The organism is Lentzea albidocapillata (assembly GCF_000719115.1).
In the GTDB taxonomy this organism is placed as follows: domain Bacteria; phylum Actinomycetota; class Actinomycetes; order Mycobacteriales; family Pseudonocardiaceae; genus Lentzea; species Lentzea albidocapillata.
This window is the reverse complement of the sequence record NZ_JOEA01000005.1, coordinates 168771-284113: the sequence shown is the minus strand read 5'-3', so window position 1 is coordinate 284113 and position 115343 is coordinate 168771. Positions and strand designations below refer to the sequence as shown.

Genomic DNA, 115343 nt, shown 5'->3' with positions numbered 1-115343 from the left:
CCTGGGCCGGTGCGGGCATGGCGGCCGGGCTCGCCGGCGAGTACGCGCGGCGCGGCATCCCGATGATCGAGCCGGCGCAGGGCGTGGACGCGCTGCTCAACGAGATCGCGAACGGTCAGGACGTGCAGGTGGTCTACCGATGGGAGGCATAGCGATCGTCGGGATCGGCGCCGTCTTCCCCGGTGCCCCGGACGCGGCGACGTTCTGGCGCAACATCGTCAGCGGCGTCGACGCGATCGGCCAGATCCCGCCCGGCCGCTGGGACCCGGCCACCTACTACGACCAGGACAGCAGGACCGGCGACAGGTTCTACTGCCGCAGGGGCGGGTTCGTCGACGACCTCGCGGAGTTCGACCCGACCAGGTTCGGCATCATGCCGTCCACTGTGGACGGCGCGGAGCCCGACCAGTTGCTCGCCCTCGCCACGGCCGCCGAGGCCATCGCGGACGCGGGTGGCGAGTCCGTGCTGCCGTCCAGGGACCGCGTCGGCGTGGTCGTGGGACGCGGCGGTTACCTCACGCCCGGCTGCGCGCGGCTGGACCAGCGGGTCAGGCTCGCCGACGAGGTCGTGTCGGTGGTCAGGGACCTCTTCCCGAACCTCGCCGGCACCGAGCTGAACACCGTCCGCCAGGCCATTCGCGACCGCCTCGGCCCCGAGCAGCCGGAGTCGTCGATCGGCCTCGTGCCGAACCTGGCGGCGTCGCGCATCGCCAACCGGTTCGACCTCAGGGGCACCGCGTACACCGTGGACGCGGCCTGCGCGTCCGGGCTGGTCGCCGTCGAGCACGCCGTCCGCGAACTCCAGGAGGGTCGTGCGGACGCCATGCTCGCCGGCGCCGTCCACGTCTGCCACCACCCGACGTTGTGGAGCGTGTTCACCCAGCTCAGGGCGTTGAGCCCGACCGAACGGATCCGGCCGTTCGACGCAAGCGCGGACGGCACGCTGCTGTCCGAGGGCGTCGGCATGGTCGTGCTGAAGCGGCTGGAGGACGTCGGCGACGAACGGGTCTACGCGGTGATCCGCGGCATCGGCACCGCGAGCGACGGCCGCGCGACCAGCATGATGACGCCCAACCCGGACGGTCAGCTCCTTGCCGTGCAACGAGCTTGGGCCAGCGCCGGCCTCGATCCCCGCGAGAAGGCACCGGGTCTGATCGAGGCGCACGGCACGGCCACGCCCGCCGGTGACGCCGCCGAACTGCAGACGATGATCAACGCGTTCGGCGGGCAGGGCGACGAGATCGGCATCGGCACGGTGAAGTCGATGATCGGTCACGCGATGCCCGCCGCCGGGATGGCCGGGCTGATCAAGGCCGCACTGGCACTGCACCACAACACGCTTCCGCCGACCCTGCACGTCGACACCCCGCACAGCAGTCTGGCCGGCACCCGGTTCACACCCGTGACGAGCGCTCGCGAGTGGACCGGACGGCATCGCGCGGTCGTGAACGCGTTCGGGTTCGGCGGGATCAACGCCCATGCCGTCCTCGACGGCCACACCATCGCCAAGCCGCGCAAGCCCGTCATGACGTTCGCCGCCGACACCGCCGACGAACTCGCCGACGCGCTGAGGGAACGCCGCACCTCCAGCGCCGACAGGGCGTTCCGGCTCGCCATCGGCAACCCCGACGACCGCAAGCTCAAGCTCGCCGAACGGGTGCTGGCCCAGGGCAAGGCGTGGCCCGGCCGCCACGACATCTGGTTCTCCCCGCAGCCGTTGCTGACCGGCACCGACCAGGTCGCGTTCGTGTTCCCCGGCTTCGAACGCGAGTTCAGCGGCGAGGTCGTCGACCACGCCGTCGGGTTGTTGCAGGACGGCCGCCGCGAGGCCCGTGAACTCATGGCACTCGGCATCACGCCGGGAGCGCTCGCCGGGCACAGCATGGGCGAGTGGACCGCGATGGTCGTCGGCGGCATCTACCCGACGATCGACGAGTTCGTCTCGGCGCTCGGGCCGGGTGCGGTCGCGGTCGTCGACATCGCCTACGCCGCACTGGGTTGCTCCGCCGACACCGCCGAGCAGTACCTGGTCGACGGCGTGACGATCAGCCACGACAACTGCCCGCACCAGTCGGTGATCTGCGGACCGATCGACCGCCTCGAACAGGTCCTGGTCACACTCAAGGCCAACGGCGTGATGGCGCAGCTGATGGCGTTCCGCACCGGCTTCCACACCCCGGCGCTCGCCCCCTACCTGGGGCGGGCCCAGGAGATGCTCGACCAGCTGCCGGTGCGCGCGCCGGACATCCCGGTGTGGTCGGCGAACTCCCTCGAACCGATGGGCGCGGACGAGGTTCGCGAACTGGTCCTGCGCCACCTGGTCGAGCCCGTCCGGTTCCGTCCGTTGCTGGAACGCCTGCACGGCGCGGGTTTCCGCGCGTTCGTCCAGATCGGACAGGGGAGCCTGCCCGGCTTCGTCGGCGACACGCTGAACGACAGGCCGCACATCGCCGTGAACGCTGACATCGCACCGGAGGCGTTGTGGGCGTTCGGTCTCAAGCGCGGCACCGCCCACAAGGTCAAGCTCCGGCTCGGCACACCGAAGATCACGCTCGACGCGCTCGGCACCGAACCCGTGCTGGTGGCCGCCGACAGCCCGATGTCCGCCGCGGTCAACAAGCTCCTGGCCCACACCAACGCGGTGGCACGTGAAGTCGTCGGCGCGCTCCGGCCGAACGAGGCGGGGTTCACCCGCGAGTTCTCCTTGCGGACCATGCCGGAGCTGGCCGACCACTCGGTGTTCCCGCAGGCGCCGGGCTGGCCGGACCTCGCGGACGGGTTCCCGATCGTGCCCGCGACCGGCCTGCTGGAGGTGTTCGCGGACGCCGCGCGCCGGCTCACCGGAGGCACGGTGTACGGGTTCGCACAGGTCAAGGCCAAGCGCTGGCTCACCGCGCTGCCCGCGACGACCGTCAAGATCTCCGCCCGCGCGGAGGGCCAGGACCGCGTCCTCGTCAAGGTCGGCGACTACGCCGAGGGCGTCGTGCTGATGTCGCCGCAGGCCCCGGAACCGGTTGGCAGGGAACTCGAAGGCGTGCGCGAGGCGCCGGTGACCGCCGCCGAGCTGTACCAGGACAACTGGATGTTCCACGGACCGGCGTTCGCGGGCGTCACGAAGATCGACTGCCTGGCGGACAACGGGATCGCGGGCGTGCTGACGCCGTTGCCCGCGCCGGGAGCGTTGCTGGACAGCGCCGGGCAGCTGATCGGTCACTGGATGCAGGTCTGCCGCACCGAGGACCAGACCGTGCTGCCGACCGGCATCGAGCGGGTGACGTTCCACGGGCCCGCGCCGGCCGGTGACGTCCGGTGCACCGCCTGGATCCGCGAGGTCACCGCGCAGGTGATGGTGGCGGACGCCGAGCTGACCGTGAACGGCGAGCTGTGGTGCCGGATCGCCGGCTGGACCACCCGCCGGTTCACCACGGACGACCGGATCTGGCAGGTCAAGCTCAAGCCGGGCACCGAAACGCTGTCCACTCAGGACGGCGAGTGGGTGCGGGTCGTGGAGAACTGGGCCGACAGCGCGACCCGTGACCTGATCATGCGCCGCTACCTGAACTCCGGCGAGCGGCGCCACTACGGCGACCTGGACGTGCCCGCCCAGCGGGACTGGCTGCTGCGCGTGATCGCGGTGAAAGACGCCGTGCGCTCGTGGCTGTGGGATCGCGGAGCAGGGCCGGTCTACCCGGCCGAGCTGAGTGTGACCGCCGACGGCCGCGTGCGCGGGGCCTTCGCCGTGCCGCGAATCGAAGTGACATCCGAACCGGGGCGAGCCGCGGCCCGCGTGCGAACGGAGATCTGATGGACGAGGTGCTGCAGCAGGTCGCGAAGCTGATCACCGAGGTGGTCGGGCCCGACTTCCTGCTGGGCGTGGAGATCACCCGCGACACCACGTTCAGCGACGACCTGGGCCTGGAGTCGATCGAGTTCGTGGCTCTGGCGGACAAGCTCAACGCCCACTACGGCGTCGATCTCGTGGCCTTCCTGGCGGACATGGACATCGACGAGATCATGGCGATGTCCGTCGGCCGGCTCGTCGACCACATCACGGCCCGTGTCTGAGGTTCACGCCCGAGGGCTGCGCTTCCACGTGCAGCGGCTCGGACCGGAAACAGGACCAGCGGTGGTGTTCGTGCACGGCCTGGTGATGGACAACCTGTCCAGCTTCTACTACACACTCGCCGCGCCGCTGGCCCAGGCCGGGTTCGGCACCGTGCTGTTCGACCTGCGCGGGCACGGCCTGTCCGAACGGCCACCGTCCGGCTACACGCCGGAGGAGAGCGCGCTCGACCTGGTCGCCGTGCTCGACGAGATCGGCGTGACCGAACCCGTCTTCCTGCTGGGCAACAGCTACGGCGGCGTCGTCGCGATGCACGCGGCCGTCCAGGCCCCCGAACGCGTCGGCGGTGTCGTGCTGGTCGAGTCGGCCGTCGGGGGAGTGGTCGGCGACGCGTGGTTCGAGGACATCACGAACACGCTGACCGTCGCCGCGCTGGGCCTGGAGTTCGACCGGACGCAGGACCAGTTGATGGCCCTGGGCCAGCGCAAGATCGCGAAGCTCGCCGTGAACGCCAACGCGTTGCTCAACGGCACGACGCTGATCGACGACCTCGGCTCCGGCGCGAAGCTCGACCTCACCCAGGTCCAGTGCCCGGTGCTCGGCGTGTACGGCGCCGAGTCCGAACTGATCGGGGCCGCCGCGGAACTGCGCGAGCGCATCCCGTCGTGCCGGCTGCACGTCGTTTCCGGGCTGGGGCACACGGTTCTCCGTGAAGCCACGGCCGAACTGCTCGACGTACTGTTCGACTGGTTGCCGTCATGAGCCGGTTCCTGTTCGTCGTGCCGCCTCTGACCGGCCACGTCAACCCGACCGCCTCCGTGGGCGGCGAGTTGCTGGCGCGCGGGCACGAGGTCGCGTGGGTCGGGCATCCCGGCACGCTGCAACCACTCCTGCCGGACAACGCCCGAGTGTTCCCCGCGATCGACGATGCCCTGGAAGCGGACATCCGCGCGCAACGGGAGCGCTGGCTCGCGTTGCGCGGGATGGCGGTGCTCAAGTTCTTCTGGGAGGAGTTCCTGATCCCGCTGGGGCACGCGATGGTGCCGGGAGTCTCGGACGCGGTCAGGGCGTTCGCCCCGGACGTGGTCGTCGCCGACCAGCAGGCGCTGGCGGGACCGTTGGTGGCGCGGGTCGCCGGCCTGCCCTGGGTGACGTCGGCCAGCACGTCCGCCGAACTGGTCAATCCACTCAGGACGATGCCGAAGGTCGACGCCTGGGTGCGCGACCTGCTGCACGACTTCGCCGGCGGTGACATCAGGTTCTCCGACCGGCTGGTGCTGGTCTACAGCTCGAAGGCGTTGGTGGCGGGGGACTTCGGCGAGGAAGTGGCGTTCGTGGGCCCCGCGCTGAGCCATCGCGTGGAACGGGTGGACTTCCCGTGGGAGAGGCTGACCGGCGGGCGCCGGGTGCTGATCTCCCTGGGCACCCTGAACGGTCCCGCGGGCGAGCGTTTCCTGGGCCAGGCCCTGGAAGCGGTCGCGGAACTCGATGTGCAGGCCGTGATGGTCGCTCCGCCGAGGCCCGCCCCGGCGAACGTCCTGATGCTGCCTTCGGTGCCGCAACTCGCGCTGATGCCGCACCTGGACGCCGTCGTCACGCACGGCGGCCACAACACGGTCTGCGAGGCACTCGCGCACGGGCTGCCGCTGGTGGTAGCACCGATCCGCGACGACCAGCCGACCGTCGCCGCCCAGGTCGTGCAGGCCGGCGCCGGGGTGCGGCTGACCTACTCGCGGGCGCGGGCGGCAGACATCCGAAGCGCACTGGCGTCCGTGCTGGACGAGCCGGAGTACGTGGCCTCCGCCGAACTGGTGCGCGAATCGTTCGTGGCGGCAGGCGGCGCAGCGGCCGCAGCCGACCTACTGGAAAAGGTGGTGGCCGGATGATCCTCAGCGTGCTGGTCGTGGTGGTCGTCCTGCTGGACGTGCTGCGCCTGCGTTCCCGCGCGTCCAAGCTGCGGGTGCTCGCCCAGGGCGCGGGCGGGCACTCGCTCCTCACCGCCACCGGAGTCCATCCGGAGGGCTCGTGGGAGTCCGACGCCGATCTCGTCGACCTCGTTCCGCGCGACCTGCCCACGGTCGCCGCGCTGGACCTGCTCGGCGCGGTCGATCCCGGCAAGTACCGCGACGACCAGTGGGCGCGCGGGATCAGCGCGTCGCAGGCTGTTCTGGTGCGGGAGCCGTACGTCGAGGAGGTCGACCCCGACGACCCCACCGAGTTCGTGGCGTACGTGCGGCGGGTCAAGGACCACGTGCGCGCGCGGGTCGACATCGCGGTCGCGCCGGGGCTCAAGGCCGGGCCGTACGACCTCGGGTACCGCGCGGCGACGTTGCGGCGGTTCGGGAAGCGGCCGTCGCTGTGGATCGCGGGCTCGGTCATCGGGTACGCGACCGTGGTCGCCGCCCTGGTCACGAACTGGCAGTGGGGACTAGTCGCGCTGGCCGCCTACTGGGCGCATCCGATCCTGGTGTTCGCCGGCACGCCGCTGCGGCCGCGTGACCTGTGGGTGCCGCGCGTCCTGCGCACGCCCTACCTGTGGTTCAAGACCTCCGGCGGCAGGAAGTCGACGGCCGAGAAGCGGCAGGCCCAGCACCTCGAACAGGCCGCGCCCTGGTACGAGCAGAACCGCGACCGGAACTTCCACGAGGCCCCGCGCGACAACTGCCCGTCGTGCGGGAGCACGGACCTGCGCCGCTGGGTCACCGCGACGGACCTGGTGCAGCGCAAGCCCGGCACGTTCACGATGGACCGGTGTGTCCGATGTGGACATGTCTGGCAGAACCCGCGCCTGACCGAGGAGGGCCTGGGCTTCTACTACCGCGACTTCTACGACGGCCTCGGCGAGACGTCGGCGGAAGCGGTGTTCTCCGGCAAGACCGAGCCGTACTACGGCCGGGCGCGCATGGTCGAACCGTTCACCAAGCCCGAACGCTGGCTGGACGTCGGCTCCGGGCACGCGCACTTCTGCCTGGGAGCCAAGGAGGTCCTGCCGCAGACGAGGTTCGACGGGCTCGACCAGGGCGCGGCCATCGAGGACGCGGCGAGGCTCGGCCGGATCGAGAACTCCTACCGCGGCAGCTTCAAGGACTTCGCGGGCGAGCTCAAGGGCCGCTACGACGTCATCAGCATGCACCACTACCTGGAACACGTGCGCGATCCGTGGGAGGAGCTCGACATCGCCGCGGACGTGCTGCCCGGCGGCGGCTACCTGCTGATCGAGCTGCCGGACCCCGAGTGGCGGCTCGGGAGGTTGTTCGGCCAGTACTGGATGCCGTGGTTCCAGCCGCAGCACCAGCACATGATGCCGATCGGCAACCTGCAGGACGCCCTCGCTGACCGCGGACTGACCACAGTGGCCACCGAACGCGCGAAAGCCCACCTGTGCAATGACTTCACGCTCGCGTTGCTGTTGTGGCTGGGCGACAAGGCCCCGCGCACGCCCGCCCCCTGGCGGCCGGGGAAGGTGCGGCTCAGGAGGACCCGCAGCTTCCTGGTGTGGACGCTGGGCATCCCGGCGTTCTTCGTCGCGCTGGCGCTGGACCAGACGGTAAACCGCTTCCTGGCGCACCGCACCGGTCAGGGCAACGCCTACCGCCTCTTGGCACGGAAGTCGTGACGGACATCGCGGATCGGCCTGAGCTCGCGCCGGAGCTCAGGCTGGTGCCGCACGCGTTCCGGCGCACGTTCGGACGGCCCGCGGCAGGCGTCTGGTACGCGCCGGGCGTGCTGAACCTGCTGGGCGGCGCGGTGAAGGTGCCCGCCAAGTGGGGTGCGATCGTCGCGGGAGACCGGCGTGACGACGGCAGGCTCGAGCTGGTGTCGGTGAACCGGCCGACCGAACGCGCGCTGCTGCCGTCCGACGACATCCCGGCCTGGGCCGCGGGCGTGGAGGCGAAGGGCGGCGCCGCGTTGATGTGCAGCGTCGACCTGCCGCAGGGGAGTGGCCTGTCCGCGGCCGAGGCGCTGAGGACCGCGGTGGGACTGGCGCTCCATGACCTGGCGGGCGAGCGGTTCGAGGAACCACGGCCGGAAGTGCTCGACCTGCCCGGTCAACGGCTGCTCGTCGTCGACACGAGGATCCGGCGCCCGGAACCGCAGGTGGAGCAACCCTACGTTCGGGGCACGGACGACCTGGGCGCGGCTTTGACGGCGTACCACCACGCCCAGAACCCGGATCCGGAGCAGGACGCGGTGGTCCAGGCCGCACTCGCGGCCGGCGCGCGCGGCGCCAGCCTGCTGATCGACCCGCCGGGCAGGCCCGCTGTCGCGCTGGTCGACGCGGACCTGGTCCCGGCGGTGAAGAAGGCGATCACAAAGGCGGTGGAGATCCCTCCCCGCTACCTCACGATCGTTCCTGCTCTCTTCAATACTGTGGCTTTACGGTGAACTCGGCCCGGCGGAGGTCCTTCGAGCTCGGGCCCACCAGCAGGACGAACTCGCCGGGCTCGACCACCCGGTGACCGTCCGCGTCGACGATCGTGCAGGCGGAGACCGGGAGTTCGAGGTCGACCTGCACGGTCTCGCCCGGCTCCACGTCGACCTGCTTGAAGGTTTTGAGCTCCTTGTCGGCCCAGCTCACCGAGGTGACCGCGTCGCTGACGTAGACCTGCACGGTCTCGCGAGAAGGCCGTGACCCGGTGTTGGTGAGCGAGATGCACGCCTTGACGGTCTCGTCCGGGCGCAGCACCGCCGTCTCCACGTGCAGGTCGCCGTACTCGACCGTCGTGTACGACAGGCCCTCGCCGAACACGAACGCCGGCTCCTGCGTCAGGTCGGCGTAGCGCGTGCCGTGCTGGCCGCGGATCTGGTTGTAGTACGTCGGCTGCTGCCCGGCGTGAGCCGCGAACGAGATCGGCAACCGGCCGCTGGGCTCGATCAGCCCGTGCAGCACCTCGGCGATCGCGCGGCCACCCTGCATGCCGGGGTTCGCCACCCACAGCAGCGCGGCGGCGTTGCGCGCGGACGCGGGCAGGACCAGCGGCTTCGACGCGAGCAGCACCACGACCAGCGGCGTGCCGGTCCCGGCCAGCGCGTCGAGCAGGGCGATCTGGCCGCCGATCAGGTCGAGCGTGGCGGTGGACCGGCCCTCGCCGACCAGTTCGATCACGTCACCGACGACGGCGACCACGTAGTCCGCGCCCTCGGCCGCCGCGACGGCCTCGGCGATCAGGCCGGCGTCCGGCGCGCAGGCCCGCACGACCGGCGGGCGCGGCTGGCCGTCGGGGAACGTGTCGCCCTCGGGGTCCGGCTCCAGCGTGAGGATGTCGGCGCCGCGGGCGTACGTGACCTCCTGCGACGAGAGCTCGCGCAGTCCGTCGAGGACCGTCGTGATCATCTCGCGCGGGTGGCCGTCGGGCAGCCAGTCGGCCTGACCGGACGAGCCGGCCCAGTCGCCGAGCTGGGTCTGCGCGTCGTCGGCGAGCGGGCCGACCACCGCGATCCTGCCCTTGGGCTTGCTGAACGGAAGCACGCCGTCGTTGCGCAGCAGCACCAGCGAACGCCGCGCGACCTGCAGGTTCAGCGCCACGTGGTCGTCGTGGTTGATCATCACGCGCTGGCGTTCGGTGTCGGGCCTGCGCGGGTTCTCGAACAGCCCGAGGTCGAACTTGAGCGTCAGGATGCGGGTGACCGCGCGGTCGAGGTCCGACTCGGCCAGCAGCCCGTCCTCGACGGCCTGCAGCGCGCCGTCGAAGAACTGCGGCGTCGTCATGATCATGTCGTTGCCGGCCTTCACGGCGGCCGCGGCGGCGTGCGCGTAGTCGGGCTGCAGCTTCTGCTCCCAGACCATGCGGCCGACGTTGTCCCAGTCCGTGATCAGCGTGCCCTGGTAGCCCCATTCGCCGCGCAGGACCTCGTCGAGCAGCCACGAGTTGACCGTGATCGGCACACCGTCGGTGGACTGGTAGCCGAGCATGAACGTCGCGCAGCCCGCGCGGGCGACCTTCTCGAACGGCGGCAGGAACCACGACCGCAGCTTGCGGCGCGACAGGTCGGCCTCGCTCGCGTCCCGGCCGCCCTGGGTCTCCGAGTACCCGGCGAAGTGCTTCGCGGTCGCGAGGATCGCCGTCTCGTCGGTCAGGCCGTCGCCCTGGTAGCCGCGGACCATCGCGGCCGCGAGCTCACCGATCAGCACCGGGTCCTCGCCGAACGTCTCGTCGACGCGGCCCCAGCGCAGGTCCCGCGAGATGCACAGGACCGGCGAGAACGTCCAGTGCACGCCGGTCGCGGCCGCCTCGACCGCGGTGACGCGGGCGACCTGCTCGACCAGCGCCGGGTCCCAGCTCGCGGCCATGCCGAGCTGCGTCGGGAAGATCGTGGCGCCCTCGTAGAACGAGTGGCCGTGGATGCAGTCCTCGGCGATCAGCAGAGGGACGCGCAGACGCGTCTGAGTGGTGAGGTCCTGCGCGCGCAGCACTCGCTCCGGCGAGGTGTGCAGGATCGAGCCGACGTGCTTGCGCAGCACGTGGTCGTCCAGGTCCTCCCTCGAGTCCAGCTGCATCATCTGGCCGACCTTCTCGGCCGGCGTCATGCGGCCCAGCAGGTCGGCTACCCGCTCTGCGGTGGGCAGCGTGGCGTCGAGGTAGGGCACGTCGTCGCGATCCATGTGGTCTCCGAGAAGGCTCGTGCGGCGGCAGCGTGATGGGAGCGCTCTCACAGTGATACCTGAAACCGGTTCCGCGCGAAACCGGTTTCGGCATTTCCGGTACGAACGGTGGGGTCGACTAGGCCGAACGGGACAAACCGGCTGCCCGCGCATCAGGCGGAGCCGCATTGCCATCAGCTCGGCTGGATGGACCTAGTGGGATGCCCCGAATGATCGATGCCGACCTAACGTCTCCCCCATCAAGCTCCCCCCTGCAAACGGAGATGACATGAGGGTCAGAAATTCTCGGAGATCCCGGGAAGTGGCGGTCGGTTTCGCCGCCGCGATGCTCGCGGCCGGGACGGTCACGGCGGGCAGCGCGCAGGCCGCGGAGGGCACCATCCTGTCCGCGAACGGGGCCCAGCAGGTCCCCGGCCGTTACATCGTGGTGCTGTCCGACGCGAAGTCGCCGCGATCGGAGTCCGCGGCGTCGGCCCGGTCGCTCACCGGCAAGTACGGCGGCGCGGTGCGCAGCACCTGGAGCACCGCGCTCAACGGCTTCTCCGTCGAGCTGAGCGAGGACAAGGCGCGCAAGCTGGCCGCGGACCCGCGGGTGGAGTATGTGGCGCCGGTGGTGGAGATGCGGCTGGCCGACACCCAGAACGGTGCCACCTGGGGCCTGGACCGGGCCGACCAGCGTGACCTGCCACTCAACGGCGCCTACACCTACGACACCGGCGCCTCGAACGTCACCAGCTACATCGCCGACACCGGCATCAACACCCGTCATCAGGACTTCGGCGGCCGTGCCACCGCGGGCTACGACGCGTTCAACGACGGCTACAACGGTCAGGACTGCCAGGGGCACGGGACGCACGTCGCGGGCACGGTCGGCGGCAGCACCTACGGCATCGCGAAGGCCACGCGACTGGTCGCGGTGCGAGTGCTGAACTGCCAGGGCAGTGGCACCAACGAGGGCATCATCGGCGGCATCAACTGGATCACCCAGAACGCGGTCAAGCCGGCCGTGGTGAACATGAGCCTGGGTGGTGGAGCGAACTCCCCGCTGGACAACGCGATCGTCAACTCCATCAACTCGGGCATCACCTACGTTGTCGCGGCCGGCAACGAGAACCAGAACGCCTGCAACGTGTCTCCCGCCAGGGTCGGCGCGGCCATCACCGTGGGCGCCACCGGCCGCAACGACGCGCGTGCCTCGTTCTCCAACTGGGGTAGCTGCCTGGACCTGTTCGCCCCCGGCGTGGACATCACCTCGGCGTCGCACTCCAGCACCACCGGCACCGCGACCATGTCCGGCACGTCGATGGCCTCCCCGCACACTGCCGGTGTCGCCGCGCTGTACCTGGCGGCCAACCCTGGTGCCGGCCCGGCGCAGGTGCGCGACGCCCTCGTGACCAACGCGACGCCGAACAAGGTGACCAGTGCGGGCACCGGCTCGCCGAACCGGCTGATGTACTCCCGCTTCGGTGGCACGAACCCGCCCGGCGGCGGCACCTGCTCCGAGTTCACCGGCACCGGCAGCCTCTCCAGCGGACAGTCCGCCTACCAGCCGAACGGGCAGTACTACCAGAGCACGGTGTCCGGCACCCACCGCGGCTGCCTGACCGGCCCTGCGGGCAGCGACTTCGACCTGTACCTGCAGAAGTGGAACGGCTCCGCCTGGGCGAGCGTCGCCCAGGGCACCACCGAGGCCGCGGACGAGACGGTGACATACAGCGGCACCGCCGGGCACTACCGCTGGCAGATCCATGCCTACAGCGGTGGCGGCAGCTACACCCTGAAGTTCGACAACCCGTAGACCGGTAGTTCCGGGGCGGCGCCGCGCGGGCACGATGCGCGGCGCCGTCTCATATCTGGACCCCGAAGTCCGGGAACCGTTCCAGGAACGCGGCGTATCTCGGCCTGCGCGTGATGATCTCGCCGTAGGCCAGACCCGCGCACTTGAGCACCTCCTCGGCGAACGGGGCCGTCGCACCGTCCCCGTGCCAGCCGATCATCGTGCGCCAGCTCAGCGGGTTGCCCGCGATCGCCGTGGCCACGATCCCCTGCATCGGCCGGAACATCGGCTGGCACAACACCACCGTGTCGCCCGCCTCGACCATGTCGATGTTGGTCGCCACATCGGTCTCGTACAGCACGCGCGGACTGAACCCCGCCCTCGCGCAGGCGGCGGCGAAGCATTCGCGGAAGCACCCGTCTCCCGGGGTCGCACCCCACTGCGCGTCCGCCAGCTCGGCGAGATCGACCTCGACCTCGACGTCGACCCGTTGCGCGACCGGGTGCCGCTCCGACAACAGGACGAACACCGGGTCCACGGCCAGGGTGCGCCACCGCATTCCAGGCCGCGTGGGTGGTGCGGCGTCGCCGCACACCCCGACCAGGGTGAAGTCGAGCTGGCCGTCGTCCACCATGCCGACGAGCTCCTCGGACGACCAGGACACGTGCGTGCTGACCCGCAGGTCGGGATAGGCGCTGCCCAGGTGGCGGATCAGCCCGCCCAGCACCGGACCGGATGCCGCACCGATGCGTACTCTGCCGGGCACATCACCGCGCACGGTCGCACTCTGGCTCAGCCGGGCCGCCTCGGCGCGCAGTCCCGACACCGCGGGCAGCAGCACCCTGGCCCTCTCGAGCACCAGCTCGCCCATGGCCGTGGGCCGCACGCCACGCCGGTCCCGGTCGAACAACGGGCCGCCCATGATGCGTTCGATCCGCTGCAACTGGCCCGTCAGCGCAGGCTGCGCCAGCCCCAGGGCGGCCGCGGCCTTCGTGATACTGCCCGCCTCGGCGATCGCCGCCACGATCCGGAAGTGGCGAAGCTCCAGCTCCATCCGACCACAGTAGACGGCCGGTGGCCTAGCGTGAGGCCTTGGACCCGTCGGGCGCGATGGCGAACCAGCGGTCGTCGACCCCGTGCCCGGTGGCGTCGCCGGCCTGTTCGTCATCGACGTACCGGTAGAGCGGCTTGCCGGCCAGGGTGACCTGCTCCAGGCCGTCGGGACGCTTGACGGTGCCGAGCAGCTTCCGGTCGAGAGCCGGCGCCTCGATCTGGCCGCCCGCGGCCAGTAGCGGCGGCCACACCAGCGTGCACTCTGGTTCGAGGCACGTCGGGGCGGTGCCGTCCCGGGTGGTGAAGTACAGGGTGTAGTGCTCGCGGTCGGCGACGACGGGGCCGACCGCGGGCGACTGTTCCACCTGCAGTTTCGCGATGTCCCCTGGTAGCACCTGAGTAGGCCCCGCGACGGGACCGGCAGCGGCCTCCAGTTCCGTCAACGTGGTGGTCTCCTCCGGAGGGGAGGAGCAGGCACCCAGGCACACGAGCAGCGCGAGAACGGCGAATCGGCTCACGCAGGGGAGTACGGACGGCGGCACCCGATCGGTTCAGCGCGCCACTGGGGTCTGTATCGAAGTCTGGTTCGATGAGAGTCGCGCTTGAGGTGGTTTCTGGTGGTGCGGGCGAACGGCCCGCATACCGGTGTTGTATGTGGGCCGTTCGCCCGTGCCGCCAGGGGCCGCCTCGGGCCCGGCTATCGCGGATCAGACTTCGATACAGGCCCTAGGGCCGGGTGATCGCGGCCAGCATCAGCTCGCGGATCTCGGCGGCGATCTCGTCGACCGCGAGCGGCGGCCGGTGCGCCTGCCACTCGCGCAGCAGGCCGGTGATCGCGCCCACGAGCGCTATCGCGGTGAGCCGGTACGACCGCTGCGGCGCCACGCCCGCGGCCGCCGCCCGCAGCGCCTCCGACTCGATGAAATCCGCCCACGTGTTCACCCAGCGCACGTGCTGCTGCTCGATCTCCGCGTTCACCCCGACTGCCTCGACGTAGTTGAGGTGCGGCGCACGGGGATCGGCCGTCACGCTGCGCACGAACACGTCCAGCAGCGTCGTGATCCGGGTGGCCACGTCGGCGGACTCCAGGCCGGCGAGCGTGTCGCGGACCTGGGCGAACGCCGTGGCGTTGATCAGGTCGTGCAGGTCGCGCAGCAGGTCCTCCTTGGCGGCGAACTCCTCGTAGAAGTTGCGCGTGGAGACACCGGCCTCGGTGCACAGCTCGGAGATCCTGGTGGCCGCGAAACCGTTGGTGGTGAACAACTGGAGACCTGCCTGCAGCAGCTTCGCCCGGCGCTCGGCCTTGCGCTGCTCGGGTGGGATACCGCCGTAGGCACGGGCCACCGTGTGTCGCCCCCACGTCTTCGTACTGGTTGTACGGGGGCGTGGGGGCGGCGCCGCGAGGTGCCCTGCTGAGCGTGGATTACCTCGCCGACGTTCCGGGTCACACCACTAGACCTTTGCGCGGGGTTCAACTGCCCGTCGCGCTGGGGATCAGGGCGGGGCAGCCTCCGGTGGAGTAGCTGGAGTCGTACTCGAAATGCCACTGCTCGTTTTCGTAACGGCGGCACCAGCCGAGGGCGCCGCCGTTTTTCTCGACCCATTTCGCTGATTCGATCGGCTGAATGTCGACCGCGAGCCCGATCACGTGCATCGAACGGTCCGGCGGATTCAGCACGTACTTCGACGCGAGTTCTTCGGTCCCGAACTTCTCGACGGCCTCGTCGAACTCCGCCTGCTGTTGCTGCCGGCTGCGCTTGCCGTCGTTCAGGCAGAGCTTAACGCCCTGTTCAGAGGCCTTCTGGCGCAGCTGGAGCCACGCGTGCAGCACCTCGGGGCGCAGACCCTCCGGCTCCTCGTCGAAGTAGCGCGCGTCGATCGAGCAGTTCGGCCCGTCCGGTGGTCCGGGCACCTCCTCGATTATCGCGAGCGGTTTTCCCGGATGGCGGTCGAACACGAGCGTCAATCTGCCCAGGTATCCCAGCGCGCCGCCGGTGGAAACCACGAGTGTGACGATCAGGAGCACGCCGAACACGACGCGTCTGGAGGTCTTGGACATGATTCGAATAATACGTCGATGCGCGACCGCGTCTGTCAGCAACCCGTAACAGTCCATCGGCAGCTGTGTCCCCGCGAACGTGGCGATCGACACATCCGTTCGGCCCAATCACACTTCTGGTGGAGTGGACAAATGTGATCGGTGAACAGTTTCTGGCCCCTTTCGCCGCAGCGATTCGAGATGGCAACATCTGCATCGGCCGAGAACCGGCCCGTTTTTGTGAGGTCTCAGGAGGACCGCTTTCATGTCCGGCCGCATCTTTGCGCTCGTCACTCTGTTCGTGTCGCTTTTCGCCTTCACCGGCACCGCTCAGGCCGCTCCCGCGGCGCAGTCGCCGTCCTCTTCCCGGGGCGGAACCGCGCTCGTGCTCTCCGTCCAGTACTCGGAGTTCGACGGCAACGCCTTCAAGGCGACCGTCCTGACCTGCGAACGAGGTGACCAGCACCCGCGCAGGGCCCTCGCCTGCGCGACGCTCGCCTCCGCCGGTGCCGACCTGCAGACGATGCAGGCCGACGGCAGGGCGTGCACGTTCCACTACGCACCCGTCGAGGTCGCGATGTTCGGTTTCTGGCGCGGTGAGCCCGTGAGCGAGGTGCACACCTACCCGAACTCGTGCGTCATGTTGGCGCACACCGGTGCCCTCTTCGATTTCTAGGAATCGATCACGGCACCTCAGATAAAATGTGGAGCGGGGCGCGGCAGGGGCGCTCCGCTCCACATTTTGTTGCACCCGGAATGGGTGCTGCGCCGAATGGCGGATGGTCCATCCGGTATGCGAGGGTTGGATCATGGCCGCCGCCCCACGCTTCCCGCTGCTCCACTGGACGACCATCACCCCCGTGCTCGGCATGGTCCTGCTCGCCCTGACCTGGGGGCGTGACCTCGGGGGCGTGCTCGTCGCGCTCGTCGCCCTGGTCCTCGCCGCGACCGTCCTCGCCGCCGTGCACCACGCCGAGGTCGTCGCGTTGCGGGTGGGGGAGCCGTACGGATCCCTGGTCCTCGCGGTCGCGGTGACGGTCATCGAGGTGGCGCTGATCGTCACACTCATGGTGTCCGGCGGGCCCGAGGCCTCCTCCTTGGCGCGCGACACGGTGTTCGCGGCGGTCATGATCACCACGAACGGCATCGTCGGCATCGCGTTGCTGCTCGGAGCGTTGAAGCACGGCACGACGTTGTTCAACGCGGAGGGCAGCGGCGGCGCGCTCGCCACGGTGATGATGCTCGCCACGCTCACGCTCGTGCTGCCGACGTTCACGACGACCACGCCGGGCCCCGAGTTCTCCGGCCCGCAGCTCGCGTTCGCCGCGTTCGCCTCCCTCGGTCTGTACGCGCTGTTCGTCTTCACCCAGACCGTCCGGCACCGCGACTTCTTCCTGCCGGTCGACGAGGACGGTGTGATCGAGGCCGATGAGCACGCCGAGGCGCCGTCCGGCAAGGCCGCGTTCGCCTCACTCGGGTTCCTGCTCCTCGCGCTGATCGCGGTGGTCGGCCTCGCGAAGATCGAGTCGCCCGCGATCGAGGCGGGCGTGCGCGCGGCGGGGTTCCCGCCGTCGTTCGTCGGTGTCGTCATCGCCCTGCTGGTGCTGCTGCCCGAGTCGATCGCCGCCGCGCGCGCCGCGTTGCGCGACAGGATCCAGACCAGCATCAACCTCGGCTACGGCTCGGCGATCGCGAGCATCGGCCTCACGATCCCGACCATCGCGCTCGCGACCATCTGGCTGGACGGGCCGCTGCTGCTCGGTCTCGGGTCGACGCAGATGATCCTGCTGCTGCTGACGGTGCTCGTCAGCGTCCTGACCATCGTGCCGGGAAGGGCGACGCGTCTGCAGGGTGGCGTGCACCTGTTGCTGCTGGCCGCGTTCCTGTTCCTGGCTGTGAACCCTTAGCCGGTCCTCAAAGCCGAACGGACTATTGTCCTGTTGCGGCGTTCGGCCCTACATTGCGGTAACGCCGGTTACCACAAAGGGGTCCAACGATGCAGCTCCGTGCCGTGCTCGCCGCCGTCCTCCTGTTGTTCACCCTGGTCGCGCCCGCCACCGCGGCGGCGCCGGGGGAGCTGGTCAGCAGCCGGGAGGTGGCGTGGCACCCGGAGCCGCTCAGGCTGCTACCGGCCCCGGTGAAGGCCTACGACATCCGCTACCGCTCGACGTCCGCGACGGGTGCGTCCACCGTCGTGTCCGGCATGGTGCTCGTGTCGCCGCTGCCTTGGAACAACGGCCCGCGGCCGATCGTGGCGTACGCGATGGGCACGCAGGGCATGGGTGACCAGTGCGCGCCGTCGCGGCAGTTGCAGAACGGCACCGAGGTCGAGATCGCGTTCCTCGCGCAGGCGATGTTCAACGGCTGGGCGGTCGCGGTGACCGACTACGAAGGCCTTGGCACGCCTGGGGATCACACGTACGCGGTGTCGCGTTCGGAGGGACGGGCCCTGCTGGACGTGGCACGGGCGGCGAGTGGCGTTCCCGGTCTGTCCGCGGCCGCGCCGGTCGGCGTTTTCGGTTACTCCCAGGGCGGTCAGGCCGCGTCGGCCGCCGCCGAGCAGTGGAAGTCCTACGCGCCCTCGCTCAACGTCGTCGGTGTCGCCGCCGGTGGCGTGCCGGCCGATCTGAACGCGGTCGCGAAGTTCAACGACGGCAACGCCGGATCGGGCCTCGTGTTCGCGGCGGCCGCCGGATACGCCGCGGCCTACCCCGAACTGCCCCTGGCGTCGGTGCTCAACGCCCGCGGCAAGCAGGTCATCGACAGGATCCGAGAGGCGTGCGTCGCCGAGATCGCTTTGGTGGCACCGTTCACGCGCCTCAACGCGCTGACGACCACGCCGGACGTCATCCAGAACCCGTTGTGGCAGCAGAGGTTGAAGGAGAACGCGCTCGGCTCGGTCAAGCCGGCCGCGCCCGTCTACCTCTACCACGGCACGCTGGACGAGCTGATCCCGTTCGGCGTCGGGCAGAAGCTGCGTTCGCAGTGGTGCTCGCTGGGTGCCGACGTGCAGTGGACCGCACTGCCGTTGCTCGGGCACGTCACCGCTGTCAGCGCTTGGGGTTCGAACGCGATGCTGTGGCTCGGTGACCGGTTCGCCGGGAAGCCGACCCGCCCGAACTGCTAGCCGGGAACCGGCGGGCACCCGCCACATCACGTCCAGCCGACCGACTCCCGGCGAACGTGCTCGCGACCCAGCACCTGGGTTACGCGGGTGCGCCCGTCCGGGTGCTGACCCACTCCCAGTAGGTGTCCGTTCGGCCGAACGGGTGATTGCCGTCGACTCGCCGATCCGAGGGTTAACGGTCGCTTCTGAGCGAGCGACTACCCGTGGTGGCGGCACAGGTGTGTCCTGCGTCACTCCATTTCGGATCAACTGACCTGGCAGCGAGGCATCGGGGGCCACGCCGTCGAGAAGGCGGGCCGGCCATGCGGTTTTCGCGTAGCAGCAGGCGAGCGATCGCGGCGGTGACCAGCGGCGCACTGGCGCTGCTGGGGTTCGTGGTGGTCAGTCCACCGGCAGTGGCCCAGGCGCCGGACGTGCAGAAGCTCCTCGCGGGGATCAGCGCGTTCGGCGACTTCTCCCGGCAGCTCGCGAGCGTCGGGAAGCTGGGCGAGGCGCTACCACTCGTGGGGGTCAGCCCCGGTGCCGCGCTCGGCTTCGGCGATCTCGTGGCCAAGACGGTGCACGACCCGCTGAAGGACAAGCAGAACTTCCCCGACCTCGCGGGCACCTACGAGCTCGGGGGCGGCCGGCCGGGCACGCTGACCGTGCAGACCAGCGACACCAACGGCGTCAAGCGCGTCGACGCCACGCTGCACGTCACCGTGGTCGCCGACAAGCAGCCGATCAGCGTCGCGGACCCGTCGGTCAGTTTCACCACGTCCGGTGCCGTGGACGTCACCTTCACCCTGGACGCGAGGTTCCGCTTCGCCTACCAGGAGTCCACCGGCTCGTTCTGGCTCGTCAAGGACGGTGACTCGCCCAAGTTCACCGTCGCGGCGTTGGGGGCGTTCGACCCGGACGGCGTCCCGTCCGCAGGCTTCGGCATCCTCGGCGTCGACCTCGACAAGAGCGCGTCGCACGTCTCCGTCGAAGCGAACATCACCGCGTCCGCCGACGACCCCAACGGTGACGGCAAGCTCACCGAGATCAGCGAGCCGGGCGCCGCCGCCGGGCTCTTCCACATCAACCTCGGCAACCCCGCGGGCAAGGTCGACGCGAACCTCAAGTTCACCAGCCAGCCGCTCGCGGGCGCGAACGTCGGCGGGCTCACCGGCACGATCGGCGTGCAGTGGCCGGACATCGCGAGCGGCACGCCGTCGATCACTGTCAGCGGCCCGGACCTGGCGCAGCTCACCCGCTTCACCACGCTCAACCCTCGCGACCTGCTCGAAGGCCTGAGCCACCTGGTCAACTCGATCGACGCGGTGCAGCGCGCCCAGTGGGGCTCGGCGGCCGACCCGGTCGGCAACGTGAACCTGCCGTTCATGCGCGGCACGGTCGCCGACGCAGTCAAGGCGGGCAGTGCGCTCGCGAAGTTCGTCGACGACAACGTGTTCAAGCCGGAGGAGGACCCGGCCAAGGCCGGGTTGCCCAAGTTCAGCTCGGTCCAGGAGCTCTTCACCAAGCTCAACGCCGGACCCATCGCCGTGTCCGGCGTGCACTACCGCGACGACGTGAAGAAGCTCGAGTTCACGCTGACCATGAAGCAGGACGCGCCGGACGACGGCCGGCCGCTGGACGTGGTGGCGAGTCTCAGTTCGGGCCAAGGCGACGGCGTCACCTACACCGGCACGACCCTCAAGCACGTCGGCAAGGCCAAGCCGTGGACCGTCGATGCGTTCAAGGGGCGCATCGTGTCCGCCGGCACCTCGCAGGGTGTCGTGAAGAGCAACACCGCCGACGAGATCACGCTGGAGGAAGGCTGGCAGGGCGGAGAACCCGCAGACAAGTCGCCGTACAAGGTGAACGCGCCGGACCCGATGACCGGCCAGGTGACGTTCGGCGACATCTTCGCGAGCAAGGGGCTCAAGGGCGCCAACGCCTTGAACGCCACCGCGACCGTGAAGCCGTCCTACGAGGCCAAGGCGACGCTGGTGCTCGACCTGCGCGATCCGATCAAGGGTGACGCGTGCAAGCCGCTCGACCCGGACGCCGCGGCCACCGGCTGCCCGTTCGCGGACAAGAACCCCGACGGCACCACGACCCTGGTGTCCAGCCTGCCGCGCACGCCCGACAGGTTCCTGCTGCGCACCGGCGGCAAGCTGCTCGGGGCGAGTGCCCAGGTCGACACGAACGTCGACGTGAACGGCAGCGTCGGATATCTCAAGGTGCACATGTCCGGCGACCTGCACATGTCCACTAAGGACGGCTCGGCCGACATGCTGTCGATCAGCCTCAAGAAGGTCGGTGACGCCGACGGCGACCTGCCGCTGTCGCAGATCTTCGCCAAGGTCGTCGACAACCCGGAGACGCCCGCGCTCGAACCGGAGAACCTGCTCACCGTCGCGGTCGGCGCCAAGGCCACGGCCACGGTGAAGCTCGACGTGCCGGGCATCCAGGACTTCTTCGGCGGACCGGTGCAGGTCGGCATCACCATGCCCGACATCACCGACCCGGCGAACGTCCAGTTCACCGGTCTCGACGCGCTCGACAAGGCCAAGGCGTTCGACTTCGACCCGGACAACCCGCGGGCGATGTTCGGCCAGATCATCAAGGCGCTGCAGGTGCTCAACGGCTCGCTGCAGGCCGTCGACGGCGACGGCAAGGTCAAGACCGCCATGACCACACCGCTACCGGTCGTCGGCAAGTCGCTGTCCGAGCTGCTCGGCAGCGCCGACGCCGGCACGGGCAAGTACGGCAACACCACGCTCGACGGCAAGAGCGTCGGCTTCCTGCGAGACGACACCAGGACCGGGGACAAGGCGTTCGGCGCGGACCTGCGGGGCCGTGCCGTGCTGGTCGGCACCCAGGTCGCGGTCGTCGTGGCCGCAGACCCGCAGAACAACCGCGTGCTGCTGGCCGAACCGTGGGGCCAGGTGCCTTCCGACGGCACGGCGTACGGGTTCCGCAGCCCATTGGAGGACGCGGTCGACAGGCTCACCGCCGCACCGCCGGACTACCTGCAGGACCTGGTCACGCAGCTGAACGCCGCGCTGCCCGCCGGCAGCGGCATCTCCTTCGCCTACCAGGTCGTCGACTCGAAGCCGTCGATCGTGCTCAAGGTCGACGTGAAGCGGAAGGTCGCGACCACGCAGCCGGTCCGGTTCTCGTTCACCGACGACAAGGGCACCGCGCGGTCCCTGGTCGGCGCTGAGGGTGAGGCCACCGCGAACCTCGCGCTGACCGGTTCCACCAAGATCGGGTTCGTGCTGCCGCTGGAAGCCGGCGACGGACCGGCGAACGCGGGTGGGCTCAAGGTCCTGCCCGACTCCACTGTGGACATCACCGCGCACGGTGGCATCACCGGTGTGGTGAAGTCCTCGGTCGGGCCGTTGTCCATCGCGCTCGGCAACCCGAAGGGCCCGGAGAAGGCCGTCGCGAACGCGCACTACAACGCGCACCTCGGCTACAGCGGGCAGAACCCGGTGTCACTGAGCGATTTCGTGAAGGGCGTGTCGCTGACCCTCAACGGCGACAACCAGCCCGTGACCTGCCAGGGCGACCCGGCGCAGGGCACCGACCTCGCGCTGTGCGCGGTCATGCCGGTGTTCGTGAGCTCCGACAACGTCAATTGGACGAAGCTGTCGAGTCCCGGTGACTCGTTCATCGTCCGGTTGCCGCGTCAGGTCGCGGATCTGGACCAGGCCTTCTCGTTCAGCCCTGATCTGCCCGGAGGCGTCAAGCGGTTCGAGATGCCGACCGACATCGGGCAGAAGATCCTCGACGCGCTGCTGGACTTCTCGCAGTTCGGCGACGGCATCGAGAAGTACCTGGCGATGATCGAACGCGCGCTGCGCACGGCCGCGTTCGACGGCAAGCTGCCGCTGGTCGGCGACGACGTCCAGCAGGGAGCCGACAAGTTCGGTCAGCTGCGCGCCAAGATCCAGGAGGCGATGACCAAGCTGCCGGGCGGCGGCCGGGTGAACAACACCGGCGAGCTGACCACGTGGGTCAACGACCACCTCAAGCCCGCGGTCGGCAGCGCGGTCACGGTCGGCTTCACCTGTGACGCGACGTTGCTGCCGGCGACGGAGGCGAAGGCCACCGCGCAGGGCACGGCCGGGACGAAGAAGTACGTGTACGGCGTCGTCGCGAGCGCCCAGGGCAAGGACGCGCCACCGGCCCTCGCCGAGGTGACCAACGGCGCCGATCCGCTGACCAACGACAACTTCAACCGGATCACCTGGAAGAAGTCGCAGTACGCGACCGGGTACAAGGTGATCCGCAAGACCGACCCGAACGCGAACAACTGGGTCGTGATCAAGGGCGACCTGGGTGCGGACGCGGTGTTGTTCGACGACAGGAACACGCCCAACGGCGCGGCGTACGTGCCGGCGACGACGAACCCGAAGCTGACGGACTGCCCGGCAGCGGCGGCGTTGCAGGACATCACCGGTGCCACGTTCACGTTCGACGTCTGCGACGGCGACGTCTTCGGCAACGACTGCGACAAGGAAACCCTCGCGCTGGAAAGCCCGCTCGACATCGGCATCCCCGGCCTGTCGCTGAAGGCGGCGGAGGGGGCGCCGAAGATGAAGGCGGCGCTGGCCTACCACCTGCACGTCAAGGTGGGCGTCGACAAGAGCAGCGGCTTCTACGTGGCGACGAAGGACGGGCCGAACCCAGAGCTCGGCGTCAAGCTGAGCTTCACCCTGCCCGACGCGATGAAGGCACGCCTGGCGTTCCTCGACGTGGACCTCAAGCAGCACGCGGGCGGCGCGACCGACCTGTTCGCCGGCACGTTCGTGGTCGACCTGCACAAGAAGGGGCAGGCGGCCTGTTACGAGAACTGCGGTCCCGCCGTTCCGGAGGACCGCATCACGCTGGCCGACCTGGCCGACGTCGGCCAGGTCACCGACGTGTCGCTGAAGGCCAAGGTCGGCATCGACTGGGACTTCGACGTCAGCGCCGGACCGCTGCCCGGCATCAACGGCTGGTTCCACCTCAAATGGGAGTGGAACGCGTTCGGCGGCAAGCCCGGCGACGGCACGCCGGAGATCGCGTTCAACAACGTCCAGCTCAACGCCGGCAAGTTCCTCGGCGAGGTGCTCAAGCCGATCGTCGAGAAGATCGCGCTGTTCACCAAGCCGATCCAGCCGGTCATCGACCAGCTCTACGCGCCGATCCCGGTGCTCTCGGACCTGTCGCGAGCAGTGGGTGGCGGTGACGTCAACCTGGTCACCATCGCCAAGGAGTTCTCGACCATCGCCGGTGGACCGGACCTGGAGTTCGTGGACAAGGTCCTGCGCGCGATCCAGCTGATCGGCAAGATCACCCAGAACGGCGGGGCGATCGACATCGGCAGCTTCGCCGTCCTCGGCGACAAGGCGAAGACCACGACCAACTCGCCGGACAACGCCGCGTCCCTGATCGACCCGAACAAGATCACGCTCGCGCCGGGCGACCTGGCGTCGAAGATCGACGCGTCGGCCGGTGGGGCGAAGGTCGTGTCCGAGGGCGAGGAGGGCAACAAGGCCGGCTTCACGTTCCCGATCCTGAAGGAGCCCTCGAAGCTCTTCGGCCTGATCATGGGCCAGGACGTGGACCTGATCCGGTTCGACTCGGGCCCGCTGCGCCTCGGTTTCTCCTACAGCCAGTCGTTCGGCCCGGTGTACGCACCGCCGCCGGTGCTGGTGACGATCTCCGGCAGCGCCTCGGTCGAGGCGCGGTTCCGGGCGGGCTTCGACACGTTCGGCCTCCGCAAGGCGATCGAGTCGGGCAAGGCGGCGTCCATTCTGGACTCGATCTACCTGGTCACGCAGGACGAGTCCGGAAAGCCGCTGCCCGTCGTCACGTTCCGCGGTGAGCTGGCCGCGGGTGCGGCGGTGAGCCTGGTGGTGATCGAGGTCGGCATCAAGGGCGGTGTCGCACTCACGATCAACCTCACCTGGGCGGATCCGAACAACGACGGCAAGTTCCGGTTCTTCGAGTTCTCCAAGGTGGCGCTGAACAACCCGATGTGCCTGTTCAACATGGACGGACGACTCAGTCTGTTCCTCAAGGTGTACATCACACTCGGGTTCTCGATCTTCAGCGTCTCGTTCGACTTCACGCTGGCCGACATCACGTTGCTCGACTTCTCCGTGAAACCCGACTGTTCGCCACCGCCACCCGTTCTCGCTCACAAGAACGGCACGACACTGGTGCTGCACATGGGTGACGGCGACATCGGCAAGCGCGGCCACTCCGCGTGGACCGCGAACAACGACGAGGAGAAGTGGACGATCACCCAGCTCGTCAAGGACGGCGGCGGGTTCGACGGCTTCGCCGTGAGCGCGCTGGGCTTCCGCGAGGAGTTCCGCGACCCGAACCTCACCAAGGTCCTCGGCAACGCGAGCGGCGACGACGGGAAGCGGATCATCGTCTTCCAGGGTGACGGCGACAAGAGCGGCGCCGCGAACGACGCCAAGGCCGCAGCCTTGCCGTTCGACAAGGACGTCGAGGTCACCGGCGGTGACGCCGACGACTCGGTCAAGACCGGCATCGGCAGGTCGGTCGTGAACGGCGGTCCCGGCAAGGACCAGATCACGACCGGCGACCTCGCGGCCGCGTTCGGCGGCAAGGGAACGGCGACGGTCGACGGTGGTGACGGCGATGACACGATCACCGTGGGCGGCGCTGACGACGTCGTGAGCGGTGGCGCGGGCAAGGACCGCATCGCCGCCGGGCTGGGCAAGAACCGGATCGACGGCGGCGCCGACGACGACAACATCGGCATCGCCTCGGACAGCCCGCTCGCGGTCAGCAACCCCGGCAAGCCGGAGTACGTCGCGCAGGCCAACGTGATCATCGGCGGAACCGGTAGCGACCGGATCTCCGGTGGTTCGGGCAACGACACGATCTACACCGGCACTGAGGTCGCGACCGGCGTGGACGACGCGGGCCCGGCCGACAAGGGGTTCAACGGCGACAACGGCAAGGACGCGATCAACGTCGTGGACACCGGCACGGGTACGGACACCGTGTACGGCAGCCAGGGCGTGGACCTCGTGACCGGTCATTCGCTGCTCGAGCAGGTCGACGACATCCGTGGCGGCGGCAACAACGACGTGCTGACGGGTGGTTACGGCAAGGACAAGGTGTACGGCGGCCCGCAGGACGACTACGTCATCGCGGAACCGTCGGACGTGGGCGAGGTGGCCGGTTCCGGCGTGTTCGGCCCGGTGCGGCCGGTCAAGCACCGCGTCCTGCCCGCCGGGGTGACGCCGCAGCCGAAGCTGCTGGTCGGCGGTTCGCACAACGACCATGTCATCGGTGGTGACGGTGGCGCCGACGTCTTCGGTGACAAGCACGCCAACCCGTGCGTGCCGCCGAGCGAGGACCCGGCGTCGATGCCGCCTGCCGAACCGCAGGACGGCGACGACGGCCGCGACATGATCACCGGTGGCACCGGCGTCGAGATCGTCGCCGCCGGTGGCGCGGCGGACAACGTGGACGCCAGGTCCGCCAAGGACCGGCTGTGCGGTCAGCTCGGCGACGACGTGCTGGCCGGTGGCAACGACGACGACACCATCTACGGCGGTGGTGGCAAGGACGTGGCCTACGGCGACGCGGGCAAGGACAACGTCTATGGCAACAACGACGACGACGCGCTGTACGGCGGTGCCGAGGACGACGTGATCGAGGGCAACAACGGCGTCGACCGCGCGTTCGGTGGTGCGGGCAACGACCGCGTCATCGGCGGCACCCGCAAGGCCGGAGAGCCCGACGTCGGCGACTTCCTCTACGGCGACACCGGCAACGACGTCGTCATCGGCGACAACGGTGTGGACGCGCCGTTCGACCTCGACGGGACGAACGCCGGTGCCGGTGGCGCGGACTTCGTCTTCGGTGGCGAGGACGAGGACCGGGCGTTCGGCGGTCTCGCGCACGACGAGGTGTTCGGTGGCCCGAAGGACGACTACCTGGAGGGCAACAACGCCGACGACGTCGTGCACGGTGACTCCGGCGAGGACCGGATCGTCGGCGGCAGCGCCGAGGTGGCCTCCGGTGCCGGTCGTCCGGACGCGGGCGACAGCCTGTTCGGCGACTCGGGTCCCGACCTGATCGCCGGTGACAACGCGGTTCTGTCCCTTGTGGACGGTGCGCAGGCAACGCCGGTCACGCTCGGGCGGCAGTTCGCCAAGGCGCACAAGGCCGAACTGCTCGACCTCGGGTACACGCCCGCCGCCGGCACGTCCGGCAAGGACAAGATCAGCGGTGGCGACGACTCGGACGTGATCTACGGTCAGGGTGACGAGGACGCCATCACCGGTGACGGGTCGGACGACTACGCCGAGGGCGGTCCCGCCCGGGACAGGATCGACGGCAACGACGGTCAGGACGACCTGGTGGGCGGCAGCTCGACCGAGGAGTCGGCCGGCGCAGGCCAGCCCGACGCCGGAGACGTCGTGCACGGCAACAACGACCAGGACGTCGTGCTCGGTGACAACGGCCGGCTCGTGCGCGGCGGAACGCTCAACCGGATCACGCTGGAACGCGGCATGACCGGGCGCGCGATCTTCCTGTACGACCTCGGTCTCACCCCGCACGCCGACTCGTCCGGTCCGGACGAGGTCGACGGTGACGACGCGAACGACGTGATCATCGGCCAGGCCGGTCCCGACCGGTTGAAGGGCAACGGTTCCGACGACTACGTCGAGGGTTCGCAGGGCATCGACTTCATCGAGGGTGACGAAGGCGACGACGACCTCGTCGGTGGCAACAGCACGCCGCTGTCCGGCACGGGTGACACGACGGCCGGCCAGCTCGACTCGGCCGACGCGATGTTCGGTGGTCCGGGTGACGACGTCGCCATCGGTGACAACGGCGTGGTGCTGCGCCCGGCGCCGGGGGAGACCCCGACGCGGGCCACGGTCCGGCTCGGGTCCGCGGGCGGAAACCCCGCCGCACAACGGATCGTGCAGCGCTACGACCTGCAGGCCGGTCCGGCCGACCGGTTCGGTGACGACCGGATGTCCGGCGGCTCGGGCGTGGACGTCCAGTGGGGCCAGGACGGTGGGGACTTCCTCACCGGCGACGGCGACGCGGACTACCTCGAGGGCAACGGCGGCGGTGACGTGCTGCGCGGTGACCGCGGGCTCGGCTCCCCGTCGGAGCAGACCACGGTCGTACCGCTGGTGGAACCGAACTGGCCGGGAACCGCGAGCGGACCGGACCAGCTGGTCGGCACCGCGCCCGACGGGCAGGACGACATGATCGGCGGCAGCACCATCCAGGGCTTCCGCGATGGTGGCGACGCGTTCGAGGGCAACCGCGAGGACGACGTCCAGCTCGGTGACAACGGTTCCCTGAGGCGCACGCTGCAGGGCCAGCCGGGGTCGATGACCGAGCAGGTCTACGCCGAGCGTTACGAGTCCGGAGCCGTGCCTTCGAACGCAACGGTGTCGCGCGTAGCCGACATCGGTCCGTCGACCAGGTTCTGCACGACAGCGCAGGCGACCTGTGAACCCGGTGGAGCCTTCGGCAACGACACCATGTTCGGTGACGACGGCAACGACGGGATGTGGGGTCAGGACGGCAACGACACCATGCACGGCCAGAACGGCGATGACGACATGTACGGCGAGCTCGGCGACGACGTGATGTTCGGCGGCGACGGCGAGGACGCGATGCTCGGTGACCGCGGTGGTGTGGTCAACGAGTACATGAACGCCAACGACGTGGCTGCGCGTGGCTTCACGGTGAGCCTGAACTCGGTGCCGCAGGAGTCCTACACGGGCTTCCGCGCCGACTCCTACGACCGGCGGGCCGACCTGCTGCACGACGTCGACGGCGACCAGTTCGTCGGCGGCCCGACCGCACCGGCCATGCCGCACAACGGCATCGCCGAGGGCGGCGACGACCGCATGCGCGGCGGTCAGGGCAACGACAACATCCACGCCGGGTTCGGCGACGACCTGGTCAACGCCGACAGCGGCGGCGACCAGACGTTCGGCGGCGACGGCGCGGACGTGCTGTGGGGCGGCAAGGGCTGCGACCAGGTGGTCAACGCCCAGACTCCGGACTGCCTCACGAACGGCACGTTCGACGCGGCCTCCCGCGGCACGAACGACAGGTTCGTGGACCACACCTTCGGTGGCGTCGGCGGTACCTCGTCGGCATCGCAACAGGGTGCGCTCGGGTCGGACGTGCTGGACTTCAACCCGCGCGGCTCCTACCCCGGCAACTGCGCGCAGGGCCTGTGGCCGCAGACGCTCGGCGACGGCGCGGTCGACCCGTGCCTGTGGTTCGAGATGACCGAGAAGACCAACGACAACCCCGCCGTTCCCGCGACGCTGGCCGACAACCAGCACCACGACGGCACGGACTGGATCTACGGCGGCTGGGACCGCGACGTGCTCCAGGCCGACCGCGCGCAGAACGGCCCGAACCCCGGTGACCGCCTGATCGACTGGGCCGGCGCGTACAACCTGTACACGCACTGCCCGGCCTCCTACGGCGGTTACAACGACATCCGTCAGCGCAGCCCCGGTATGGAGGCGTTCCTGCAGAAGCTGGCGTGGGCCTCGGGTGCCGGCCAGACGGCCGGCGACGCGACCACCAGTGGCACCTCGGCGTTCCGCGAGCTGGCGCTGGTCTACCCGTCCGACAACAACCAGCACGGCGTCGGGCCCGCCTATCCCACGACACCGGGCCACTTCGACTCGCCGGTGTCCTGCTCGGACTGAGAGCGAGCGGGAGCATCCGGAGCCGTGGGTAGCGGCTCCGGATGCTCCCGCGTTGGACCGACAGGAGGTCGGCGTGAACGACGCCGGACTGGTCGTGGTCACCGGTGCGACCGGACGCCAGGGTGGTTCGGTCGCACGGCACCTGCTCGCCGGTGGCTGGCGGGTGCGTGCGCTGACCCGTGATCCCTCGTCACCCGCGGCCGGGCGGCTCGCCTCGGCGGGCGCCGAGGTGGTGCGGGCGGACATGGCCTCCCCCGACTCGCTGCGGCCTGCCTTTGCGGGCGCGCACGGGGTGTTCAGCGTCCAGAACCCGATGATCAGCGGCCTCGACGAGGAGGTCCGCCAGGGCCGCGCGGTCGGCGACGCCGCGGCTTCGGAGGGCGTGCGGCACGTGGTGTACGCCTCGGCGGGGCCCGGAGTGCCGGGAACCGGTGTGCGGCAGTGGGAGAACAAGCTGGTGGTGCGGGCCCACCTGGAGTCGCTCGGGCTGCCGCTGACCGTCCTGCGCCCGATGGCGTTCATGGAACTGATGACGGACAAGGACTTCTACCCGGCTGTGTCCATGTGGCACCTGATGCCGAAGCTGATCGGCGCTGACCGGCCGCTGTTGTGGTTCTCGGCCGACGACGTCGGCGCCGTGGCGGTCAGGGTGTTCGCGGAGCCGGACCGGTTCGTGGGTGCGGATCTCCCGCTCTGCGCGGACGTGCGGAGCGTCGACGAGTGCCGTGCGCTCTGGCGGGAGGCCCGTGGTCGTCCGCCGCGGGGTTTCCGGATGCCGATCTGGCTGTTCCACAGGTTCGTCGGCGATGACCTGACGAGAATGTGGCGATGGCTGCGCACGCATCCCGTTGCGGCCGACATCGGCGCGACGAGGGCGATCGTGCCGTCCGTTCGCACGGTTCGTGAGTGGCTGGTGCAGCGAACCTACTCGTAGTAAGTTCGGCCTCATGACGCCGGACGCCTCTGCGCACATCGACGTTGCCGCCTCGCCGCAGCGAGTGTTCGAGCTGGTCAGCGACCTCCGTGGGCTCAGTCGGTGCGCCGAGGAGTACTCGGGCGGCAAGTGGCTGAACGCCGCGGGCCCACGGGTCGGTGCGCGGTTTCGCGGCCTCAACAAGCGCGGCTGGCGGAAGTGGCCGACGACCTCAACGGTGACCGACTGCTCCGCGACCCGGTTCGCGTTCGAGGTGAAGTCGCTCGGCATGGCCGTGTCGCGCTGGCAGTACGACATCGAGGAGACCGGCGAGGGCTGCCGCGTCACCGAATCGACGTGGGACCGCCGGCCTGGCTGGTACGTGCCGGTCACGCGGCTCGCGACCGGGGTGAGGGACCGCGCTGTGACGAACCAGCGCAACATCGAGGCGACGCTGCAGCGACTGAAGCAGGCCGCCGAGTCAGCTTGATCGTTCCTCCCGCTCCGCGGCACCAAAGCGGCCCGCGCCCACGAGAACCCGCCCTGACCAGCAAGATCACCATCACCCGCAAAACCTTAAAAGCATTTAAAACCAACAAGGTCCAGTCCATTTTGAACCCCGTTCGTGACCTCCCCGTAGTCATCGGTACAACACCGTTCGACCCCCGAGGAGACACAGAATGGGCGCTCGACACCGCAAGCCCGCCATGATCGGCGCGGGCGCCGTGCTGGCGATCGCTGCTGTCGCCGGTGGCATCTTCGCCTTCAGCGGCACCAACTCGAACGCGGCTGAGGACTGCGGCGGGCTGGACACCGCCCTGCAGAACAACCTGACCTTCATCGCCGGTCAGCAGGCGAACCCCGACGCGCAGTCGGACGCTCGCATCCAGAACCGCCAGCAGGTCGTGAACCTCATCAACCAGCGGCGTGCGGCGGCCGGCTGTGGCAACAACGTCCAGGCCAAGCCCGAAGCCGGGCAGGCCGCCACGTCCGGTGAGGACTGCGGCGGGCTGGACAAGGCGTTGCAGAACAACCTGAGCTTCATCGCGGGCCAGAAGTCCAGCCCGGACTCGCAGTCCGAGGCGCGCATCGCGAACCGGCAGGCCGTGGTCGACCTCATCCAGCAGCGACGCAAGGCGGCGGGCTGCGCGGGTGACGGTGGCGCGGCCGACGCCGGCCAGGGCAACGCGAACCAGGGCAACGACAACGCCGGCAACCAGCCCACCCAGCAGCCCGATGCGAACCAGGGCAACGACAACGGCGCTACCGGCCAGCAGGTCTGCAACGGCTCGACCGTCACGCTGTCCGGTGAGGGTGGCGCGCCCGCCGCGTCCAGCGGCACGTTCCCGATCGGCACCACGCTCAAGGTGACGAACCTCGACAACAACAAGTCCACGACCGTCAAGGTGGCGTCGGTGTCCGGCAGCTGCGCGCTGCTGAACAACGCGGCCTTCGAACAGGTCCGTGAGCCGGGCAAGTTCCTGATCCGCAACGCGCGGATCGAGAAGATCGGCTGATCTGTCCACAACGGACAGCACACCACGACAGCCGGGTGTTCCCTTCAAGGCGCGGGGGAACACCCGGCTGTTGCGTGGTCACCGGGAATAGTGTGGTCAGGAGTCCGCCAGTAGTGAAGCCTTGGTCGTCGTGACGGAGAAAGCAACGGCACCATCTGTCCTGAAGAACGTGGCCTTCCTGCGGCTGTGGACCGGCACGACCGCGTCGGGGCTCGCGATGTGGGCCCTGCCGTTCGTGCTCGGCCTGGCCGTTCTCGAACGTTCGATCACCGCCGTCGAACTTGGCGTCGTCCTCGCCACCAGAACCGTCGGTTTCCTGGTCGTGGTACCCGTGGCCGGTGTGCTCGCCGATCGCCATTCACGACGCAACGTGGTCTTCTGGTCGTGCCTCACCGGCGCGGTCATGACACCCGTGATCGCGCTCGGCATGGGCAGGTCGTTGGTGCTCATGGCCGCCGCGGCCGCGATCGTCGGTGCCGGTCAGGCCGGCTGCCGGCCCGCGTTCCAGGCGATGGTGGCCGAGGTGGTTCCCGAGTCGCAACGGCAGCAGGCCAACGCCGCGACCACCCTCGCCATCAGGGTGACCACGCTGGCCGCCCCGAGCCTCACCGCTCTCGCCGCGCTCCTGGTCGACGCCAGGGCACTACTGATCATCACCGCCGCGCTCTGGCTGGCCGCCGCGTTCGTGCTCCCCCAAGGCACCAGGGCACCAGATCGCACCACCGCCCAGGCCAGCTTCGCGGCGGACTTCCTCGAAGGCCTGAACGAGGCACGCCGCCATCCGTGGCTGCTCTCCGGACTCGGCGCGCTGACCGCGATGGTCGCCTTCGGCTACTCCGCCACGGCCGTCCTGCTGCCGGTGGTGAGCCGCGACCGCTACGACACGGAGGCGGTGCTGGCGGCCGCCACGACCGCGTACACCCTCGGTGCGCTGGCGGGAGCCGCGCTGATCGGCCGCTGGCGTCCGAAGACGCCAGGATGGGCCGCACTGGCCGGACTGGCCTGCTACGGCCTGGTCCCGCTGGCCCTGCTGCTGCCGGTGCACTGGTTCGTGCTGATCGCCGTGTACGTCGTGGCGGGTGTCGGGATCGAGCTGTTCAACGTCCCGTGGTTCACCGCGGTCCAGCGAGAGGTCGAGCCGGGCAAGCTCGCCCGCGTCTCCTCGCTCGACTTCCTGCTCTCCTTCGGCCTCGCGCCGGTCGGCCTGGCCTTCATCGCACCGGCCATCGACCACTTCGGGGCCGGCGTCGTGCTGGGCGCCTGCGCGGTCATCTGCTTCGCTGCCCCCGCAGCAGCCGCACTGGTCCCGAGCTCCAGGGGGTTCACCAGGTCCAGCTGAAGCCGCGGACGCCGGGCTGCACGTCCAGAGCGACGTCCAGCAGCGTGCGGCCGGCGGCGACGGCGGACCCGTCCGCGAGCTGGGTGACGGAGCTGGGAGGGGCGCCCTCGAACGTCACCTCCAGCACGTACTCCCGCGTCGGCAGCCGGAACTTGCGCTCGTAGTTCGTCGCGGGCGGACACGGGTCCTGGTTCACCAGCTCGTGCTCGATCACGACACTCTCGCCCTTGCGCAACGGCCGTTCGAACAGCAGCTCCGCGACCAGCAGCCCCTCGGCCGGCTCGCGGACCACCTGGCCGACCGTGCAGTTCTTCAGGGCGCTGACCAGCGGCAACGGCCGGTCGTGGTCGTCGATGTGCATGATCACGACCCACCGGTCGGGCCCGGTCATCGACGCCGACAGCACCTGCCGCGACCGGAAGACCCGCTCGGTGCGGTCCGCCCCGATCGTCACGAAGTCCTGCTGGCTCACGCGCAGGAGCTGGTCGTCCCACTGCGTGTCGAGGCCGTTCAGCGCGTGCTCGACGGGCGTCTGCGGGGACCAGAACGCGGACATCGGCGCCGGGGCGTTGCGCAGCCAGCGGCCACGCGGGCGCGGCGGCCCCAGCAGTTCCGAGAGGTGGCCGGGCGGCAGCTCCAGGATGTGTTCCAAGTGGACGACGGCCTGCAGCGACTTCTGCCGCTCGGGCCGGCTGCGGCCCGTCTGCCAGTAGCTCAGCGTCGCCATGGAGACGGTCACGCCGTTCTGGGAGAGGTGTTCGCGCAGGCGCTCCAGACCGAGACCGCGATTCGTGATCGCCGTCCGGAGCGCCTGCGCGAACTCGTCCACGCTGGTCACGCTAATGCATCTGCACGTCCGGCTGCAGCCCTCCAGGCGGCTGGTACGGCCGGTAGGTGACCTGCCGTCCGTCCATCACCACCTCGACCTCGACGGTGTCGGGGAACGGCGGGCCCATCGGACGCAGCAGCACCGGCTCGTGGCCTTCCTGGTGGATCCGGACGTTGACGCTCTGCTGCGTCGCGATCAGGTGTCCGAGCAGGTCACGGGCGTTGGTCCAGCCGCTGTTCTCGGCGGCGTCGGCGTGCATGTGCCAGTTCTGGTTCTCCACCAGTGCCCCGTACAGGTGGCCCTGGTGCATCGGCCTGCCGACGGAGTAGTCCGCCACGGCCTTGGTCACGGCCCGGTGGCCGGCGGCCAGTCCGACGACCTGCCGGCGCAGCGTCACCGGATCGACCCCGCGGGCCTGGCCGACGACCGCGTACAGGCCGTTGGCGGTGACCGGCGGCGTGGGCTGGCGGACCAGCAGGTCCTCGTTGAGGAACCGCAGCTGCCGCCGCGCGGTGCTCACGTGGTCGGACGCCACCAGCCCGTGGGCCGCGACGACCTTCTGGTCCTTCTGGATGCCCGCCTGCACCTGCTCGAACGGCGCGGGCATCGGCGCGGACACCGCCGGGTTCATCCGGTTCTTCTGCGGCGCGCCGAGCTGGGTCTTCATCTTGGCCGGCGGGTTCCACGTGTTCGTGGTCTGCCCGTCCGCAGGCGGCAGGAACGGCTCGACTACCGCGTGCGCTCCGGTGGCGAGACGTTCGCGCTCGTCGGCGAACTTGGTGCCCGCCTTGGAGGACTTGCCGTCGAGGAACCGCTCCGACACGTTCGGCAGCGCGGTGTGCGACTGCGGCAGCTTGCCGTCCTTGATCAGCCCGTAGGCGATCCTGGACAGGTCGGTGCCGGTGTCGCCCGCCACGAAGTCGGTCGTGAACGCCTGGCCGCGCACCGGGTGCCGGTTGTTCTGAACGTCCACTTTGGCGCGTTCGGTGGCGGCGTCCATGTCCGCGGCGTCGGCCGGGGTGTGCAGCTTGGCGAGCTCCGCGGCGTAGAACCGGTTGAGCGACTGGCCGAGCTGCCCGAACTCCGCCTGGCCCTCGCCGAACCGCACCTTCGGCTCCGCCAGCGGCACGAGGCCGTCGACGAACAGGTTCGGCTCCGGCGTGTAGGGCAGCAACGGGTGGATGCCCTGCTGGGTCCGGCGCGCGTGCATGTCCGCGTCGATCACCTGTACGAACCGCTCGTGGAAGTCCGGCTCGGCCAGCTTCGCCCGCAGGGTCTCCTTCTGCGCGTCCGTGGTCTTCGAGTCGTCGCCGATGCGCGTGAGGACGGCGGCGTGCAGTTGCTCCGGCGTGACGGCGACCCGGTACCCGCCGCCGATCATCAGCGGCCGCGACGGGTCGACGGCGTCGTCGCCGACCGTGCCGTCGATGAGCCGCGTGACGTGGTCGAAGACGTGCCCGCCCTGCCGGGTCGTGCGGTCGCCCGCGTCGAAGTCCATGACCGCCACGTACGGGTGCGTTCCGGTGGCCGCCAGGGCCGTCACCGCGAACACGTGGGCGTCGCTGTCCAGCGTGGCGTTGCGGGTCTCGCCGAACTTGAAGCCCTTGGGCCCGTGCGGAACGCTCACCAGTGCGACCGGTTCCGTGCGGCCGTTGACCGACGGGGTCGCGCCGGCGATCGAGGCGTCGATCTCCGCCTGCGTCGCGCCGTTCACGCCGAGCACGAACGCCACGCGGCCGTCCATGTCCTGCGAGCCGGCCATGACACCGTTGATCACATTGTCGAGCTGGTCGAGCTTACTCGCCTCTACGATCATGCTGACCACGAACGACGGCTTCTCGTTGGCGTCGATGCTCTCCTGCGTCCGCTGCAGGTAGTTCTCCGCGGTGATCTGGGTGAGCGGGTGGCCCTGCGCCAGGTTCTCGTAGGCCGCGTTGTGCACGCCGTTCTCGTTGAACGGCGCCGCTTCCTGCTCGGTCATCTCGGCGTCGTCGTCCTCAATGGACAGATCGGCGAGGTCCTCGCGGGCGCGCTTGACGGCGTCCCCGGCCGGGTCGATGGGCAGGTGTTCGTTGCCGCGCTTCGGCATGTTCGGCGGAGGCAGCTCGGAGCGTTCCTCGACCGCTGGCTGCGGCGGGTTGTGCGTCTGCAGCGCCGCCATCCGGTCGGAGACCAGCTGCAGGTGGCGCGGCTTGAGCCGGGCGTCCGCCGCGTCGATGCCCTGGGTCATGGGGGAGTTGTCGTTGACGACGCGTCCCCTGCCGTCCTCGTGCTGGAAGATCGGCTTCACGTCGCCGGTCTCCAGGTACTCGTCGCGCAACCCGAGGAAGTGCCCGACCTCGTGCGCCAGGCGCCGCGAATCGGTGTGCGCGGGCCAGGTGAGCTGGTTGGCCCGCCCGTCCGGGTCGTTCGTGACGTCGATGGTGGCGTGCGCGTCAGCGGGGTCGTTCGTGAACTCGACCGTGACGTGGAACTGCTCGCCGCCGGGCAGCCGGTAGCCCTGGTTGTACAGCTCCTCGACGCCCGCGCGGGTGCGGTCCTGGACGTCGGCGTCGCCGTTGTTCAGGTGCAGCCGCACGGTGAAGTCGCGGACCGGCACGCCGTCCACGTCCAGAACGCGGTTGTCGTAGGCGATCGGGCCGCGCCAGGCCTTCATGGCGATGCCGTGCGGGCCGACCTTCGTGGAGTCGAGGACACCGCCGTCCTCGCCGCGCACCCAGCTGGTCGCCGGGGTCGTGGCGCGCACGTCCGCGATGGCCTGGGAGGACACCGGGTGCTGCGGGTCGAACCACGCCGCGCTCGTCTCCGTGCTGTGCGACGGACTCGGGTCGGCGGGCGGCACGGTGGACGTCGGCGCGTCCATCGGGGGAGCGGACGGGGCCGGGTCGTCGTCGATCTCGGAACGGTGGTCCGTGAACGCCTCCGGGCTCACGTTCGCGCCGGACGGGATGATCTCCGCGTCGGCCGGCGACGGTGCGCCGACCAGGTCCGTGAACGCCGTCTCCTGCGCGAAGTTCGTGCCGTGGTTGTAACCCTGGTCGTGGTTGAAGACGTCGGCGGCGAGCTTGTCCGGGTTCGAGGTGTAGGACGGCGTGTTGCCGACCGTCTCCCACATCCGGTGTGCCCAGCCGTCGAACGCGGCCCGGCTCTGCGGGGTGCTCAGATCGCCGAACTGCGCGATCTGCGCCGTCTCGATGATCGGGCGGCCGAACTCCCTGGTGAACGCCCGCGCGACCGGTTCGGCGCCGTGCCGCTGGATCATCGTGGCGATGTCGTCGGTCCTCGTGTCGAGCACGACCGACGCCCGCAGCAGGTCGATGCCCGCCTCGGACTGGCCTGGGTTCGACCGCAGCGCCGACTCGACCTGCCGGGCCAGCGGAGAGGCGTTCGTCATCGCGTCGGCGGTCAGCGCCTTGAGATGGCTCTCCACCACGACGTCCGGCACGCCGGCGGGTGCCTGGGTGCCCGACGTGCTCGCCTCGGTGGACGGCGGTTGCGGTGCCGGACGGGTCTCGGCGTCCCTGCTCGTCGACGCCTCAGTGGACGAGGACGTCTCGGGTGCCGGCGGAGGCGGGGGAATGGATGACGTCGTGGTCGTGTCCGGCGGGGTGTTGTACTCGGCGATCTTCCGGTCGACCACCGCCTTCTTGTCCCACCACTCCTGCTGACGGCCGTCCGCCGTCGTGCGGGCGTCGTTCAGCCTGGTCTCGGCCGCCGTGACGAGCGCCCTCTGCGCCGCGTGGTCGGCGGCGAGCTGGGCCGCGGCCTGGTCGTGACGGGCCTGCGCCGCGATCCGTCCTGCCTCGGCCTGGGCCACGACCTGTTGCTGCGCCACGAGGTCCGCACGCCGGGCGGCGGCCTCCGCACGCAGCCCGTCGATCGCGTCGTTGGCGGCGTCGAGCCGGTGCTGGGCGTCCTGCATGCTCGCCCTCGCACCGGTGAACGCGCCTTCCGCGGTGCGCAACGTGGTCTGGGCGTCGGTGTGCGCCAGACGTGCGGCGTCGGCCTGAGCCTGGAGGGCTGCGTTGCCCGGCGCCGCGGCCAGCTGGTCCTCCAGCGTCCGCAGCGTCTTCGCCTTGGCCTCGACGTCCGACTTCGCGTCGTCGACCTCGAACTGCGCGGTCATCGCCAGTGCTGCGAAGCCGCCGACCTTGGGCGACAGCTCGGAGATCGCGTCGAGCGTCCGTTGCGCCTCCAGGCGGGCGGTCTCGGCGTTGGTCTCCAGTTCCGGGAGCTTCGCCTGCTCGTCCAGGTGCGTCTGGATCGCGTTGTTGTAGTCGATCTGGACGGGGGTGAAGGCGGAGTCGGCCCTGGCGAGCACCGTGGCCGAGGTGTTGATCACCTGCTGCGCCTCGTGCCGCACCGTGTCGACGGCGACCTCTGCGGTGCGCCAGGCGTCCGCCGCGGTCTTCACCTCGGTCTGGGCGGTCGCCAGCTCCGGGCTGAAGTCCTTGCCCAGCAAGGTCTGCGCGTCCGACGCCGGCATCCGGACCGCGGCCGAGTTCGGCACGGACAGGTCGACGACGGCGGTCCTGCCGCCGATGGTCGCCACCACGCGGTACTCGACACCGAACTGCACCAGTCCGGTCGTGGCCTTCGGCTTGAGGTTGTTGACCTTGTTGTCGGTCTGGCCGCCGGAGTTCGCCGTGGAGTCCTCGCCGGCGTGGCGCAGCTCGACGCCGCTCGTGGCGAAGGTGACGTTGTCCTTCGGGTCGGTGTTCTGCTTGATCCCCGCGCCGCCGGTCGCGAGCCCGACGGACACGTCGCCGCTCTCGGTGACCTTCGAGTCGGTGCTGGTCGCGGTGACCTGTGACGTCGGGTTCTCCAGCGCCACGCCGTCACTGAGCGACCCCAGCGTCGGGGCGACCAGCTTGGCGTAGACCTTGACGTCCGCGTCCTGGCCGAACGTCAGCGCGGCCTCGTGCAGGCCCGGCACGCTCAGCGGGCCGGACAGCATGCCGGGCAGGTGCGGCTGCAGGTTCTCCGGGCTCAGCGTGGCCAGCAGGCTGTTCAACGCGCCCGTGCCCTTGCCGGTGAGGCCCTTGTTCGCACCCGCCGCCTTCAGCGCGTCGATCGTCGCCGCACGCAGGTCCTGGGCGCCGCGCAGGTTCTCCACCGACGAGCCCGGTGGCAGCGCGGAGGGGCTGCCCTCCTGCTGCCAGCCGGAGGCGGCCTGCGGGGTGCCCTGGTCGGCGGGGCGGGCGTTCTGGTCCTTCGTGTAGGGCTGCGGCGCGGCCGAGCCGTCGACCTTCTGGTTGTCCGCGTGCAGGCGGACGGTCATCTCCTGCGGGCCGCTGGGCGCGCTCGCGACGAGCTTGTCGCCCTTCTCCACCACGAGCTCGAACTCGATGGGCACGGTGTAGCGCGCCGCCGGTCCGCTTCCCGCGCGGAAGCTCGCGAACTGGTCGGTCGTCGACGTGCTGACCGAGCTGCTCTTGGACTGACCGACGTTCGCCGCCGCGAGCACACCCGCGGTGCCGGAGACGTTCGGGTTCGCGCTGCCCGGCGAGGCGAGACCGGGCGCCTTGAGCCCGATGCCCCAGCCGGTGCCGCGGCCCTGGCCGTCGGTCACCCTGTGCGAGCCGGCGATCGTCGACTCCATCTCGACGCCGTCGTTGACGACGTCCTGGAACTGCGGGGTGTCCGCCTTGGCGCGCAACGTGACCTGGAACGAGTCCTTGCCGAACGTGCCGGGCTGGTGCACCAGCAGCGGCACGCCGCCGTCCAGCGCACTGTCGATCATCGCCTTGACGCTGGCCGGCGAGCTGAAGTCGACCAGGCGCTGCAGGTTGCTCATCGAGTCGTTGAGCACCGAGTCCGGCAGCAGCGGAGCGCCGAAGCGCTTCGCCGTCTTCGCGTTGACCTTCTCGGAGAGGTCCGCGACCACGGCCGTCAGGTCCGGCACGCTCTCCACAGTGGACAGACCGAGCGCACTGGGCTCGCCCTTCGCCACCGTCGCGGGCGGCGCCATCTTCGGGAAGTCGGGCTTGGGCACGGTCGGCTGCACGTCGGGCAGCAGCCCCATGTCCCTGGCGACGTCCTCGGTCACCCGCACGAACACGGACTTCGGCAGGTTCACGGTCGCGCCCTCGGCCTTGGGCGTGGAACCGGCGATGAAGTTCGCCGCGCGGCTCTCGCCGACCACGGTGACCTCGGCGTCGAGCTGCACCAGCACGGTGCGGCCGCCCGCGGGCGTCACGTAGTTGCGGTCGTGGCTGCCGCCGACCTCCTTGCCGGACGACTTCGAGTCCGACCACGGCGTGAGCTTGCCGGCCACCGCGACGCCACCGGCACCGCTGGCAGGCGTGGGCTCACCCGCGGGAGGAGGCGTGGCGTTCGGCTTGATCGGCACGTTGACGCCGCCGGTGACATCGACCGACCGGTTCGTGGACGACGACTGGCCGGCCTTGTAGCCGCCGGTGCTGGCGTTCTCGGTAGCGGTGTTGTCCGAGATGGACACGATCTTCGGGTTGCTCAGGCCGAACTTCACGCCGATCGCGCCGGTGCGGTCGGTGACGCGCCGGTCGTACTTGAGGCCCTGTTCCTGGATGCCGGTCTCGGTCAGCGTGCGCAGGTTGGCCTTGATGTTCTCCGGGGAGAACATCTTGTCGATCTGGGCGCGCGACGCGGTGCCAGGCACGGTCAGTGCCGAGTCACCACCGGCCGCGCGGTTGAGCGCGTCGATGGCCTGGTCGCGCAGCGCCGTCGTGTTCACGACGGCCTCCACATGCAGGAAGTCCGGTGCCTTCTCCTTGGGCCCGGTGCTCAGGAGCTGCTTGACGGTCGGCGCGTCCTTGAGGGGCCTCCGTTCCGGCGTGCCCGGCTCGAAACCCTTGCCGGGATCGGAGTCCAAAGTGGAGCTGTCCGACACCCAGAGGTTGACCTCGCCCTTGATGGGCTTGAGGCCGGTGGTTCCGTCACCGGTCTTCGCCACCGTGCTCTGCTCCGGCGAGTGGAAACCGGGAGCGCCGGGCACGACCCGCCGCACCCAGGCCCGCGGCCGGGTGAACGTGGTGATCTCGACCTCGAACTCCACGTCACCGCGGAACACCTGGGCGTTCGGGCTGCCGACGGTGAGCGAGGTGCTGTTGACCGTCGGACCGGCCGAGGTCCTGTCGGTCCACGCGTGGTTGTACTTCACGCCGGCCTGCGGCGTCGGCGTCAGCTTGACGAGCTTGGTCTCGCCGGGGATGACGACCTTGCCCTCGACGCCACCGCTCCAGCCCTTGGTGGTGCTGGTGGCGCTGTCGAGCTTCGGGCCGGTCGACGACGCGTCACGGACGTTGCGCGCGTCGGCCTGACCGAGGTGCTTCGGGTCGGAGACCTTGGCCTTCACCGTCACGTTGACGTAGGTGTTGGTGGTCTTGCTGCTGCTCTTCAGCTGCACCTGGACGCCGGGACCCATGAGGCTGTCCATGTTGGTCCGCAACGCCGCCGGCGAGAGCTGCGAGGTCAGCCTGCGCTGGTTCGCGAGCTGCTCGGCCACGTCGGAGAAGGCCTTGCCCTTGCTGCTGCGCGGGTTCGCGGCCGGGTCGTTCCAGCTCGGCAGGAACCGGGCCATGCCGGGGATGTCCCGCAGCGCGTCCTCGACCTGCGTCTGGACCTCCGCGGCGACCTCGAACTCGCCGACCTTGGCGTTGCCCGCGGCGATCGCGTCACCCATGTAGGGCGGCGGGAACTTCGTGCCCTTGTTGGAGTCGTCGACGATGGAGTGGCGCGTGCCGTCCGGCGTCGGCAGGCCCATCTGGCCCGCCTCGGGCAGGCCGACGCGCAGGTAGGTCGTGACGGGGATCTTGACGTTCTCACCGCTGGGCGTGCGGACCTCGACCTCGGCGGTCACCTTGTACAGACCGGTGTCGCCCTTGAGTTGGATGCCGCTCCTGTGCGCGGTGTTGATGCCCGCGTTGACGTTCTCCGCCTTGCGCGCGGAGTAGCCGGCCGTGACACCGGCCTGGCCTCCCACGACGTTCGGCAGACCGGTGTTGAAGCCGACACCGGCGGTGACGTCGCCACCGGACTTGGTCGTCGAGGACACACCACTGCTGTGCGCCGAGGTCTCGTGCAGGCGGAGCTGGCCGGTGCCGAGCGTGCCGACGAGCTGCGCGCTCTGCAGCGTCGCCTTCATCTGCACCGCGGCGCCCTTGCCGGCGTGCGGGCTGATCAGGTCCGGTGACGTGACGTAGGCGCCGCCGAGCATCGCGCCGAGGTTGTTGCGGATCTCGGTGGGGCTCAGGAAGTTCTGCAGCGCCTCACGGCCGGGCGAGCCGACCTTGACGATCGACGGGTGGAGCTTGCGCGCCACGTCGGCGAACGCCTTCGCCGGGTTGTCGACCGAGACCGCCTCGGGCGCGGGGTGCTCGAGCTTGGTGCCCCACCTGCCGTCCGCCGGCGTGACCGCGGCGGAGGTGTTGCCCGAGTTGGTGATCACGGCGAGGTCGTTCGGGATCTGCAGCGTCACGGAGGTATCGGTGTCGACCGTGGCGACGGGCCTGAGCCCACCGCCGGCGTTGGTCAGCGTGATGTCGTAGGACACGTTCACGGTGGCCTGCGTCGACCCCTCGCCCGCGCGGATGATCCGCTGGTCGGTGAGCGACGACGACATGCTCTGCGACTGCGCCGGCGTGGCGAACTGCGCCTTGCCGCCGAGCGAGCCGTACGCGCCGACGCCGCCACTGGCCGTGGCCGAGGCGCCGATGTCATTGGCCGTGGCGACGGTGTGTGTGGCCGACGACGAGTTGCCCGACTGCGCGGTCGCGTCGACCTTGACACCCGGCGCGGCCTGCGGGGCGATGTCCGTCTGCGCCTGCATGGTGGCGCGGATGTTCGCCTCGTACCAGTTGTTGCCGATCTTGACCTGGAAGTTGCGGCCCTTGTCCAGGAACGACTCGAAGTCGCCGTTGATCGCCTGCTGGATGCGGGCGGCGTCCTGGGGCTTGAGGTTCTCGATCGCGTTCGTGACGTTCTCGGCGCCCCGCACGTCCGTCGGCGCGATCGTGCCCAGCGCCCTGTTGTCCTGGAAGAAGCCCGGCAGTGCCTGCGTGCCCGGCATGACCTGACCGACGGGCTGCGGCGCGATCGTGGTCATCGGGATGACCGGGTTCGGCGTCGGCGGCGCCGGACGCGTCTCGGCCTCGGGTGCCGTCCACGCCGGAGCGTCCTGAGTGGACGTCTCCTGGACGGGCGGCGGCGGTGCCGGGCGGGTGTCCATCGAATCGTCGAGCGGCTGGTTCGCCGGGGCGTGCCGGGTGAACGCACTCCTGCCGTTGTCCTGCAGGCGGGCGTCGATCTCCAGCGGAGCCGGGAACACCGGCTTCCTCCAGGCGTTCGCCTTCCTGACGTCCGCTTCGGACGACCTGGAGTTGATCTCCGGCCGTGGCTCGAAGAACGGCTCGACGGTCACGGACCCGCCGGGTCCGTGGATCTTCAGCGGCCTGCCGATCTCGGTCGCGAGCAGCTTGGCGGCCAGTTCCTCCGCCTTGGCCAGCTTGGCGACGTCGGCCGGGTACGCCAGGGCGAACGGGTCGGCCGCGGGGTCGGTGACCGGCGGCGGTCCCGGTTCGACGAGCGCGGTGACCGGCGGCGGCGGGCCCGGTTCTACGAGCGCGGTGACCAGGTGGCCGTTGTCCAGACCGTGTTCCTGGCGGAACCTCGCGATCTCCTTGGTGATCGCGGGCGAGGAGATCGAGGCCTTCTGGACCGCACCGGCCCGCAACTCCGTCGCGGTCTTGATCGCCGGAGCGGCTTTCGCCTTGCCCTTCTTGCTGGAACCGGCCGCCGGGGGAGGAGCCTGGCTCGTCAGGGCGTCGTGCACGGCGTTGAACAGGCCGTCGGGCCGCGGGTCCCCGGCGATCGGCAGGATGCCGTGTTCCAGCGTGCCGAACGTGCGGGTGACGTTGCTCGTGTTGGCCGACATGGCCAGGTTGAGCATCGTGGCCATCTTCTGCTGCTTGTTGCCCGGCACGATGTGCTGGACATCGGCCTCGGTCCTGGGCTTCTTCGCCGGGGCCTTCTCGCCCTTGGCCGGCTTCTCCGCCACCGGCTTCTCCGGGTAGACGGTGGTGGGGTCGACCTGTGGGTCCACGCCCATGTGGCCGTGGCCGGGGATCGGCGCGGAGATCGCACCGCCGAGGGTGTTCTTGTCCTCCCAGCCGAGGTGCAGCGCGTCGAGCTGGGACGGCTGCCAGCCGCCGGACCTGCTCGTCTCCGTGCGGACACCGGTCTGCGGGTCGTAGCTGTACTCGTGCTGGGTGACCTGCTGGGCCTCGCGCTGCGAGTGCGGCTTGTTGCCGGGGTTCGGCGCGCCGCTCGCCCTGGGCTTCTTGTCGCCGTAGCCGTCGCGGATCTTCGCACCGGACACGTCGGCCTTGGCCGCCCTGTCGGCCTTGTTGTCCACCTTGCCGTCCGCGTCCGGCAGACCGCCGTACGCGCGGTTCGTCACCGAGGTGAGCGCGACGTGCGACTGCGGCCACTGCTTGCCCTCGGTCTTCGCGAAACCGAGCGCGAGGCGGGACAGGTCGGTGCCGACCGCGCCCTTGACGAAGTCGCTGGTGAAGTTCTCGCCGCGGTAGGGGTTGCGGTTGGTCTGCATGTCGACGTCGATGGCCGACTCGATGGTGTTCTTCGCGAGCGAGCCGTTGACCACCGCCTCGACCGCCGAGTCGATCGTGGCCTGCGGAAGATCGGGGCGCTGGGCCCGGTAGGTCGCTTCGACCTCGGACCTGAGCTGGGCGACGTCCGCCTCGGCCTTGTCGATCGCGGCCTGGAACCGTTGCAGGGTCACGGTTTCGGCCGGGTTCGGGGCACGGCCCTCCGCCGCGATGTCCGACTCCAGCTTCGCCTTGGCCTCGGCGAGCGACTCGCTGGGCTTCGGTGGCGCGGGCAGCTCGTTCTCGTGGAGGTCGACGAGCTCCTTGCCGGCGAACTCGTTGATCGAGTCGCTCAGGTCGCCGAACTCGTTGCCGCCGTCGCTGAACTTGACGTCCGGGTCCACGACCGCGACCGCCGCGTCCATGAACAGGTTGGGCTCCGGCGAGTAGGGCAGCAGCGGCGCCGAGTCCTTCTGGCGGCTCCGCGCGTCCATGTCGTCGCTCATCGCCTGCTGGAACTTCTCGGCGAACTCCGGTTTCGCGAGGTAGTCCTGCGCGACCTTCAGCTCTGCGAGCGCATCCGTGCGCTGCTTGGCCGTGAGCGTCGTGTCGTTCTTGATCGAGGCCCGTTCGGCGTCGATCCGCGCCTGGGTGTCCGTGACGAGCTTCGCCGGGTCACCGACGCGGTAGCCGCCCGAGTACAGCAGCGGGCGGATCGGGCCCACCTCCGTGCTCATCGACTCGGCGACGTGGTTGAAGACGTCCTTCTGGTTGCCGGAGACGAGACGCGAGCCGGTGTCGAAGTCCTGGAACGAGATGTACGGGTGGGTGCCCTTGCCGTTCATCGCGCCGATGGCGAACTTCGTGGCAGGGCTGTGCATCGTGCCGTTGCGCATCCGGCCGAACGGGAAACCGTCCTTCGGCGCGAACGGCGGCAGCGGCACGAGGGCGATCGGTTCCTTCCGGTTCGCCACGTGATCGTTCGCCTTGGCGATCTCGGTGCCGATCTTCGCGTCCGCGCCGGTCGGGCCGTTCACGCCGATCACGAACACCATGTCCTTGCCGAGAGGACCGGCGTCCTTCGTGATGGCGTCGATGACCTGGTTGATGTCGGCCTTGGGGTCGTTCAGCGCGCTGTGGCTCACGATCATGTTGACCACGAACGACGGGCGCCTGCCCTCCTCGACGCTCTTCTTCAGGTTGCCGAGGTAGTTCTCCCTCGTCGGCAGCTCGACCTCGACGCCGTTGGCGAGCTTCGCGAACGCGGGGTTGTAGGCGAAGTCGACTTCGCCCAGCGAGAGCTTGTCCAGCTCCGCGGCCAGGTTGTCGAGGCCGGAGTCGCTCCGGTCGTCCGAGTCGACGTCCATCGCGGAGCCGGTGTTGCTCGGCCCGGCCTCGGTGTTGGTCCAGGCGTCGGCGGCCGGCTTCTTCTTGGTGATCCGGTCGTCGACCGGGGTGCCGCTGTCGCTCTCGGGGGAACGGTCGCGCTTCGGCACCACCGGCCGGGTGTCGCCGTCCGGCGTGGAGTCCGGCGTCGTGCTCGGCGGCGTGATGGCCGGGCCGTGCGAGTCCAGCCTGGTGTCGGGCACCATGACCTGGCTGTTGGCCGTGCGCTCGACGAGCCACAGGTGCCGCGGCCGCAGACCGGGCTCCTTGCCGTGGACGTCGGCGCCCATCATGCCGCCGTCGTCCTTGTGCACACCGGAGCTCGTGTCGTGCTGCTGGAACACGCGCGACTTGTCGCTGTACTCGTCCGGGATGCCGAGGTAGTGCAGCGTCTCGTGCGCGAGAACCTCGGGACTGGTACCGGGCTTCCAGTGCGTCTGGTCGACGTTCGGGTTGGCCGGGTCGACCTTGATGCTGGTGTGGGCGTCGGCCCTGTTGTCGGTGAACTCCAGGTTCAGGTGGAACTGGTCACCGCTGGGGAGCCGGAAACCCTGGTTCAGCAACGAGTCGACGCCGTTGGCGGCGTTCTCCCTGACCTGCGCGACGACGTCCGGGTCCGCGGCGGAGTCGAGGTGCACCTTGACGGTGTACTCCTGCACGAAGTTGCCGGGCGAGGTCTCGATGCGGCGCAGGTCGTAATTGATGAGGCCCTGGTAGGACTTCAGCTTCGACGGCGTGCTGTCGGTGCGGACGTCGTGCACGACCACGTCGACCGTCTTGACGTTCGCGCCGGCCCTGCGGTCCGCCCACGTGCTCGGGTCGGCCGGCTTGCTCGGCGCGAACCAGTCGGCGGTCTTCGCGGGGTCGTGCCGCCACGACTCGTCGGTGAGGACGTCCTTGCCCCGGTGGGACTCCGGGGTCGGCGGGGTCATCGCGGGCGGCGCACCGCCGCCGCGGACCTTCTTCGGTGGCGCGTCGGTCTTGGCGTCGCCGTTCGCGGGAGCGGGACGCGGCGAACTCGTCTCGGCACCGCTCCTGCTGGTCTCCGCCGCGGACTCGGGCTGCGGAAGGGACGGCGGCGGCGTCCGGCCGGCGTCCGGGGTCGTCGTGGAGGCGGTCGTGGTCGACGTGGGCGGCACCGGCGGCGGGGTGTTCGCGGTGGTGTTGAACGAGGTGACCTCGGTGTCCACCTTGGCCTTGGCGTCCCACCACAGCTTCTGTTTGGCGTCCGCCTCGCGCCGGGCCGCGTCGAGCCTGGTCTCCGCGTCCTTGATCGCCTGCTCGGCCGCGGTCTGCTCGTCCACGAGCTTCTGGCGCGCGTCCTCGGCGGCGGTGCGGGCGGCGTCGGCCTCGGCGGCGACCTGCTGCTGTGCCTGGAGTTCGGCACGGGCGTCGGTCGCGGCCTGGCGCTGTGCGTCGAGTTCCGCACTCACGTCGGCGACCTGCTGCTGGGCGTCGGTCAAGGCGGTGTGCGCCGCGTCGGCCTCCTGCGTGAGCCGGTCGATCTCGGCCTGCGGCGCACCGTTGGCCCGCGCGTCGCTGACCGCGTTGCCGGCCACCTGCGCGTCCTGGCTCAGCGACACGACCTGCGCGTTGAGGTCCTTGATCGTGGCGCGGGTCTGGCCCGCGTCCCTGATCGTGGTGTCGAACGCCGTCTGGACCGGCGTGACCTTGGCCTCGGCGTCCAAGTGGGCGTCGATGGCCGTGTTCAACGCCGTTGCGGCGTCACCCAGGGGCCTGTCGGTCCTGGCGAGTACGGCCGCGGCCTCGTTGATCGCGTCCTGGGCGTCGTGACGGGCCTTCTCGACGTCCTGCTCCGCGGTCCGCCAGTCGTCGGCCGCCTTCTTGACGTCGGTCTGGGCGTCCTTGAGCGAGTCGCTGAGCTGCTGGTTCAGCATGGTCTCGACCTCGGCGGCGGGCATGCGCACGCCGGCCGAGCCGGGCACCGTCAGGTCGACGACACCGGTCTTGCCACCGATCGTCGCCACCACGCGGTACTCGACGTCGAACTGCACGAGACCGGTGCGGGACGCGTCCTTGGGCTTGACGTTGCCGCCCTCGGCCTGCGAGGGACCGCCGGACACCGCGGAGGAGTCCTCACCAGCGTGCCGCAGCTCGACACCGCCGGTGCCGAAGTTGACGGTGTCCGTCGGGGCGCCCTGCTTGACCGCCGCGCTGCCCTGCGCGAGACCGACCGACACGTCGGCGGTCTCGGAGACCTTGGCCTCGCTGGAGGTCTCGGTGGTCTTCGTGGCGAGCGGGTTCTCGATCTTGACGTCGTCGCTGAGCGATCCCAGCCGCGGGTTCACCAGCTTCGCGTAGACCTTGACGTCGGCGTCCTGCCCGAACGTCAGCGCGGCTTCCTTCAGGCCGGGCACGTCGAGCGGGCCGGACAGCATCGACGGCAGGTGCGGCTGCAGGTTCTCCGGGCTCAGCGTGGAGAACAGGCTGTTGAGCGAGCCGGTGCCCTTGCCGGTCAGGCCCTTGCCCGCGCCGGCCTCCGTCATCGCCTTCACCGCGGCGTCACGCAGGTCCTTGGCACCGCGCAGGTTCTCCACCGACGCGGTCGCCGGCAGCTGCGAGGCACGGGTGTCCTGCTGGAACGCGAACGTCGCCTCAGGGGTGCCGAACTCGCTGCTGCGCTTGCTGGCCGCGGACATGTACGGCTGCGTGTCCGCGCCGCCCGCGACCTTCTGGTTGTCCGCGTGCGTGCGGACCTTCATCTCCTGCGGGCCGCTCTCGGCCTTCGCGATCTCCTTGGAGCCCTTTTCGACGACCAGCTCGAACTCGACCGGCACGGTGTACTGCGCCGCCGGACCGCTGGCCGTGCGGGTGTGGCTGAACGCCTCGCTGGTCGAGGTCGTCACCGAACTGCTCGTGCTGCCACCGATGTTCGCGCCCGCGCTGACACCCGCGGTGCCCGAGACGTTCGGGTTCGCGCTGCCCGGCGAGGCGAGGCCCGGTGCCCTGACGCCGGCACCCCAGCCGGTGCCGCGGCCGGTGCCGTCGCTCTCCTTGCGGGAGCCGCCGGCGTTGTGCGACATGTCCACGCCGTCGTTGACGACCTGGTCGAACCTCGGCGTGCCCGCCTTAGCGCGCAACGTGACCTGGTAGGAGTCCTTGCCGAACGTGCCGGGCTGGTGCACCAGCAACGGCACGCCGCCGTCCAGCGCGCTGTCGATCATCGCCTTGACGCTCGCCGGCGAGTTGAGGTCGACGATGCGCTGGAGGTTGCTCATCGAGTCCTTGAGGACCGAGTCCGGGATCAGCGCGTCGCTGCCGAACCTCTTGGTCTTCGCGGACAGCTCGGCGGTGAGGTTGTTGACCACACCGGAGAGGTCCGGCACCGACTCCACATTGGACAGACCGAGCGCACCGGGCTCGTTGGTCGCCACCGTCGAGGGCGGCGCCATCGTCGGGAAGTCCGGCTTGGGCACGGTCGACTCGACCTTGGGCAGCACGCCCATCTCGCGCGCGACGTCCTCCGACACCCGCACGAACACCGACTTCGGCATGTCCACCTTGACGCCCTCGGCGTGCGGTGTGCCGCCGTGCAGGAAGTTCCCCGCGCGGCTCTCGCCGACGATGGTGAACTCGGCGTCGATCTGGACCAGCACGGTCCGGGCGTCGCCGGGGGTGGTGCGGCCGCGGTCGACGGTGCCGCCGATCTCGTTCGACGTGGTCTTGCTGTCCGACCACGGCGTGATCTTGCCGGTCACCGCGGCGCCACCGGAACCGCTGGGGTTCGACGGCGTGCCCGCGGGCGGCGGGGTGACGTTCGGACGCACCGGGACGTTGATGCCGGCGGTGAGGTCGACGGACCGGCTGGTCGTGGACGACTCACCGGCCTTGTAGCCGCCGCTGACCGAGTTGTCGGCGCCGGTGGTGTCCGAAATGGACACCAGCTTCGCGTCGCCCAGCTTCACGGACATGCCGATGGCACCGGAACGGTCGGTGACGCGCCGGTCGTACTTCAGGCCCTGCTCCTGCACACCGGTCTCGATGAGCCGCTGCAGGTTCGCCTTGATGTTCTCCGGAGCGAACATCTTGTCGATCTGGGCACGGGACGCGGTGCCCGGCGTGGTGAGCGCCGAGTCGCCGCCGGCCGCGCGGTTGAGCGCGTCGATCGCCTCGTCGCGCAACGCGGTCGTGTTCGCGACCGCCTCGACGTTGAGGAACTCCGGCGACTTCGGCCGCGCTTCCTTCGGGCTGAGCAGGTCCTTGACGGTCGGGGAGTTCTCGAGCGACGTGGCCAACGGGTCACCGGGCTTGAAGCCGTCGCCCGGGTCGTTCTTGAGGGTCGAACCGTCCGACACCCACAGGTTGACCTTGCCGTCGATCTTGTCGAGGCCCGCGCCCGTCTTCGCGACAGTCGTCACCTCGGGCGAGTGGAATCCGGGCGCTCCGGGCACGATGGTGCGCACCCACGTGCGGGGCCGGGTGAAGGTCGTGATCTCGACCTCGAACTCGACGTCCTGCTGGAACACCTGGGCGTCCGGGCTGCCGGGGTTCGACGACGTGCTGCTGACCGCCGGTCCGGCCGAGGTCTTGTCGGTCCACGAGTGGTTGTAGGACACACCGGCCTGCGGCATCGGGGTGAGCGCGGCGACGCCGGTCTTGACCGGGATGTTGACCCGGCCCTGCACGCCACCGGTCCAGCCCTTGGTGGTGCTGGTGCTGGCGTCGAGCTTCGGACCGGTCGTGGTCGAGTCGCTGACCGCGTGCGCGTCGGCCTGGCCGAGGTGCTTCGGGTTGCTGACCTTGGCCTTGACCGTGACGTTCACGTAGGTGTTCGTCGTCTTGCCGGAGTTCTTGAGCTGCACCTGGACGCCCGGACCGAGCAGGCTGTCCATGTTGGCCTTCAACGCGGCGGGGGAGAGCGTCGCCGCGATCTTGCGCTGGTTCGCGAGCTGCTCGGCGACGTCGGCGAAGCCCTGGCCCTTGCTGCTGCGCGGGTTGGCGTCCGGGTTGTTCCACTTCGGCAGGAACTTGTCGAAGCCGGGCAGTTCCCGCAGCGCACCCTCGACCTGGCCCTGCACCTTGTTGGCCGGCGTGAACTCGCCGACCTTGGCGTTGCCGGCGGCGATCGTGTCGGCGACGTACGGCGGCAGGAACAACGCGCCCGCGGTGGCCGGGTCGGTGATCGAGTTCCTGGTGCCGTCCGGCGTGGGCAGCCCCACGGCACCGGCCTCGTTGAGGCCCATGCGCATGTGCGTGGTGACTTCCATCTTCACGCTGTCACCGGCGGGCGTGCGGACCTCGACCTCGGCCGTCACCTCGTACAGGCCGGTCTCGGACTTCACGCCGATGCCGGTCTTGTGGCTGCTGCTCGACCCGGCGTTCACGCCTTCCGCGGTGCGCGCGGAGTAGGTCGCGGTCGCGCCGACCGTGCCGCCGACCTGGCCGGGCACGCCGATGTTGCCGCCGAACCCGGCGGTGGCGTCGAACCCGGTCTTGGTGGTCGCGGACACACTGCTGCCCCAGGCAGAGGTGTCCTTCAGGTCCAGTCCCGCCTCGGCCGCCGTGCCGACGAGCTTCGCGTCCTTGAGCGTCGCCGACATCTGCACCGCGCCGCCCTTGCCGGCGTGCGGGCTCATCAGGTCGGGCGAGGTGACGAAGCCGCCGAGCATCGAGGGCAGGTTGTTGCGGATCGAGGTGGGGCTCAGGAAGTTCTGCAGCACCTCGCGACCGGGCGAGCCGATCTTCGTGATGGACGGGTGCAGGCCGGCCGCGACGTCGGTGAACGCCTTGCCGGAGTCCTTGACCACCACGGCTTCCGGCACCGCGTTCTCGATCTTCGTGCCCCACTGCGCGTCGGCGGGCGGGGTCATGTCCGAGGTCTTGCCGGAGTCGACGATCGTGCTGAGGTCCGCCGGGATCTGCAGCGTGACGTCCGGGCCGGTGCTCAGGGTCGCGAACTGCTTCGGGTTGCCGCTCGCGTCGGTCAGCGTGATCTCGTAGGAGACCGGGACGGTGACCTTCTTCGAGCCGTCGTCCGAACCCTTGATCGCGCGCTGTTCGGTGGTGCTGTTCGTGTTCGACTGCGAGACCGCGGGCGTCGCGAGCGCCGCCTTGCCGCCCGCCGAGCCGTACGGGCCCATCGGGACACCGGCCGTCGCCGAACCGCCGACGTCGTTGGACGTGGCGATGGTGTTCGTCGTCGTGGTCGACGTGGCGGCCTGGTAGTTCTTGTCCACCTTGGTGTCGGCGGTGGTCTTGACGTCCGTGGCGGCGTCCGCGTGCATCTCGGCGCGGATGTTCGCCTCGAACCAGGCGTTGCCGATCTTCACCTGGAAGTTGCGGCCACCGTCGAGGAACGTCTCGAAGTCGTTCTCCAGCGCGTTCTTGATCCGCGCCTGGTCGTCCGGCTTGAGGCCGCCGATCTCGGCCACGACCGCGTCCGCGCCGCGGACCTCGGTCGGCGTGATCGAACCGAGCGCCTTGTTGTCCTGGAAGAAGCTCGGCAGGTTCGTGCCCGGCACCTGGCCGACCGGCTGCGGCGCCACGGTGGTCATCGGGATGACCGGGTTCGGCGTCGGCCTGGGCGGCGCGGGACGGGTCTCGACCTCGGTATCCGAGTCGGGAGCCGACCGCGTGTCCGTGTCGGGCGCGGGCGGAGCGGGGCGCGTGTCCGCGTCGGCGTCCGCGTTCTGGCGCGCTTCCTGGACCTCCTGGGTGAAGTCCCGCAGGGCCTCGAGGTGGCCGGTGTTGTGGCCACCCGCCTGCGCGTCCTGGATCTGCTGGTCGAGGTGGGTCTGCACGGCCGCGATGTCGGCGTCGCTGAACTGGCGCCAGCCGTAGGAGTTCGGGTCGGCGGGCTGCTGGAGCGCGTACGCGGTGAGCGCGGCGTCGCGGTTGTTCGTGAACTGGTCGACCCGGTTCTGGGCGCGCTCGATCTCGCGGTTCGCCTGGTCCTGGCGCACCGCCTTCTCGTCGAGCATGTCCTGGGTCTTGAGAGCGTCGGGCACCAGGTCGGCGGCCTTCCACCGGTTGTCGGCGTCCTCGGCCCTGGCGAGTCCGTCCCGCGCGGACTGCGTCTGCCGGTCGTAGACCTCGGGACCGCCGATGGACCGGTAGTTGGTGTCGATCTGGCTCTGGATCGCGGCCGCGCGCTCCGGGTTGCCGCGGTACGCCGGGTCCTGCAGCATTTCGCGCAGTGCCGCGGAGTCCAGGCCGTACAGCGACGCCTCGAACGACCGCTGCGGCGAACCCTCCACCAAGGGGCCGAAACCGCCGGGGACGACGAGGTCCACGTCCGCGACCGCGGGCCGTGCCGACGGGTCCTGCATGAACGGCTGAGGCCGCGGGCGGGGCTCGGCCGCCGGCGCGGGCTGTCCCTGCTGGTTCTCCTCCGCCGTGGTGCGGTCCTGGACGTCGTTGCCGGACTGGACCGACGCGGAGTCGTCCGTGTGGACCGACGGGGCGTCGTTCTGGCCGGCGGCGGGGTCGTACGGCTGGATCGGGCCGCTCTGGTCGTCGATCCGGAGGTCCCTGAGCGTGCCGGCCAGCCGATCCAGGTCCGGGGTGGGCTGGCCGGTGGCCCGTGCGTCGTTGATGAGGCCCTCGACGTGGCTCTCGAGGTCCGCGACGTCCTTCGGCGTCACCGACTGCCATCCGGGGGCGTCCGGGTCGGCCGGCAGGTTCAACGCGTACGTGGTGAGCGCGTCGTTGCGGTCGAACTGCAGCCGGTTGAGCTCGTTGTTGAGCTCCATCTCGTGCAGCTTGAGGTTCTGCTGCTCCGCTTGGCGCTGGGCCTGGTCGGTGCGCATCAGTTCGGTCTTGAACGCCTCCGGCAGCGCGTCGGTGATGTTCTTCAGGTCGTTGATCTGGTCGCGCGTGTTCTTGATGTCGCCCTGCAGGTCGTGCAGGTGCTGCCCGATGCCGCCCTGTTTCTGGGCGGCTTCCTGGTTGCGGGACATCTGGTCGATCTCGAACGTGCGGTCCGGGTTGCCCTGGTACTGCGTCTTCAGTTCGTTGAGCTCGGCGGAGGACTTGCCGAACAGCGAGGCCTTGAACGCGGCGTGCTCCTGCCTCGCCTGCGTCTGGGCGCGTTCCTGGGCCTCCCGGACCTCCTGCGCCTGGGCCTGCCTCGCGGCCTCGCGCTCGGCGGTCCTGGCGGCGTTCTCCCTGTTGGTCTCCTGGAGCCGGTCCAACCGCTCCACGACCTCGTGCATCAGCAGGGCCTTGTCGACCCGGTTGCTGTACTCGGGGTTGGTCGCGAACGACAGCTGGTGCTCCGACTGCCGCACCACCGCCTCGGCTTCGGCGATCTTCGCGTCGACCTCGGCGGAGCTGTAGCTCAGGCCGTCGCCGAACCACCGGTTCATGAAGCCGTTGAAACCGGTGTAATCCTCCTTGGCCTCGCGGAACTCCTGCAACAGCCCGTTGGCCTTGTCCACCTGGGCGGTCAGGCCGTCCACACCGTGCCGGGTGATCTGGGCCATCGCGGCGCTTGCGTCCGGCTCGTTGAGCACCCGCTCGTGCAGAGCCTTCAGCTCCGTGGTGTCGAACCCGGCCTTCTCCGCCGCCGCGATCTCCTGGGTGAGGTGGGTGTCGAGCTGGGCGAGCGCCCGCGGGCGGACGTTCGCGAGCTTGTCCGCGTTCGGGCCCGCGACGAAGTTGTCGACGGCGTGGGTCAGGCCCACCCTGGGACCTGCGTCCCGGATGGAGTCGATCTGCTTGGTGACGTTGTCGAGGAGATCGGTGTCCCGCGCGATGTCCTGCTGGATCTGGGCCTGGTTCTGGCGTTCCTGTTTCGTCTGGAGCGCTTCGGGCTTCCAGGTCGACTTGGACTTCGAGTCGTCGATCCGGTTCTCGAGCTTCGCCTGCTGGTCCAGCAGGTCCTTCATGAACACCTGCGGACCGCCGGGGTGCGCGGCCGCGCGCTTGATCAGCTGGGTCTGCTGTGCCGCGTTGTAGAGGCCCTCGTCCTGACGGCCCTTGTACAGGTCACCGATGGTCTGGTTGACCTCCGCGGAGGACTTGCCCCCGAGCCAGGCCTCCATGCCCGCGCGGACTTCCTGCGGCGTCGGAGCACCGAGCGCACCGAAAGTGCCGTTCTGCGAGCTGACCTGCACCTGCGGCGCGCCGTCCGGACCGTGGACGGTCTGCACGCCGTTGTTGTCGACGACGACCTGCACGCCCAGCGACTGCGCGATCGTGTCGGGCAGGTGGGCGCCGACCTGGGAGTCGGCCCACGCCGGCGTCTGCAGACCCTTGGTGACCAGGTCGGCCGACGTCGGCATCGCGCCGTTCTCTTTCACCTGCTGCGTGACGTGGCTGACCACGTCGGCGTCGCCCGGCTTCATGCCGTCGGTGCTCACGACGTCCCAGCGCTTCGACGTCCCGTTCGCGAGGTCGTTCGCGAGGTTCGCCCGCCACTGGTCCACCTTGGCGTCACCGGTGAGGCCGGGCACGTTCGGTTCCAGGTCGGGGTGGAACTTCGCCAGCGTGTCGGGGTCGACCTGGCTCGCCACCCAGCTCGACAGGCCGTTCGGAGTGAGACCGGGGTGGTCGTGGTTCTGCGGGTTCTGCCGGACGTCGTCCAGGACGCTGTCCACAGTGGACTGGACGTCGCCGGCGCCGACCAGCGGCGAGGCGTTCGCGACCGGCACGTTCTGGAACGCGGCGCTGCGCAGCACCGACTCGACCAGACCGACCTTGTCCAGGTTCGGCAGGTGCGTCTGGTTGGGCCGGACGTCGGCGTCCACGTCGCCGGGGAAGGCGCCCGGCATGGGCGCCGGCCTCGTGTCCGTTGCGGGGTTCGAGGTGCTGGAGTCGGTGGACGGCGTGGGGCTGCTGTCCGGAGTGGACTTGGGAGTCCAGTCCGCGGGCGGCGGCACGGTCGCGGGGCCGGCCGGGTCGATCGTGGTGTCGGGCACCGCGACCTGGCTGTTGGCGGTGCTCTCGATCAGCCACAGGTGACGTGGCCGGATGCCGGGGTCGTCCAGATGGACGTCGTCGCCCATCATGCCGCCGTCGTTCTGGTGGACGCCCGAGTTGGTGTCGTGCTGCTGGAAGACGCGGGTCGAGTCCTTGTACTCGTCCGGGATTCCCAGGTAGTGCAGAGTTTCGTGCGCCAGGACCTCGGGGCTGGTGCCGGTGCCCCAGTGCGTCTGGTCCGGGTTGGTGGTCTTGTCGTCGACCTTGATGCTGGTGTGCGCGTCGGCCTTGTTGTCGGTGAACTCGAGGTTCAGGTGGAACTGGTCACCGCTGGGCAGCCGGTGGCCCTGGTTCAGCATGGAGTTCACGCCGTTGGCGGCGTTCTCCTTGACCTGCGCGACGGCCTCCGGCGTCATGTTCGCCGCAGGGTCGATGTGCACCTTGACGGTGTACTCCTGCACGAAGTTGCCGGGGCTGGTCTCGATGCGGCGCAGGTCGTAGTTGATGAGTCCCTGGTAGGACTTGATGTTCGACGGCGTGCTTTCCGTGCGGACGTCGTGGACCGTCACGTCGACGGTGCGGACGTCCGTGTCGTTGCGGCGGTCGGCCCAGGTGCTGCGGTCGGCCGGGTTGCTCGGGTTCGACCACTCCGCGGTCTTGGCGGGATCGTGCCGCCACGACTGGTCGGTGAGGACTTCCTTGCCCTTGTGCGACTCCGGGGTGGGCGGGGTCATCGCCGGCGGCGCACCGACCTTCGGCACGTCCTTCCTGGTGCCGTCGGGGTTCAGGTTCGAGGCCGGAACAGGCGGTGCCGGGGGCGCGGGCGGGGCCGGCGGGGCCGACGCGGGCGGGGTTGCCGGGGCGTCCCTGGTCGGCGTCGGACGGTTGTCACCGGGGTTGTTCTGTGAGGGCGCGTTGTTGTCCGCGGCCGTGTTGGTGTCGGTGTCCGGCTTGACGTCGGTGTCGGCGTTGCCGGGCGACGGAGGCGCGGAACGGGTGTCGTTCTTGGCGTCGCCGTCCTTCGCGTTGTCCTTGCCGTTGCCCGGGTCGGGACCGTCGTCGTTGCCCTTGTCGTTGCCGTTGTCGGCGGTGTCCGGCTTCGGCTGGGGGTTGTTCTCCGCGACGGCGTCCTTCAGCACGTCCCAGGCCGGCGTGACGCCCGGTTCGGTGTCGTGGTCCTTGTGCGGGCGGTCCTGCTGGAACGTGTCCGGGTTCTGGTCGAGGATCTTGTAGGACCCGTGCTCGGCGAAGTCGTCGAAGGCCTCGTTGCGGAACGCGTCGCCCAGCGGGTGCCTGAAGGGGATCTCGTGCGTTTCGATGCTGTCCCGGAAGTCCTGACGGGCATCCGCGCGGCCGGTGCCGTCCAGGTACTGCTCGTAGAGGCCCTGGAGCCTCGACCCCGGCTGCGCGGCGGCGTTGATCGTGTTGTTGATGTCGTTGCGGTTGGTCGCCTCGTGGATCGCGAACGCCTGCACGTGGGCGTCCGACCCGTTGTTGGCCATGTGCTGCTGCAGCTGGCTCTGCGCCGACACCAGCGACAGACCGCCCTGCGTGTAGTCGATCAGCAGCACGTCCTTGCCGGGAGGCAGGTCGCCCAGGAACTCGCCGAAGTGCTGGTCGAGCATGTCCTGCTGCTGATCGGTCAGCGGCTCGGTCCTGGGTTTGCCATCGGGTCCGATGTACGCCGGGGCGAGGATCGAGTTCGGGTCGGAGGGCAGCGGCCGGAAGTTCGACAGCGGGATGGACACCGCGTCGTGCCCCTGGTTCTGCAACGCGGCGACCACGGCGGCCGGACTGCGGCCCAGACCGACGTAGTTGAACTGCTCCGGCGGGTACTTGGTCGTGATGTCCGTGGCGAGGTCGTTCACCGCGTTCAGCACGTGCTGCTGCTCTTGGATGTTCTGCTCGGCCGCGACGCCCATCATCTCGCTGTGGAAGTCCGCGGCGTTGTTGACGTCGTACACCTCCGGCTTGCGGTTGCCGCCACCCAGCTCGCCGTTGTAGAGCAGCGGGTGGATCGCCGTTTCGACAGTGGTTCCCGGCGGCACGGTGACCCCGTTGTCCGCCAGCCACTGCTTGGTCATGTACGGCGTCAGGCCGACCGTGGTGTTCCCGTCGACCCTGATGCTGACGAACTCCGACGGCTTGTTCGGCCCGTACTTGAGTTCGCCGTTCGCGTCCGGCCAGTAGCCCGAGTCCTTCTTCGGGTCCTCGGCCCGGTAGCTGTCCACCCGCTGCTCGACCGTCTGGAACTCCACGGCGTCCTCGTACACCGAGTCGGTGTCGCTGTCCGTGTCGTTGCTCGGGTTGTTGCCGGACCGCTGGCCCTGGTTGTTCGGCGAGGCCGGCCTCGGTGCGGGCGTGACGACCGGCGCCACGACGACCTCGGGCGTGGCGTTGGGGTTCGGCGCCGCGCCGGTGGGCGGTGCGGGCGCCGGACGCGTCTGCGCGGGCGGCGGCGTGGTCGTGTCCGGGGTGGGCTTCGGCTGGACCGGGGGAGCGTTGGTCTCGGGCTTCGGCGTGTTCGCCGGGGGAACGTTGGCCTCGGGCCGCGGCGATGGCACGGCTGCGGGCGGCGTCGCGGCGTTCGGCGGCGGGGTGTTCACCGGTGGGGTGCTGGCCGGGGGAGTGCTGACCGGGGGTGCCGGGCGCGTCTGTGCGGGTGGTGCGTCGGTGCGCGGCGGTTGTGTGGACGGTGTGGTGTCCGTGCGCGGCGACGAGGTGTTCGCGGGTGGGACGTTGGCCGAGGGCGCGTTGGTCGTCGGGTTGGCTGAGGGCGTGTTGGTGTTCGGCGTGGGTGACGGGGTGTTGACCGGTGGGGTGCTGACCGGGGGTGCCGGGCGCGTCTGTGCGGGTGGTGCGTCGGTGCGCGGCGGCTGTGCGGAGGGCGTGGTGTCGGGGCGCGGCGACGGGGTGTTCGCCGGTGGGATGTTGGCCGAGGGCGTGTTGGTGTTCGGCGTGGGTGACGGGGTGTTGACCGGTGGGGTGCTGGCCGGGGGTGCCGGGCGCGTCTGTGCGGGTGGTGCGTCGGTGCGCGGCGGTTGTGCGGACGGCGTCGTGTCCGCGCGCGGCGATGGCGCGTTCGTGGTCGGTGCGGGCGACGACACCGGTGGCGCGGCGGGAGCCGGGCGCGACTGGGCGGGCGGCGGCACGTTCGCCGCGGGCGGCGGCGTCGACACCGGCGGCGTGCCCGGCCGGGACTGGGCGGGCGGTGCGGTGTTCGGGGTGGTCGTCGGGGGAGCAGTGGCCGCCGGGGGCGCGGTGGCGGCCGGGGGCGGGGTCAGCGGCGTCGGCTTCGGTGCCGGAGGTGGCGTCGAGGGCGACGTTGCCGGTGGGGCCTTGGTGATGGTGCTGTCGGGCGTTGGGGGCTTGGGTGCGTCGAAGACGCCCTTCGCGCCGCCGCCGGCAGGGCTGAACTTGCTGCCGCCGCGTTCGCCGCCGGTCGCGCCGGGGGTCGCTCCCGGTGCCATCGGCGGGGCCATACCGGGTGCGGCCGAGGCGGGTGGCGTCATACCGGGAGCCACGGCGCCGCCGCGCGGGCCCGCGCTCTGCGGCGGGGTGCTGGTGACGGCGCTCTGGGCGCCGGGCGTCGTCGCAGCCGGGGTGCCGGGAACGCCGGGAACCCCACCTGGCTTCGGCGCGCCGGAGCCGGGGGTGGAACCGGGAGGAGTCGCGCCGCCGGGAGTGGTGCCACCGGGAGTGGTGCCGCCTGGAGTGCCGGGCGTCGCGCCACCGGCCGGCGGCATGGTGGGCGACGGCTTCGGCGCGGGCGGGGGAGTCGAGGGTGAGGTGGCCGGTGGGGCCTTGGTGATGGTGCTGTCGGGCGTTGGGGGCTTGGGTGCGTCGAAGACGCCCTTCGCGCCGCCGCCGGCAGGATTGAACTTGCTGCCGCCGCGTTCGCCGCCGGTCGCGCCGGGGGCCGCGCCACCCATCGGCGGCGCCATGCCGGGCGCCATGCCGCCGGGCGTCGCGCCGCCACGGGAAGGCGGCGTCACCGCGTTCTGCGGGCCGGGAGCGGTCGTGGCGGGCTTGGTGCCGGCGGTGTTACCGGGGTTGCCGGGACCGTTGTAGCCGGGTGCCGTGGGCGTGAAGGGCGCGGGGCCCTTGGCGCCGCCGCCGGGCGTCGTGCCCTTGCCGCCGGGAGGGGTCGCGCCGACGCCGCCCGGAGTCGCACCAGGGGTCGCGCCGCCCTTGCCGCCGGGGTTGCCGGGACCGGTGTAACCCGGTGCCGTGGGCGTGAAGGCGGCCGGGCTCTTGACGCCGGGAGTGGCGCCGCCGCCCTTGCCACCGGGGTTGCCGGGGCCGGTGTAACCGGGCGCGGTCGGGGTGAAGGGCGCGGGACCCTTGACGCCGCCGGGCGTGGCACCGCCACCGCCCCTGGTGGTGGGCGGCGCTCCGGCCGCGGGTCCGCCGGACGTGTTCACACCGGATGTCGCGTTGCCGCCGCCACCCTTGATGTTCGGTGCCGCGCCGACAGCCGCGCCACCGGGGCCCTTGACGCCCGAGGTGGTGTTGCTGCCGCCACCCTTGAGGTTGGGTGCCGCACCGGCGACCGGTCCGCCGGGCGTGTTCACGCCCGAGGTCGCGTTGCCGCCACCGCCCTTGATGTTCGGCGCCGCACCGGCGGCGGGACCACCGGCGGTGTTCACGCCGGACGTCGCGTTGCTGCCGCCACCCTTGATGTTCGGTGCCGCGCCGACAGCCGCGCCACCGGGACCCTTGACGCCGGACGTGGCGTTGCTGCCGCCACCCTTGATGTTCGGTGCCGCGGCGGTCGGGCCTCCGCCCGGTCCCCGGACGCCGGACGTGGCGTTACCGCCGCCCTTGACGTTCGGTGCCGCGGCGGTCGCGCCTCCGCCCGGTCCCTGGACGCCGGACGTGGCGTTACCGGCGCCGCGCACGTTCTTCGCGTCGGTGGTGGGGTCGATCGACTTGATGTTGGTCTGGTTGGTCTGGTCGACCTGCGTCGAAGTCTGGTGCGTGGCCTTCAGGTTGGTCTGGACGTCCGTGAACGCCTTGGCGCCCCGGTCGGCCTGGGAGACCGCGTTGTCGTTCGACGCGTTGAGCGCCGGCACCGCGAACAGGCCGATGGGGCCGAGCGCGTTGCCGCTGAAGTTCAGGCCCCGCAGGCCGGACGAGATGCTCGACAGCCGGGACCCCAGGTCACCCGCCTTGCCCTGCAACCCCTGCATCGAGGAGTCGCTCATGGAGTAACCGCTGTTGCCGGTGGGGCCGCCTCCGCCCGTTCCGCTGGTCGGCGGTGCCGAGGGTGGCGGGTTCGAACCCGGACTCGGCGACGGGCTGGGAGTGACGTTCCCCTTGGCCATGAGCGGCGATTCTCCAGTGCTGCGTCAGAACAAGGCGGGATCGCGGGATCCCGGCTGTTGGCTGGGACTTACTCTGTCGGCCGGACGGAACGCTCGTGCGCGATGGTCGGCCGCAGAGGCTGGGCCGCAGCACCGCCGGCCGCCTCGTACGCCGTGGTCTGCTGCAGCGGCTCGCTCGCAATGAGCGGGTTGACGCTCTCGTAGACGGGTTCGGCGTCGACGCGCGAGTACGCCTCATGAGGCTGTGACGGCTCGAGGGCGTCGTACGCGTGCGACATCTGCGTGCGCGCGAGCGGCTCGTAACCCGACTGGGCCTGCAACGGCTCGGACGGCGTTTCCGGGCTGATGTACATCTCACGCGCTTGCATCGGCTGGACGGCTTCGTACGCCGGCGTCCCCGAGGTCATGCTGACGCCCGACACCATCGTCGAGTCCGAAGCCTCCGAACGGGAGAACGCCACGGGAGCCTGGAGCGCCTCCGCTCGCTGCATCGGCTGCATTGCGTCCATCTGCTGCGTGTGCTGGAACGCCTGTACAGGCTGGTCCGCGATCATGGCGGTGCGTTGCAGCGGCTGTACGGGCTGTTCTGCGCTCACGGCCATGCGCGCCTGCAACGGCTGTTCTGCGCTCACGGCCATGCGCGCCTGCACGGGCTGTTCTGCGGACACGGCCATGCGCGCTTGCATCGGCTGGACCGCGTCCATCGCACGGACAGCGCGCATGGGCTGCAACGGCTCTGCGACGTTCCGCCTGAAGGCCTGCACCGGCTGGTCCGCTTCCGCCGGCCTGAGGGCAGTGTTCGCGAGCGTGGCCTGCGCGGTCCCCTCCTGCTGGACGGCGCCGACACGGGCGTTGGCCAGCGTCGCGCTCGCGGTGCCGGTGCCGTCGGTGCCACCGGGAGGCGTGTTGCCGCCCCCGCCGCCGCCCCTGCCCTCCATCGCCTCGTCGATCTTCTTGTTGACGCCGTCCTGGGCCTTGTAGCCCTCGTAGGTGATCTCGGCGACGTCAGCGGAGTTCTCGAAGCGCTCCCAGCCCTTGCTGACCTTCTTCATGATCTCGTCGAGGTCGCCGATGCGCTTCATCTGCCGGCCCAGGGCGGCGACGACGCGAGCCACGCGGGACGCGATGTTCACGCCCAGCGCGACCGCCTTGCCGACCGCGAAGCCGCCGAAGACCGCGATCGAGGTACCGAAGGTCGGGATCATCATGGCGGCGGCGATGATCGCGCCACCGATCAGCGAACCGATCAGCTGGGCGATCAGGTCGCGGACGATGTCACGCAGCACCGTGACGAGCATGCCCATGATCGCGACGATCTTGGCCTTGCTCTCGACGGCGTTCGCCAGGTCGTCGAGCTCCTGGCCCATGCCGTCCATCGACGTCTTGAAGCGCTCGGACGACGCACCCGTCCAGCCGTCGAACGTCGCGAGGCCGCTCTTGTGGTCCTCCGCCAGTACCCGCAGCTCGGCCGCGCGGGCCTTGTTGGCCTCGACGTTGGCCTGGATCTCCTCCGGGTTGCCCATCAGCTGGTTCAGGGCGTCACGCAGGAACGACACGTGCTCGATCAGCCAGCCGACGCCGGCACCGATGATGCTGCCGAGCGGGTCGATCGCGAACATCACCGTGGCCGAGGCCGCGCCGATGGCGTTGAACGTGATGTCCAGCGCCTTCTCGGTCTCGCTCTCGGCGTCCTTGCTGATGCCGTCGATCAAGCTGCCGTAGGCCTCGATGAACAGCGAGCCCTTGAGCTTGTTCTCCTCGGTGATGTGCATCCCGGGAGGTGACGGGAGGGGAGTTTCAGGCGCGGTCATCGCTGTTCCTTACCAGGGCTGGTTGTCGTCGTCATCGTCGTCGGCCGCACTGCGACGGCCGCGGGCCGGCGCGGGCTGCGGAGTCGCCGCCGGCCTGCTGACCGGGGGAGCCGGAGCAGGTTCCGGCTCGTCGTCGACCTCGTCGTACGGGTCGTTGTCCTCTTCGACCTCGTCGTCCGGGATCGAGTCCGAGACCATCTGGTAGGCCTCGGTGCCCTCACCGAGAGGCTTGAAGAGCTCGAGGACCTGGGTGGCCGCCTGCTTCTGCGCGGCCCGCGCGGTCTCCAGGATCAGCGCGGTGAGCCTGGGCCCGCCGAGCTCGACCGCGCGGTGCCCCAGCTGCAGGTTCTGCAGACCGCCGTTGGGGCCGACCGTCACGGTCACCGCGCCGTCCTTCGACGTCACGGTGGCGGAGGCCGCCGCGACGTTCTCCGTGAGGTCCTCCGACTTCTGCTTCAGGTCGGCCAGCTTGGCCTCGTACTCTTCGACCCACTGATAGGGGTTCGCGGGGTTCACACGGTCCTCCGGCGGCGGCGGTTCAACTACGGTTCGGCTGTGACGCGTCAGTTCACGCGAGCACGGCGTCGATTCGGGTGGCGATGCGGTCGTTGTCGGTCGGCGAGAGGCTCAGCCAGCCGTCCGAGTTGACCATCAGGTAACGGCCCTGGTGGGTGTCGAACCAGTTGATGACGACACCCGACCGCTGGCGGTCCTGGGTGACGCCGAACTGGCCGCCCGCGACGCGGTTCGACGCGAGTTCGCCGAACTGCTTCGCGTCCTGCGCGGACAGACCGGCCTGCTGCAGCGCCTCCTGGTCGTCCACCTGGCCGTCGCCGAACAGGTCGTCGTCCGCATCGGACTCCTCGGCCTCCTGCAGCACGACGGCGTCCTGCAGGGACTGCACCCGCACGTTCACCGCCGTGCCCGGACCGGGCACGGCGTCGGGCAGCACCTTGACGATCTCGCGGGCGATACCGGTCTCCCGGATCTCCAGCAGCCCGACCCGGTCGTCGTCGATGATCGCCAGCGCGGCGCGCTCACCGTTGGAGACGGCGAGCGCCCGCACCGTGCGGTCGAGACCGGCGACGGCGTCCACGGACACCCTGTGGTCGGCGAGCAGCCGCAGGAAGTCCTCGAGGCGGTCGTTGTCCACGAGGCCCCGCGACCGCAGGTCGTCCATCGTCTTCGTGACGAGCACGCGGCGTTCCTGCTCGGTCGCACCCTCGTTCGGCACGTCGAGCGGGTAGGGCACTCTGCCGAGCCGCAGGCCGTGCCACAGGACGTCGAACTCGCGGGGCGAGAGCAGGAACTCGGGCGTGATCAAGACGACTCGGCCCCCTTCTGCTTCTTGACCTTCGCGGCACCGATCACCGACGGGGGCAGGTTCTCACCGGGGACCTCGAACAGGTCGCCGCCCATGATGTAGCTGGCGGAACGGTGTTCCTTGTCCTCCTCGCCACGGCCACCGGCTCCGGGAGCACCACCCATGGGCGCGCCCGCGCCCATGCCGGCACCGGCCGCCGCGGCGCCACCGGGACCCATGCCCATCGGCATGCCGCCACGGCCTGCCTGGCCCTGGACACCGGCCGCGCCACCGGACTGCATCGCGCCACCACCGGCACCCGCGGTACCGCCCGCGCCGCCGCCGAACGCGCCGCCACCACCACCGCCGCCGGCACCACCACCGGCACCCATCTGCGGGGTGTACGGCATGGGGCCCTTCGCGCCCGCGCCGCCACCGGCACCACCACCGGCACCGCCACCGCCGCCACCGCCGCCACCACCGGCGCCGCCGCCCGCGCCACCGGGACCGTTGTAACCGGGCGCCGTCGGCGTGTAGGGAGCGGGACCACCCTTGATGTTCTGCGGGGTGTAGTTCGGGTTCGCGATGTCGCGGCCGACGACCGGGGGCTTCGGGATGTTCTGGTTGCCCCCGCCGGTGTTCGTCTTGCCACCGGGGCCCATCTGCGGCGTGTAGCCGGGACCCATCTGCGGGGTGTAGCTGCTACCGCCGCCACTGCCACCGGTGCCGCTGGTGTGCGTGCTGCCGGGGTTGTAGCCCGGGGCGGTCGGCGTGTAGGCCGCGGCGGTGTTCGTGTTCGTGTTGCCCATCTGAGGCGTGTAGCTGCTGCCGCCACCGGCGCCACCACCCGCACCGCCGCCCGCGCCACCGGGTCCGGTGTAGCCAGGAGCGGAAGGCGTGTAGGCCGCCGCGGCGGGCTGGTTCACGCCACTGCCGCCGCCCGCGCCGCCGTTGGTCACGCCGCTGGTGCTGGAACCCGACTGCTGGCCGAGCGGAGCGGCCGTCGCCGTGCCGGCACTCGCAGTCTGGGTCGACATGAGGCCGTCCACGCCGTTGGTGAATGCGGCCGCGCCGGAGCGCGGCACCGCCATGACCGGTTCCTCGACCTTGCCGGTGTTCGGGTTGAACGGCGGCTTGAAGGCGGGCGTCGACGAGTCGATCTGCCGGGAGTTGTTCTCCATGTTGGTCATCACGCCGACCGCCTGGTCGTGCGCCGCGCGCGAGGCGGCGTTGGCGGCCTGGATGTCGGCGGAGGCCAGCACGAAGGCGGGCGTGCCGGGCTGGGAGAGCGCGGCCGCGGCCTTGTTCCAGTCGAACTGGACGGGCTGGGGCATCTGCGCCCTGGCGGTCTCCATGACACGGCCCTGGTCGGCGACCTTGTTGCCGACCTCGACGGCCGTGCGCGCGGTCTCGTCGACCCAGGTCCCGAGCTTCTTCATCGCGGCGCGGGCGGCCTCGGCGGCGTCACCCGTCCACTTCGACTCGGACGAGGTGATGACCGAGTTGATGACTCGGGACGCCTCGGTAAGCTCGTTGCCGTACTTGCCCCAGTCGGAGCTGATCTGGCCGGCCTGACCGGGGTCGTTGTTGTTGTGCACCGCGGCATACAGCTCTTGGTGCGATCGAGACGCCCAGTTCTGCGGGTCCGTGAGGACAGGGACGTTCTCGACTTCGCTCGGGTCGGTCTCGGGGGGCATGACCGGCTCGCCTCTCACTCCGTTGGATCAGCTGGCCACGAGATCAGCTGTTACCCATGTGCTTCTTCAGTTCGGCCTGCTGGTCCTCGTCGAGCTTGGTGAAGTTGCCGATCGCCTCGACGATCGAGTTCTTCGTCTGCTCCAGAACCGTGCGGTACGCGGTCATGACGCTGACGAACGAGTACTGCTCACCCTCGGCACGATGGGTGAACTTGTCGCGCATCTTGTCGCCGACCGGGTTCGCACCGAGCGGCGCCGGGCGGGCGATGCTCGTGTTGGCGCGTTCGATCCAGGAGTCGACCTGGTCGATCTGGGCCTGGAACTGCTTGCGTAGTTCCTCGCCCGCGTCCGGGTCGATCTGCACCTGACCCGAGCTGACGGTGTCCCCGAGCGGGACAGCGTCTTTGTCACCGACGATGTACATGCGGGCAGTATCGGGTGTCTTTTGGTGCAACGCTCACTTTGCGGCGTGCGAGTTACCAATTGAGACCCATCTTCACAATGCGTTGCCACGGACCGAAACGGGCCACGGGCGGGTGAACATGGAGTAACGGGCGTGATCGTTTGCGCTGGTTGTGGGAGCGCTCTCCGGGTACTGCCCGTTCGGGCTCTCGATCTCTGTTCACATCCCTGGAACGGCCCTTGACCTGGGGTCACTGTGACCCAAATCACAGGGGCCATTCACTGGGATTTAGGGCTCTCTTGAGGTCCGTCACCAGCTGGTTCGGCGTTCACCGGATCGGCTGAATCCTTGGGTGGACACAAGAAGACGGGCGCACCCCGGAGAGTACGCCCGTCTTGCCCGTTTTGGATCATTGTTGTGCGCTGCGACGCACCGCGTTTCACCTTCAGGCCAGCACCGCGTCGATCCGCGTCGCGATCCGGTCGTTGTCGGTGGGCGACAGGCTGAGCCAGCCGTCGGAGCGGACCATCAGGTAACGGCCCTGGTGGGTGTCGAACCAGTTGATCACGACGTCGGCGCGGTGCCGCCCGTGCGTGACGCCGAACTGGCCACCCGCGACCCGGTTCTGCGCCAGCTCGTCCATCTGGCGCGCGTCCTGCGCGGACAGCCCGGCCTTCAGCAACGCCTCGCGGTCGTCCAGTTCCTCGTCGGCCGCGCCCCACGGGTCCTCGGAGTCCTCCTCCTGCTCGGCCTCCTGCAGTGCGACCGCCTGCTGCAATGTCTCCAGCCGCACGGACAGCGCGCTGCCGGGGCCGGCGACACCCTCGGGCAGCACCCGGACGATCTCGCGGGCGAGCGCCGTGGCCCTGATCTGCGAGAGGCCGACGTTGTCGCCGTCGATGACGGCGAGAACGGCCTGGTCTCCGCTGGACGCGGCCAGCGCCCGCACCGTCCGGTCGAGCCCGGCGACGGCGTCCACGGACACCTCGTGGTCGCCGAGCACCTGCAGCAGGTCCTCCAGCCGCACGTCGTCGGCGATGCCGCGCCGGCGCAGGCCGGCGATCGTCCTGTCCTGCAGGGCCTTGACGTCCTGCTCGGTCGCTCCTTCGCTGGGCACGTCGAGCGGGTACGGCATTCTGCCGAGCCGCAGCGTCTGCCACAGCACCTCGAACTCGCGGGTCGACAGCAAGTACTCGGGCGTGATCACGAGTGCTCGGAACCTTTCTGCTCTGCCTGCTTTGCGCGCAGTATCAAGCAGAATTGGGGCAACGGTTCACCATTGAGCGATTACGTACCCGGTTGAGACGAATGTTCACAATCTGTCGTGGTCCGGGGAATCGGGCAGATTCCGGGCGAACGCCGGCAGGGTGAACGCTTGTTTTCCCAGGTTCCGAGAGCACTTTCAGGACGTGAACAGGGCGGACCCGCGCCGCCCGGTCACGCGTCCGCGGCGGCCGGATCCGCGGTGGCCCTGTGACCCAAATCACTCACGAGTAAGGCGTGGTGCTCTCGGTAGTTTCAGTGTTGACCAAAAGGAGTGGTCGCGGCATTCGGCAAGCGGCACCCGCGGATGTGAAGATCGGCGAGTGACCGTCTCCACGTGGGCACCCTTGCGCCGCAACGCGTTCCGCGCGCTGTGGCTCGCCCAGTTCGCCTCCAACATCGGCACGTGGGCGCAGACCGTCGGCGCCCAGTGGCTCATGGGCGACCTCGGTGGCACCGCCCTGCAGGTGGCGCTCGTCCAGACCGCCACGACGCTGCCGGTGTTCCTGCTCGTGGTGCCGTTCGGTGCGCTGGGCGACATCCTCGACCGCCGCCAGGTGCTGATCTCCGGCCAGGTGTTGATGCTGGCAGGCGCGGGCGGGCTGATGCTGCTCGCGGGCACCGGCAGGGCCACGCCGGTGAGCCTGCTCGGGTTGCTCTCGCTGATGGCGATCGGGCAGGCGTTGTCGATGCCGTCGTTCCAGGCGATCCAGCCGGAACTGGTGTCGCGCGAGGAGATTCCGCAGGCCGCGCTGCTCAACGGCGTCAACATGAACGTCGGGCGCGCGATCGGGCCCGCGCTCGGCGGGTTGCTGATCGCGCTGGCGGGACCGGAGGCGACGTTCGCGTTCAACACGGTCAGCTTCTTCGGAGTGCTGATCGTGCTCACGCGGTGGAAGCGGCCGTCGGACCACCGGCCGCTCGGCGCGGAGCACATCACGACCGCGATGCGGACGGGCGCGCGGTACGTGGCCAGTTCGCCGCTGTTCCGGCGCGTGCTCACGCGGCTGACGTTGTTCATCGTGTTCGGCAGCGGGTTGTGGGCGCTGCTGCCGGCGATCGCGCGCGGCCCGTTGCGACTCGACGCCAGCGGGTACGGCGTGCTGCTCGGCAGCGTCGGGGCGGGGGCGATCGGCGGCGCGTTCGTGGTGCCGAAACTGTTGCAGCGCATGAGCAAGAACCGGATGGTCCTGTTCGCGACGTTCGTCTACGCGGGAGCGACGAGCACGGCGGTGCTGACGCAGAGCTTCGCGCTGGTGATCGTGGCGATGTTGCTGACGGGGGCCTGCTGGATCGCCACGCTGTCGACGTTCAACGCCACCGCGCAGGTCCTGCTGCCCGCGTGGACACGGGCGCGGGCGCTGGCCTACTACCAGCTGATCCTCATGGGCGGACAGGCGCTGGGCGCGGTGGTGTGGGGTGCCATCGCGGACGCGTACAGCCTCAAGGTCGCCATGATCGTGCCCGCGGTGGCGATGGTCGTGCTGGCGCTCGCGGCGACCAGGTGGCTGCCGCTGAACGACCGGCCGCTCGACATCAGCCCGGCCACGTACTGGGAGGCGCCGCCGGAGATCACCGACACCGCCGCCGGTCCCGTGCTGGTCACGGTGGAGTGGCCCGTGGCGCCGGAGAACGAGGACGCGTTCATCGACGCCATGCAGCGCGTCGGCCGGGCCCGCAGGCGCACCGGGGCGACGATGTGGGGCTTGTTCCGGGACACCGAGCAGCCCGGGACGTTCCTGGAGACCTTCACCGTGGCGACGTGGCAGGAGCACCTGCGCCAGCACGTCGAACGCGGCACCGTCGTGGACCAGCAGAACCAGGACACGGCTCGCGCGCTGGCCAAGGGACCCGCGCACGTGCGGCACCTGCTGTTCGCCGAACCGACGAAGCCGGACTAGTCAGGAAAGTCGTGGGTGCTTCCATAGCAGCGCGCTATGCGGTGGATCGAATCCGTGAACTGACGTCAGCCGGCTGAGGTGAGGGCCGCGCCCCGTTCCTCCCACCAGGGCCGGAACACCGGGCTGGCCAGCGCCTGATCCGAATAGGCACCGAGCACCTCGGCGAACACGCGGCTGGCCTGGCTCCAGGTCAGCCGCTCCCGACGCCACGCGAACACCAGCCGCATCCGCATCGGCGCCCCCGCCAGCGGTCGCACCGCCACGCCCGGACCGCCCTGCGACGTCGGTTCGACCAGCTGTACCGCCTTGCCCGCCGCGATCAGCTGCCGGCCCGCGCCGCTCGGCATCTCGAACCGGATCCGCGGCACGAACCCCACCGCCCGGCACGCCGCGCGCAGCGCCGTCAGCGAGCCGTCCTCGGCACCCGGCGGCCCCACCCACGACTCCCCGGCCAGGTCGGCGAGCTCCACCTCGCGCTGGGAAGCAAGGCGATGAGCGGCGGGAATGGCGATGTACACCGGCACCCACGGCACGACGATCCGCTGCGCCACCCCGCGGGGCAGCCCCAGATCGGCATCCTCGTCCACGGCGATGACCGCCGCGTCGAGGTGACCGTTCGCCAGCGCCAGCGCCAGGCCCGTCGAGGACGGATCGACCACGAGTGTGATGTCGGGGAGCACTTCCTCCAGCCGTGTGTACAGCGGGGCGACGCACTCCATGTGCACCGAGCCGAGACGGGACGGTCCGTCTCGCTGGGTCATGTCCGAACCGAACGCGTCCAGCTCGACCAGCAGCAACCGGGCCCGTTGCAGCATCTGGGCGCCCAGCGCCGTGGGTTCGGCGCCGGCGCGGCCGCGGTCGAAGAGCCTGCCGCCGACCAGGCGTTCCACCCGTTGCAGCAGGGTGGTGAGCGAGGGCTGGGAGATGCCGAGCTGCGTGGCCGCGCGCGACAGGCTGCCCGCGTCGCCGATGGCGCAGACCGCCCGCAGGTGCCGGATCTCCAGTTCCATAGCCTGAGGCTATCCCCGATCCGGATTGGCGAGACCCCTCCGGCAGGAGGAAGGGTGGCAGGAAGGACCACTCTGAGAGGACGCGAATTGGCTCGGACACGCCGCGACATGGCGAAACTGGTGGATGCGGACGGTTTCCGCACGTACATCCGCGACGGCTGGGGTGAATGGGACAGCTCCGTCGACCTGCCCCAGGGCACTGCCGAGGCGGCCGCGGCTCACCGCGCCAGGCTCGTGCAGGCGCTGCCCGGCAAGCGGATCACGCTGGCGGCCGGGCGCGCGCACGTCAGGTCCAACGACACGTTCCACGAGTTCCGCGCCGACAGCGACTTCGTGTGGCTGACCGGCTGCCAGGTCGAGGGCGCCGTGCTGGTGCTGACCGACGACGACGCCACGCTGTTCGTGCCGGTCCCGAGCGAGACCCACAGCGTCGACTTCTTCGGTGACGCCGACCGCAGCCCGTTCTGGATCGGCGCCGCCGCCGGACCGAAGGAGTGGGGCCAGGCGCTCGGCATCACGGCCCGGCCGCTGGAGGACCTCGCGAACGCCCTGCGCGGACGCCACCCGGAGACGCTCGTCGCCAAGGGCGTCGACCCGCTGCTCGACGCGCTGACCGGCTCGCACAGCGACGAGCTGCGCACCGTGCTCGCCGAGCTGCGCCGGATCAAGGACGACTGGGAGATCGACCAGCTCCGCCAGGCCGTCGACGCGTCGGTCAAGGGCTTCGCCGACGTCGCCATGGAGCTCGGCCAGGCCGTGCGCGGCGGGGGAGAGCGCTGGCTGCAGGGCACGTTCGACCGCCGCGCCCGCACCGAGGGCAAGGGCCCCGGCTACACCTCGATCGTCGCCGCCGGCCCGCACGCCCCGGTCCTGCACTGGACGCGCTGCGACGGCCGCGTGAACGACGCCGACCTGCTGCTGCTCGACGCCGGCGTCGAGATGAACTCCCTCTACACCGCTGACGTCACCCGCACGTTCCCGGTCAGCGGCGAGTTCAGCGCGCCGCAGCGCCAGGTGTACGACCTCGTGCTGAAGTCGCACGTCGCCGCGCTCGCGGAGGTCCGGCCGGGCAACGACTACAGCGCGTTCCACCACACGGCGATGCGCGTGCTCGCCGAGGGCCTGCACGACTGGGGTCTGCTGCCGGTCAGCGTCGACAAGGCGCTCGACCCGTCCGGCCAGCACCACCGCCGCTACATCGTCTGCGGCACCGGGCACTTTCTCGGCCTCGACGTGCACGACTGCGCCGACGCCCGCCAGGAGACCTACCAGCAGGGCATCCTGGAACGCGGCATGGCGCTCACGGTCGAGCCCGGCCTGTACTTCCACCCGAACGACGAGACGCTGCCGCCGGAGCTGCGCGGCATCGGCGTGCGCATCGAGGACGACCTGGTCGTCACGTCGTCCGGCGCGGACGTCCTGTCCGACGCGCTGCCGATCGAGACCGACGACGTCGCCGCGTGGGTGCGCAAACAGCGTTCCTAACTGGACGGAGTGGAGCGGGCCCACGCGAACGTGAGTTCCACGGCCCGCTTCCAGTTCGCGTACTCGTCCTCGCGGTGGCGGGCGTCCATCGCCGGGTTCCACCGCGCGGCCAGGTGCCAGTTCCTGCGCAACCCCTCCAGGTCCGGCCAGTACCCGGCGGCCAGGCCCGCGGCGTACGCGGCGCCCAGTGACACGGTCTCCGCCACCAGCGGCCGCATCACCGGGATGTCCAGCACGTCGGCGATGAACTGCATCAGGAGGTGGTCGGCGGTCATCCCGCCGTCCACCTTCAACACCGGCGTCGGCACGCCGAGATCGGCGTTCATCGCGTCGACGACCTCGCGCGTCTGCCAGCCCGTCGCCTCCAGTACGGCCCGTGCCAGGTGGCCCTTGTTGATGTACGACGTCAGCCCGACGACGAGCCCGCGCGCCTGCGAGAGCCAGTGCGGCGCGAAGAGGCCCGAGAACGCCGGCACGATGTAGCAGCCGCCGTTGTCCTTCACCGTGCGCGCCAGGGTCTCGATCTCCGGTGCGGAGTGGATCAGCCCGAGGTTGTCGCGGAACCACTGCACCAGCGACCCGGCGACGGCGATCGAGCCCTCCAGCGCGTACGTCGGTTCACCGCCGATCTGGTAGCCGATCGTCGTCAGCAGCCCGTGCTTCGACCGCACCAGCTCGGTGCCGGTGTTCATCAGCAGGAACCCGCCGGTGCCGTACGTGCCCTTGATCGACCCCTTCTCGAAACAGGTCTGCCCGAAGAGAGCCGCGTGCTGGTCACCCAGGGCCGCGGTGATCGGGATGCCCGGCACCACCCGCGTGGTCATGCCGTGGATCTCGGACGACGGGCGGATCTCCGGCAGCATCGAGGACGGCACGCCGAAGAACTCCAGCAGCATCGGATCCCATTGCCGCGTCGAGAGGTTCATCAGCATCGTCCGAGACGCGTTGGTCACGTCCGTGACGTGCAGGCCGCCGCTGACGCCGCCGGTGAGGTTCCAGATCAGCCAGGTGTCCATGGTGCCGAACAGGACGTCGCCGCGGTCGGCCTTCGCGCGCAGCCCGGCCACGTTGTCGAGCATCCACCGCAGCGACGGCGCCGAGAAGTACGTCGCGAGCGGCAGGCCGCAGCGGTCGCGGACCTCCTCGATGCCCTGCTTCTTCCCGAGCTCGGTGACGAGGTCCTCGGTCCGGATGTCCTCCCAGACGATCGCGCGTCCGATCGGGACACCCGTGTGCCGGTCCCACAGCACGAACGTCTCGCGCTGGTTCGTGATGCCCATCGCGACGACCTGGTCGGCGCTGATCCCCGCCTGCCGCAACGCCTGCGGCACGATCCGGTCGACGTTGCGCCAGATCTCCACGGCGTCCTGCTCGACCCAGCCCGGCCGCGGGTGGTACTGCCGGTGCTCGCGCTGGGCGACCGCGACGAGGCGGGCGTTCTGGTCGAACACGATGCAGCGCGTCGACGTCGTGCCCTGGTCGATCGCCATTACGAACCGTTGCACGGCGAGCCTTTCAGTTCTCGTCGACAAGCGAAGTGGTGACGGATTCCGCGGCCTGCACGACCTGACGCACCAGCGTCGCACGCGGACGTCCCGTGGAGTCGCACAGCCGGTCCGCCGCGCCGGAGATGCCGATCGCGCCGATCACCAGGCCGCCGGGGATCCGGATCGGCGCGGCGATGCTGGCCTCACCCGGCATGTACTCCTCGGCCTCGCCGGCCCAGCCCTGCCCGCGCACCTCGGTCAGCACGCGCTCCAGCATCTGGGTGCGCGTGATCGTCCTGCGCGTCAACGACGTGAGCTCCCGCCGGCGTGCGGCCGCCGACAGGTCCGGGTCGTAGGCGAGTAACACCTTGCCCAGCGCTGTGGCGTGCAACGGCAGCATCGCGCCGATGCCGAGTGTTTGCACAGAGTCATCGGGACGGAACACGTGGTGCACGACGAGCACGGCGCCGTCGTGGTGCATGCCGATCCGCACCTCCTGGCCGGACCGCGCGGCGAGCGTGTCAGCCCAGTTGATCGATCGAGAGCGTAGCTCGTTCGCGTCGAGATAGGACGTTCCCAGGTGCAGCAGCGCGGCGCCGAGCCGGTAACGCCCCGTCGTGTGATCCTGCTCGACGAACTCGACCCGTTGCAGCGTACGGAGAATCCCGTGCGCGGTGCCCCGCGCGAGACCGAGCGAGTCGGCTATCTCTGTGAGACCGTGGTGGCCGGAGCCACGCGCCAACAGCCGCAGCACGGCTGCGGCTCGTTCGATCGACTGGATGGGTCCCGGCACGCGAGAAACGTAATTGAGACGACCCGTGTCGGCAATGTCGAACAGCTAACGCAACCGTCACGCCTGGAAACAGGCCCGAAACGCCTTGTCTGCGCGCAGCGTGACCACTCGGTCACACCTTCGGGGGTCGCAGGTGTCGACATTGTCGAAACGTCCCTGTTGAGCCGGCGTGACGTGGGTCATTACGTTCCGCCTCAATCACCACGTGGTGATCAGCCGTTCAAGGACGAATGGGAGGCCAGCGTGGGTCTCGGGACAGTGTTCCTCAGCGAGGTGCTTGGTACGGGCATCTTGCTGTTGCTGGGTGCGGGTGTGGTGGCCAACGTGCTGCTCGCCAAGTCGAAGGGTTTCGACGGCGGCTGGCTGTTGATCAACTTCGGTTGGGGCCTCGGTGTCTTCGCCGGTGTCTACATCGCTTACAAGTCGGGCGCGCACCTCAACCCCGCCGTGACGATCGGCATCCTCACCAGTGGCGCGGACGAGTTCGCACCCGGTGTGCCGGTCGGCGTGGGCTCGACGCTCGTCTACTTCGCCGGTGAGATGCTGGGCGCCTTCCTCGGTGCCGTGCTCGCCTGGCTCGCGTACAAGCCGCACTTCGACGCGACGCCCGACGAGGGCCTCAAGCTCGCGGTGTTCTCCACCGGCCCGGCGATCCGCAGCTACACCTGGAACCTGGTGTGCGAGATCATCGGCACGTTCGTCCTGGTCTTCGTGGTCCTCGCGCTCGGCAAGACGCCGACCCAGCTCGGCCCGCTGGCCGTGGCCATGCTCGTCGTCGGTATCGGTGCCTCGCTCGGTGGTCCCACCGGCTACGCGATCAACCCCGCCCGCGACCTCGGCCCGCGCATCGCGCACGCGCTGCTTCCGTTGTCCTACAAGGGAACCGACGGCGAGGCAGTGGGCAAGAAGGACTCCGACTGGAGCTACTCCTGGGTGCCGGTCGTGGGCCCGATCATCGGCGGCGCGATCGCCGGCGTGATCGCCTCGCTCGCGTTCTGACGTGTTCTGACTCTCCGGAAAGGACTTATCGATGTCGCAGTACGTTCTCGCCGTCGACCAGGGCACGACCAGCACGCGGGCGATCATCTTCGACCACAGCGGCTCCATCGTCGCCGTGGGCCAGAAGGAGCACGAGCAGATCTTCCCGCGGGCCGGCTGGGTCGAGCACAACCCGGTGGAGATCTCCGAGAACACCCGGTTCGTGATCGGCCAGGCGCTCTCCGCCGCCGACCTCAACACCGGTGACCTCGCCGCCGTGGGCATCACCAACCAGCGCGAGACCGCGGTGGTGTGGGACAAGAACACCGGCGAGCCCGTCTACAACGCCATCGTCTGGCAGGACACCCGCACCCAGGCGATCGTCGAGGAGCTCGGTGCCCTCGGCGGCGGTGCCGAGCGCTACAAGGCGAAGGTCGGCCTGCCGCTGGCGACCTACTTCTCCGGCCCCAAGATCCGCTGGATCCTCGACAACGTCGAGGGTGCCCGTGAGCGTGCCGAGGCCGGCGACCTGCTGTTCGGCAACACCGACACGTGGACGCTGTGGAACCTCACCGGCGGCCCGAACGGCGGTGTGCACGCCACGGACGTCACCAACGCGTCGCGGACCATGCTGATGGACCTCGACACGCTGCAGTGGGACGCGGAGATCGCCGCCGACATGGGCATCCCGCTGTCCATGCTGCCGGAGATCCGTTCCTCCTCGGAGGTCTACGGCAACGGCGGTCCCGGCGGCGTGCTCAAGGGCGTGCCGATCGCGGGCATCCTCGGCGACCAGCAGGCGGCGACGTTCGGCCAGGCCTGCTACGAGCCCGGTACCGCCAAGAACACCTACGGCACCGGCAACTTCATGCTGCTCAACACCGGTACCGAGAAGGTCGCCTCGAAGAACGGTCTGCTCACGACCGTCTGCTACAAGATCGGCGACGAGGCTCCCGTCTACGCCCTCGAGGGGTCGATCGCGGTCACCGGTTCGCTGGTGCAGTGGCTGCGCGACAACCTCGGCATCATCGGCTCGGCCGCGGAGATCGAGACGCTGGCCAAGACGGTGGACGACAACGGTGGCGCGTACTTCGTGCCGGCGTTCTCCGGTCTGTTCGCGCCGTACTGGCGGGCGGACGCCCGCGGTGCCGTCGTCGGCCTGACCCGGTTCGTCAACAAGGGTCACCTGGCGCGGGCCGTGCTGGAGGCGACGGCGTTCCAGACCCGCGAGGTGCTGGACGCGATGAACGCCGACTCCGGCGTGCCGCTGACCGAGCTGAAGGTCGACGGCGGCATGGTCGCGAACGAGCTGCTGATGCAGTTCCAGGCGGACGTGCTGGACGTGCCGGTCGTGCGTCCCGTGGTCGCCGAGACGACCGCTCTCGGTGCCGCGTACGCCGCCGGTCTGGCCGTCGGCTACTGGTCGTCGCTCGACGAGCTGCGCGCCAACTGGTCCGAGGACAAGCGCTGGACGCCGGAACTCGACTCCGACGAGCGCGAGCGCGAGTACCGCAACTGGAAGAAGGCCGTGACCAAGTCGTTCGACTGGGTCGACGCCGACGTTCGCTGACTTCTTTCCTTAGGAGCTGAAGAAGTTGTTCGCAAGGCTGGATCCGGCTCGCCGTGCCCGATCGCTCGAAGCGCTGGGCAGCACGGAGTTCGACGTCCTCGTCGTCGGCGGCGGGGTGGTCGGCGCGGGCGCTGCTCTCGACGCGGCGTCGCGCGGCCTCTCCGTCGCCCTGGTCGAGGCCGACGACTGGGCGGCGGGCACGTCGAGCCGGTCCAGCAAGCTCGTCCACGGCGGGCTGCGGTACCTGGAGCAGCTGGAGTTCAAGCTGGTCCGGGAAGCTCTGAAGGAACGCGGGTTGCTGCTGCGCCGGCTCGCACCGCACCTGGTGCGGCCGGTGCCGTTCCTCTTCCCGTTGAAGAAGCAGTGGGAACGCGCCTACGTGGGCGCGGGCGTGCTGTTGTACGACTCGATCGGCGGCGCCGGGGCCGTGCCGATGCACCGGCACCTCTCCCGCCGCAAGATGGCTTCGGTCGGACCGTCCGTGGACTCCTCCGCGTTCGCCGGCGCCATTCGTTACTACGACGCGCAGATGGACGACGCGCGGCTCGTGACGACGTTGGTCCGCACGGCCGCTCAGCACGGTGCGACGGTCGTCTCGCGCGCCCGGGTCACCTCGCTGTTGCGTTCGGAGGGCCGGGTTTCCGGTGCCTCGGTGCGCGACGAGCTCACCGGCGTGACGCACGTGGTGCGGGCCCGGCGGGTGATCAGCGCGACCGGTGTGTGGACCGACTCGCTGAACTCGATGTCGCCCGGCACACCGCCGTTCCACGTGCGGATGTCCAAGGGCGTGCACGTGCTGGTGGAGCGGTCGAAGATCCAGCTCGACGGCGGGCTGATCACACAGACCGAGAAGTCGGTGCTGTTCGTGATCCCCTGGGGCGCCTACTGGATCATCGGCACCACGGACACGCCGTACTCCGGTGCGCCCGAGGACGTGTCGGCCACGGCCGGCGACGTCTCCTACATCCTCGACCACGTCAACGCCGTGCTCCGGACCCCTTTGTCGGTGGACGACGTCGTGGGCACGTACGCGGGCCTGCGGCCGTTGCTCGCCGGAGCGTCGAGCGACACGTCGAAGCTCTCCCGCGAACATGCCGTCGCACAGCCCGAGCCGGGGTTCTTCGTGATCGCGGGCGGCAAGTACACGACCTACCGCGTGATGGCCGCGGACGTGGTGAACGCGGCCGTCGCCGGACTGGGTCGCGGCGTGGCACCTTCCCTGACCGCGCGCCTGCCGTTGTGCGGTGCCGTCGGTTTCCAGGAGCTGTGGGCGGACCGGGCTCGGGTCGCTGCGGAGTCCGGCCTGCCCACGTCCACTGTGGAGCGTCTGCTGCGCCGCTACGGCTCGGCCGTGTCCGACGTGCTGGCGATGATCGCGCAGGACCCGTCGCTGGCCTCGCCCGTGGCGGGCTACCTGGCGGCGGAGATCGTGTACGCCGTGACGCACGAGGGCGCGCTGGGACTGGAGGACGTGCTCGCCCGGCGGACCCGGATCTCGATGGAGCACCTGGACTTCGGTGCGTCGGTCGCCGGTGAGGTCGCCGATCTGATCGCCGGCCCGCTGGGCTGGTCCTCCTCTGAACGTGACGCGGCTGTGGAGACCTATCGGGCTGACACGGAGCTGGCGGCGAGATGAGATGGACAGCGCGGAGCTGATCGAGAGGTTGCGGCGGGAAGGGGGCTTCCGGCTGCTCCCGCTGCTGGGGAACACCGGGCAGGTCGCAGGGGTGCACCTGGCCCGGTTCCTCCCCGGCGGGCAGCTCGACGTGATCCAGGCCTGGGACGAGCGGTGGGCCGTGTGGGCCCGGATGCCGGACTCGCTGGATCCTGCCGCGCCGTTCGCCGGACCTGGGGGTGGTGTCGTGCGGAGCGGACCGTTCGCCAGGGTGGTCGCGCCGTTGCTGCCGCTCCAGGCCGGGCTGCTCGCGCCCTGAGGTGCTGGTTCAACCCGGACTTACCGCCCCTTAGGCGCCCTGCGCGAGGGTCGGAGCCATGATCAGAGCACTCGCGCTGGCCCTGCTGGCCGTCGTCGCCACGGCCCCGGCCGCGCACGCCGCCAGCCCCGTCGGCCTGACTGACGGCTTCTACGTCGACCCCGACTCCAATCCCGCCGTGTGGGTGCGCGACCACGCGGGCGACGGCCGCCAGGCCGCGATCAGGGCGAACATCTCGACCAAGCCGATCGCCCGCTGGTTCGGCGCCTGGAGCGGCGACATCAAGACCGCTGTCAGCGGTTACGTGAACAAGACCGGCACCAAGCTGCCCGTGCTGGTCGCTTACAACATCCCCGGCCGCGACGCGTGCGGTGGCCACTCCGGCGGCGGCGCGGGGACGCCTGAGGCCTATCGGACCTGGATCTCCTCCTTCGCTTCGGCGATCGGCACGCGGCCGGCCGTCGTCGTGATCGAGCCTGACTCGCTGGCGGACTTCGGCTGCATGGACGGCGGCAAGGTCGCCGAGCGCACGGCAATGATCAAGTACGCCACCGAGCAGTTCAGGGCCAAGGCGCCCAACACGTGGGCCTACCTCGACGCGGGCAACGCGCAGTGGGTGCCGGCCGCGACCATGGCCGGCCGCCTGGACTCAGCCGGTGTGCGCAACGTCCGCGGCTTCTCGATCAACGTGTCGAACTACCACACCACCGCGGCCTCGACGGCGTACGGCAACTCGGTCAGCGGTGCGCTGCCCGGCTACACCAAGCCGTACGTGATCGACACCAGCCGCAACGGCAACGGCCACAACGGCGAGTGGTGCAACCCCGGCGGCCGCAAGCTCGGCACGCCCGCCCGCACCGGTGGCGGCGCGGAGATGTTGCTGTGGGTCAAGGTCCCCGGCGACTCGGACGGGCGCTGCGGCAAGGCGCCGGGCGTCGACGCGGGCAAGTTCGACCCGCAGCTCGCGTTCGACCTCGTGTACGGCTACTGAGCCAGGGCACGCAGCGGTGTGGGCCCGCGGTACTCCGCGAGCTTGCGCCGCGTCTGGTTCTCGTCCAGGGCGATCTCGTCGAGCAGGTCGAAGAGCCCGCGGCCGCGTTCGACGGCGGCCTCGCCCTGGGCGAAGACCTTGGCCAGGCCGGATTCCGAGTAGACGAGCGGTGGCGCCTTCTCGAACTCGAACAGCGTGCACGCCGACTGGAACGCCGCTGTGGCCGCCTCTTCCGGCACGACGCGGATGATGGCGGAGTTCGCCAGGAGCCACACGTACTGCTCCTCCATGACCTGCTTGGTGCCGAGCCGCATCCGCAGCGCCAGCTCGTGCAGGTAGAAGACGCACTTGGGGCCGTTGGGGCGGCGCATGACCGCCTGCCTGTCCAGGTCCTCGACGGCCTGCCCGGTCGCGGCCTGCAGGGCGCGCGCGTAGTTCGGCGTCTGCAGGAGGCTGTTCACGGTGAGAACGTCGTAGGCCGTGATGCCGGTAGCCATCGCCTCCGTCATCGCGAGCGTGCGCGTGGTGCCCGGCATCTGCGCGAGGTACGGGTCGAAGGCGTTGTGGTAGCGGCGGAGGAAGTCCTCGAAGTAGTCGATGTCCTTGCCGCAGACCGTGAGGTACTGCGCGAGGTCGATGTCGCTGCCGCGGATCTTGCCGTGCTCGAGGTTGGAGACCTTGCTCGGGTCCCAGCCGAGCTGCAGCGCCATCGCGCGGCCCCTCAAGCCGGTGAACCTCTGCCGGAGGCGGCGCAGTTCGTCGCCCAGATCCCTGCTGTACGCGGTGGAAGTCGTCACTGTCACGACTTCGAACGTATGGGTTGGAATTACTCCATGGTACGGGCTCGTTCGGGTGAAAACGCGCTCGTGCTAGTCGATCAGCTTGCGGAGTTCCGCGTCGAAGTCGACGTAGTCGCTCTCGCAACCGGGGGAGACCACGTCGTAGGTGGAGTTCAGGAACTCCTGCAGTTCGGAGGACCGCACGTGGAACACGGCCTGCGACACGTCGGACCGCAGTTCGAGCACGGCGGTGGTGGAGTTGTGGGGCCGCAGCCGCACGTCACCCGCGCCACTGGTGGTGATCAACCCGTCGGCGAGCAGGTCCCGGCTCACGAGCCACACGGTCTCCTGGCGTCCCATGCGGAACGTCATGGTCACGGCGTGCGGGTCGTCGGCGCGGTAGCCGAGCTCGACGTCGACGGGCAGCGGGCGCCCGGACGGAGCGATGAAGGCGAATGTCGAGTCGGCGCCCACTCGTGTCACGTTCCTCATGCCCCCTTAGACGTCCGGCAGCCTCCGTGGATGCCTCGATCAGGAAAATGGATCGGAACGTAATTTTCAATGGTCCTCGAGTATGACTTTTCACATGCAGTGGCGACCGCCGGGTGAGACGGCGTCGCCCATGTGTTCTGACCAGGCCTTTGACGATATTCGGCCTGGTCGGGTTCGGTCATCTGTGGATGAGGTCACGAGATGAGACGGCCCGAATGCCGGGACGGCGTGAGGTGGGGAACCTTAATTTTAGTTAAAGGTGGAAGTGCTTTCCGTAGTTATTTCGGCACGCAAAGTGATGCCGAGGTCAGGCCGGGTTGCCGCGGGGCCGCAGCCGTCCGCCCGGCAGCGGAGGCGCCGGCAGGCGGGCACCGGGGTAGCCCTCGACCCGGCCGAACCGGTCGGTCTCCGCCTGCCATTCCTCCCGGAACGCCGCGATCTCGTCGTGCGTGCGCCCGACGAAGTTCCACCACATGACGATCTCCTCGCCGAACGGCACGCCGCCCAGCAGCACGACCCGCGCGCCGCCGGCCGAAGAGAGCGTCAGCGTCGAACGACCGGTGCCGACGTAGCCGAGGTCGCCGGGCTCCAGAGCGGTCTCGCCCAGTGCCACGTCGCCGGTGTCGAGCAGGACGCCGTGCTCGAACGACGGCGCCACGTCCAAAGTCAGCGACGCGCCCGCGGACAGCACGATCTCGGCGCCGAGCAACGGTGTGAACGTCCGCACCGGCGATGTCGAACCCGCCAGCGAGCCGAGGAACACGCGCATCGAGGCGCCGTCCGCCACCACCGTCGGCGGGACGTAGTGCTGGAAGTCGCGTGGCGCGTCGCGGTGGGCGTCGGGCAGGGCGAGCCAGAGCTGCACGCCGTGCAGGACCGAGGACGAGGCGGTGGACTGCTCGGAGTGGCAGATGCCGCTGCCGCCGGTCATGAGGTTGAGCTCGCCGGGGCGGACGAACGCGTGCACGCCGAGGCTGTCGCGGTGCTCGATCTCGCCGGTGAACAGCCAGCTGACGGTCTGCAGGCCCGTGTGGGGATGCGGGGCCACGTCCATGGTGACGTCGTCCGGGCCGTAGTGGTCGCAGAAGCACCAGGCGCCGATCAGTGAGCGCTGCTTCTGGGGCAGCGTCCGGCGCACCGACATCGCTCGCGGGCCGCCCAGCGGGACGTCGCGCGGGGTCAGCACCTCCACGCCGCCGGGGGTGGAGGTGCACGTCACTTCTGCGGGCTCGGCCTCGACATTGCTCACGGGGTCGATCGTAGGCTGGCGCGGGGGCAACAGTGGATCTTCGTGGACACATGTCGAGCCGGGGGTACGAGCTCGGCGACGCGCGGTTCGAGACCGGCGGGATCATCACGCCGGTACCGCCGGCAGGCTGGAATTGATCAACACGACCGGGTGATCAGTCGGCGGTCCTGCGTACCGATAGTGCCCTTGTCCCCCCGGCAAGGAGTAGTCAGGCATGGCATTGCGCGCACGCATCGGCGAGGTCGTCGAGAGCACACGGTTCCAGTGGATGATCATTTGCGTGATCGTGGTGAACGCGGCCGCTCTGGGAGCCGAGACCTCACCTTCGGTCGTCGCGAAGCACGGTGCCCTGCTCGGCGTCATCGACCACCTGGCGCTCGCCGTCTTCGTCGCCGAGCTCGCCGCCCGGCTCTACGCGTTCGGCTGGCGGTTCTTCCGCGACCCCTGGAACATCTTCGACTTCGTCATCGTGTCGGTGGCGCTGATGCCGGCCGCGGGTCCGCTCAGCGTGCTGCGGTCCCTGCGGATCCTGCGGGCGCTGCGGCTCGTGGCGATGGTGCCCAGCATGCGCAGGGTCGTGAGCGCGCTGGTGAAGTCCGTTCCCGGCCTGATCTCGCTCACCGGGCTGCTGATGCTGCTGCTGTACATCGGTGGCGTGATCGCGAGCAACCTGTTCGGCGACTCCGGCGACCCGCGGTTCGCCGATCTGGGGTCGACGCTGCTGACGCTGTTCCAGATCACCACGGGCGACGGCTGGTCGGACGTCATGCGCGACCTGATGGTGTACCAGCCGCTCGCGTGGATCTTCTTCCTCTGTTACCTGCTGGCCGGCACGTTCACCATGCTCAACCTGTTCATCGCCGTGGTGTGCAGCGCGATGGAGCCGGACGTGCAGCAGTTGCCCGCGCCCCGTTCCGCGTCGCACGACGACCTGCTGCTGCTGGAGGTCCGGGCACTCAGGGACGAAGTGCGAGCACTGCGTCAGAACGCCTGAAACAGGTGATGACGCGTCACGGGCTCGTCCAGTCGGCGTGGAATTCTGGCCCGGTTTGTCATCCGGCCGGGCGGCAGAGAACCCACGAAAGGGGGGATAGCGATGTGCTTGCACAGGTTAGGAGGCCCACCGGAACGCGACATCGGCCTACCCGTTCGTGTCCGAACCAAGCCTGAACGGTGGATCGCCGATTGGTCCATCAGCTGCAAAGGTCAGTTGCTGTTCGGCAGTGAGCGTTCCAACGAACAGGAGCCACTCAGGTCATGGCGAGCCCCACTGTGAAGCCGGTTCTGCGCACCGACTACCAGCGTTCCGTCGCGGAGTACTGGAACAAGGAGAAGGACCCGGTCAACATCAAGCTCGGTGAGGTGGACGGGCTCTACCACCACCACTACGGGCTCGGCCAGTACGACCCGGCGGTGCTGCAGGCGCCCGCCGAGGTGCGCGACCAGGTGATGATCGCCGAGATGCACCGGCTGGAGACCGCACAGGCGGAGGTGCTGCTGGACGCGTTCGGCGACGTTCCCGTCGGCGGCCACCTGATGGACGGCGGCTCCGGGCGTGGTGGCACCAGCTTCATGGCCAACGCGCGGTTCGGTGCCCGGATCGACGGCGTCAGCATCTCCGAGGAACAGGTCGCCTTCGCCAACAACCAGGCCGTCGAGCGCGGAGTCGCCGACCAGGTGCGGTTCCACTTCAAGAACATGCTCGACACCGGCTTCGAGACCGGCTCGTTCAACGGCATCTGGACCAACGAGACCACGATGTACGTGGACCTCCAGCAGCTGTACGGCGAGTTCGCGCGCCTGATCGCGCCCGGCGGCCGGTACGTCTGCATCACCGGCTGCTCCAACGACCTGACCGGGCTGCGGTCGCGGGCCGTCAGCCAGATCGACCAGCACTACATCTGCAACATCCACCCGCGCAGCGAGTACTTCAGGGCGTTGGCGGACAACGGGTTCGTGCCGATCAGCGTGGTCGACCTGACGCCGGAGACCATCCCGTACTGGGAGCTGCGCGCGCAGTCGTCGGTCGCGACCGGCGTGGAGGACCCGTTCCTGACGGCCTACAAGGAAGGCAGCTTCCACTACCTGCTGATCGTGGCGGACCGCATCTGATGAAGGACCTCCTCACCGGGCCGTCCGGGCTGGGCACCTCCGCTGCCCGGCTCGGGCGGCCCGAGGCCGTTCAACCACCGCCCGAACCCGGATATGCCGAACGCCCGTGGGGTGACGGCACCGCGCCACCGCTGTACGTGCCGGTGCCCGAACGCGAGGACGCGCTGCTGGCGGCCGCCGTGGACGAGCGCCTCGTCGCGTGGGCGGAGGAGTGCGGCTTCGAAGAGCCGGAACGGTTCCTCGGCGGCATGTTCGGCCGGCTCGCGGTGCTGACCCACGTCGACACCGACGACGTCGACCAGCTGCTGATCGCGGCGAAGCTGAACGCGGCGTGGTGGGCCGCGGACGACCTGTACGCGGACGACACCGAGATGGGCGCGATCCCGGCCGAACTGCCGCCGCGCCTGGCCCTGGCGATGGCCGCGATGGACCCGGTCGCGCCGGCCGCCGAGTTCACCGTGGACCTGGAGGAAAGGATCGCGTCCGACCCGGTGCTCGTCGGCCTGCGCTCGGGCATCGCGCACCTCACGTCGCGCAGCACGGCCACTGTGGTGCAACGGGTCTGCTACTCGACGTTCGCGATGTTCGTGTCGTGGGGCGCCTACGCGGCCTGGCGGCACACCGGCAACTATCCGCCCGCGTGGCAGTACCTCGCGACCAGGCAGCACGACACCTTCTACACGTCGATGACGCTGATCGACGCCGTCGGGGGCTACGAGCTGCCCGCGCCGCTGTACTACGACCCGCGCGTGCGGCGGCTGCTCACGGACGCGGGCACGGCGTCGGTGATGGTGAACGACCTGGTGTCGGTGGAGAAGGACGCCGCCGACGAGAAGCCGGTCTGCAACATGGTGCTGCAGATCGCCGCGGACCGTGAGTGCTCGATCGCCGAGGCCACCGCACGGACCGTGGAGCTGCACAACCAGCTGGTGCGCGACTTCGAGGCAGGGCACAAGGCGTTGCTCGCGGTGCCGTCGGTGGAGCTGCACCGGTTCCTGAAGGGCACCAAGGCCTGGATGGGTGGCGGCTTCGAATGGCACACCACGCATCCGCGTTACAGGTAGAGCGTCCGCCTGAGCCACGCCATCCGCGTGGCTCGGGCACGGCGCGACAACGCGGCTTCCGGCACGAGCTGGTCGAAGCCGTGACAGCCGCCCGGCCACACGTGCAGCTCCGCGTCACCGCCCGCCTGCCAGATCCGGGACGCGTAGCCGACGGCCTCGTCGCGGAACACGTCCACCGAGCCGACGTCGACGTAGGCCGGCGGCAGGCCGGAGAGATCGGCCGCGCGAGCCGGAGCGGCGAACGGCGACACGTCCGGCCCGCCCCGCGCGTCGCCGAGCAACGCCGTCCAGCCGGTGATGTTCGAGGCGCGCACCCAGGTGGTGCCGTCGAGGAACTGGTGGCTGGACGGGGTTTCACACCTGTCGTCGAGCATCGGGCACATCAGCAGCTGGCCGCGGACGGCCGGACCGCCGAGGTCGCGGGCCATCAGCGTCACCGCCGCCGCCAGCCCGCCGCCCGCGGACGTGCCGGCGACGACCGGGGAGGCGAGACCGTTGCGGGCCATCCACATCAGCGTCCGGTAGCAGTCCCGCACCGGTGCCGGGTGCGGGTGTTCGGGTGCCAGCCGGTACTCGGGGGAGACCAGCGTGACGCCGAGCTGCGAGACCCACTCGGCCAGCACGTGCAGGTCGCTGCGCCGAGTGCCCGCGACCATCCCGCCACCGTGCAGGTGCAGGACGGGAGGGCCTGCGGAACCGGCCGGGCGCAGCACGAGCACGGGCACGCCGTCCGCGTCCTCCTCGGTGAACGTCACCGAGCCGTCCCGCGTCAGCTCGGCATCGGTGACGACCCGGTTCGACGCACGCCTGGCCGCGATCCCGGCCGCGGTCAGCGGTGGCCGGGAGAAGTCCACCGCCGCCGCGATCTCCGGGTCGATCACCCCTTGACGCCCGTGTGCGCGAGGCCCTCGATGAACTGCCGCTGCGCCACCACGAACACCACCAGGATCGGCACGGCCGTCATGGTCGCCGCCGCCAGCTGGACGTTCCACATCGGGCCGCCGTAGATGTCCACGAACTGGGTCAGCGCCTGCGGCAGCGTGAACATGTCCGGTGTGGACAGGTACACGATCGGCTCCAGGTACAGGTTCCACGAGTGCAGGAACGTGAAGATCGCGACCGCGCCCAGTGCGGGCCGGGACAGCGGCAGGGCGATCCGGTAGAAGATCCCGGCGCGGCCCAGGCCGTCCATGCGGGCGGCCTCCTCCAGTTCCGGCGGCAGCGCGATGAAGAACTGGCGCATGATGAAGATCGCCAGCACGCACGGCGCCCCGAAGATCGGCACGATGATCAGCGGCCAGTGCGTGTTCGTCATCCCGAGCGACTGGAACATCTGGAACAACGGGACGATCGTGACCTCGCTCGGGATGAGCAAGCCGGTCAGCACGACCACAAACAGCGCGTTCTGGCCGGGGAACCGGATGCGTGCGAACGCGTAGCCCGCGAGCGCCGCGACGGCCATCGTGCCGGCCGTGACGACCACCGCGATGTAGAGGCTGTTCCAGTACTGCTGCCCGAACGGCTGCATCCTGAACACCGTCTCGTACGTGGAGAACGTCCACTCCGACGGCAGCAGCGACTCGGAGAAGATCTCGCTGATCGGTTTCATCGACGAGGTGACCATCCACCACGTCGGGAACACGAACGGCACGCACAGCAGGCACAGCAACCCGTAGAGGGCGACCTTACGATTCATGGAGCACCCACTTCCGGCGCATCTGCCACTGCAGCAACGTCAGAGCGGCGACGATGACGAACAGCAGCACCGAGATCGTCGCGCCGTAGCCGAAGTGGTGGAACTGGAACGCCTGCTGGTACAGGTAGTAGATCAACACGGTCGTGGACGTGCCCGGCCCGCCCTGGGTGAGCACCGCGATCTGCGCGAACACCTGCAGCGAGCCGACGATCGTGATGATCGACGTGAGCAGGATCGTCGGGCTGATCAACGGGATCGTGATGCTCCGGAACCGCCTCCACGCGCCCGCGCCGTCGATCTTCGCGGCCTCGTACAGCGGGGCCGGAACGCCTTGCAGTGCCGCGAGGAACAGCACCATGTTCAGCCCGACGTTCTTGATCACCTGCACGACGATCACCGACACCATCGCCGTGGTCTCACCTCGCAGCCAGTTCGGGCCGTCGACGCCGAACACGCCGAGCAGCCCGTTCACGCTGCCCTCCGGCTGCAGCATGAGCTGCCAGACCAGCGTCCAGGCCACCAATGACACCAGCACGGGGGAGAAGAACAACGTGCGGAACAGCGTGGTGCCGCGCAGTTTCAGGTTGAGCAGCACCGCGAGCAGCAACGCCAGCGACAGGTTCAGTACCACCAGCCCGGCGGCGAACCAGGCCGTGGCGACGAGCGAGTCGCGCAGCTTCTCGTCGGCGAGAAGCTGTTTGTAGTTCTCGCCGCCGATGAACTCGAACGTCCCGCCGAGCACGTTCCACTCGTTGAGGCTGTACCAGCCGACCATCCCCAGCGGGATGAGCACGAACGCGAGGCTGCCGAGCAGAGCAGGCGCGACGAACAGGTAGCCGACCAGGTTGTCGCGCCTGCGATACGTCCAGAACGTCACTGGCGCTCCAGCAACGGCTTGATCTTCTCGCACACGCCGTCGAGCACCTGGCCGATGTTCGCGTCCGGCTTCCACAACGGGTCGAGTGCCGCGCGGATCGTCTGGTTCAGCTCCTCCTGGCCCTGGTGGCTGGGCTTCACGACGCCCTTGTTGATGCCGTCGATCACGACCGACTGCAGCTGCTCCGGCTTGAGCAGCGGGTTGCTCTTGGCCAGCGTGTCGGCGTTGAGCAGCGACTGGCGGATCGGCGGGAAGAACTGAGCGAGCTTCGCGGAGTTGGCCGCGTTGGTGAAGAAGCCCAGGAAGTCCGCGGCGGCGTCGGCGTTCTTCGACCGCTTCAGCACGCCGACACCGGCCTGGCCGATCACCGCGTAGTCACCCTTCGGGCCCTGCGGCAGCGGCAGCAGCGTCCAGCCGAACTTGGCGTCCTTCAACCCGCCCGCCCGCGAGATCTGGCTGACGGCCATGGCCGCGTTGCCCGCGAAGAAGTCCACGGTCGTGCCGGGGCCGGGGATCGCCTTGTCCGTGAAGATCGCCTTGTGGACGAACGTCATGGCGTCCTTCATCTCCTGGCTGGAGAAGCCGCACGTCCTGCCGTCCTCGCTCCACGCGTTCGCGCCCCAGCCGCGCCAGATCGCCGAGAGCACCGCCCAGTTCTGGTACTTGAAGTCCGGCAGCACGAGGTTCTTGCCGGCCGAGGCCGCGACGGCCTGCTCCCAGGTCTTCGGCAGGTCCTTCACCAGGTCGGTGTTGACGAACAGCCCGAACGGCGAGGTGGAGAACGGGTACGCGTAGAGCTCGCCGTCCTTCTCCCACAGCTTCGTGGCGGACGGCACGAGCTCGTCGGCCTTCTCCACCTTCGCCTTGATCGGGGCGAGCGCGCCGGAGGAGACGAAGTCCGGCGCGGACTCCTCGAGGATCCACGCCAGGTCCGGCGCGTTGCCGCCGGCGATCTGGGTGGTGAGCGTGGTGGTGTAGCCGTCGGCCGGGATCGTGTCGAACTTGATCTCGGTGACGTCCGGGTGCGACGCCTTGTACTCGGACGCGATCTCGTTGAGCAGCTTGAGATGCGCCTCGTTGGCGGTCCACACGGTCATGCGCAGCGACTTGGGGCCGGACTGCGCGGACGAACCGCTGCAGGCGGTGAGCGCCAGCAGTGCGGCGACGATCAGAGCGGTGAGGCGGGACATCGTTGTCTCCCTGGACTAGTAACCGGACACGTCCGGCCAGCGGAGCTCGACCCCGTCGCGTTCCAGCCGGTGCTGGAAGTCCGCGAGCAGGCCGGGGGTGTTGCGCACCGCGCGAGGGGTGACTCGGTGCGCCAGGCAGAAGTCCGCGAGCGCGCCCGCGACCTCTCCGACGTTCCACTCGACCGGGTGCAGCCGATGGGAACCGTTGGTGATGTGGGTGGTGCCGATGTTCTTGCCCGCCGGGAGCAGGTTCTCGACGCGCTGGGGGATGAGCGCGCCGAGCGGGATCTCGAACGGGCAGCTGGCGATGTCGAGGTAGTTGTCGCCGCCGGTGGAGGGGTGCAGGTCGATGCGGTACATGCCGACACCCACGGCGTCGGCGTGCTGCGCGGCGCCCTTGTCGCCGCGCACGGCGAGTGAGAGGTCCTGCTCGACGATCGTGTACTCGGTCCGCATCCGCCGTGACTCGCGGATGTAGGGCGCCTGGGCCAGGCCGTCCGCGCTGCCGGTGACGTCGCCGCGCAGCCGCAGACCGGGGAAGCCGGTGCCGCCGTCCTGCCGCGGTGCCTCGGTCTGCAACCAGTACAGCACCGACTTCGACAGTTCCCGTGCCGCCGCGATGTGCTTGTCCGCGTCCGGCACGTCGATCACCGGCGACTCGAAGTAGTCGATCATCGGCCAGTTGACCAGGCAGATGTCGCTGTCGTAGGCGCCTTCGGTGAAGTTGCGGCGCGCGGCGATGCGGCGGAACGTCCACAGGTTGCCGTCGCCCGCGCTGAGCCGCTGGTCGGAGAGCACCGACAGCGGGTCGTCGTCCGGGTTCGGGGTGAACGTGCGCTCGGCGGTGTTCAGCGTGCGCGGGTCGGGGGAGCGGAACGACAGCATCCGGTCGCCCCAGTAGGCGGGCTGGTACTCGCGCCAGAAGTCGTACCGCCCGGGCCTGTCGATGGTGTGGTCGCCGTCGACGTGGTCGATCGCGAAGCACACCGACATCGCCTGCATGTTCGCCGGCTGGGCGGTCTCGGGCGCGCTGGGCTCCCCGGTGTCCAGAGTGGACTCGAAGCCCGTCACGTACTCGGTGCCGGACAACGGGAGCAGCTCGCCGGTCTCGGTCGCGTCGAGGACGTACGGCGCGGCCAGTTCGACCTCGGTGCCGTTGTGCTCGACGGTGACCGACACGATCCGGTCGCCGTCGGTGCGCGCGGAGATCGGCCGGGCGGGCTGCAGGACCGTGAGCCTGCCGCTGCCCCGGTAGGGGGCCAGCATCTCGTCGATCACGGCGACGGCGACGCGGGGCTCGTGGCAGAGCCGGCTCACGTTGCCCGCGCCGGGGTTGAGCTCGCGCCACGCCCGTGCCTGCGGCGTGAGCGGGTAGTGGCGGCGGTAGTGGTCGCGGATGCCGTCGCGCAGCGCGCGGTACGACGCGGTGACGCCGAAGCGCTCGACCCAGCTGTGCTCGTCCGGCGGCACGGCCTGGCTGGTGAGCTGCCCGCCGAGCCACTCGAACTCCTCGGTGAGCACGACTCGGCGGCCGGCGCGCAGCAGGGCGAGGGCCGCGGCGACCCCGCCCAGCCCGCCGCCTACTACGACGACGTCAGTGTTGTGCGGCAACAGATTCCTCCAAATCAACGCTGAGCGGTGGAGTGGCCCAGCGTGGTGCCTTCGACGAACTCGCAGGCCAGCAGCTCCTGCGGGGTGGTGCCGTGTTCGAGCACCTCGGTCAGCGCCTGCACCGCCCGCCGTCCCATCTCGCGGCGCGGAATGCGGAAACCGGTGAGCCGTACGTCGTCCGGCGCGGGCCGGGTGGCGGCCCCGAGCGTCAGCACGGACAGGTCGCCGGGGACCGACAGGCCGCGCTCGCGGGCGGCGAGGACAAGCGCGGCACCGTCGGAGAGCTCCTCGGCGAGCACGCATGTGACACCGGCGTCGAGCAGCTGGCGGAGCCCGGCGGACTGGACGTGCGTGCCCTTGACCCCATGCGCCGCAACGGCTTGCTTGAACCCGCGCAGCCTGTCGGCCGACGACTCCGCACCCGTTCCGGCGCCTGCGTACACGAGCTCGCGGTGCCCGAGAGCCACCGCGCGGTCCACGAGGTTCCGCACGGCGGCGGCGTAGTCGGCGCCGACGTGCGGCACCGGGCCGCCCGCGTCGTCACGCCGTCCGACCGAGACGAACGGGATGGCCTCCTTGACGAGCTGGGCCAGGTCGTCGCGGTCGATCGAACGACCGAGCAGCACACAGCCGTCCGCGAGCCGGATCCTGCTGTCGTCGCTGAAGATCCGCCGCTTCCCGCTCGTCGCCTTGGCGCTGGTGAACAGCAGCAGGTCGCAGCCGGCCTCCTCCGCCTGCTCCTCGATGCCCTCGAGGAACGGCTGGTAGAAGTCCGCGCGGGTGCTCGGGAAGACGGCCTCGTAGGTGAAGACGCCGAGGATGCGGTTGCGCTGGTCGTGCAACCGGCGTGCGATCGGGTTCGCGACGTAGCCGGTCCGCCGGATCACCTCGAGCACCCTGGCCCGCGTCTCCTCCGCGATCCGGACGCCGCTGTCGGTCCGGTTGTTGAGCACCAGCGACACCGTGGCCTGGCTGACGCCCGCCATCCGGGCGATGTCCTGCTGGGTGAGCCTCTTCGCCATGAACACCTGCCAATTCGAATTGGCACGGAGTCTGCGACAGCACCCGTCCCACCGTCAACCCTGTAATAATTCGAATTAGCATCTTGACGGGCCGGGCTTGGGCGGGTGAGGGTGCCGCATCAAGGAGGTAGGCCCGTCATGAACTCGTCCCTGAAGGAACGAGCTTGCCAACCGCCGCGAGCGGCGGTTTCCAGGCTTGCTGCTGCCGTCCTAGCTGGCTGCCAGGATGGGCGCTGCGTCTGGGCGCATGACTTCGCCCCGGCGCTCAACACCGCGAGCCGCGATGTTGAGTGCTGCGTTGTGGTCGGCGTGCCCAACGAAGTCACACCGGCCACAATGGAACACCGCCTGACTACGGCGGTTGCGTTTGTCGACATACCCGCAGGCGTGGCAGGTCTGCGAGGTGTAGGCCGGATCGACCTGCACCATCACTACACCGGCCCGCCGGGCCTTGTAGGTCAGGAACTGACCGAGCTGGGCGAATGCCCAGCAGTGCAGCGTGGCCCGTTGGGGCTTGCGAAGCCGTACCCGCGCGCGGATTCCCGTCAGTTCCTCGACGGCGATTCCGCGCCCGGTGCGTTCAGCCTCGGCCACGATGGTCTTGCTGATCCGATGGTTCACGTCGGCGGCGAACCGGGCCTCCTTGCGGCGGCGTTTGTTCAGCAGCCGCCGCGCGGAGGAAGTCTTCTTGGCCTGCAACCGCTTCCGCAGCCGCAGTTGACGCTTGCGGTAGCGGTTCAGGCGTGCTCCGGACGTCCGGTCACCGTCGGAGGTGGTCGCGATGTTAACGATGCCCAGGTCGACTCCGAGGAACCCGTTCACCGGTTCTCGCCGGGCGGCCTGGGGACTGTCGATGACGGCGTGCAGCAGCCACACCCCGTCCCGGTGCAGCAGATCGGTCTCCCCGATCGCAGGCCGGGAGCGCAGCAGGGCCAGATGCCTGGGGTCTCCGACGATCCGCATGTTCCTGAGCCGACCGGCGACCGTCCAGATCGACACCGTCCCGTCGCGGCCCGCGTCACCGAGCTGCCAGGACAGGCAGCGGGCGTCGAACGGCTGCGCCGCCTGTGGGCGGAAGACGATCGGACTGCCCTCAACCTTGCGGCGCCGGTCCGACCCAGGCGGCCCGTAGTTGCCTGCCTTGAGGTTGGCCCGCAGGGTCGTGTAGGCGTCCACGGTCTTGCCGATGACCCGGATCGCCGGTTGGGCGGCCAGCCCGAACCGTTCCCGCAGTTCGGTGTAGAGGCGTTTCTGCACGTCGAACTTCCGGAACACCTGGTCGGTGTACATCCGCTCAGACAGCCAGGAAGCTGCCGTATTGCAGGCGCGCAGGGTATCGCTCAGCGCCGACGCCTGCTCGGGTGTCGGCAGCAACCGCACCTGCACAACCTGCTTCACGTTGATCACCATAGCGTTGGTCTATGTCACCACGGTGGGAACCCGACCCCAACGTACGCAGGGGACGCAGTGTCATCTCAACCTTCGCCGGGTCGTGCGGAGGAGCGCCCTTGTCAATCATCAAGGAGTACATCGACCGGCAGAAGCGTCCCGACTGACGGCCCGCTACGCGGGCCGCACAAGCCGGGATCGGCTCATCCCAGCCGCAAACGACCAGACTTCCGCCGATTGGAGTTCAGGTGAACGCATTCAGCCGTCGCAGCCTGATCACCGGTGCGACCGCCGTCGGACTGCTCGCCGCTCTGCCCGCGTCGGCGCACGCCTTGTCCGCGCCCCCGGCCGTCACCCCGGACCGCCGCTCGTTCGCACCGGACGAGCAGCGGTTCGCGCAGTACCTGATGCTCGTCTCGCCGATGGTCGCGGACATGAACGCGAGCGGCTTCTTCGGCGGTGGCTGGTGGCGCAGCCCCAACGCCCCGTACAACGCCCGCGTCCAGGAACACGTCTACACACTGGCCTGGTTCGCGACCCAGGCCCGCCCGTGGAACCCGTACCGAGGCGACGCGAACGTGCTCGCCGCGCTCGACGCGGGACTCGCCCACTACCTCGGGCTGCAGCACGCCGACGGTTCGTGGCCGGAGTACTCGGCGGACCAGCACTCGCTGGCGGCGACCGGGTTCGGCATGGGCTACCTGAGCAAGACGAACGCGTTGCTGAAACGCGCCGGAGCGCTGCGGTCGCGACAGGCCCAGATCAGCGCGGCGCTGAGGCGGGCCATGACGTGGTTCCTGGACCCGTCCAACGGCACCGTCTGGCAGTCGCCGCTCACCTGGGCGAACCAGACGGCCTCAGGCCTCGCCGGTGCGGCGCTCGCGTTGAGGCACGACCCGGACGCCGTGCTGCGGCAGTGGCTGACCGAGGCGTTCCGGAGGCTGGCGACGGTCGGCCAGAGCCCCGCCGGGTACTTCTACGAGGAGTCCGGTGCGGACACCAACTACAACTTCGAGGTCATGCTGCCGGAACTGGCCGACGCGTGGCGGCAGACCGGCGACCCGAACCTCGTCGCCATGACCCGGAGGTACACCGACTGGCTCGGCTACAACCTGCTGCGCGAGCCGGACGGTTCCGGCTGGTTCGCCAACATCGCCCCGAACTCCCGCACGTCCTCGAAGTTCTACGCCGACGTGCGGCCCGATCCCGAACGGACCGCGCTCAACGCCCAGTTCGTGCCGGAGGTGCCCGGCCTGGCCGCGTTCGTGTCGGGCCGCGAGGACCTGGCCGCCGTGCGCGCTGCCTGGGCGGCCTCGGCGGCGCCGGTGCCCGCGCTCGTCAAGCCGGACACCTCACCGCGCATCCTCACGCACGCGATCTACGGCGAGCGCTACCCGAGCCGTGCCGAAAGGACGGCGGCCATCGCGCGGCTGCCCTACCGGCGCGCGCACTTCACCGAGCGGCGCAGCGATCAGGGGCAGGACTTCCTGTTCGTGCGGCGGCCACGCTGGTATGTCGGCGGATACTTCGGCACGCGCCGGGCGACCTCGTTGGCGCGCACCGGGTTGACGTTCCTGTGGCATCCCGTCGCGGGCACGCTGGTGCAGTCGATGAACAACAACGACCACGCGTGCTGGGCCACCGTGTTCCCCGGTCAGGTGCCGGACTCCCGCGGCCCGCAGGAGGCGGAGTTCCTCGGCGGCGAGCCGTACCGGTTCCGCTACCGCACGCCGTCCGGTTCGGTCGTGACGGAGGTGGCGGTGGGCGACCGGATCGTCCGTTCGGTGCGGGCCGGGAGCGCGGCCACCGAGCAGATTCCTTTGGTGGTAAGGGATTCCGACACGGTGGCGCTGGACTTGCGTGGCCTCACGCTCACCCGCGGCCGCACGGTGATCCGGTTCGACTGGGCGCGCGAACTGGAGCCGCGGCTGCGGCCGGCGACCACGATCACCTATCCCGGCCGCCGGATGCAGATCCTCACCGTGCCGCACGACGGCACGTTCACCCTGACGGTCACCGTGCGTTAGTCCAATGTGGACAGAGAGGTTCACTCTGATGTAGCAACGGTGTCGCGCATGTCCAGTCGACGTTCGCACCGGTGACGAGTTCGATCAGCCGGCCTCATACCGGGCGTATTCGGGCGTTGCGGCGGTGCCGCCTCCGGGGCCCTCGGCCGCGACTATCGCGGACGAGACTTACGGGACACGCCCTAGCGGCCAGCGACCGCGAGCTGCGGCAGGTCTCATGAAGTCAGCGTGTGAAGGGCGCCCGCACCGGGTACTGCCAGGTGCGGGCGGCCCGGCCGGGCGCCCGTGCGAAGGGAGTTCGACATGGACTTCGGACAAGGGCTGAACGACGCCTGGCGCGCCGTCGCCACGTTCGTGCCCAAGCTCGCGGCGTTCCTGCTGATCCTGCTGATCGGCTGGTTCGTCGCGAAGGCGGTGGCGAAGCTCGTCGACAAGGTGCTCGAACGCGTCGGTTTCGACCGTCTCGTGGAGCGCGGCGGTATCCGCAGGATGCTCTCCAACAGCAAGTACGACGCCTCTGACCTGCTCGCGAAGCTGGTCTACTATGCGCTGCTGCTGATCACGCTGCAGATCGCGTTCGGCGTGTGGGGCCCGAACCCCGTCTCCGAACTGCTGACCGGCATCGTGTCGTGGCTGCCGAAGGCCGCGGTCGCGATCATCATCGTCGTCGTGGCGGGCGCGGTCGCCAGTGCTGTCAAGGACTTCATCGGCGGTGCGCTGGGCGGGCTGTCCTACGGCCGCGTTCTCGCGAACATCGCGTCGATCTTCATCTGGGCGCTCGGCATCATCGCCGCGCTGAACCAGATCGGCGTCGCCACCACGGTCACCACGCCGGTCCTGATCGCGGTGCTCGCCACGGTCGGCGGCATCCTCGTCGTCGGTGTGGGCGGTGGCCTGGTGAGGCCGATGCAGCAGCGGTGGGAAGGCTGGCTGGGGCGCGCGGAGCAGGAACTGCCGCAGGCCCAGGCCCAGGCGGAGGCGTACCAGCGCGGGCGTGAGGACGCCGTGCGCACCGGTACCCCGGCTCAGGCCGAACCCGTCACCGCGCCGGTGCCCGCCGCCGCGCGACCGATGCCGGCGGCGGACCCGGTGCTCGGCGAGCGGAGGCCCGACGAGCGCTGACCGAGGATCACCGACGAGGCGCACCTCCTGGGGTGCGCCTCGTTTATCTATGTGAGCTTCGGAAGCGCGGGCACGTCGTCGGTCAACGGCCTCGCGTCGTGCAGGTGCGCGAGCTCGCAGACGGCCATCAGGCGGGCACCGAGCCACGACGTAGGTGTCCAGTCCGACTCGAGCGCGTTGTCCAGCAGGCCTCGCCCGTACGCGGCGAGGAGCACGACCGCGCCCACCGTGCCGGCGCCTTCGACGCCGACCAGGAGGATGTCGCGCACCGCGGCGCCGTGCTGGTCGACCTCGGCGGCGAGGGCAGGGGTGAGGGCGAGGGTCGCCCACCCGGCCACGCCGATCCGGTCGGAGAGTTCGGAGATCCACTCTCGCGCGTTCTTCTCGCGCCAGGTCACACGCATTCCGACACGGTAGCCGCGTCGGGTGAACTTCCGGTTTGAGGGCGCTCGAACCGGGTATTCGGGCGCGGGCGCGTCAAGCAGTCGGCGCGAGGGATCCGGCTGTGAAAGCAGGCGATGACCATGGCCACCGAACTCGACGAACCGTCGTCGCGGCAGCAGCGCGCGATCGCGCTGGAGAAGCTGGACAACGCGGTCTGCACCGCGTTGGCGGGTATCGACGAGGACGAGGCCCGCAGAGGCCTCCAGGAGGCGCTGGCAGGGTGCTCGGCCGTGCACGCCTCGGTGTCACCGCAGGTCATGGGATGTGTCGAAGCCGCGGGCGAGCACCTGCGCTACGGCGAGCGGATGGAAGCCCGGATGCTGCTGACCCTCGCTCATCGGCTGCTCAGCCGCGTCTCGCGCCCGATGGCCGTACCGGCTCCCTCGACTCCCGGTGATGTCGTCCTCGGCCGCTGATTAGGGCCTGGGTATCTCGAACGCACGTTCGGGTGGAAGTTGATCGTGTGGAACGCCGTCTCCGCGGGTACCCGGAGGACGTGGACATCAAGCACGAAGTGACCCAGACGGAATCGTCCCTCCTGGCCAGTTTCCCCGACTACCTCGACGCCCAGCGCCTCGTGGACCGGATGTCCGACGACGGGTTCCCGGTGGAGAGCGTGCGGATCATCGGCGACGGTATCCGGACGGTCGAGCAGGTGACCGGACGCATGACGCGGGTCCGCGCGGCAGCGGCGGGCGCGGTCGGTGGTGCGTGGTTCGGTGTGTTCATCGGTCTGCTCTTCGGGCTGTTCACCGCCGGCCAGACGTGGGCCTGGTTCGTGTTCATCAGCCTCGTGGTCGGTGCGTTCTGGGGCGCGGTCTTCGGGTTCGTGGCGCACTGGAGCACGCGCGGACGCCGTGACTTCGCGAGCACCATGACCCTGCAGGCACGCCGGTACGAGGTGCACGTCGACACGGAACGCGCTGCCGAAGCGGCGAAGTACGTGCTCTGAGGCATGCAGACCTTCCTGCCGTATCCGGACTTCGCCGCCACGGCCCGTGTGCTGGACCGCAGCCGCCTCGGCAAGCAGCGGGTCGAGACGCTGCAGATCCAGCGCGCGCTGGTGGTGCCCGGCCACGGCTGGCGCCACCACCCGGCCGTGAGGATGTGGGCGGGCCACGAGGAAGCGCTCGTCCGGTACGGCATGGACATCTGCGCGGAGTGGCGGTCGCAGGGGTTCCGGGACACCTGCGAGGCGACGATGCGCTCGGACCTGGCCCGCGCCAAGGAGATCGTCGTCGTGCGCACCCAGGAGGAACTGGCCGCCGCGGACGAACTCCCCGCCTGGCTGGGCGACCACGACGTGCACCTCAGCCACCAGTCCGCCTTGGTACGCAAGGATCCCGGCCACTACCGCCGGTTCTTCCCTGACGTGCCGGACGACCTGCCCTACGTCTGGCCGCCGACGCTGACCCGCACGGTGAACCCGTCGGCGTCGCGGCCCATGGACACGTAGTCGCACGTGCGGTGCAGGATCCACAGCCCGAGCCCGGCCGACCTCGTCTCGGTCGTCGGCACCAGGCCCGCCGTCGGATCGGACGGGCCGGGCCCGTGGTCGGTCACCGCGAGCACCACGCGTGCCCCGTCCGCCCACAGCCGGAAGCGGACCGGCGCGACGCCGTGTGTCAGGCCGTTCGTGACGATCTCGCTGGCCGCGTAGACGGCGTCGTGCGCGGCCTCCTCGTCCAGGTCCATCCCGTCGATCGCGTTGCCCACGGCCTCACGGACCGTGCCGGCGGCCGGGTCGACGAGTTCGACCAGTGGGACGCCCTCCTCGAGCACGTCCGGGAGTGGTGGCGACGAGGCCAAGCCCGCGCGGTAACCGGGGTTGGCCTCGTGCGTGCCGGGCGCGGTGGCGATGTTCGGGTGCGTGCTCACCACGTCGGCCAGCACGTCGGCGGGCGTCGTCCTGGTGTCGTACGGGCACAGGCCCCACACCGGGAACTCGGCGTACGCCTGGTTCACCGCGGCCTCGTAGCGCGCCCACCAGTCCCAGCGCGCGCCCGTGCCGGGGTGCGGGACCTGGCCGATCACGCGCATCTGCTGTGCGCCGCCCGCCGTGTACTCGCGGAAGAGGTCGAGGTAGTTCGCGATGGCTTCGGACGGCCGGGAGTACTGGCCGGTGCCCGGCCGGAAGATCACACCGGTGCGACCCAGCGTGCCGCGCAGCAGTTCGGTGTTCTGCTCGGAGCACGCCACGACGGACGGCTCTCCTGCGCGCAGACCGTCTTCGAGGAACGGCACGGCATGCGCGAGGAAGTCGTCGTCAGTGCCGTAGAAGGCGGTCTCGTGGAAGAAACCGGTCACGAGGACCGATGCTACGCCCGCTCTCAGTAGTCCATCTGAGGGAACCTGATATTCGGCCGCCGGCCTCCGGGCCGCGTTCACCCGGGGACTGCGCTACGGTCGGCACGGGTTGAGCAGCCAGCCCGTTGGAAGGCCATGTGCCGCTGACGTATCTGGAGGTTGCCACGTGCTCACCGACGGTCAAGCCCCCTTCCGCACAGCATGCGAAACCGTGGGCGCCGCCGTCCTCCTGCACGTCGCCGGTGAAATCGACTTCACCACCGCCCCCGACCTGGCCGAACGCCTCGGTGAGGCGCTCAGGTCGGTCACCCCGCCCGCGCCCGTCGTCGCCGACCTGAGCGGCGTGCGGTTCCTCGGCGCAAAGGGCATCGGCGTGCTGCTCGAACACCAGGACCTGTGCCTGCGTCAGGGCAGCGCGCTCGTGGTCGTCGCGAACACCGCCGCCGTGCTGCGGCCGTTGCAGGCACTGGAACTGATGAGCGTGCTGGGCGTGCGCTCGTCGGTGATGGACGCGCTCGCTCCGGCCTAGGCAGGCTCTACCCGGGCGGGTCAGCCGCCATCGGGTTCGCCCGAGTCCAGTCGTCGACGTGGAACGGCGAGCCACCGCCGGCCCGGGACGCATGCGCGACCACGGCGGGAGGCAGCTGTCCATCGGCCAGCCCGAGCCGGTCGCGGTAGTCGGCCGCGAACGCCGCGGCCACCTCGGCTGAGGTCAGTGCCGGTGCGTAGTCGGCGAGGCCGGCGATGGAACTCTGCCGCAGGTCGTAGCCGAGCGCGCGCGACACGTCCGTGATCACGGCGCGTACCCGGTCCGAGACGGCGACCTGGACGACCGTGCTGAACAGGGAACCGGTGGCGGTGACGCGTTGTGCGGAACCGACGACCTTCGTGACGCCGCCGACGTTGATGCTGTACTCGCCGGGGCAGTACTCGCCCTCGACCTCGCCGATGCGGGCGTCGACGTCGCCGAGTCCGCGCAGCACCCGGACGTGGCTCTCGGCGTTCGCGGCGAACGTCGCGCTGCCCGCGTGGCGGATGTCCGTGGTGCTGTCGAGGTGGTCGATCACGACGGCACCGCTGTCGTAGGCGACCATCCGCCCGCCCGGCGACCTGACCACCGGCTCGAAGCCCGCCTCGCGGGCCAGTGCGGTCGCCTCGGTGATGCCGGGCGAGCGGAGGTCCCTGCCGCTGAAGGCGACGGTGGGACCGGACGGCACGTAGATGTGGACGAGCTGGTGCCACGCCGCGCCGGGGGTGCGCAGCAGCAGTGCCGGGATCACCAGGTCGGTGATCGCGGGGCCGGTGCTCCCGGTGGTGACCAGCAGGCGGGTGTTCGTCGCGGTTGACACGCCGTGATTCTCGACGACGGCGGATCAGCCCGCGGCGCGGTACGCCTCACCGGCCTCGTTCGGGGTGCCGCCGGGGGTGTAGAGGCCGGTGCCGGGCTTCTCCGCGGGCAGTGCGAACCAGGCGTAGCGCTCGACGTACGGGAGGCCTTCCATCATCGCGCTGGAGCCGCGCGCGAAGGCGGCGAGCTGTGCCTGGGTCGGGAAGCGGGCCGTGCCGCCGGAGAAGTCGATCAGCGAGTACTCGGTCAGCCAGATCGGTTTGCCGTACCGCGCGTGCACCGCGGCGAGGTAGTTCCGCAGGTGGCCGACAGCCGCGTCGCTGAAGTCCGAGCCGTACCAGTGCACCGCGACGAAGTCGACGCGCAGGCCTCGCTGGGCCGCGCCGCTCATGAACCGGTCGAGCCAGCCGCCCGCCTTGTCACCGCTGTGCGCGACGGCAGGGCTGCCGAGGCGCAGGCCGGTCGCGGCGAGCTTCGGCCACAGGTCGAGCGCCTGTTCGGGGGTCATGTTCGCCTGGTCGGGGAAGTCCGGCTCGTTGAAGCCGAGCAGCACCTTGCCGTTCGCCTTCGCCTTGGCGAGGGTGGCGTCGTCGGTGAACTTCGTGCCCCAGATCATCGGCACGAACTCGACGTTCGGCGGTGTGGCGATGCCGTCGGGGTGTGCGGCCCAGTTGTAGTACCACCCCGCACGGACGTCGGTGAGCGCTTTGCCGACACCGTCGAACTTCCAGGTGCTGACGCCCTTCTTCACCGACGCCGTCACGGGGACCGCGGGCGGTGGCACGGGCTTGGCGGACGTGGTGGTCGCGGACGGCGCCGATGAGGGAACGGACGAAGTGGTGGTGGCAGGCGAGGACGTCGTGCTCTCGGCGGTGGCCACCGGGATCGCGCGGGCGACCGGCTCCTCGCCCGAGGGCAGCACGGCGACCACGATGCCCGCCGCCAGCACCGCCGCCGCGGCGGCCGCGACGGGTTTCACCAGCGCGCCCTTCAGGAGCAGGCTGACCTTGCCGCCGGTGGCGGGGGCGGAGGTGACCTGGGTGATCGCCACGTGCGAACCGGTGAGCGTGGCCGGGTCGAACCCGAGCGCGGCGGGCAGCGGCACCAGGGGCAGCCGGGCGAGCAGCCCCTCGACGGACGCGAGGTCACGCCCGCAGCGTTCGCATCGGGCGCAGTCCCGGCTGTGCCGGGCGATCCGCTTGCGCCACAACGGACTGGGCACGCCGTCCCACTCCGCGACGATGTAGGCCAGCTCCGGGCAGCGCGGTGTGCGCTCCAGCGTCCGCACGACGATGCGTGCGGCGTCGAGCTGGGCTTTGACCCGTTGCACGCGCACGGCGGTGTGCTGCGGGGTCAGTTCCAGCGCGGTGGCGACCTCGGCACGGGTCAGCCGTCCGGCCGCCTCCAGCCACCACAGCGACAGCAGCTCGCGTTCGTCCTCGCTGAGCCACCGCGTGGCCGTGACGACCTCGCGGCGTTGCCCGGACAGCTGCAGGCGCATGATCGTGAGGTCGACGAAGTCCGCGCCGGGGTCGGCCACGTCCTCCGGCACCGGGCCGGTGATCGGCAGGCGCTGGTGGTCGCGGTGCCGCAGCCGGATCTGGTTCATCGCGATCACGACGAGCCACGACCGGAACCCGGCGGGATCGCGCAGCCCCGGCAGGCCGTGCACCGCGCGCAGCATGGTCTCCTGGACCACGTCGTCGGTGTCCGGATGACCGCCGAGCGCGTGCCCGACGATGTTGTAGACGAGGGGCAGGTACCCGCTCACCAGGTCGTCGAGCGCACGCTGGTCGCCGTCCCGCGCGGCCGTCACCGTCGCGACGCCGGGTTCCTCGGCCATCGCCATGCCCACCTCACCTACCAGTCCGGGGTCGTCTGACCAGGAGATGTCCCAGGCGGCCGGCGATAACGGAAAATTTCTGCCGACGTGCACCCTATGACGGGTGGCGCTGTGTGCGGATGCGATCACAGCCGGCGGTTCTGTGAAGGATTGCATAGAAAGCCGATTGAACCCTTTTCGTCCTTGACGGTCGCGCTACCTGCGACAACACTGCCCCGGACAACGACGGAACCAGCCGGGAGCACCCTTGCTCAACGCCTCCGAGCCCCCGATGCCCACGACCGGTCCGGGGATCGTTCGCCGCTTCTGGTGGCGCAGCGGCCAGCGGGCGAGACTCGCGATCGCCTGCGCCGGTGTCCTCGGGGCACTCGCCGTCACCGGTGCGGCCGGTTTCAGCGGCGACGCGCGTCCGGGGGAACGCGGCGGACCCGGTGTGGCCGTGCACAGGGGAGACTCCTTCGAGGTGACCGTTCGCACGGTGTCCGGAGTGGACCTGTTCGAGGGCGTGGAGCCCGGCAGCGGACGGGTCTTCGGCGCCCGTGTCGCCGGGGTGAACGCGGCGCCCTGCTGGCAGTCGCAGTCCCTGGCAGTCGCGGAGAACCTGTTGCGCGGCAAGAAGGTGCGGCTCACCGTCAAGAGTGACGGCGAGACCGGCACCGACCGGCTCCTGGTCGACGTGGAGCTGCCGGACGGCTCGGACTACGGGTGGACGATCGTGGCCGAGGGCACGGCGTCCGCGGACCTGGCGGCTCGCGGGGAACTCGCACCGGTCGAGTCGGCCGCGCGCCAGCAACGCCGCGGCCTGTGGGCGGGCGGGTGCACCGGCTACCGCGACGACGCGCTGCCGACCCCGTCCAGCACTCCGCAGACCTCGTCCACCACCACGCCGGCCCCGACGACGACAACCACGACGACACCACCGCCGGTGGCCACCACGACGACGGAGGAGCCGGCGCCTGAGCCACCGCCCACGCCCACCAGGGAGCCCAGCGACGACGAGTGGCTGGGCAGGTTCGTGGGCAAGCGGTGCTTCCTCGAAGGGGCGGGCAAGACGTCGCCGAAGGGGACCGAGATCGTCTGCACCCGCGGCCCCAAGGGACAGCTGAGGTGGCAGCGTGCGGACTGAGGAACACGTCGACCTGTTCGCCGAACGCGCGGACGCCGACTCGACGCCCACGCGGGTGGACGGCGGACGGCCGCGCGGGCTGACCGCCGAGGGCTGGGTGCGCACGACGGGCTGGCTCCAGGTCGGCGACCACCCCGTGAGCTCGGTGCTGCTGGCCGCGCTGGCGGGACTGTTGTGGGCGCTGGTCGGAGCGGCCGCGCTGGTGACCGAGTTCCCGGTCGCCGCGGGAGTCCTGACGTTGACGACCCCGGTGCTCTTCGGCGTCTCGTGGTGGCTCTTCACGACGCGGCTGCGGCCTGCCTCGACGGCCCGCAACGTCGACACGTGCCGCGCGGACGAGCTGGAGCCGGGGGACACGATCCGGCTGCACGGCTCGATAGGCCCGATCGGCGAGGTGGCCGAGGTGGCCCTGGACGACGACGTGCGGGTCGTCCTGTACGGCGGAGGGCGGCGGACGTGGGCTCGCGACGACGTGGTTCACCTCGCGGAGCTGCTCGGCTGAGCAGCGGCGAACTGCCGGTTCTGTCCCACGATCAGCGCTGCCACCAGCGCATTGCGCGGCACTAGCGTAACGAGATGTGCTGGGAACAGGTGGCGAGGTAAGGATTCTCGGGCCCGTCGAGGTGTGCGGCCCGTACGGCCGTGCGGTGCTGACCGGAGCCCGGCAGCGCAGCATCGTCGCGGTGCTGGCCCTGCGCGCGGGCACACCGGTTCCCGTCGACCGTCTTGTGGACGTGCTGTGGGGTGAGGATCCGCCGCGCACGGCCGTGCGGTCGTTGCACAGCCATGTCGCGCGGGTGCGGCAGGCGCTCGCCGACTGCGGCCTGCCCGGTGCGCTGATGACCAAGCCCGGTGGCTACCAGCTCGACGCGTCCGTCGACGCGGTGACGTTCGAACGGACCAGAGATCTCAGCCTGTGGCGGGGCGAGCCGCTGGCGGGCACGGAGTTGTTCGGGTGGGGCCGGGCGGAGATCGATCGGTTGCGGGACCAGCGGATCGCCGCGCTGGAGACGTACTGGGGCGAACGGCTCGACCGGCGGAACGCGGTCGAGGAGCTGGAACGGCTGGTGGTCGGCCACCCGACGCGGGAACGGCTCGTCGGGCTGCTGATGCGGGCCCTGCACCTCGGCGGACGGCACGCCGACGCGCTGGAGGTGTTCCGAAGACTCAGACATCGGCTCGCCGACGAACTCGGCGCCGACCCAGGCCCGGACATCACCGCCCTGCACACCGCCATCCTCCGCCGCGATCCGTCGCTGCACAGCGCGAGACCCGCCCAGCTGCCGGCCAGGGCGGGCCACTTCACCGGTCGCGCCGCCGAGTTCGCCTCGCTCGCCGGCCTTCCGCCGATCATCGTCGTCTCCGGTGTCGCCGGGGTCGGCAAGACCACGTTCGCCGTCGAGTGGGCGCGCCGCGTCGCCGACCGCTTCCCGGACGGGCAGGTGTTCCTCGACCTGCAACGGCTCACCCCGGCCCAGGCGCTGACCGAGATGCTGCACAGCCTCGGCGTTCCGGCCGACCGGGTGCCCGCCGACCCGTCCGCCACGTACCGGACGTTGTTGCACGGCAAGAGAGTGCTCATCCTGCTCGACGACGTCCGCCGCGCGCGGGACGTGCTGCCCCTCGTGCCCGGCGACCAGGGGAACCTGCTGCTGATCACGAGCCGCGACACGCTCTCGGCCCTCGGCACACACCACGCCGTGCACACCATCAGCCTCGGCCTGCTGAGCGAACCCGAGGCGCACGACCTGTTCGCCGACATCCTCGGCGCTTCCAGGGTGCACGCCGAGCCCGGCGCGACGGCGGAGCTGGTGGTCCACTGTGGACGGCTGCCGCTCGCGTTGCGCATCGCGGCCGCGCGGCTCGCGATCCGGCCCGGCAGGCGGATCGCCGACCTGGTGCGCGAGCTGACCCGCAACGACCCGCTGGACGTGCTGTCGGTCGACGGCGACGACCGGACGGTCCGCACCGTGTTCGCCAGCGCGCACCGCACGCTGAGTCCGCAGGCCGCGCGGTTGTTCCGGGTGCTGGGCGAACATCCCGGCGCGAGCTTCCCCGCCGACCTCGCCGACGCGATGGGCCCGGGGCTCGACGAGCTCGTCGCCTCGCACCTCGTCGGCGAGGTGGGCAACGGCCGGTACGCGCTGCACGACCTGATCCGGCTGTTCGCCCGGCAGAGCGGCGATCTCGGCGACGGGGTGGAGCGGCTGCTCGACCGGTACCTCACGATCGCCCACGCGGCGGGGGAGGTCCTCAACCCGCGCCACGACCTGGTGACGCGGCCGCGCTGCGACGACCTGCCGTTCACCGAGGACCGCGTCGAGGTGCTCGCCTGCCTCGACGCCGAACGCGACAACATGCTGCACATGATCCGGCTGGCCGCCCGCTCGGGACTGCACCGCGAGACCTGGCAGCTGGCGTACCTGCTGACGGGCTACTTCGAGGCACGCGGCAACTGGGCGGCGCGGGTCGAGCAGTGCGAGCACGCCGTGGCGGCCGCCCGCGCGCTCGGTGACCAGCGGGCCGAGGCGGAGATGTTGCGGGGACAGGGCATCGCGTTGCAGATGACCTCCCGCATCGCCGAAGCCATGGTGGTGCAACGGCAAGCGCTCGCGCTGGTGCGCGAGGCGGGCGATCTGCGCGGAGAAGCACGGCTGCACAACAACATCGCCAACGCGCATTCCGAACTGCGCGAGTTCGACCTCGCGCTGGACTCCTACCGCGCGGCGATGGACGTGCACGGGGCCGCGGGCGACGAGGTGGGCGTGGCGCTGGCCCGGCGCAACCTCGGCTACACCTACGTCCGGATGGGCCGCCCGGAACTGGCCGTCGAGCCGTTGTTCGCGGCACTGGAGACGTTCCGCGCCAAGGAGAACCTCCGGCTGGAGGCGGCGACGCTGATGTCGCTGGGCAACGCCTTCCACCGGCTCGCCGATCTCGAACCGGCACTGCGCTATTTCGGCGACGCGCTGCGGATCAGCCGCGAGATCACCGACGACCGCTTCGAGGCGGACGCGCTGACCGGCCTGGGCGTCACCCAGCTCGCGCTCGGAGATCCCGCGGTGGCAAGGGAATGCCTGACCGCCGCCCTCGTGGTGTGCCGGGCGCTGGGGGACGGGCACCGCGAGGCGTCGACCCTGCGCGACCTGGCCGACGCCGAACTCGCGCTCGGTGACCTCGCCGCCGCCCGTGACCACCTGACCGCCGCCCTGGAGGCCAGGACCCAGGCGCCGGACGGGTTCGAGCAGGCCAGGGCCCACCGCACGTTCGCCGACCTGGAGGGCCGGAGCGGGCGGTGGACCGAGGCTGCCCGGCACCTGGCGGCGTGGCTCAGAACCTTGGCTGGGTAATTCACGCTCAGCAACGTTCTGAGTCACGCCACTAGCTCAGGCGGTCACGCTGTTCACCTCTTGCCGCCGATCGTGAACACGGCGACGCGCTTGCCGATCTGTCCCGGCTTCACGGAGGTGATCTCCAGGGTGAACTTCTTCTGTTCGCCCGTCACGCGCAGCACCTTGTACGGCACACCGGCCTGGCTTTCGCCCGCCTTGATGGTGACCGTTCCGCGTGGCATGGCCTGGTAGTCCTCACCCAGCTTCGCGGTGCCGTCGACGAACCTGTAGGCCACCTCGACGTTCTGCTGTGCCGGGCCGTTGCGCAGTTTCAGCGCCGCCGTATACGAGTCCGCCGACTCGTGCACGGGCCCGTCTATCGCGTCCACGACGACCGGGCAGTCCGGCGGCTCGCAGTCCGCTGCTCCATGCGCGGGCACGATCCCGAGCAGAAGCAGCAACAACACCATGATGGTTCTCATTGACAACCCTTTCGGTGGGTCCGTCTCCGAGTAACGGAGACGGACCCACCGGGGTTGATACTCAGTCCTTTTCGTTGATGAGGTATTGCGCTCCGCCGAGATCCATGCCCTGCGCGTCGGTCTGGCGCACGTGCAGCTCGGCCGGTCCCGCCTCCTTGTCGGTCTCGAACGTCAGCGCGGTCTGCACGCGTTCGTCACCCTTGAGCGTCAGGTTGTCGAAGCGGGCCTGGGGATCGACGACCTGGAACCGCGTCTCGCCCACCTGCTTCACGCCGGTCGCCCTGCCGCCGGCGGCCTTCCACCGTGCCGTGAGCTCCTGGCCGAGGTCGAACGTGATCGTGCCGGCGAACGGCCGTGGCTGCTCGAGGACGAGGTTCTGCCGGGCGTCGGCGCGCTCGGGATTGCCGATCGTGTAAGGCACGCGGACGGGTTCGAACGGGCGGACCCGCACGGAGTCGACGTTGCGCCACGCGATGTTGTTGTTCCGCTGCGCGTTCTGCTGGGTGTTGCTGCCCTCGGCGAACGTCATCGGGTCGGCTTTCGACTCCCACCGGGCGAGCAGGCAGAAGTGGGCGGGACCGGGCACGTTCCAGCCCGGCCAGGTGATCATGACCGTGGTGCCGCCGACCGGCACGGTGGAGCCCGCGGTGCCGACGTAGGTCCAGCCACCCGGCCAGGCCGTGCCGCCGCCGAGGTTGCTGCGGTAGAGGTGGAGGTTGCCGTCCACGGTGCCGATGCCGCCCGGCTTGCGTCTCAGGGTGACGAAGACGTAGTTGTTCACGCCCACGACGGGGTTCTGGGACACCGCGCACGGCACCGGCGTCGAGCACACCTTGATGTCCGGGCTGTAGTAGATGCTGCCGGTGCTCGGCTCGTTGCCGACGTCGCTCACGTTGTCCCGGACGAAGACGTCACGCTGGAACGGCGTCGCGCTCACGGCCGGAGCGATGAGCGTCGCGGCCGCCAGCAAGCCTGCCAGCATCGTTGCCAGTTTGGCTTTCACCATGTCCTCCATCGGTTGTGGACTGCCGAGGGAAGAAGTACCGCCGCGCTGTTGTGGCGACGTTGTCGTGCGGTTGTCGGTGGCTCAGTACGCCCCGATCAGCCGGTAGCCGGGCCACAGTGCGGACCAGGGTGCCCGAGGCTCGCGGCACACCGAGATGGCCCGGCCCTGCTCCGTGGTCTCCAGGCCGTACCCGTTGTCGATGCGTGCCACCACGTCGCACTGGTGGAAGTCCTGCTTCAGCCGGTTCTCGTCCACGCCGACCGCGATCACGACGTCCGCGCTGTCGGGCGGTGCTCCCCGGAAGTACAACTCGTTGTGCCCGCTGTGGATCGGAGGGAGCGGGTGCTCGTCGCGCATCCAGTGCAACGCGCCGGCCTCGCCGAAGTTCCGCGTCAGCACCACGGCGCGCGACCGTTCGTCGGCGGGCAGTGCGGCGTAGGCGTCCGCGACCTGCCCGACCAACCGCTCCCAGCCGATGGTCTCGGTCGTCAGGCTCGACCCGGGGTACTTCACGTACACCCGCGCCGGCATCACAGGCAGGGACACGACGACCTGAACCACGGCGAACACCGACAGCACGGCGACCACCATCCGGAGCCGTGACCGGCTGCGGGCGATCCACTCGTCCGCCACCACACTTCCCGCGGCGATCAACGGCACCCAGTAGCCCTCGGTGTAGTCGATGCCGCTGGGCGCGAGGGCGAGCACCAGCGCCGTGCCGAGGAGGTAGGCCGCCCCCAGCGCCCGCACCGGTCGCCACCGCGGCCGGCGCAGCACGAAGGCCAGGCCCGCTCCCAGGATCACGGTCACCGCCGGCCCCGCCATGATCGCGACGTCCAGGGGGAACATCAGGCCGTCGGTCCAGTTGCCCTCGGACAGCGCTCGCGCCATGACGAGCTGCGGCCAGCCGTTGACGGCCTGGTAGACGAAGTTCGGGGCGGTGAGCACGAGTGCCAGCCCGGCGCCTGCCCACAACCAGCGGCTGCGCAGTTCCCGGCGCGGGCCCACCACGAGCAGTGCCACCACCAACGTCACCGGTAGCAGGAGCACCACGTACTTGGCGTAGGTCGCCACCCCGCACGTGACACCCGCGGCCAGCCACCACCGGCCGTTCCCGCGCAGCAGCGCGCGCATCGCGAACAGCGCCACCGCGCACCACGCGACGAGGTCCGGGCTGTTGGTCAGCAGGAAGTGCCCCATGACGAGCACGACACCCGACGTGCCCGTTGTGGCCGCCGAAAGCACTTGTGCCCGTGTGCCGCCGCCCAGCTCCGCCGTGATCAGCGCGGAGAACACGACGATCGCCATGCCGCACAACAGGGCCGGCGCCCGGACACCCCACACCGTGTCGCCGAACAGCACCGTGCCCGCCTTCGCGAACAGCGGTGCGAGCGCCGGCTGGTCGAAGTAACCCCAGCGCGGATCGTCGCCCAGCATCCGGAAGTACAGCTCGTCGGCCGTGAGCCCGTAGTTCCCGGCCAGTGGGAACACCAGGGCCGCGTAGAGCACCGCGACCACCGCCACCGGGCGTCGCGCCAGCGGCACGGCCAGGCCGGTCCGTGCTGCCACGCCCTCGATCGTGAACACCTAATCGCTCCCCTCGTGGTGACCACGGGGTCACCGCGTCGGCGATGCTATCGATGATCAGCTTCCCGCGTTGCTCCAATCGGCAGCAATCACCTATGACGCAGAATCAAACACGAAGAAGATTGAATCCGATGGAACCGTCATAGGCCGGCGTGCGTCCATAGCACGTGCCAGGACACAGCGTTGTGCAATGGCTTCGAACGCGGACGATTGGCCGACAAACAACGGTCAGCTCGTCTTCGGCCTGTCTCAACTGGTTGGGTGAATCGGTGTTTAAATACCAAATTCCCGCTGAATGCAGGGGCTTTCGGGGTGCATGTGACGCGTGGCACAGGACTCGGTCACAGCCTGTGTCCGAGTGGGTGCGTCAGGTGACAATATGCACTAGTCCGCCGATCGGCGTATAAGCGCGTTGATGAGTTTTATAAGATTTGGAATTGGGCTGTTCGGCGGATTCATGCTGGTCCTGGGCCTGGCTAATCTGCGGTTGTCGCTTCGGCGGCTCTGGGGGCTTCTTTGGGGTGGGGTGCTTTCGCCGACCCGCTGATTCGCGTGTGCATCTCGCGAATCCGGTGGTCAGCGGATGACGCAAGGGGGTTTTCATGACTGTTGTACGAGAATTAACGCTTGAGTCACTCGCGGGCTGGTTACCCGCATGAGTGCAGCGTCGGTGAGCCGTAGATCGCGGTTCACTCCCAAGAACGCGACCTGATCCGCCGGCATCCTCATGCCCGGCGGCAGTCCACGAGCCCGGACTTCAAAAGGGGCTCCTTCAGCCGCTGTATCTATGGCTTCAGCGGTCTCTCTGTCCTGTTGTGTCGGGACAATCAGCAAAGAGGAGCAGTTCAGTGGTTGAGCGGCGCGCGCCCGGCGTTCGGTACTCGCTGACGGCGGCGCAGGTGGACATGTGGCTGTCCGCGGAGTTGCTCGGGGACACCCCCGAGTTCAACCCCGCGCAGTACGTGGTGCTCCGCGGGCCTGTCGACGAGGAGCTGCTGCGGGCAGGCGCCCGTGTCGCGGCACAGGAGACCGACGCGTACCGGCTGTACTTCGGTGAGCACGCGGACGGGTCGCCCTGGCAGGCGCTCGCGGACGAGCTTCCCGGCGACGTCATGCCGGTGGTGGACCTTCGTGGTGAGGCCGATCCGGCGGAGGCGGCGCGGGCGTGGATGCACGCCGACAGCGCCCGGCCGATCGACCACCGGGCGGCGCCGCTCTGGCGCTGGGCGCTGCTGCGCGTCGCCGGTGCCGAGTACTGGTGGTACCACCGGGCGCACCACCTCATCACGGACATCTTCTCGTTCAACCTGCTCACGCAACGCGTCGCGGAGATCTACTCCGGGGAGCACCGGCCGCGCTACTTCGGTTCCTGGGCCGATGTCGTGGCCGAGGACGAGGCCTACCGGCGGTCCGCCGACCGGGCGGCCGACGAGCGGTACTGGCTCGACTCGGTCGCGGACGCGGTGCAGGACAGGCAGGACGAACGGCGTGCCGACCGGCAGCGGCCGTCACGGCGGCGCACGGTCGCCGTCGACGCGGCGTTGCGCGGCGCGGTCCTCGACCGCTGTGCCGAGCTCGGCGTGCGCGTCCCGCACTTCCTCGTGTCGGCGTTCGCCGCCTACCAGCGGCAGCTGACCGATCGGGAGGACGTGGTGTTCAGCCTTCCCACGGCCGCCCGGCGCAGTCCGCTGGCCCGCGCTACTCCCGGCCTGCTCGCCAACGTCGCACCGATGGTCCTGCACGTGCCGGACGCGACGACGGTCCGGCAGCTGACCGGCGCCACCACCGCGCGGCTGGCCGAGATCGGCGCCCGGTCGAGGTACCGGGGTGAGGACCTGGCCCGGCGTCTCGGGGTCACCGGCAACGGCGCCTGGTTCGGTCCCACGCTCAACGTGGTCGACTTCAACCGGCCGCGGAACTTCGGTCCCGAGGTGTACGCCGACGCGCCCCGCAACCTGGCGGTCGGCCCGATCCGCGACCTCACCGTCACCACTTACGGCTGGTCTCGCGGTGATCAGGCGTGGCTCGACGTCGACGTCGAGGACGGCGTGGCCGCCGACGCCGAACTCGTGCTGCACGAGCAGCGGTTCCTGGAGGTGCTCGACCGGCTCGCCCGCGGGCCGGTGGACGGCGGGGTCCCTTCGTCCACTGTGGATCAGAGCTTCACCCGGCGCTGGGGATCCGGAGCCACGCCAGGAGCTGCGGCGAGCGTCCCCGATCTCATCGCGGGATACGCCGAGACCCGGCCCGGCCAGTCCGCTGTCGTGTGCGGTCAGGAGCGGCTCTCCTTCCGCGAGCTGGGGGAGCGGGCCGACGGGCTCGCCGCCCGGCTCCAGCGGGCCGGTGTGACGTCGGAGTCGCCGGTGGCGGTGCTCGTGCCGCGCGGGATCGAACTGGCTGTCGCCTTCCAGGGCGTGCTGCGCTCCGGTGGCGTGTACGTGCCGATCAACCCGCGGCTTCCCGCGGAACGGCTGGCGTTCCTGCTGGCCGACGTCGGCGCGGTCGTCGCGGTGACGACACCGGCGCTGGCCGGTGAGCTGGCCGGCTTCGCCGATGTACTGGTGCTCGGCGAGGAGTCTCCGGTCGCCGAGGCGTTGCCGGTGCGCGTCGAGCCCGGCGCGATGGCGTACGTGGCCTACACGTCCGGCTCGACCGGGCGGCCCAAGGGTGTGGCGGTGACGCATGCCGCGTTGTCGTCGTACGTGGCCGGTTGGCGCGAGGCGCTCATTCCGCTGGGCGGGGCCGGCACGGTGCTGTCGATGTCGGGCCCCGGTTTCGACGTGTCCATCGGTGACATGACGCGGGCGCTGGCTTTCGGGCAGACGGTGGTCTTCCTGCCGCACGACGAGGTCGTGTCGGTCGACTCCCTGCACCGGACGCTGGCCGACCACCAGGTCGAGGTCGCCGAGATCGTGCCCGGCATGCTCCTGCGCGATCTCGCCGCCCACTGCCGGGAGGCGGGTCCGGTCGAGTCGTTGCGCCTGGTCATCTCCGGCACGGACATGTGGACGTACGACGCTCTCGTCTCGGCCGTCGCGGCCGTGGCACCCAATGCCGTGCCGGGCAACGTGTTCGGCGTGACCGAGGCCGCGATCGACTCGATCTTCCACCCCGTTCTGGCGCGGCCGGAGCACGAGGGCGAGGTGGTCCCCATCGGCGGACCGCTGGCCGGCGTCGGTGTCTTCGTCGTGGACGGGTCGTTGCGGCCGGTGCCGGTGGGCGTCGAGGGTGAGCTGCTGGTCGGTGGCGCCGGTCTGGCCCGGGGTTACGTGGGCCGTCCGGACCTGACCGCGGAACGGTTCCTGCCCGACGTGTTCGGTGGATCCGGCGGGCGGTTGTACCGCACCGGTGACCGGGCGCGGTGGCGGGCGGACGGCGTGCTCGAGTTCCTCGGCCGGGTGGACGAGCAGGTGAAGATCCGCGGTTACCGGGTCGAACCTGGTGAGGTCGAGGTCGTCATCGGCGACCACCCGGACGTGCGTGATGTCGTCGTGGTGGCCCGAGATGGTGGCCCGCACGGCGACAAGCGGCTCGTCGCGTACGTCGTCGCGGAAGGCGAGTTCAGCGGTTCGGCGTTGCGGTCGTGGTTGCGGGAGCGGGTGCCGGACTACCTTGTGCCGTCGGTGTTCGTTGCGCTGGACCGGTTGCCGCTGACGCCGAACGGCAAGGTCGACCGCCGGGGCCTGCCCGACCCCGAGCCGGAGACGAGCGAGCTGTACGAGGCACCCCGGACGTCCACTGAGGACGCTCTGGCGGCGGTGTGGTCGCAGGTGCTGGGTGTCGAACGTGTTGGTGTGCATGACAACTTCTTCGAGCTGGGCGGCGACTCGATCCTGAGCCTGCAGATCGTGGCGCGTGCCCGTGCCGCCGGTCTGGGCCTCGGTGTGGCCGACGTGCTGTCCCGCCAGACCGTCGCCGAGCTGGCGGCCGCGGTGCGCGACAGCCCCGCGGTGACGCTGGCGGAGCAGGGCGTCGTCACCGGACCAGTGCCGCTGACGCCGATCCAGAACTGGTTCCTGGCGCAGGACATCGAGGACCGGGACCACTGGAACTGGTCGGGCGTGTTCGAGCTCGCACCGGGCACCGACCCCGATCGGCTCGCCGGGGCACTCGACGTCCTGGTCGCCCATCACGACGCGCTGCGCCTGCGGTTCTCCCCCGACGGCCAGCACAACGCCGGCGTCGAGGCCGCTGACCTGCTTCGGGTCGTCGAGGGCGACGCGGACGTGGTCGCGGAGATGACGGCGGCGCAGAAGTCGTTGCGGCTGGCCGATGGCCCGCTGGTGGCGGCGGTCTTCTTCGACCGCGGCTCTGAGCCCGCGTGGCTGGGCCTGGTCGTCCACCACCTGGTGATGGACGGCGTCTCGTGGAACGTCCTGCTGGAGGACCTCGGCACCGCGTACCGCTCGGAGGCGCTGGGGCCCAAGACGACCTCGTTCCAGCAATGGGCCGAGCAGCTCCAGGCGTTCGATCCCAGCGGCGAACGGGACCACTGGGCCGGGGCGACGTCCGGCGTGGTCGCGCTGCCGGTCGACGGCGACGGGCTCAACGACGAACGTTCCGCGCGGGTGCACACAACGTGGTTGGACGCCGGTACTACCGCCGCGCTGCTGGGCGACGCGCACAAGGCCTATCGCACGCAGGGCAACGACCTGCTGCTGGCGGCGCTGGTGCGCACGCTCGGTCCGTGGGCGGGCACCGACGAGCTGACCATCGACCTGGAAAGCCACGGTCGTGAGGCGATCGCCGACGGGGTCGACCTGTCGCGCACCGTCGGGTGGTTCACGTCGATCTTCCCTGTGCAACTGCGCCGGCACGAAGATCTCGGCACGACGGTGAAAACCGTGAAGGAGCAGCTCAGGGCGGTGCCACGCCGAGGTGTCGGCTACGGCGCGCTGCGGTGGTTGCACGGAGAACTGGCCGATGCGCCGGACCGCCCCGTGCTGTTCAACTACCTGGGAGCCGCCGCGGCCACCGGCGATCTGCTGCGCCGTGAACTGCCCGCGACATCGAGGGGCGCGGCGACGTCCGGCGAAGGCACGCGGTCCCATGTGCTGAACCTCGAGGTGACCCGCACGGCCGACGGGCGGTTGCAGGTCGAGTGGCACTACAGCGCAGGGCTGCACGAGACCGCGACCGTCGAACGGCTCGCAGGCGCTTATCAGCGGGAACTGGAGGCGGTGGTCGAGCACTGCCGGTCCGGGGTCTCGGGTCTCACGCCGTCGGACTTCCCGCTGGCGTCGCTGGCGCAGCACGAGGTCGACCGGCTGGCGGCGCGGTTCCCCGGCCTGGCGGACGTGTACCGGCTGGCGCCGGTGCAGTCGGGCATGTTGTTCGGTGTCGTGGGTGCCCCGGCCGAGGACGGGCTCTACTGGGGTCAGGGGATCTACGAGCTCACCGGCACCGTCGACGCGGACCGGCTCGCCGGTGCCTGGCGTTCGGTGATCGCACGCCAGGCGGCG

The 115343-nt window shown here is 70.0% G+C and carries 69 protein-coding genes (2 of these 69 cut by a window edge); 36 read left to right on the top strand and 33 right to left on the bottom strand.

Annotated elements, in window-relative coordinates; genetic code table 11:
* The 7 genes in view from IG04_RS0108125 to IG04_RS0108095 are tightly spaced (each overlapping or abutting the next) and all read left to right on the top strand, a layout consistent with a single transcriptional unit that may run on beyond the window.
* Window positions 1-152 carry the 3' end of a type I polyketide synthase gene (locus IG04_RS0108125; protein ID WP_245815860.1) on the top strand. It extends 6334 nt beyond the left edge of the window, so the window shows 152 of its 6486 coding nt (coding positions 6335-6486); the start codon falls outside the window, past its left edge; it ends in the stop codon at window positions 150-152.
* Window positions 140-3805, top strand: a complete 3666-nt coding sequence (locus IG04_RS0108120; RefSeq protein WP_051769229.1) for a type I polyketide synthase — start codon at window positions 140-142, stop codon at window positions 3803-3805. Before IG04_RS0108125 ends, IG04_RS0108120 begins: the two co-directional genes overlap by 13 nt.
* Window positions 3805-4065, top strand: a complete 261-nt coding sequence (locus IG04_RS0108115; RefSeq protein ID WP_036014077.1) for an acyl carrier protein — start codon at window positions 3805-3807, stop codon at window positions 4063-4065. Before IG04_RS0108120 ends, IG04_RS0108115 begins: the two co-directional genes overlap by 1 nt.
* Window positions 4058-4825, top strand: coding sequence for an alpha/beta fold hydrolase (locus tag IG04_RS0108110; RefSeq protein ID WP_030475932.1), 768 nt, complete (start codon window positions 4058-4060; stop codon window positions 4823-4825). Before IG04_RS0108115 ends, IG04_RS0108110 begins: the two co-directional genes overlap by 8 nt.
* Window positions 4822-5949: a glycosyltransferase gene (locus tag IG04_RS0108105; RefSeq protein WP_030475931.1), complete on the top strand. Its 1128-nt coding sequence runs from the start codon at window positions 4822-4824 to the stop codon at window positions 5947-5949. Before IG04_RS0108110 ends, IG04_RS0108105 begins: the two co-directional genes overlap by 4 nt.
* Entirely contained in the window at window positions 5946-7679 is a 1734-nt protein-coding gene (locus IG04_RS46340; RefSeq protein ID WP_051769225.1) for a class I SAM-dependent methyltransferase, read from the top strand. The genes IG04_RS0108105 and IG04_RS46340 overlap by 4 nt, the downstream gene beginning before the upstream one ends.
* Window positions 7676-8449 carry a hypothetical protein gene (locus IG04_RS0108095; protein WP_030475929.1) on the top strand — a complete coding sequence of 258 codons (774 nt, stop codon included), beginning with the start codon at window positions 7676-7678 and terminating at the stop codon, window positions 8447-8449. Before IG04_RS46340 ends, IG04_RS0108095 begins: the two co-directional genes overlap by 4 nt.
* Here the strand turns inward: IG04_RS0108095 and IG04_RS0108090 are convergent.
* Entirely contained in the window at window positions 8427-10667 is a 2241-nt protein-coding gene (locus IG04_RS0108090) for an exo-beta-d-1,3/1,6-glucosidase (protein WP_030475928.1), read from the bottom strand. The two genes, IG04_RS0108095 and IG04_RS0108090, sit on opposite strands and share 23 nt — an antisense overlap.
* 301 nt (window positions 10668-10968) lie before the next feature.
* On the opposite strand from IG04_RS0108090, the gene IG04_RS0108085 reads away from it, so the two are divergent.
* Complete coding sequence (locus IG04_RS0108085; RefSeq protein WP_245815859.1) at window positions 10969-12465, top strand: S8 family peptidase; 1497 nt, start codon at window positions 10969-10971, stop codon at window positions 12463-12465.
* Between the two features lie 49 nt (window positions 12466-12514).
* Here IG04_RS0108085 and IG04_RS0108080 read toward each other — a convergent pair whose 3' ends face one another.
* The 4 genes from IG04_RS0108080 to IG04_RS0108065 all read right to left on the bottom strand — a co-directional run bounded on the left by IG04_RS0108080 (window position 12515) and on the right by IG04_RS0108065 (window position 15556).
* Window positions 12515-13498: a LysR family transcriptional regulator gene (locus IG04_RS0108080; protein WP_030475926.1), complete on the bottom strand. Its 984-nt coding sequence runs from the start codon at window positions 13496-13498 to the stop codon at window positions 12515-12517.
* Between the two features lie 25 nt (window positions 13499-13523).
* Window positions 13524-14015: a COG4315 family predicted lipoprotein gene (locus IG04_RS43810; protein WP_051769222.1), complete on the bottom strand. Its 492-nt coding sequence runs from the start codon at window positions 14013-14015 to the stop codon at window positions 13524-13526.
* Window positions 14016-14223: 208 nt separating this feature from the next.
* Entirely contained in the window at window positions 14224-14841 is a 618-nt protein-coding gene (locus tag IG04_RS0108070; protein ID WP_030475924.1) for a TetR/AcrR family transcriptional regulator, read from the bottom strand.
* A 127-nt stretch (window positions 14842-14968) separates the two neighbouring features.
* Complete coding sequence (locus IG04_RS0108065) at window positions 14969-15556, bottom strand: D-alanyl-D-alanine carboxypeptidase family protein (protein WP_173849954.1); 588 nt, start codon at window positions 15554-15556, stop codon at window positions 14969-14971.
* Window positions 15557-15800: 244 nt separating this feature from the next.
* Here IG04_RS0108065 and IG04_RS0108060 point away from each other — a divergent pair, with 244 nt between their 5' ends.
* From IG04_RS0108060 to IG04_RS0108020, 8 genes are all read left to right on the top strand, one after another.
* Window positions 15801-16211, top strand: a complete 411-nt coding sequence (locus IG04_RS0108060) for an SSI family serine proteinase inhibitor (protein WP_051769219.1) — start codon at window positions 15801-15803, stop codon at window positions 16209-16211.
* A gap of 133 nt (window positions 16212-16344) precedes the next feature.
* The gene (locus tag IG04_RS0108055; protein WP_030475921.1) at window positions 16345-17442 is read left to right on the top strand and encodes a calcium:cation antiporter; all 1098 of its coding nucleotides are present in this window, start codon (window positions 16345-16347) and stop codon (window positions 17440-17442) included.
* A gap of 89 nt (window positions 17443-17531) precedes the next feature.
* Complete coding sequence (locus IG04_RS0108050) at window positions 17532-18662, top strand: lipase family protein (protein WP_030475920.1); 1131 nt, start codon at window positions 17532-17534, stop codon at window positions 18660-18662.
* 302 nt (window positions 18663-18964) lie between these two features.
* Window positions 18965-29371, top strand: coding sequence for a calcium-binding protein (locus tag IG04_RS0108045; protein WP_063758232.1), 10407 nt, complete (start codon window positions 18965-18967; stop codon window positions 29369-29371).
* A 73-nt stretch (window positions 29372-29444) separates the two neighbouring features.
* Window positions 29445-30305, top strand: coding sequence for an NmrA/HSCARG family protein (locus tag IG04_RS0108040; RefSeq protein ID WP_030475918.1), 861 nt, complete (start codon window positions 29445-29447; stop codon window positions 30303-30305).
* Between the two features lie 13 nt (window positions 30306-30318).
* The gene (locus IG04_RS0108035) at window positions 30319-30774 is read left to right on the top strand and encodes an SRPBCC family protein (RefSeq protein WP_030475917.1); all 456 of its coding nucleotides are present in this window, start codon (window positions 30319-30321) and stop codon (window positions 30772-30774) included.
* A 424-nt stretch (window positions 30775-31198) separates the two neighbouring features.
* Complete coding sequence (locus IG04_RS42350) at window positions 31199-31801, top strand: hypothetical protein (protein ID WP_420843947.1); 603 nt, start codon at window positions 31199-31201, stop codon at window positions 31799-31801.
* 130 nt (window positions 31802-31931) lie between these two features.
* The gene (locus IG04_RS0108020) at window positions 31932-33140 is read left to right on the top strand and encodes an MFS transporter (RefSeq protein WP_030475915.1); all 1209 of its coding nucleotides are present in this window, start codon (window positions 31932-31934) and stop codon (window positions 33138-33140) included.
* Here IG04_RS0108020 and IG04_RS0108015 read toward each other — a convergent pair.
* From IG04_RS0108015 to IG04_RS0107975, 8 genes are all read right to left on the bottom strand, one after another.
* Window positions 33124-33969, bottom strand: a complete 846-nt coding sequence (locus IG04_RS0108015; RefSeq protein WP_245815858.1) for an XRE family transcriptional regulator — start codon at window positions 33967-33969, stop codon at window positions 33124-33126. The genes IG04_RS0108020 and IG04_RS0108015 overlap by 17 nt on opposite strands.
* Window positions 33970-33979: 10 nt before the next feature.
* Window positions 33980-61030: a hypothetical protein gene (locus tag IG04_RS0108010; protein WP_030475913.1), complete on the bottom strand. Its 27051-nt coding sequence runs from the start codon at window positions 61028-61030 to the stop codon at window positions 33980-33982.
* 188 nt (window positions 61031-61218) lie between these two features.
* Complete coding sequence (locus IG04_RS43805) at window positions 61219-62961, bottom strand: hypothetical protein (protein WP_144065141.1); 1743 nt, start codon at window positions 62959-62961, stop codon at window positions 61219-61221.
* 9 nt (window positions 62962-62970) lie between these two features.
* Window positions 62971-63477, bottom strand: coding sequence for a YbaB/EbfC family nucleoid-associated protein (locus tag IG04_RS0107995; protein WP_030475911.1), 507 nt, complete (start codon window positions 63475-63477; stop codon window positions 62971-62973).
* A gap of 52 nt (window positions 63478-63529) precedes the next feature.
* On the bottom strand, window positions 63530-64285 hold the full coding sequence (locus IG04_RS0107990) for an ESX secretion-associated protein EspG (protein WP_030475910.1): 756 nt from the start codon (window positions 64283-64285) through the stop codon (window positions 63530-63532).
* Window positions 64282-65961, bottom strand: a complete 1680-nt coding sequence (locus IG04_RS48580) for a PPE domain-containing protein (RefSeq protein WP_051769214.1) — start codon at window positions 65959-65961, stop codon at window positions 64282-64284. Before IG04_RS48580 ends, IG04_RS0107990 begins: the two co-directional genes overlap by 4 nt.
* A gap of 43 nt (window positions 65962-66004) precedes the next feature.
* Window positions 66005-66385, bottom strand: coding sequence for a hypothetical protein (locus IG04_RS0107980; protein WP_051769211.1), 381 nt, complete (start codon window positions 66383-66385; stop codon window positions 66005-66007).
* Between the two features lie 424 nt (window positions 66386-66809).
* Entirely contained in the window at window positions 66810-67571 is a 762-nt protein-coding gene (locus tag IG04_RS0107975; RefSeq protein ID WP_030475907.1) for an ESX secretion-associated protein EspG, read from the bottom strand.
* Between the two features lie 379 nt (window positions 67572-67950).
* Between IG04_RS0107975 and IG04_RS0107970 the strand changes: the two genes are divergently transcribed.
* Window positions 67951-69528, top strand: a complete 1578-nt coding sequence (locus tag IG04_RS0107970; protein ID WP_030475906.1) for an MFS transporter — start codon at window positions 67951-67953, stop codon at window positions 69526-69528.
* A 65-nt stretch (window positions 69529-69593) separates the two neighbouring features.
* On the opposite strand, the gene IG04_RS0107965 is transcribed toward IG04_RS0107970, so the two are convergent.
* The gene (locus IG04_RS0107965; RefSeq protein ID WP_030475905.1) at window positions 69594-70538 is read right to left on the bottom strand and encodes a LysR family transcriptional regulator; all 945 of its coding nucleotides are present in this window, start codon (window positions 70536-70538) and stop codon (window positions 69594-69596) included.
* Window positions 70539-70646: 108 nt separating this feature from the next.
* Between IG04_RS0107965 and IG04_RS0107960 the strand changes: the two genes are divergently transcribed.
* Window positions 70647-72023, top strand: coding sequence for an aminopeptidase P family protein (locus IG04_RS0107960; protein ID WP_030475904.1), 1377 nt, complete (start codon window positions 70647-70649; stop codon window positions 72021-72023).
* Here the strand turns inward: IG04_RS0107960 and glpK (IG04_RS0107955) are convergent.
* A complete protein-coding gene (glpK, locus tag IG04_RS0107955) occupies window positions 72020-73513 on the bottom strand; it encodes a glycerol kinase GlpK (RefSeq protein WP_030475903.1) in 1494 nt (497 codons plus the stop codon). The genes IG04_RS0107960 and glpK (IG04_RS0107955) overlap by 4 nt on opposite strands.
* 25 nt (window positions 73514-73538) lie before the next feature.
* The gene (locus IG04_RS0107950) at window positions 73539-74303 is read right to left on the bottom strand and encodes an IclR family transcriptional regulator (RefSeq protein WP_030475902.1); all 765 of its coding nucleotides are present in this window, start codon (window positions 74301-74303) and stop codon (window positions 73539-73541) included.
* A gap of 243 nt (window positions 74304-74546) precedes the next feature.
* On the opposite strand from IG04_RS0107950, the gene IG04_RS0107945 reads away from it, so the two are divergent.
* From IG04_RS0107945 to IG04_RS0107925, 5 genes are read left to right on the top strand one after another with little or no spacing between them, the layout of a single operon-like run.
* Entirely contained in the window at window positions 74547-75302 is a 756-nt protein-coding gene (locus IG04_RS0107945) for an MIP/aquaporin family protein (RefSeq protein WP_030475901.1), read from the top strand.
* A 31-nt stretch (window positions 75303-75333) separates the two neighbouring features.
* A complete protein-coding gene (gene glpK, locus IG04_RS0107940; RefSeq protein ID WP_030475900.1) occupies window positions 75334-76851 on the top strand; it encodes a glycerol kinase GlpK in 1518 nt (505 codons plus the stop codon).
* A gap of 25 nt (window positions 76852-76876) precedes the next feature.
* Complete coding sequence (locus IG04_RS0107935) at window positions 76877-78487, top strand: glycerol-3-phosphate dehydrogenase/oxidase (protein WP_051769208.1); 1611 nt, start codon at window positions 76877-76879, stop codon at window positions 78485-78487.
* 1 nt (window position 78488) lies between these two features.
* Entirely contained in the window at window positions 78489-78785 is a 297-nt protein-coding gene (locus tag IG04_RS0107930; protein WP_030475898.1) for a hypothetical protein, read from the top strand.
* Window positions 78786-78843: 58 nt separating this feature from the next.
* Window positions 78844-79776, top strand: a complete 933-nt coding sequence (locus IG04_RS0107925) for a glycoside hydrolase family 6 protein (RefSeq protein WP_030475897.1) — start codon at window positions 78844-78846, stop codon at window positions 79774-79776.
* Here the strand turns inward: IG04_RS0107925 and IG04_RS0107920 are convergent.
* The 3 genes from IG04_RS0107920 to IG04_RS0107910 all read right to left on the bottom strand — a co-directional run bounded on the left by IG04_RS0107920 (window position 79770) and on the right by IG04_RS0107910 (window position 82296).
* Window positions 79770-80579, bottom strand: coding sequence for a helix-turn-helix domain-containing protein (locus IG04_RS0107920; protein WP_159460411.1), 810 nt, complete (start codon window positions 80577-80579; stop codon window positions 79770-79772). The genes IG04_RS0107925 and IG04_RS0107920 overlap by 7 nt on opposite strands.
* Window positions 80580-80645: 66 nt before the next feature.
* A complete protein-coding gene (locus IG04_RS0107915; RefSeq protein WP_030475895.1) occupies window positions 80646-81047 on the bottom strand; it encodes an SsgA family sporulation/cell division regulator in 402 nt (133 codons plus the stop codon).
* Window positions 81048-81354: 307 nt separating this feature from the next.
* Window positions 81355-82296 carry a pirin family protein gene (locus IG04_RS0107910; protein WP_030475894.1) on the bottom strand — a complete coding sequence of 314 codons (942 nt, stop codon included), beginning with the start codon at window positions 82294-82296 and terminating at the stop codon, window positions 81355-81357.
* Between the two features lie 214 nt (window positions 82297-82510).
* Here IG04_RS0107910 and IG04_RS0107905 point away from each other — a divergent pair, with 214 nt between their 5' ends.
* From IG04_RS0107905 to IG04_RS0107895, 3 genes are all read left to right on the top strand, one after another.
* Complete coding sequence (locus IG04_RS0107905; protein ID WP_030475893.1) at window positions 82511-83290, top strand: ion transporter; 780 nt, start codon at window positions 82511-82513, stop codon at window positions 83288-83290.
* Between the two features lie 263 nt (window positions 83291-83553).
* A complete protein-coding gene (locus IG04_RS0107900) occupies window positions 83554-84408 on the top strand; it encodes a geranyl diphosphate 2-C-methyltransferase (protein WP_030475892.1) in 855 nt (284 codons plus the stop codon).
* Complete coding sequence (locus IG04_RS0107895; RefSeq protein WP_030475891.1) at window positions 84408-85472, top strand: family 2 encapsulin nanocompartment cargo protein terpene cyclase; 1065 nt, start codon at window positions 84408-84410, stop codon at window positions 85470-85472. Before IG04_RS0107900 ends, IG04_RS0107895 begins: the two co-directional genes overlap by 1 nt.
* On the opposite strand, the gene IG04_RS0107890 is transcribed toward IG04_RS0107895, so the two are convergent.
* From IG04_RS0107890 to IG04_RS0107860, 7 genes are all read right to left on the bottom strand, one after another.
* Window positions 85463-86353 carry an alpha/beta hydrolase gene (locus IG04_RS0107890; RefSeq protein WP_030475890.1) on the bottom strand — a complete coding sequence of 297 codons (891 nt, stop codon included), beginning with the start codon at window positions 86351-86353 and terminating at the stop codon, window positions 85463-85465. The genes IG04_RS0107895 and IG04_RS0107890 overlap by 10 nt on opposite strands.
* The gene (locus IG04_RS0107885; protein WP_030475889.1) at window positions 86350-87168 is read right to left on the bottom strand and encodes a carbohydrate ABC transporter permease; all 819 of its coding nucleotides are present in this window, start codon (window positions 87166-87168) and stop codon (window positions 86350-86352) included. Before IG04_RS0107885 ends, IG04_RS0107890 begins: the two co-directional genes overlap by 4 nt.
* Entirely contained in the window at window positions 87158-88045 is an 888-nt protein-coding gene (locus IG04_RS0107880; protein WP_245815857.1) for a carbohydrate ABC transporter permease, read from the bottom strand. The genes IG04_RS0107885 and IG04_RS0107880 overlap by 11 nt, the downstream gene beginning before the upstream one ends.
* Window positions 88042-89235 carry an ABC transporter substrate-binding protein gene (locus tag IG04_RS0107875; RefSeq protein ID WP_030475887.1) on the bottom strand — a complete coding sequence of 398 codons (1194 nt, stop codon included), beginning with the start codon at window positions 89233-89235 and terminating at the stop codon, window positions 88042-88044. Before IG04_RS0107875 ends, IG04_RS0107880 begins: the two co-directional genes overlap by 4 nt.
* 15 nt (window positions 89236-89250) lie before the next feature.
* Window positions 89251-90846 carry an FAD-dependent oxidoreductase gene (locus IG04_RS0107870; RefSeq protein ID WP_036014072.1) on the bottom strand — a complete coding sequence of 532 codons (1596 nt, stop codon included), beginning with the start codon at window positions 90844-90846 and terminating at the stop codon, window positions 89251-89253.
* Between the two features lie 14 nt (window positions 90847-90860).
* On the bottom strand, window positions 90861-91868 hold the full coding sequence (locus tag IG04_RS0107865) for a LacI family DNA-binding transcriptional regulator (protein WP_030475885.1): 1008 nt from the start codon (window positions 91866-91868) through the stop codon (window positions 90861-90863).
* A gap of 210 nt (window positions 91869-92078) precedes the next feature.
* Window positions 92079-93266: an RNA-guided endonuclease InsQ/TnpB family protein gene (locus IG04_RS0107860; protein ID WP_211257702.1), complete on the bottom strand. Its 1188-nt coding sequence runs from the start codon at window positions 93264-93266 to the stop codon at window positions 92079-92081.
* Between the two features lie 239 nt (window positions 93267-93505).
* Here IG04_RS0107860 and IG04_RS0107855 point away from each other — a divergent pair, with 239 nt between their 5' ends.
* Together IG04_RS0107855 and IG04_RS0107850 are read left to right on the top strand one after the other, a co-directional pair.
* Window positions 93506-95284 (top strand): hypothetical protein, encoded by a 1779-nt coding sequence (locus IG04_RS0107855; protein ID WP_030475883.1) that lies wholly within the window; start codon window positions 93506-93508, stop codon window positions 95282-95284.
* Between the two features lie 303 nt (window positions 95285-95587).
* The gene (locus IG04_RS0107850; RefSeq protein ID WP_051769202.1) at window positions 95588-96406 is read left to right on the top strand and encodes a mechanosensitive ion channel family protein; all 819 of its coding nucleotides are present in this window, start codon (window positions 95588-95590) and stop codon (window positions 96404-96406) included.
* Window positions 96407-96453: 47 nt separating this feature from the next.
* On the opposite strand, the gene IG04_RS42340 is transcribed toward IG04_RS0107850, so the two are convergent.
* A complete protein-coding gene (locus tag IG04_RS42340; RefSeq protein WP_036014071.1) occupies window positions 96454-96810 on the bottom strand; it encodes a DUF6401 family natural product biosynthesis protein in 357 nt (118 codons plus the stop codon).
* 120 nt (window positions 96811-96930) lie between these two features.
* On the opposite strand from IG04_RS42340, the gene IG04_RS0107840 reads away from it, so the two are divergent.
* Genes IG04_RS0107840 through IG04_RS0107830 form a run of 3 tightly spaced genes read left to right on the top strand, consistent with a single transcriptional unit; the run spans window position 96931 to window position 98306 of the window.
* On the top strand, window positions 96931-97266 hold the full coding sequence (locus IG04_RS0107840; protein WP_030475880.1) for a hypothetical protein: 336 nt from the start codon (window positions 96931-96933) through the stop codon (window positions 97264-97266).
* Window positions 97267-97313: 47 nt separating this feature from the next.
* Window positions 97314-97802 (top strand): general stress protein, encoded by a 489-nt coding sequence (locus IG04_RS0107835; protein ID WP_245815856.1) that lies wholly within the window; start codon window positions 97314-97316, stop codon window positions 97800-97802.
* Between the two features lie 3 nt (window positions 97803-97805).
* Window positions 97806-98306 (top strand): MSMEG_6728 family protein, encoded by a 501-nt coding sequence (locus IG04_RS0107830; RefSeq protein ID WP_051769199.1) that lies wholly within the window; start codon window positions 97806-97808, stop codon window positions 98304-98306.
* Here IG04_RS0107830 and IG04_RS0107825 read toward each other — a convergent pair.
* Window positions 98240-99157, bottom strand: coding sequence for a sensor histidine kinase (locus tag IG04_RS0107825; protein WP_051769196.1), 918 nt, complete (start codon window positions 99155-99157; stop codon window positions 98240-98242). The genes IG04_RS0107830 and IG04_RS0107825 overlap by 67 nt on opposite strands.
* A gap of 166 nt (window positions 99158-99323) precedes the next feature.
* Here IG04_RS0107825 and IG04_RS0107820 point away from each other — a divergent pair, with 166 nt between their 5' ends.
* Window positions 99324-99686, top strand: coding sequence for an STAS domain-containing protein (locus IG04_RS0107820; protein WP_276326657.1), 363 nt, complete (start codon window positions 99324-99326; stop codon window positions 99684-99686).
* A 7-nt stretch (window positions 99687-99693) separates the two neighbouring features.
* Here IG04_RS0107820 and IG04_RS0107815 read toward each other — a convergent pair whose 3' ends face one another.
* A complete protein-coding gene (locus tag IG04_RS0107815) occupies window positions 99694-100506 on the bottom strand; it encodes a lipoyl protein ligase domain-containing protein (protein WP_051769193.1) in 813 nt (270 codons plus the stop codon).
* A gap of 24 nt (window positions 100507-100530) precedes the next feature.
* Entirely contained in the window at window positions 100531-102348 is a 1818-nt protein-coding gene (locus IG04_RS0107810; protein WP_030475874.1) for a sigma-70 family RNA polymerase sigma factor, read from the bottom strand.
* Between the two features lie 247 nt (window positions 102349-102595).
* Here IG04_RS0107810 and IG04_RS0107805 point away from each other — a divergent pair, with 247 nt between their 5' ends.
* The 3 genes from IG04_RS0107805 (at window position 102596) to IG04_RS0107795 (ending at window position 106824) form a co-directional block, all read left to right on the top strand.
* Complete coding sequence (locus IG04_RS0107805) at window positions 102596-103474, top strand: thermonuclease family protein (protein WP_030475873.1); 879 nt, start codon at window positions 102596-102598, stop codon at window positions 103472-103474.
* The gene (locus IG04_RS43795; protein ID WP_030475872.1) at window positions 103464-103976 is read left to right on the top strand and encodes a hypothetical protein; all 513 of its coding nucleotides are present in this window, start codon (window positions 103464-103466) and stop codon (window positions 103974-103976) included. Before IG04_RS0107805 ends, IG04_RS43795 begins: the two co-directional genes overlap by 11 nt.
* Before the next feature lie 76 nt (window positions 103977-104052).
* Window positions 104053-106824: an AfsR/SARP family transcriptional regulator gene (locus IG04_RS0107795; protein WP_144065140.1), complete on the top strand. Its 2772-nt coding sequence runs from the start codon at window positions 104053-104055 to the stop codon at window positions 106822-106824.
* 53 nt (window positions 106825-106877) lie between these two features.
* Here the strand turns inward: IG04_RS0107795 and IG04_RS0107790 are convergent, their stop codons facing one another.
* The 3 genes from IG04_RS0107790 to IG04_RS0107780 all read right to left on the bottom strand — a co-directional run bounded on the left by IG04_RS0107790 (window position 106878) and on the right by IG04_RS0107780 (window position 109881).
* Complete coding sequence (locus IG04_RS0107790; protein ID WP_084400804.1) at window positions 106878-107288, bottom strand: Calx-beta domain-containing protein; 411 nt, start codon at window positions 107286-107288, stop codon at window positions 106878-106880.
* Between the two features lie 61 nt (window positions 107289-107349).
* Window positions 107350-108270, bottom strand: coding sequence for a hypothetical protein (locus IG04_RS0107785; protein ID WP_169745985.1), 921 nt, complete (start codon window positions 108268-108270; stop codon window positions 107350-107352).
* A gap of 105 nt (window positions 108271-108375) precedes the next feature.
* Entirely contained in the window at window positions 108376-109881 is a 1506-nt protein-coding gene (locus IG04_RS0107780; protein WP_051769187.1) for an ArnT family glycosyltransferase, read from the bottom strand.
* An 848-nt stretch (window positions 109882-110729) separates the two neighbouring features.
* Between IG04_RS0107780 and IG04_RS42330 the strand changes: the two genes are divergently transcribed.
* Window positions 110730-115343: the 5' end (the start) of a non-ribosomal peptide synthase/polyketide synthase gene (locus tag IG04_RS42330; protein WP_036014069.1), read on the top strand. Its footprint extends 26259 nt past the window's final position; only the first 4614 of its 30873 coding nucleotides appear in the window; its start codon is at window positions 110730-110732; its stop codon lies beyond the right edge, outside the window.

Bases quoted from the DNA above. Each gene is read 5' to 3' on its own strand.
- IG04_RS0108120 (WP_051769229.1), top strand. From the start codon at position 140: ATGGGAGGCATAGCGATCGTCGGGATCGGCGCCGTCTTCCCCGGTGCC.
- IG04_RS0108115 (WP_036014077.1), top strand. From the start codon at position 3,805: ATGGACGAGGTGCTGCAGCAGGTCGCGAAGCTGATCACCGAGGTGGTC.
- IG04_RS0108105 (WP_030475931.1), top strand. From the start codon at position 4,822: ATGAGCCGGTTCCTGTTCGTCGTGCCGCCTCTGACCGGCCACGTCAAC.
- IG04_RS46340 (WP_051769225.1), top strand. From the start codon at position 5,946: ATGATCCTCAGCGTGCTGGTCGTGGTGGTCGTCCTGCTGGACGTGCTG.
- IG04_RS0108090 (WP_030475928.1), bottom strand. From the start codon at position 10,667: ATGGATCGCGACGACGTGCCCTACCTCGACGCCACGCTGCCCACCGCA.
- IG04_RS0108080 (WP_030475926.1), bottom strand. From the start codon at position 13,498: ATGGAGCTGGAGCTTCGCCACTTCCGGATCGTGGCGGCGATCGCCGAG.
- IG04_RS0108065 (WP_173849954.1), bottom strand. From the start codon at position 15,556: ATGTCCAAGACCTCCAGACGCGTCGTGTTCGGCGTGCTCCTGATCGTC.
- IG04_RS0108060 (WP_051769219.1), top strand. From the start codon at position 15,801: ATGTCCGGCCGCATCTTTGCGCTCGTCACTCTGTTCGTGTCGCTTTTC.
- IG04_RS0108055 (WP_030475921.1), top strand. From the start codon at position 16,345: ATGGCCGCCGCCCCACGCTTCCCGCTGCTCCACTGGACGACCATCACC.
- IG04_RS0108050 (WP_030475920.1), top strand. From the start codon at position 17,532: ATGCAGCTCCGTGCCGTGCTCGCCGCCGTCCTCCTGTTGTTCACCCTG.
- IG04_RS0108045 (WP_063758232.1), top strand. From the start codon at position 18,965: ATGCGGTTTTCGCGTAGCAGCAGGCGAGCGATCGCGGCGGTGACCAGC.
- IG04_RS0108035 (WP_030475917.1), top strand. From the start codon at position 30,319: ATGACGCCGGACGCCTCTGCGCACATCGACGTTGCCGCCTCGCCGCAG.
- IG04_RS0108010 (WP_030475913.1), bottom strand. From the start codon at position 61,030: ATGAGCGACTCCTCGATGCAGGGGTTGCAGGGCAAGGCGGGTGACCTG.
- IG04_RS43805 (WP_144065141.1), bottom strand. From the start codon at position 62,961: ATGACCGCGCCTGAAACTCCCCTCCCGTCACCTCCCGGGATGCACATC.
- IG04_RS48580 (WP_051769214.1), bottom strand. From the start codon at position 65,961: ATGCCCCCCGAGACCGACCCGAGCGAAGTCGAGAACGTCCCTGTCCTC.
- IG04_RS0107980 (WP_051769211.1), bottom strand. From the start codon at position 66,385: ATGTACATCGTCGGTGACAAAGACGCTGTCCCGCTCGGGGACACCGTC.
- IG04_RS0107965 (WP_030475905.1), bottom strand. From the start codon at position 70,538: ATGGAACTGGAGATCCGGCACCTGCGGGCGGTCTGCGCCATCGGCGAC.
- IG04_RS0107960 (WP_030475904.1), top strand. From the start codon at position 70,647: ATGGCGAAACTGGTGGATGCGGACGGTTTCCGCACGTACATCCGCGAC.
- glpK (WP_030475903.1), bottom strand. From the start codon at position 73,513: ATGGCGATCGACCAGGGCACGACGTCGACGCGCTGCATCGTGTTCGAC.
- glpK (WP_030475900.1), top strand. From the start codon at position 75,334: ATGTCGCAGTACGTTCTCGCCGTCGACCAGGGCACGACCAGCACGCGG.
- IG04_RS0107930 (WP_030475898.1), top strand. From the start codon at position 78,489: ATGGACAGCGCGGAGCTGATCGAGAGGTTGCGGCGGGAAGGGGGCTTC.
- IG04_RS0107925 (WP_030475897.1), top strand. From the start codon at position 78,844: ATGATCAGAGCACTCGCGCTGGCCCTGCTGGCCGTCGTCGCCACGGCC.
- IG04_RS0107915 (WP_030475895.1), bottom strand. From the start codon at position 81,047: ATGAGGAACGTGACACGAGTGGGCGCCGACTCGACATTCGCCTTCATC.
- IG04_RS0107905 (WP_030475893.1), top strand. From the start codon at position 82,511: ATGGCATTGCGCGCACGCATCGGCGAGGTCGTCGAGAGCACACGGTTC.
- IG04_RS0107900 (WP_030475892.1), top strand. From the start codon at position 83,554: ATGGCGAGCCCCACTGTGAAGCCGGTTCTGCGCACCGACTACCAGCGT.
- IG04_RS0107895 (WP_030475891.1), top strand. From the start codon at position 84,408: ATGAAGGACCTCCTCACCGGGCCGTCCGGGCTGGGCACCTCCGCTGCC.
- IG04_RS0107885 (WP_030475889.1), bottom strand. From the start codon at position 87,168: ATGAATCGTAAGGTCGCCCTCTACGGGTTGCTGTGCCTGCTGTGCGTG.
- IG04_RS0107875 (WP_030475887.1), bottom strand. From the start codon at position 89,235: ATGTCCCGCCTCACCGCTCTGATCGTCGCCGCACTGCTGGCGCTCACC.
- IG04_RS0107865 (WP_030475885.1), bottom strand. From the start codon at position 91,868: ATGGCGAAGAGGCTCACCCAGCAGGACATCGCCCGGATGGCGGGCGTC.
- IG04_RS0107850 (WP_051769202.1), top strand. From the start codon at position 95,588: ATGGACTTCGGACAAGGGCTGAACGACGCCTGGCGCGCCGTCGCCACG.
- IG04_RS42340 (WP_036014071.1), bottom strand. From the start codon at position 96,810: ATGCGTGTGACCTGGCGCGAGAAGAACGCGCGAGAGTGGATCTCCGAA.
- IG04_RS0107840 (WP_030475880.1), top strand. From the start codon at position 96,931: ATGGCCACCGAACTCGACGAACCGTCGTCGCGGCAGCAGCGCGCGATC.
- IG04_RS0107830 (WP_051769199.1), top strand. From the start codon at position 97,806: ATGCAGACCTTCCTGCCGTATCCGGACTTCGCCGCCACGGCCCGTGTG.
- IG04_RS0107810 (WP_030475874.1), bottom strand. From the start codon at position 102,348: ATGGCCGAGGAACCCGGCGTCGCGACGGTGACGGCCGCGCGGGACGGC.
- IG04_RS0107790 (WP_084400804.1), bottom strand. From the start codon at position 107,288: ATGAGAACCATCATGGTGTTGTTGCTGCTTCTGCTCGGGATCGTGCCC.
- IG04_RS0107785 (WP_169745985.1), bottom strand. From the start codon at position 108,270: ATGCTGGCAGGCTTGCTGGCGGCCGCGACGCTCATCGCTCCGGCCGTG.